General features: G+C 43.7%; 69 protein-coding genes and 2 tRNA genes. 36 read left to right on the top strand and 35 right to left on the bottom strand.

Going from position 1 to position 83,206, the window contains the following annotated elements; all coding sequences use genetic code 11:
• Positions 1–276: 276 nt before the first annotated feature.
• Positions 277–711 (bottom strand): SRPBCC domain-containing protein, encoded by a 435-nt coding sequence (locus tag F6K51_RS12310; RefSeq protein ID WP_293020691.1) that lies wholly within the window; start codon positions 709–711, stop codon positions 277–279.
• Between the two features lie 173 nt (positions 712–884).
• Between F6K51_RS12310 and F6K51_RS12305 the strand changes: the two genes are divergently transcribed.
• The 4 genes from F6K51_RS12305 to F6K51_RS12290 all read left to right on the top strand — a co-directional run bounded on the left by F6K51_RS12305 (position 885) and on the right by F6K51_RS12290 (position 5,202).
• Positions 885–1,544 carry a DUF4129 domain-containing protein gene (locus tag F6K51_RS12305; protein ID WP_293020689.1) on the top strand — a complete coding sequence of 220 codons (660 nt, stop codon included), beginning with the start codon at positions 885–887 and terminating at the stop codon, positions 1,542–1,544.
• 15 nt (positions 1,545–1,559) lie between these two features.
• Positions 1,560–2,678 carry a DUF4350 domain-containing protein gene (locus F6K51_RS12300; RefSeq protein ID WP_293020687.1) on the top strand — a complete coding sequence of 373 codons (1,119 nt, stop codon included), beginning with the start codon at positions 1,560–1,562 and terminating at the stop codon, positions 2,676–2,678.
• 135 nt (positions 2,679–2,813) lie between these two features.
• Positions 2,814–3,764, top strand: a complete 951-nt coding sequence (locus F6K51_RS12295; RefSeq protein ID WP_293020685.1) for a MoxR family ATPase — start codon at positions 2,814–2,816, stop codon at positions 3,762–3,764.
• 31 nt (positions 3,765–3,795) lie between these two features.
• Positions 3,796–5,202 carry a DUF58 domain-containing protein gene (locus tag F6K51_RS12290; RefSeq protein ID WP_293020683.1) on the top strand — a complete coding sequence of 469 codons (1,407 nt, stop codon included), beginning with the start codon at positions 3,796–3,798 and terminating at the stop codon, positions 5,200–5,202.
• Here the strand turns inward: F6K51_RS12290 and F6K51_RS12285 are convergent.
• The gene (locus tag F6K51_RS12285) at positions 5,194–6,162 is read right to left on the bottom strand and encodes a stage II sporulation protein M (protein ID WP_293020681.1); all 969 of its coding nucleotides are present in this window, start codon (positions 6,160–6,162) and stop codon (positions 5,194–5,196) included. The two genes, F6K51_RS12290 and F6K51_RS12285, sit on opposite strands and share 9 nt — an antisense overlap.
• A 79-nt stretch (positions 6,163–6,241) precedes the next feature.
• Between F6K51_RS12285 and F6K51_RS12280 the strand changes: the two genes are divergently transcribed.
• The 5 genes from F6K51_RS12280 (at position 6,242) to F6K51_RS12260 (ending at position 9,535) form a co-directional block, all read left to right on the top strand.
• The gene (locus tag F6K51_RS12280) at positions 6,242–7,150 is read left to right on the top strand and encodes a DUF975 domain-containing protein (protein ID WP_293020679.1); all 909 of its coding nucleotides are present in this window, start codon (positions 6,242–6,244) and stop codon (positions 7,148–7,150) included.
• Positions 7,138–7,950: an RDD family protein gene (locus F6K51_RS12275; RefSeq protein ID WP_293020677.1), complete on the top strand. Its 813-nt coding sequence runs from the start codon at positions 7,138–7,140 to the stop codon at positions 7,948–7,950. Before F6K51_RS12280 ends, F6K51_RS12275 begins: the two co-directional genes overlap by 13 nt.
• Positions 7,951–8,155: 205 nt before the next feature.
• Positions 8,156–8,422 carry an extracellular matrix/biofilm regulator RemA gene (remA, locus tag F6K51_RS12270; RefSeq protein ID WP_008191366.1) on the top strand — a complete coding sequence of 89 codons (267 nt, stop codon included), beginning with the start codon at positions 8,156–8,158 and terminating at the stop codon, positions 8,420–8,422.
• Positions 8,423–8,446: 24 nt separating this feature from the next.
• On the top strand, positions 8,447–9,007 hold the full coding sequence (gene gmk, locus F6K51_RS12265; RefSeq protein WP_293020672.1) for a guanylate kinase: 561 nt from the start codon (positions 8,447–8,449) through the stop codon (positions 9,005–9,007).
• Positions 9,008–9,208: 201 nt separating this feature from the next.
• Positions 9,209–9,535 carry a DUF3082 domain-containing protein gene (locus tag F6K51_RS12260; RefSeq protein ID WP_293020670.1) on the top strand — a complete coding sequence of 109 codons (327 nt, stop codon included), beginning with the start codon at positions 9,209–9,211 and terminating at the stop codon, positions 9,533–9,535.
• A gap of 110 nt (positions 9,536–9,645) precedes the next feature.
• On the opposite strand, the gene pabB is transcribed toward F6K51_RS12260, so the two are convergent.
• Positions 9,646–11,118 (bottom strand): aminodeoxychorismate synthase component I, encoded by a 1,473-nt coding sequence (gene pabB, locus F6K51_RS12255; RefSeq protein WP_293020668.1) that lies wholly within the window; start codon positions 11,116–11,118, stop codon positions 9,646–9,648.
• A gap of 21 nt (positions 11,119–11,139) precedes the next feature.
• Positions 11,140–12,753 carry a dynamin family protein gene (locus F6K51_RS12250; RefSeq protein ID WP_293020666.1) on the bottom strand — a complete coding sequence of 538 codons (1,614 nt, stop codon included), beginning with the start codon at positions 12,751–12,753 and terminating at the stop codon, positions 11,140–11,142.
• 273 nt (positions 12,754–13,026) lie between these two features.
• On the opposite strand from F6K51_RS12250, the gene F6K51_RS12245 reads away from it, so the two are divergent.
• Positions 13,027–13,869: a pentapeptide repeat-containing protein gene (locus F6K51_RS12245; RefSeq protein WP_293020664.1), complete on the top strand. Its 843-nt coding sequence runs from the start codon at positions 13,027–13,029 to the stop codon at positions 13,867–13,869.
• A gap of 154 nt (positions 13,870–14,023) precedes the next feature.
• Positions 14,024–14,094: transfer RNA gene (locus F6K51_RS12240), tRNA-Cys, on the top strand.
• Between the two features lie 76 nt (positions 14,095–14,170).
• On the opposite strand, the gene F6K51_RS12235 is transcribed toward F6K51_RS12240, so the two are convergent.
• The gene (locus F6K51_RS12235) at positions 14,171–16,774 is read right to left on the bottom strand and encodes an MBL fold metallo-hydrolase (RefSeq protein ID WP_293020662.1); all 2,604 of its coding nucleotides are present in this window, start codon (positions 16,772–16,774) and stop codon (positions 14,171–14,173) included.
• Positions 16,775–17,575: 801 nt separating this feature from the next.
• Between F6K51_RS12235 and F6K51_RS12230 the strand changes: the two genes are divergently transcribed.
• Entirely contained in the window at positions 17,576–18,541 is a 966-nt protein-coding gene (locus F6K51_RS12230; protein WP_293020660.1) for a DMT family transporter, read from the top strand.
• Between the two features lie 70 nt (positions 18,542–18,611).
• Entirely contained in the window at positions 18,612–18,869 is a 258-nt protein-coding gene (locus F6K51_RS12225; RefSeq protein WP_293020658.1) for a hypothetical protein, read from the top strand.
• Between the two features lie 142 nt (positions 18,870–19,011).
• Here the strand turns inward: F6K51_RS12225 and glk are convergent, their stop codons facing one another.
• The 5 genes from glk to F6K51_RS12200 form a co-directional block, all read right to left on the bottom strand.
• Positions 19,012–19,989, bottom strand: a complete 978-nt coding sequence (gene glk, locus F6K51_RS12220) for a glucokinase (RefSeq protein ID WP_293020657.1) — start codon at positions 19,987–19,989, stop codon at positions 19,012–19,014.
• A 297-nt stretch (positions 19,990–20,286) separates the two neighbouring features.
• On the bottom strand, positions 20,287–21,336 hold the full coding sequence (locus F6K51_RS12215) for a zinc-binding dehydrogenase (RefSeq protein ID WP_293020656.1): 1,050 nt from the start codon (positions 21,334–21,336) through the stop codon (positions 20,287–20,289).
• 730 nt (positions 21,337–22,066) lie between these two features.
• A complete protein-coding gene (gene hxpB, locus F6K51_RS12210) occupies positions 22,067–22,735 on the bottom strand; it encodes a hexitol phosphatase HxpB (RefSeq protein WP_293020654.1) in 669 nt (222 codons plus the stop codon).
• 11 nt (positions 22,736–22,746) lie between these two features.
• Positions 22,747–23,724 carry an alcohol dehydrogenase catalytic domain-containing protein gene (locus tag F6K51_RS12205; RefSeq protein WP_293020652.1) on the bottom strand — a complete coding sequence of 326 codons (978 nt, stop codon included), beginning with the start codon at positions 23,722–23,724 and terminating at the stop codon, positions 22,747–22,749.
• Entirely contained in the window at positions 23,724–25,247 is a 1,524-nt protein-coding gene (locus F6K51_RS12200; RefSeq protein ID WP_293020650.1) for an aspartate aminotransferase family protein, read from the bottom strand. The genes F6K51_RS12205 and F6K51_RS12200 overlap by 1 nt, the downstream gene beginning before the upstream one ends.
• 289 nt (positions 25,248–25,536) lie before the next feature.
• On the opposite strand from F6K51_RS12200, the gene F6K51_RS12195 reads away from it, so the two are divergent.
• Positions 25,537–25,671, top strand: coding sequence for a hypothetical protein (locus tag F6K51_RS12195; RefSeq protein ID WP_293020648.1), 135 nt, complete (start codon positions 25,537–25,539; stop codon positions 25,669–25,671).
• A 508-nt stretch (positions 25,672–26,179) separates the two neighbouring features.
• Here F6K51_RS12195 and F6K51_RS12190 read toward each other — a convergent pair.
• Positions 26,180–26,302, bottom strand: coding sequence for a hypothetical protein (locus F6K51_RS12190; RefSeq protein WP_293020637.1), 123 nt, complete (start codon positions 26,300–26,302; stop codon positions 26,180–26,182).
• A gap of 864 nt (positions 26,303–27,166) precedes the next feature.
• Here F6K51_RS12190 and F6K51_RS12185 point away from each other — a divergent pair.
• Positions 27,167–27,547 carry a hypothetical protein gene (locus F6K51_RS12185; RefSeq protein WP_293020635.1) on the top strand — a complete coding sequence of 127 codons (381 nt, stop codon included), beginning with the start codon at positions 27,167–27,169 and terminating at the stop codon, positions 27,545–27,547.
• A gap of 2 nt (positions 27,548–27,549) precedes the next feature.
• Positions 27,550–32,979, top strand: coding sequence for a non-ribosomal peptide synthetase (locus F6K51_RS12180; protein ID WP_293020634.1), 5,430 nt, complete (start codon positions 27,550–27,552; stop codon positions 32,977–32,979).
• A 52-nt stretch (positions 32,980–33,031) separates the two neighbouring features.
• On the opposite strand, the gene F6K51_RS12175 is transcribed toward F6K51_RS12180, so the two are convergent.
• The 8 genes from F6K51_RS12175 to dxs all read right to left on the bottom strand — a co-directional run bounded on the left by F6K51_RS12175 (position 33,032) and on the right by dxs (position 41,325).
• Positions 33,032–34,450 carry a cytochrome c biogenesis protein gene (locus F6K51_RS12175; RefSeq protein ID WP_293020633.1) on the bottom strand — a complete coding sequence of 473 codons (1,419 nt, stop codon included), beginning with the start codon at positions 34,448–34,450 and terminating at the stop codon, positions 33,032–33,034.
• A gap of 62 nt (positions 34,451–34,512) precedes the next feature.
• Complete coding sequence (locus F6K51_RS12170) at positions 34,513–35,253, bottom strand: cytochrome c biogenesis protein CcdA (RefSeq protein ID WP_293020632.1); 741 nt, start codon at positions 35,251–35,253, stop codon at positions 34,513–34,515.
• 334 nt (positions 35,254–35,587) lie between these two features.
• Positions 35,588–36,850 carry a transposase gene (locus F6K51_RS12165; RefSeq protein WP_293020630.1) on the bottom strand — a complete coding sequence of 421 codons (1,263 nt, stop codon included), beginning with the start codon at positions 36,848–36,850 and terminating at the stop codon, positions 35,588–35,590.
• Positions 36,851–36,932: 82 nt separating this feature from the next.
• Complete coding sequence (locus tag F6K51_RS12160) at positions 36,933–37,331, bottom strand: hypothetical protein (protein ID WP_293020699.1); 399 nt, start codon at positions 37,329–37,331, stop codon at positions 36,933–36,935.
• On the bottom strand, positions 37,276–37,407 hold the full coding sequence (locus F6K51_RS12155; RefSeq protein ID WP_293020628.1) for a MerR family DNA-binding transcriptional regulator: 132 nt from the start codon (positions 37,405–37,407) through the stop codon (positions 37,276–37,278). The genes F6K51_RS12160 and F6K51_RS12155 overlap by 56 nt, the downstream gene beginning before the upstream one ends.
• A 133-nt stretch (positions 37,408–37,540) precedes the next feature.
• A complete protein-coding gene (locus F6K51_RS12150; protein ID WP_293020626.1) occupies positions 37,541–38,158 on the bottom strand; it encodes a L,D-transpeptidase in 618 nt (205 codons plus the stop codon).
• Positions 38,159–38,262: 104 nt separating this feature from the next.
• Entirely contained in the window at positions 38,263–39,324 is a 1,062-nt protein-coding gene (gene mtnA, locus F6K51_RS12145; RefSeq protein ID WP_293020624.1) for an S-methyl-5-thioribose-1-phosphate isomerase, read from the bottom strand.
• 93 nt (positions 39,325–39,417) lie between these two features.
• Complete coding sequence (gene dxs, locus F6K51_RS12140; RefSeq protein ID WP_293020622.1) at positions 39,418–41,325, bottom strand: 1-deoxy-D-xylulose-5-phosphate synthase; 1,908 nt, start codon at positions 41,323–41,325, stop codon at positions 39,418–39,420.
• Positions 41,326–41,414: 89 nt separating this feature from the next.
• Here dxs and F6K51_RS12135 point away from each other — a divergent pair, with 89 nt between their 5' ends.
• The 5 genes from F6K51_RS12135 (at position 41,415) to F6K51_RS12115 (ending at position 48,229) form a co-directional block, all read left to right on the top strand.
• Positions 41,415–43,010: a histidine kinase dimerization/phosphoacceptor domain -containing protein gene (locus F6K51_RS12135; RefSeq protein WP_293020620.1), complete on the top strand. Its 1,596-nt coding sequence runs from the start codon at positions 41,415–41,417 to the stop codon at positions 43,008–43,010.
• Positions 43,010–44,572: an ATP-binding protein gene (locus F6K51_RS12130; RefSeq protein ID WP_293020618.1), complete on the top strand. Its 1,563-nt coding sequence runs from the start codon at positions 43,010–43,012 to the stop codon at positions 44,570–44,572. Before F6K51_RS12135 ends, F6K51_RS12130 begins: the two co-directional genes overlap by 1 nt.
• A 110-nt stretch (positions 44,573–44,682) precedes the next feature.
• Complete coding sequence (locus tag F6K51_RS12125; RefSeq protein WP_293020616.1) at positions 44,683–46,293, top strand: DUF2079 domain-containing protein; 1,611 nt, start codon at positions 44,683–44,685, stop codon at positions 46,291–46,293.
• Between the two features lie 78 nt (positions 46,294–46,371).
• Complete coding sequence (locus F6K51_RS12120; protein ID WP_293020614.1) at positions 46,372–46,551, top strand: hypothetical protein; 180 nt, start codon at positions 46,372–46,374, stop codon at positions 46,549–46,551.
• Positions 46,552–46,597: 46 nt separating this feature from the next.
• On the top strand, positions 46,598–48,229 hold the full coding sequence (locus tag F6K51_RS12115) for an Hsp70 family protein (protein ID WP_293020612.1): 1,632 nt from the start codon (positions 46,598–46,600) through the stop codon (positions 48,227–48,229).
• A gap of 189 nt (positions 48,230–48,418) precedes the next feature.
• Here F6K51_RS12115 and F6K51_RS12110 read toward each other — a convergent pair whose 3' ends face one another.
• Positions 48,419–48,631 (bottom strand): DUF433 domain-containing protein, encoded by a 213-nt coding sequence (locus F6K51_RS12110; protein ID WP_293020610.1) that lies wholly within the window; start codon positions 48,629–48,631, stop codon positions 48,419–48,421.
• A 529-nt stretch (positions 48,632–49,160) separates the two neighbouring features.
• Here F6K51_RS12110 and F6K51_RS12105 point away from each other — a divergent pair.
• Entirely contained in the window at positions 49,161–49,310 is a 150-nt protein-coding gene (locus F6K51_RS12105; protein WP_293020609.1) for a hypothetical protein, read from the top strand.
• Positions 49,307–49,918: a Uma2 family endonuclease gene (locus F6K51_RS12100; RefSeq protein WP_293020608.1), complete on the top strand. Its 612-nt coding sequence runs from the start codon at positions 49,307–49,309 to the stop codon at positions 49,916–49,918. The genes F6K51_RS12105 and F6K51_RS12100 overlap by 4 nt, the downstream gene beginning before the upstream one ends.
• A gap of 137 nt (positions 49,919–50,055) precedes the next feature.
• On the opposite strand, the gene F6K51_RS12095 is transcribed toward F6K51_RS12100, so the two are convergent.
• Positions 50,056–52,224, bottom strand: a complete 2,169-nt coding sequence (locus F6K51_RS12095) for a pentapeptide repeat-containing protein (RefSeq protein WP_293020607.1) — start codon at positions 52,222–52,224, stop codon at positions 50,056–50,058.
• Positions 52,225–52,615: 391 nt separating this feature from the next.
• Here F6K51_RS12095 and F6K51_RS12090 point away from each other — a divergent pair, with 391 nt between their 5' ends.
• Entirely contained in the window at positions 52,616–52,888 is a 273-nt protein-coding gene (locus tag F6K51_RS12090) for a type II toxin-antitoxin system Phd/YefM family antitoxin (RefSeq protein WP_075904997.1), read from the top strand.
• Entirely contained in the window at positions 52,869–53,141 is a 273-nt protein-coding gene (locus F6K51_RS12085) for a Txe/YoeB family addiction module toxin (RefSeq protein ID WP_293020605.1), read from the top strand. The genes F6K51_RS12090 and F6K51_RS12085 overlap by 20 nt, the downstream gene beginning before the upstream one ends.
• 482 nt (positions 53,142–53,623) lie before the next feature.
• On the opposite strand, the gene F6K51_RS12080 is transcribed toward F6K51_RS12085, so the two are convergent.
• Positions 53,624–53,833: a hypothetical protein gene (locus F6K51_RS12080; RefSeq protein ID WP_293020603.1), complete on the bottom strand. Its 210-nt coding sequence runs from the start codon at positions 53,831–53,833 to the stop codon at positions 53,624–53,626.
• Between the two features lie 281 nt (positions 53,834–54,114).
• Between F6K51_RS12080 and F6K51_RS12075 the strand changes: the two genes are divergently transcribed.
• Positions 54,115–54,237, top strand: a complete 123-nt coding sequence (locus F6K51_RS12075; protein WP_293020601.1) for a hypothetical protein — start codon at positions 54,115–54,117, stop codon at positions 54,235–54,237.
• A 180-nt stretch (positions 54,238–54,417) separates the two neighbouring features.
• Positions 54,418–55,170: a Uma2 family endonuclease gene (locus F6K51_RS12070; protein ID WP_293020697.1), complete on the top strand. Its 753-nt coding sequence runs from the start codon at positions 54,418–54,420 to the stop codon at positions 55,168–55,170.
• A 112-nt stretch (positions 55,171–55,282) separates the two neighbouring features.
• On the opposite strand, the gene F6K51_RS12065 is transcribed toward F6K51_RS12070, so the two are convergent.
• The 3 genes from F6K51_RS12065 to F6K51_RS12055 form a co-directional block, all read right to left on the bottom strand.
• Positions 55,283–57,088, bottom strand: coding sequence for an ABC transporter ATP-binding protein (locus F6K51_RS12065; protein ID WP_293020599.1), 1,806 nt, complete (start codon positions 57,086–57,088; stop codon positions 55,283–55,285).
• 667 nt (positions 57,089–57,755) lie between these two features.
• Positions 57,756–58,826, bottom strand: a complete 1,071-nt coding sequence (locus F6K51_RS12060) for an ABC transporter permease (RefSeq protein ID WP_293020597.1) — start codon at positions 58,824–58,826, stop codon at positions 57,756–57,758.
• Positions 58,827–59,185: 359 nt separating this feature from the next.
• Positions 59,186–60,061, bottom strand: a complete 876-nt coding sequence (locus tag F6K51_RS12055; RefSeq protein ID WP_293020595.1) for an Npun_R2479 family HD domain-containing metalloprotein — start codon at positions 60,059–60,061, stop codon at positions 59,186–59,188.
• Between the two features lie 415 nt (positions 60,062–60,476).
• Between F6K51_RS12055 and F6K51_RS12050 the strand changes: the two genes are divergently transcribed.
• Positions 60,477–60,548: transfer RNA gene (locus tag F6K51_RS12050), tRNA-Gly, on the top strand.
• 13 nt (positions 60,549–60,561) lie between these two features.
• Here F6K51_RS12050 and F6K51_RS12045 read toward each other — a convergent pair.
• Both F6K51_RS12045 and F6K51_RS12040 read right to left on the bottom strand, forming a co-directional pair.
• Positions 60,562–61,647 carry a glycerate kinase gene (locus tag F6K51_RS12045; RefSeq protein ID WP_293020593.1) on the bottom strand — a complete coding sequence of 362 codons (1,086 nt, stop codon included), beginning with the start codon at positions 61,645–61,647 and terminating at the stop codon, positions 60,562–60,564.
• 89 nt (positions 61,648–61,736) lie between these two features.
• Positions 61,737–62,087, bottom strand: coding sequence for a DUF565 domain-containing protein (locus F6K51_RS12040; RefSeq protein ID WP_293020591.1), 351 nt, complete (start codon positions 62,085–62,087; stop codon positions 61,737–61,739).
• Positions 62,088–62,188: 101 nt separating this feature from the next.
• Between F6K51_RS12040 and F6K51_RS12035 the strand changes: the two genes are divergently transcribed.
• On the top strand, positions 62,189–64,126 hold the full coding sequence (locus tag F6K51_RS12035; protein WP_293020695.1) for a glycosyltransferase family 39 protein: 1,938 nt from the start codon (positions 62,189–62,191) through the stop codon (positions 64,124–64,126).
• Positions 64,127–64,256: 130 nt separating this feature from the next.
• Here F6K51_RS12035 and F6K51_RS12030 read toward each other — a convergent pair whose 3' ends face one another.
• On the bottom strand, positions 64,257–65,288 hold the full coding sequence (locus tag F6K51_RS12030) for a DUF2235 domain-containing protein (protein WP_293020589.1): 1,032 nt from the start codon (positions 65,286–65,288) through the stop codon (positions 64,257–64,259).
• 685 nt (positions 65,289–65,973) lie between these two features.
• Positions 65,974–69,639: an ATP-binding protein gene (locus tag F6K51_RS12025; RefSeq protein WP_293020587.1), complete on the bottom strand. Its 3,666-nt coding sequence runs from the start codon at positions 69,637–69,639 to the stop codon at positions 65,974–65,976.
• Between the two features lie 316 nt (positions 69,640–69,955).
• Between F6K51_RS12025 and F6K51_RS12020 the strand changes: the two genes are divergently transcribed.
• From F6K51_RS12020 to F6K51_RS12005, 4 genes are all read left to right on the top strand, one after another.
• The gene (locus tag F6K51_RS12020; protein ID WP_293020585.1) at positions 69,956–70,876 is read left to right on the top strand and encodes a circadian clock protein KaiA; all 921 of its coding nucleotides are present in this window, start codon (positions 69,956–69,958) and stop codon (positions 70,874–70,876) included.
• A 127-nt stretch (positions 70,877–71,003) separates the two neighbouring features.
• The gene (gene kaiB, locus F6K51_RS12015; protein WP_008182352.1) at positions 71,004–71,318 is read left to right on the top strand and encodes a circadian clock protein KaiB; all 315 of its coding nucleotides are present in this window, start codon (positions 71,004–71,006) and stop codon (positions 71,316–71,318) included.
• 103 nt (positions 71,319–71,421) lie between these two features.
• A complete protein-coding gene (gene kaiC, locus F6K51_RS12010) occupies positions 71,422–72,981 on the top strand; it encodes a circadian clock protein KaiC (protein ID WP_293020580.1) in 1,560 nt (519 codons plus the stop codon).
• 149 nt (positions 72,982–73,130) lie between these two features.
• Positions 73,131–74,198, top strand: a complete 1,068-nt coding sequence (locus F6K51_RS12005) for an LOG family protein (RefSeq protein ID WP_293020578.1) — start codon at positions 73,131–73,133, stop codon at positions 74,196–74,198.
• Between the two features lie 105 nt (positions 74,199–74,303).
• Here the strand turns inward: F6K51_RS12005 and F6K51_RS12000 are convergent, their stop codons facing one another.
• Positions 74,304–75,203: a DUF928 domain-containing protein gene (locus F6K51_RS12000; protein WP_293020576.1), complete on the bottom strand. Its 900-nt coding sequence runs from the start codon at positions 75,201–75,203 to the stop codon at positions 74,304–74,306.
• A 396-nt stretch (positions 75,204–75,599) separates the two neighbouring features.
• On the opposite strand from F6K51_RS12000, the gene F6K51_RS11995 reads away from it, so the two are divergent.
• Together F6K51_RS11995 and bioF are read left to right on the top strand one after the other, a co-directional pair.
• Entirely contained in the window at positions 75,600–76,043 is a 444-nt protein-coding gene (locus tag F6K51_RS11995) for a hypothetical protein (RefSeq protein WP_293020574.1), read from the top strand.
• A gap of 8 nt (positions 76,044–76,051) precedes the next feature.
• Positions 76,052–77,221 carry an 8-amino-7-oxononanoate synthase gene (gene bioF / locus F6K51_RS11990; protein ID WP_293020573.1) on the top strand — a complete coding sequence of 390 codons (1,170 nt, stop codon included), beginning with the start codon at positions 76,052–76,054 and terminating at the stop codon, positions 77,219–77,221.
• 19 nt (positions 77,222–77,240) lie between these two features.
• On the opposite strand, the gene F6K51_RS11985 is transcribed toward bioF, so the two are convergent.
• Positions 77,241–78,914: a CocE/NonD family hydrolase gene (locus tag F6K51_RS11985; protein WP_293020693.1), complete on the bottom strand. Its 1,674-nt coding sequence runs from the start codon at positions 78,912–78,914 to the stop codon at positions 77,241–77,243.
• Between the two features lie 37 nt (positions 78,915–78,951).
• On the opposite strand from F6K51_RS11985, the gene F6K51_RS11980 reads away from it, so the two are divergent.
• A complete protein-coding gene (locus F6K51_RS11980; RefSeq protein ID WP_293020572.1) occupies positions 78,952–79,125 on the top strand; it encodes a hypothetical protein in 174 nt (57 codons plus the stop codon).
• Between the two features lie 7 nt (positions 79,126–79,132).
• Here the strand turns inward: F6K51_RS11980 and F6K51_RS11975 are convergent, their stop codons facing one another.
• The 4 genes from F6K51_RS11975 to F6K51_RS11960 all read right to left on the bottom strand — a co-directional run bounded on the left by F6K51_RS11975 (position 79,133) and on the right by F6K51_RS11960 (position 83,083).
• The gene (locus tag F6K51_RS11975; RefSeq protein ID WP_293020570.1) at positions 79,133–80,623 is read right to left on the bottom strand and encodes an SLC13 family permease; all 1,491 of its coding nucleotides are present in this window, start codon (positions 80,621–80,623) and stop codon (positions 79,133–79,135) included.
• 381 nt (positions 80,624–81,004) lie between these two features.
• Positions 81,005–81,457 carry a cupin domain-containing protein gene (locus tag F6K51_RS11970; RefSeq protein ID WP_293020568.1) on the bottom strand — a complete coding sequence of 151 codons (453 nt, stop codon included), beginning with the start codon at positions 81,455–81,457 and terminating at the stop codon, positions 81,005–81,007.
• A 683-nt stretch (positions 81,458–82,140) separates the two neighbouring features.
• On the bottom strand, positions 82,141–82,560 hold the full coding sequence (locus F6K51_RS11965) for a S16 family serine protease (RefSeq protein ID WP_293020566.1): 420 nt from the start codon (positions 82,558–82,560) through the stop codon (positions 82,141–82,143).
• A gap of 70 nt (positions 82,561–82,630) precedes the next feature.
• The gene (locus F6K51_RS11960) at positions 82,631–83,083 is read right to left on the bottom strand and encodes a nucleoside deaminase (RefSeq protein WP_081431394.1); all 453 of its coding nucleotides are present in this window, start codon (positions 83,081–83,083) and stop codon (positions 82,631–82,633) included.
• Between the last annotated feature and the right edge of the window lie 123 nt (positions 83,084–83,206).

Here is an 83,206-nt window from a genome sequence, read left to right as displayed (position 1 = left end):
AGGAAATCCAATTCACTGCTAAAGGAACTGGATCCTCAGGATACATCGATAGGAAACAGCTGAGCGTAAAGCCATTACCCCAAAATCGTCCTATTGCTACAAATGTTAGTGAAGGGACAGATGAACTTATGGGCTATCTTGACTAAGGAATTAGTTACTAAGGGATTACTTGTCAGGTAAACCAGTGCTTCCGGGTGTGGTTAAGTCGTTAGTGTCTACAGTGTCATCTTTAACACTTCACCCGGAGTAAGGGTGTGCTAGCGCCATACTAACCTTCTAAAACCCCTCAGCATAACGCTTCAACTCCCATGCCATTCGTTTAATACCCCGTAACTCATCCTCTCGGATAAAGGGTAGAAACACCCGAGACAATATACCTGAATAAGAGTGTTTGTGGAAGTATTTGGTACGACCCACTCCTATTTCTTGCAAATCAAATACACATTCACTACGAAAGCCAGGGATAGAAGACACCCAACTTAGACACACACCAGGCTGAACTTGTGTCACCAATGGCTCAAATTCTGTCTCTTCTTCATTGGGAAGCCGTCGCAGCGAGAGAAAGACTTCTTTGCCCTGCTCAAACCGTAAATTTGAGTCACAATCAAATAGAAACGTGTTCCAGTACTTCCACTGCTGTTTATGGAACAAAATTTGCCAAACCTTCTGCTTTGGGACATTGATATCAATGTCAGTATAGAGACTTGTCATGTTAGTAAATAGCAGTTTTACCGGCTTCAAGTACTGTTATTTTAGATCATGGGAAATGGGCAAGAATAGAAGGGTGGACTACACACAATAATAACACAGATGCACGGATGACTTAATCCATGCCCTAAATCCGCTGTGTAACATTATTAGTTATTAGTATCTTAACTTGTGCCTTGACTAGTGACATGTCTACTGGTTCCTTTGAAAAAAACAGTTTGGATTGGCAGTTGCAGCTGCTGCAACGACAATTCGGGGAGTGGTGGGAGCTGACAATGTCTCAGGTGCCTCTTGACCAAGCCCAAGGCTCACTGCCATCTTGGTTACTGTCTCCTATGCTAGCCCGGGGGATTAGGATAACGTTTTGGTTACTTGTTGCTGTAATCCTAAGCTGGCTAGGGGTGCGGCTGTTGAGAGGATTACATCCTTATATTAGTTATTATTACCAGCAACTGAATCAAGCTGCAAACAGAGTGACAAAACGACCAGTTCCAGAATTATCAGTGGTCAATTGGTGGGAGCGATCGCAAAACTATCAGCAGCAGGGTAACTACACCGAAGCCTGTCGTTGCTTGTATATGGGGATGTTGCAGCAATTACACGATACTGGCATTGCCCCTCGCCATCCCAGTCGCACGGATGGAGAATATCTACAACTCATCCAGCAATTACCGCAACCTAAACCATACCAAATCTTACTGATCACCCACCAGCAGTTATGTTTTAGTAACGCCGAAGTCTCTAGTCAGGTTTTTGAACGGTGCAAGGAGGCTTATCAGCAGATAAAGGTTGTTCGCGTAGCGTGGCCGTTCGCGCAGCGTGGCCTACGGCCTTAAGGCCAAGGATGAAGGATGAAATTTCCTAGGCGTCGGTTAGGGGTAATTAGTGCGATCGCAATGGTGGTACTAATTATGATTACCCTGGTAGCTGCTCCAGCTAATAATAAAATCAATAGCGGTTCTACTTACAGCCGCGCTCCCTATGGCTATGGCGCTTGGTACGCTTACATGGCAAAACGGGGAACTCCTGTACAGCGTTGGCAAAAACCCTTTGAGGATTTAGCGAATCAGACAGATGCTCAAGGCTCGGTTACCTTATTGCGTGTCACTAGTTGGTTGACAGTAGATGCTATTTATGGTAAAGAGCGAGAATGGATTAAACAGGGCAATACGATGGTGATTTTGGGAGTCAAGCAGCCGGTGACAGACGCTGATTTTAGTACTCTCCAAGAGGCTTCAACGGGAAAGGTTAAGGTTAACACCAGGCGGCGATACAAGGGTAATCAGGGGAAGAAAATTTTAAGCGATCGCTTTGGTGCGGTGGTTTGGGAAAAGCCTATTGGTGATGGTAGAGTTATCTTTGCCACTACATCGGATCTTGCTGCCAATGCTTATCAGGACTTTCCGGCTAACTATGAATTATTAGCCCAACTGGTTACTCCCTTGAAACCAGAGGGGAATTTAACTAACCAAAATCTGGTTTGGGTGGATGAATACCTCCACGGTTACAAAGATGTAGATGTGATCAAGCGAGAGGTAGGTGAGACTCTATTCAGTTATTTAGGGAAAACCCCTATGTTGCCAGCCTTTATCCAAGGATTAATCATTCTTCTGGTTGCCATCTGGGCTCTGAATCGGCGCTTTGGACAACCATTGAGCTTATCTGAACCAGTCGTGGATAACAGCGAAGCCTACATCCGAGCATTAGCAGGTGTTTTGCAAAAAGCAGGCAGCAGTGAGTTTGTGTTGGAAGTTGTGGGAAAAGACGAACAACTGCAACTGCAAAAAGCACTGGGATTAGGACAGACTCTGCTGGAGGAGCAAGCTCTAATTGATGCCTGGGTTGAGCAAACTGGACGTCCAGCTACAGAACTGAAACAATTGCTGGAAATTCAATCTAGTAAACGTCGTATTAGGGAGTCAGACTTACTAAAATGGCTGGGAAAATGGCAGAAAATTCGTATTGATTGATGGGATGATCACAACTGCCCGATTGCTTAAACTACTGCGTATAAACCTAACTAATCCGACCCCCAATCAACCAGAGTTTGCCCATGCTATCCTGGTACCACGAAGACGGTCCGTTCAGGATAGCTAATCAACCAAATGACCAATGATCTCCCTGTCTTGAACCGCCTCAAGCAAACCCTTGGCAAAATAATTGTCGGTCAATCGACCCTAGTCGAACAGTTACTCGTAGCGTTGCTTAGTGGTGGACATGTCATTATTGAGGGGGTACCAGGAACCGGTAAAACCTTGCTTGTCAAAGTTCTAGCAAGGCTAATCCAAGCCGAATTCCGGCGAATTCAGTTAACCCCAGATATTCTACCATCGGATATTTTAGGAACCAATATCTTTGACCTGAATACCCGCAACTTTACCCTGAAAAAAGGACCAGTCTTTACTGAGATTTTGCTTGCTGATGAAATTAACCGCACCCCACCCAAAACCCAAGCAGCACTGCTAGAGGCAATGGAAGAGCAGCAAGTCACCTTGGACGGGGAAACATTGCCTCTATCTGAATTATTTTGGGTGATTGCTACCCAAAACTCTCTAGAATTTGAAGGCACCTATCCCCTACCAGAAGCTCAGTTAGACCGATTTTTATTCAAGCTGGTAGTGGATTACCCAGACGCGGCGGCAGAAAAGCAAATGTTGCTCAATACTCAGAAAGGATTTCGTGGACGCCGTTTGGATTTAGAACGTCTGAAACCTCTAGCAACTGTAGAACAAATTTTTAGTGCTCGTCAAGAGGTTAAAGCTATCCAAGTAGACGAGAAGGTGCTGGATTATTTGCTAGCCTTAGTTCAGCAAACCAGGCAAAATCCTGATTTAGCTTTGGGAGCCTCCCCGAGAGCTGCTGTAGCTTGGTTACAAACCAGTAAAGCCCAAGCTGTGTTATCAGGACGGGATTATGTGACACCGGATGATGTAAAAGCGATCGCACTCCCTCTACTCCGTCACCGTCTGATTCTGAAACCAGAGGTGCAGTTAGATGGGTTACAGATCGATGGCGTAATTGCTTCATTACTCAAGCAAGTTCCAGTGCCTAGGTGAGTGGCTCAGCACTCAGCACTCAAAAAAAACTATGATTCCCTCACAACGAACGTATTTACTGTTAATTCTAGGGATTGCGATCGCATTATTACTCGCTACTGTTTTTAATCAGCAAATCAGTCTAATTAGTACTCTTGTCTTTGATGGAATTGTCCTTGGTTTAGCCTTATGGGATGGAAAACGGGTCAAACCTAACCGAGTGAAGGTAACCCGCACCCCTTTACAACGGTTATCGATTGGGCGAGATAATCTGATTGTGCTGTCAGTGGAATCTAGAAATCAGGTTGCTCGAATTCTGATTAAGGACTACTATCCATTAGAGTTTGCTGTTTCCACCCCAACCATCACTGCTACCCTTGACCGGAATAGTAACAAGGAACTAACCTATACGGTTCACCCAGCCAAACGAGGTCAGTTTCACTGGGGAGATATTCACGTGCGCCAGTTGAGTCCTTGGGGCTTGGTGTGGGATGATTGGAAAATCCCAGGGAGTCAGAACGTAGCAGTTTATCCAGACTTAGTCACGTTGCGATCGCTTTCTATTCGCCTCACCCTGGAAAATACTGGTACCATGCGCCGTTCCCGAAGCTTGGGTAGTGGGACAGAATTTGCTGAACTGCGGGAGTATGGCATTGGTGATGACACTCGCCTGATTGATTGGAAAGCCACTGCTCGCCGCTCTCGCCCTTTAGTAAGGGTGCTGGAACCGGAAAAAGAGCAGACTTTAATTATATTACTGGACCGGGGACGGTTGATGACCGCACAGGTACTTCAACTGAAGCGCTTTGATTGGGGATTGAATAGTACTCTAGCCCTAGCATTAGCTGGGTTACATCGGGGCGATCGCGTGGGGGTGGGTGTCTTTGATCGAGACATAACGACCTGGATTCCACCAGAACGGGGTCAACATCAACTATCGAAACTCATAGAACGCCTCACTCCGATTCAGCCAGTGTTATTAGAACCAGACTATTTTGGTGCTGTTACAAAAGTCGTTAATCAGCAAACTCGTCGTGCTTTAGTCGTACTGATTACAGACATCGTGGATGTTACTGCTTCCGCTGAATTGCTAGCAGCCCTAGAACGCCTCACCCCTCGCTACTTACCTTTTTGTGTCACCCTTCGAGACCCCCTTGTTGACCAATTAGCGCACACTCCCCCTAATACGGCTCAGTTAGAGAAAATTGTCAGTCAAGACCAGCTTTGGAACAGGGGATACCAGGAGCAGGGGAGAAAGAGAATTAGTGTTGATCTTAACCCTGACCCGGGGCAAGCCGCTTATACCCGTGCTGTCGCTCTGGATTTAATTGCCCAGCGCCAAGTTGCCTTTGCCCGGTTGAAGCAAAAAGGAGTTCTGGTCTTGGATGCACCAGCCAATCAGATTAGTCAGCAACTGGTTGAGAGCTACTTACGAGTCAAAGCTCGGAATCTACTTTGAAGTATCCTCGACTTTCCGGCTACTACAATATATAACCAAAAGGCTAAACAGTCCGATTCCAACCAAATACTTGAGGAATGATGGCACTAAGGGACTGGGAGATAAAAACCCTTCAATAATACCAGCAATAATCAACATCGGCACAATCCCAAACATCAACTGAGCCGCTTGGGAGCCATAAAATTTCAATGCATCTACCCGGCGATATTGGCCTGGAAACAGAATTGCTCTACCGATGAGTAAACCGGCTCCACCAGCAAAGAAGATAGCGGGTAATTCCAGGGAACCATGGGGAAACACAAATGCCCAGAAGGGATAAGCTAAGTTATTTTGACCCACTAAGGTTCCAATGGCACCAATCAGTATTCCGTTGAATGCCATGACATATAGGGTAAAGGCACCGCAGGTAATCCCACCAGCTACTGCCCGAAAGCATACCGATATATTGTTAATCATAATGCTACTGGAGGCTAAGGGTTTCATGCCCAAAATCGAACCCATCCACAATTCCTGGCGATCGCGTACTTGTTCAATTAACTGTTCCGGAACCACTAGGGAGATAAACACTGGATCTTGCCAAGCCAACCACCAGGCAATTAAGGCTCCGAGGAGAAACACTGCGGTTGCGATCGCAATATAACTCCAGGTCTGTTGCACTACAGCAGGGAAACCCCAGCGACAAAACTCCCCTAAGCCTTGCCAGTCTTGACGGCGAGAACCTTGATAAATCTGGTTATAGCCCCGAGAGGTGAGTCGTTGTAAATCCTTGACCAGGGTATGGCCTACTTGGTTAGTTCTAGCACGGGCTAAATCCGCTGAGACGGAGCGATACAAACTAGCGAGTTCCTTGATTTGGGATGCTGGCAAGGACTTGATTCCTCGTTTCTCCACTTGTTGCAGGAGAGTATCCAACTGTTTCCAATTTGCTTCCCGCCGCCCAATCCAACGTTTAATATTCATAAAGTTTCCGTGTAATTTTCGTAAACCTCCCTTAAGATAGCGTTAACACTTCTCTTGCCATCAATAGCCCCATCGACCCATGTCTTATGAGCCTAGTCCCAACCAATCTTTAGGACCACTCAGTATTGGTAATGTCGTTAATGTAGGTCTGCGGATCTACCGCGACCATTTTAAGTTATATTATCGTCTAGCTTTTATCGGTTATCTATGGCTATTAGTTCCCATATATGGCTGGGCTAAGTTTTCTGCCATGTTTGGGCTAATTTCACGTCTAGCGTTTAGGGAAATCATTGAACGTCCAGAAACAGTGAATGAGGCACGCCGCCATGTCAATCCTCGGATGTGGAGTTTTCTCAGAGCAGGCATCCTAGTATCCTTGATAACGTTTGGAGTAGCAATCCTAGTATCCTTGATAATTTGGGTGGCAATAATGGTAATTATTGTTATTATTAGTATCTTGATCGGAGTCCTTGCTTCAATTTCTGGGAATAGCAGTACTATTTTAGATAGTCTCGATACTCTCCCTGAGAATAGTGTTGCTATGCTTATCATAGGATTTCTGGTTTTGAGTATTTTTATGATTGCTTTTTTCTTTGGATTTATCTGGTTTATATCTCGCTTGTTGATTTATGAAATACCGCTGGCTATAGAAAATCCCATCGGTGCCAGGGCAGCCATTGGTCGCAGCTGGAAATTAACTCAGGGATTTATATTACGTATTCAAGGGATAGTAGTTGTTGGCTTTTTAATATCACTACCCATTTCGATTGCTGTACAGATAGCTACATTCATCATACAAACTGTTTTATCTCTTTGGTTTCCTCAAGACTCAGCAATTTTTATCTGGCTGTATTTAGTGCTAGTTTTTGGGCTGAGCTTTGCTAGTGGTGCGTTGTTGGTTCCCTTCTGGCAAGCCATTAAATCAGTGATATACTACGATCTATGTAGTCGTAAAGAAGGCATAGATTTGCAGCTATGGGGAAGCTAACCTCAACACCGATTAATTTTTTTAATCGAGTCACTATACAAACCCCAGAAAGTGTTGAATTAGAATTAACCTTAGCAGGGATTGGCAGTCGAGCTTATGCCTTGCTAATTGATTATATTGTCTTAGGATTCATTTTATTAGTATTTCTAATTGCTTGGGGCGTTTTATCTTCCCAACTGCTGGACTTATTAGACTATTTTTTTGGTATTAATGATTTAAGGCTGTGGCTATTAGCAATTTATCTATTTATTACTTTCTCGATTTACGTGGGTTATTTCGTTTTGTTTGAAACCCTATGGCAGGGACAAACACCCGGTAAGCGCTATGGCAAAATTCGTGTCATTCGTGATGATGCTAGACCAGTGAGACTACAGCAAGCTACCCTACGTGCTTTGCTAAGACCTGTTGATGATTTATGGTTCCTGGGAGTATTTTTAATTATCTTTAGCAAACGAGAAAAACGCTTGGGAGATTGGTTAGCAGGAACTCTGGTAGTCCAAGAAGAGCAGCCTATTGCTTCTGCTAGCTTCGAGATCTCCGATCAGGCTCAAGCCTTAGCCAATCAGCTCCAAACCCAGGCAGATTTCTCCCCCTTGCAGCCAGAAGACTTTGCTATGATTCGAGAGTATTTGCACCGGCGCGAGGCAATGACATTTCAGGCAAAAGCGAAGTTAAGCCGACAACTGGCTGATCAGGTCAAAGACATGATTGCCTTGGAAAAGGTACCCTCAGGTGTCACGGCTAACTTGTTTCTGGAGGCTGTGTACCTTGCCTATCAGCAGCTATCATCCCAGGATTAGTGACCCACGCACCCTTGCTCCAGCTTGAGCCATGGGTTGGTTATCTAGGAGTAAAACACCCTATGCACTCAACAGTGAAAACGGATGATTCCCTAAAATCCGGTTTTTTACCAGATTTTAGGCTTGTAAGGCTAAATTAATGTCGCTACTATTGTACTTGAATACTTATACTAGCTTCTCATCCGGCTTTTGCCGTTAGTTGCTCATGGACATTCAGCTGATTAATATTGGTTTTGGTAACATTGTTTCAGCAAACCGAGTTGTAGCAATTGTTTCTCCAGAGTCTGCTCCTATCAAGCGGATCATTACTGAGGCAAAAGAGCGTGGATATCTGATTGATGCAACCTACGGGCGTCGCACCAGAGCGGTAATTGTGACCGATTCCAGCCATGTCATCCTCTCGGCAATTCAGCCAGAAACTGTTGCTCATCGCTTCGTTATCAATAAAGATAGTCACAATGGTAACCATTAAGCTTGAAACTTAACTAGACTCAACATGGAAGCAGGGAGACTCATTGTATTGACTGGTCCTTCTGGTGTTGGTAAAGGAACCTTGCTGCGCCAGCTCCTGAAGCGACACCCGGAACTTGATCTTTCGGTGTCAGCAACCACCAGGCAACCACGTCCTGGGGAGGTGCATGGGAAACACTATTACTTTGTCACTCGTGACCAGTTTGAAGAAATGATCATAGGGGATGAGCTTTTAGAGTGGGCTGAGTACGCTGGTAATTACTACGGTACACCTAGTTTGCCAGTCAAGCAGCTTCTTGAGAAGGGTAGGTCTGTTATTTTAGAAATAGAATTGGTTGGGGCAAGGAAAATCAATAAAACCTTTCCCTCTGCTCTGCGTATTTTTGTACTACCCCCCAGTCTAGATGAATTAGAGCAGCGGATTCGCTTGAGGGGTAAGGATAGTGAAGAAGTAATCGCCCAACGCCTTTCTATTGCCAAAGCCGAAATTGAAGCTGCTGATGAATTTGATGTGACTATTGTTAATAAAGACTTCAAAGAAGCTCTACAAAGCTTGGAAGCAGTTATTTTTCCATCGCCAAACTAAGTCATTAAACACAAAGGTAATATTATATCTGGTAGCTTCGTTATTGATCCTGGTATCGATAACTGGTTGAGATGTGTCAGGTTATAATCCCCTGTGGGTCAGCCTCCGGAAAGTTCAACTAGTAGACATAACACGTAGTAGAGATAACAAGCTACTGGGTAATAGTTTAAACCCTGCTTAAGACTAATCACGCTTTGACTAATGACAACATCTAACCAAGACACGGAAACCCCTAAGAGTACTCAAGCGCTACCTTCGCCCTGGCGCTGCCTTACGGGAGCATTGATTTCTGGAGGATTGACAAGCGCTATTTATTTTCTAACTGCCTCGATTGCTACAACCTTTGCTAATAAACCCCTCACGTCTAACTCTCAGACAGCACTCAAAATTGCGATCGCAGTTCGGACGCTGGTAGTGGGAGTCAGTACCCTAGCCACGTTTATCTTTGGTATTACTACCCTTGGTTTGGTAGCCTTGGCAATTCAACAACTTTACCGAACGAAGTTCGGTACTCTACCGCCCAAGTGATGCTCGGAAGGTACATTTAATTTTCTTACCCCTACTCCCTACTCCCTACCCCCTACTCCCTACTCCCTAAAACCCTGGACGAGGTAGTTCACCCATTGAGAACTCCTATATTAACAATTCACCATCTCGGCTTGTAAACCATCAATATCAAACAACTCTGGGGAAAACTCTCCACAAACCGTGTAGACAATCGCACGCACTAGGGCTTGAGCCTTGAGTAGGGTTTCTTCAAATTCCAGCTGGGGATTCGATAACGCAATCAGAGCACCACCAATACCAATCGATACCTGATTGGGAGTAATCTCAGCAGTTCGGATCACAATGTTAAGGTCTGCAGCACCGTTTAGTGCAAGAAACCCGATCGCTCCGGAATAGATTCCCCTGGCCTGAAGTTCCAATCGATCAATAATCTCCATGGTTGAGATCTTAGGAGCACCAGTCATGGAGCCTCCAGGAAATGTGGCACGGATACAGTCTCCTACCCTTACATCTGGACGCAAACGACCCCGAATTGTACTCACCAGTTGATGAACTGTGGCATAGGTTTCCACATCCATTAACTTAGGGACATGGACACTGCCAATTTCGCAAACCCTGCCCAAATCGTTCCTAAGTAAGTCTACAATCATGATGTTTTCACAACGGTTTTTTTCCTGAGTGCGTAACGCTTCGCACAACAGTCGATCTTCTTCTTCTGTTTGGCCTCGTGCAGCAGTTCCTTTGATGGGTTTAGATTCTACCCAACCTGAGGGGTCAATTTTCAGGAATCGTTCTGGGGATGAACAAGCCACAGCTAGCTCGCCAAATTTTAGGAAGGCAGAGTAGGGTGCAGGATTGAGTTGGCGCAACCTTCGGTAAAATGCCAAGGGGTCAAGTTCGATATTGGCATAAATTTTGTTAGTCAAGCAAATTTCGTAGCTTTCTCCAGCTTTAATCTGATCCAGACTTTCTTGAATATCCTCCAGATATCTCTGGTAGGAACGACTCAATCGAAAGCTAACTTTTCGATGAGTATAGTCTAACTCAATGGGAGGCAGAGGAGGTAGAGTACAAAGCTGTTTTTCGATACCTTCAAACCAGGCATTGGCGTGGCTATTTTCTCCTTTTTTAGTCAGACACAACAGATAGGTTACTTGCTCTTGATGGTCAAAAGCAATAATTCGGTCTGCTAAGAGAAACATCGCATCTGGAAATGGCGATTGATGGACGAGCTTTCCTCCACATTCGGCTTTTAGTTCGTAACCAAAGTAGCCAACAAAACCACAATTAAAGTCAAAGGGAAGTCCTTCTAAACAGTTGTATCGGCGCTCAAGTTCTCTGTGTAGATAGGAGAAGATACTTTCTCTACTATGTGTTGTTTGTCCCGAGCAGTTAATGGTAAGTTTTTGGTCAGTAATCGAGTATTGCACTAGCAGGCTGTTTGGTCCTGTACCATCTCCCATAAAAGAAAAACGAGATAGACCAGGTTCTATGCGAGAGCTGTCTAGCCAGAATGCTGTTGGTTGTGAACCAAATAGATGAACAAACACTCGTTCCGAATCAGGGTATACCGTGAGCTTGCGACTATGAATATTAAAAATCATTCGATGAAACAGCCATGACAGCTATAGCTGCTCTACCTCCTTTAGAATATCGTTAATCTCCTGCCGGAGACTTTGTAAATTATCCTCCAAGGATTGACTGGCAGCGAGTTTATGCTCAATTTTCCCCAGTCTCGGCTTCAGAGAATCAGTGAACTGCTTGAGGCTGTTTACCAATTCTTGCTGCAAACCTTGTTTTAGCTTATCGGTATAGTTATTCTGCAACTCACGCAAGGTTTCATCAAGCTGTTGGGTTGCCTTATCACGCTGTTTAGGAACTGCATTGAAGCTAAACATGGTCAACATCAGAGCTAGTACAAAAGCTGACAGATCAAATAGTGCAGCGGTGGCTACTACATGTCCCCCAATTCCTGTTGCTGCGGCAGCTGTTCCCAAGGTCAAAAAGTTGTTGAGTCCCTTTTCTGAAGCTACCTTAAGATTTTCAGATATAGCAGTGGTATCAATTTTACCACTATTAAGTTCGGGAACCTGAAATGAGTCCTCTGAGAGGGTTGCTGCTACTTGTAAATCTTCCCTAGCTTCGCGAATAATTTGTTCTCGATATTTCACAAGGGTTGATGCTGCTTCCTTAACAATATCCTCCATCTGTTGCTCAAGTTTTACCTCCTTGATCGCCCTAGCTACTTTTTCTTCCAGGAGATCGTCTTCCCTAATAATACGCTTTTTCAATAGGCTAATGAAGGCGAAATTATCCTGGATTAGCTTATGTAATTGTTGAATTAGATTGGTAAACAGGTCACGAATTTTTTCTCTAAAAACACCAAAAATCAGGTCATATTGCTCAATGCGCTCATTGATTCGCAATAGGGATCGGTCAAATATGGTTTTTTCGGCAATAACTTTCTCCCGTGCCTGATAGTTCTTTTTCTCTAACTGCTCTAGGTAAACTAACAGAGAGTTCTGAGGACCTTGAAGTTTTAGCCGTATTTTTTCAGCTTCTACCAGAAACTCTAGTAAGAAATCTCGTAGGCTGTCGATGTCTTTACCAGTGCGTGTTGATACTGTAAATAATGGTGGTACTTCTGTAAAGACATCACTAAGTCCATCTTTAACGTGTGAGATAATCTGTTCACTCTCTTGTGGGGTGATCAGATCCACTTTATTAATAATAACGATTACTTTACGTACCCAGATCTTACTGACTAAGGAGAGAAAGTCTAGCTCTGATTTAGTCAGTGGTCGTTCCACTGAAGTGACAAACAGGATGATATCAGCATGCTGTAGATAATCCTCTGTCAGTGCTTGGTGACGTTCAATGATCGAGTTTGTGCCTGGGCTATCAATAAAGACAATGCCATCAAACCCATCTGGGTAATAGGGTTGAATCGAGTTTGTGGTCGGAAGTATGCCCACAGCAGCTAGCTCGTCATTACTCAAGCGATTCAGGACACTGGATTTTCCGGCATTAAATTCTCCACAGACAAAGATCGAGAAGGGATTTTCCAGTTGCTGCTTGAGGGCATCAAGATCAGGGCAAGAGACATCGAAAAGCAGCTCTGCTTCGACAAACAGTAGTTTTACACCTTTGATGGTGTTGAGGCTGCGGTTAAACAGATGCTCTTGTTGAACAGGAAGGGTGACCACGTTACTATGAGCGAAATGAGCGAACAGATCCAATTATATTACCAAGTATTCGCAAGATAAAGAAGCATAAATCCAAAGCATACGCTAATTAACCATAGGCCCAGCGTTACTTTAAGGTAAGTTTCTTGACTGGCGGGATAGATCACCCTCACTTTCGGGATCAGTTTAGCCGAGAGGTAAGCAAGCTCGATTAACCAACCATTAACACTTAAAAGTCTGGCTTGCTAGATTAGAAATTGACAGGCTTGACAGCCTGGCACTTATACTATCTCCGCTCTGACTGGCTTCCCAACGCTCCAAATAACTATGAAACTCCCAAAAGACCGTATCCCTGAAGACCAAGCCCACCAAGTATTCGCCCTAGCGGCTCAACTCTATGCTCAGCACAACCAAAGCTATTCTGTCAAGGAGTTGATTGAAGCAGGTAAAGAGGCACAAATTCCCCCAGAATTTATGGAAAAAGCCCTTGCTGAGATTAAAAAGCGAACGCATTCTAAATCCGTACTCCCCAAACATCATAGTCATAGATCTGGTCTGATGTTGATTGGTATGGGTACAGTCTTACTCGCTCTTGCGGGTATAGGATGGTTAGCTAATTTTGTAGAACCTAGACCAGTCGCAGAAGCGGAGCTATTGGAATCTATACCACTCCCAGAAGCAGGGCCAACAGAGGTAAGTGTACCTGAAGACCAATCCACAGCGTTTGACGATAATCTAGGGTCAGGACATATTAACAAGTGTACACCCCTGATCGAGAAAGACCTCAGGGGTGCTAACCTCAGTGGGGCAGATTGTACGAATGTGGACTTGTCAGGAGTAGATTTCACTAATGCTAACCTGACTGGTGCTAACTTCAGCGGTGCTGATTTAAGTCAGGCTAACTTAAGCAATGCCAATCTCACTGGTGCCGATTTTGCTGGAGCAGATTTAGCTAATGCGGATTTAAGCGGTGCTAACCTGACTGGTGCCAATTTAAGTAATACAGATTTAAAAGGATCTAACTTGAGTGGTGCCAATCTCAATGGTACCGATCTGGCCAGGGCAGACTTAGAAAGGTCTGATCTCAGGGATGCTATGACCAATGGTGCTAATTTCGATAACACTAATCTAAATCAGGCAACTATGCCCAACGGTACAATTAACCACTAAAAAACCTACTTATCAGTGTTCTTTGCGTCTTCGTTGACTAGGTCAGCACCGGACAAAGGGGACGCACTGGACGCAGGAAGTTTTGAATATGGGCAATTCAAAGATATTCAAAGAAATTGAAAACTGATATAGTATGATAGAATAAGAAACTAGTGGCGGCATAGCCAAGTGGTAAGGCAGGGGCCTGCAAAGCCTTTATCCCCAGTTCGAATCTGGGTGCCGCCTTGTTGAAATGGGTAAGACCGGGAAAATCCCGAAGATCGCGAAGATCTTAAAGTCCGGCTGCAGGGGAACGCTCCTGTTAATAATCAACTTCCTCTGCCAACAGAAGGTCAGTGTCAAGAGTTGACATATCCTGGACTTTAGATTGAAATTGATCACAGATTGCCAAGGGATCAACCCTCCGCTCAAACAAAGGACTATCAGGAGACTCACAAAATCTACCACTGAAAAACTGACACACGGCACAGCAATCCTTTCCACTCTTAAGCCCTGCTTCAATTTCTTCTTCCTGAATTATCATTTCCGGTTGCATGGGAGCAAGCTTGAGATTCACACCATCCCATCGCGCTTTGATAATGCCGCTGATACTCAAGGTCTGCCATCGAGGGTCTTTTTCCACCACCTCTTCGGGAACTCGCAACCAAGCATCGGTCCCAAAAGTCTCTACCATAACGTCAAACTCTTGGGGTTGCTGAATCTTAGCAATCTGCTGTCGGGAAAGCTGTTCCGGTGCTACTCCTAATTCAATTTTATCCCCGACAGCAGGAATATGGATATAGAACAAGGACTGATTGTCTCCAGACCGGGCTACTTGGTGTAAGGCTTCTAATTCTCCGTGAATTAAAACTAGGTGCTTGGGCTTTACCTTGTTGATTACTTGTCCGAGTCCTACTTTATCTGTATGGGCAGAGAGGTTAAACCGTTTGATTTGAGCTTTGACGGTAATTGGTTTCCCATCTAGTTCAATAGTGTCCCCAGTTTTGATACTTTGCAGGAGTCGGCCAGGGGATTCCTCATCAGTGTAGCCAGAAATAAAGATGGCAGCATTCTCTCGCTCTAGCAGTACTGAGGCATAATAGACTGAAGGTCCTCCGGTGAGCATACCTGAACTGGCCACAATTACACTGGGTTTTGCGATCGCAATCGGACGTTCCCGAAAGTGTTCGATAGAAATAATCGGGGGTGTACTGGTTTTATCAAAGAATGGTTCTTGGCCATTAATCTTGACTAAGTTTTGAACTGGAATAGGCAATAAGTCCAGGTTTTCTCGGAATACCTCTGTGACTGCTCTGACCAATCCATCCACAAAGATGGGTACTGTTAATTTATTAAATAGCTTGGAGGTGCGGATCGCTAACAGGATTTCCTGAGCTCTACCCAAAGCAAAAGAGGGAATTAAAACATTGCCCCCAGCTTGCACTACTTCAGCAATGGATTCCATCAATGCAGTTTCTTGATTTCTTCTAGCGGGGTGGACAGAGGAACCATAGGTAGACTCAGTAATTAAAATATCCGCTTCAGGAAGCTCAGCTAAATTCAATCCGTTAGTGGTGCGACTATTGGTAGTGTGGAAGTCTCCGGTGTAGAGTAAAGACATATCCTTATAGCGCAGATAGATACAAGCCGCACCCAAGATATGCCCGGCATTGATGAACCTTACCATTAGTCCCGGTAAGGGCTCAAAGTCTTTGCCTACTGGTTGAGTTTCCAATTGAAACAAGGTTTGTTCTAAATCGCCCTCATCAAATAACTCTGGAGAGTCTTCATTCAGTTGCTGTATCTTCAGTCCATCCCTGAGCATGACATGGGCAATTTCCCTGGTGCCATGAGTGGAAATCATCCGCGCACCAGGGTAGCGGCTGTGAAAGACGGGGACAGCACCAAGGTGGTCTTGATGGCTATGGGATATCAGGAGCAGGTTAGGATTATCCAGATAGTCCAAGGCGGGCAAAGGGTCGTAGCCTTTGGGTCGAGTGCCACAGTCTAAAACTACTTCATACGGACCAATCATAATTTGGAAACAACTGGCACCAATGCTTCTAGCTGCTCCTAAAGGAGTAACAATTAAACGATCATAGGATTGAGAATCAACACTTGCAGATGGGATATCCGGAAACTGGTAATAATATAAGTGGATATAGTTTCCCTTCAAACTCACTCGTGCTTGTTGCTGGGTTGAAGGGGAGAACGCTTCCCATTCCCATCTTGTTCGACCTCGCTGTTTAGGCAAGTCTAATTGCCAATCGTTGACACCGGTTTTCTGTTTCAACGTGGCTAAGACTCTATCAATGGTTTCCGTCGGGGGAGCAGCTAGTGTAGATTTGGAGGGATAATGGTCATCTGATAGCCTGGTCAGAGCCTGCTGTAACAAGGTTGTTTGGGTTTGTTGAAATGTTGACTCATGTTTATACTTCCTAGACTCGACCGGTTTGTGGCTACGGTTTTTCTTCGAAGCTGGGCGGCTATTGGAATTGTGCTCTCCTTGGGGTAAAGCTCGATGTAAAATCAGGGTATCCCGTTGGCGCTTAGCAACTACTTCCCACAGTTCCCCAATTTTCATGTGCTTGCTAGAGCCTAAGACACTGATCTTCAGGGTTTTCTGTCCTGGTCTGGAAACTTTTAGTTGTACAAACTGTCCTCGTTTTCCTAACTGCACTACTCTGCCAGCGATTAACCATTGCTCTTCCTGGACTGTCTCAGTCATGGCTTCTAGGTAGAGAGAGCCTATTACACCATCTGAGCTAGTATTGGGGGCGACTTGCCAGGAATGGATTCCAGTAGGAATATCATCAGTGGGCAAGGTTTTGATTTTGAATCGAAGGCCATCCTGACTGAGGAGATAGTTTACCTGAGCTACTGACTCGATGTTTCCAGTTAAGGTGCATTGGATGGTATTGGTCATCGCTGTAGTGGCATTAGCAGTGGACTATTCGGGGATTTTTTGGATCAGTTGCCACTTTAATGGTAGACAAGGAAATGGGAAATGAGCCCAAATTACGTGCGTAGTTACTGATAATCCAAAATTATACCATATCCTGTATATTTTAGCAAATATCGCACTCAGTGATTAGGCTAAAAGGCTGGTGTTTCCTTCTGTTGTATCAATGTAGTATGCCAAGTAGTAGGCGAAATGGGATGCCCGCTCGGTCGCCGCTACGGAATTATCCTTCGGAGCCGTTAGGAGAACCCAATAATAATGCGATTCGGGCAAAGCCCGACGCTTCGCGAACGCAATATCGCAATAATAGTAAGCCAAACCCTGGGATACATTGCCAATACTATCGGACAGGATATTAGATCAAATCCGTTTAATTGTCCATAATAAAAATTACGATATTGTTAATCATCACTAATCCTCCAGACGTGATATAAAAATTTGATACTGATTCCATTTGATTTGGTGAGCAGGATACTTTATGATTAGACTATTATTTATTTGGAGCAGAATAGTAGGTTATAGCTTAGCTAAACTAGACTAAGCTATCAGCTAATCAGCTATTCATGATGAGTGTAAGATAACAGACCAAAAAGAACCAAGTAACATCAGAATCAACCACGATAAAAAAACTGTATAGACGTTATATATCACGTCGTCTATACTATCCTAGGTTGTTCAACCCAATGATTGCCTTATATTAGCTGTCATAGGATAGCTAAATACTTAAAAATTACGGTATTTTGAGTCAGGAGCGAACACCAAACCATGAAAGCGATAGTAACAGAAGACAATAGAGAGCAAACATCAGAATTACTACCAATAATATTATTGGTAATTGCCTTACTTGCTTTATCTATAACAGCCATATTAATCAGGTTTTCTCTTCAAGAAATAAGTGCTAATGCCACAGTATTCAATCGTCTTTGGATAGCTACTCTAGTCTTTGGTTTGTGGAATGGAATAAACCAAGTACGCACTCAAACATCGAACCAGAACTCTGAACCACAGTCAGGTTATAAAATTGTCGATATCCTACTTTTGGTAGGCGTAGCGATATCTCATCTGGGTGGTCGATTTCTATGGACTTGGTCCTTAACTAAGACTAGCGTTGCTAATGGCAATGTACTAGGAGCTTTAACACCATTTTTCGCTACTCTAGGAGGATGGTTATTATTTAAGCAGCGTTTTGACCGTAGATTCCTCATTGGTCTGGCACTTGCCTTGTTAGGGGCAACTACTCTACAAATAGAGGATTTTCTAAAATCGTCCAATAATTTTATCGGTGATACTGCGGCCTTAGCATCTTCTGTATTTTATGCAGTAAACTTTTTACTATTAGAACAACTGCGAACCAAGTTTTCTGTAGAAGGAATACTGATTTGGCGCTGTGCTTTGGGAACACTGTTTATGATCCCAGTGGTTCTGATATTCAGCGATCAAATTTTCCCGATATCTTGGTCAGGATGGTTAGCAGTGATTTCCCTAGCTGTTGTCTGCGAAGCTGTGGGACATGGTTTAGTAGTATACAGCCTCAAGCACTTTTCTTCAGGCTTTGTTTCCTTAGTCCTGCTTCTCGATCCAGTAGTTGCTGCTATTCTGGCCTGGATTCTATTTTCAGAAAGCTTAAGTATTCTTAACTTACTAGGTTTTGCTGTGATTATGGAGGGGATTTATCTAGCAAAAACTGGCAAAGGTGCTGATAAGCCAACTATTAAGGAACAAAACACCTAAGACCATTTTCCGTTATGGATGCTACAACTAGTTATATCAAGTCTGGTTGAATACCCATAATTAAGGGGAGATGGGGAGATGGGGAGATGGGGAGATGGGGAGGTGGGGAGATGGGGAGATGGGGAGGTGGGGAGATGGGGAGATGGGGGAGATTTTTATTAAGGGTAATTATAGCGTTTATCGCAGTTATGAGGTACAGTCTTCTTTTAGGTTGATTCCCTGTATTGATGCAGCGCATTGCTGTTCGCTATTCCCTATTCCCTATTCCCTATTCCCTATTCCCTATTCCCTATTCCCTATTCCCTATTCCCTGTTCCCTGTTCCCTAAAAACCCAGAACTTTGTACCTCATAGCTATGATAATTGCTATATCCTGACATGATATTAGTCGGTAATTGGTAATTGGTATAGCAGTTCTCAATCCAGTGAAAACTGCTATAACATACTTACATACTAATAAATAAAGATTAGTTATGTTGAAGATAGACTTCTATGAGCATACCAAGCAGCACCCTGCAAAGCGGCCTGGTCATTAAGAATCACATAGATAGGAATAGACTTCAGCAAATCAACCATCTTATCCTTATTAATAAAATGTTCCATAAACAGAGGTTCATGCAGCTTATCCAGAATGCGAGGGGGAATCCCTCCACCAAGATAAACACCCCCAGTTGCGAAAAACTTAAGAGCAGCATTTCCGGCTTCAGATGCCAAAATTGAGACAAACATCTCTAAAGCTTGCACACAAAGGGGACATTTATTGGCCAGAGCTGCATTACTAATTGCTGCGGCTGGCTCTCCTTTGCTCATTTCTTCTGCTAACCATTCAGGGGTGTTGCCATGACCGCTATCCCGCAAATAATTATACATACGAACCAAGCCAGGACCTCCTAGAAGAATCTCGTAGCTAACCCGTTTGTATTCTTGCTGAACATAACGCATCAGTCCCACTTGAAGCTCATCTAAAGGACCAAAGTCAGTACTCCCACCTTCAGATGCGATCGCATGAACTCGACCTTCCACCTCAATGGTTGCTGCTTCTCCCAAGCCAGTACCAGGTGATACTACTGCTCGATTGCCCCCTGGTATTTTAGTGCCGACATTAAGAGTAACTAAGTCATCATCCTTTAGGGTTTCTATGCCATAAGCATTGGCTTCTACATCGTTGAGCAAGCTAACCGGAACACCGGTAACTGAAACTAATTTAGCGGCTTCTACTTTATCCCAGGGTAAATTAGTCAATTTACACACACCTTCCTGGATTGGACCAGGTAAGCCGAAACAAGCAATTTTAATGGGATGCTCACAGCTTTTAACGAAAGCCCCAACCAGATCTTCAAAACTATGATAGTCTTTACACTTATAAGTGCTTTTTTGGACTATAGAGAGGTTCTCGTCAAATACTGCTAATCGGCAATTTGTTCCGCCTAAGTCACCTGCTAATATCATAAGTAATTCAAAATTACAAATCAAAAAACGCTATCAATGTTTTAAGTTAATTATACTTTAATAAGTAAGCATTCAGCCGTCAGCTTAAAATAAAGATAGAACGATATAATTGAATAGTTCCAGACTAATGATAATTGAAAGTCTGGGCAAAATCCATGACTCGTGCTAAAGACTTCGACGCTGATAGCTGATAGCTGATAGCACCTCAAGTAGCGTGCGCGTAGCGCTTAAGCTGATAGCACCTCAAGTAGCGTGCGCGTAGCGCTTAAGCTGATAGCTGATAGCTGATAGCTTACCTTAATCAACCTCTGCAAAATCAATCACTAAGGCTCGGCAATCCGGTTGATTGTGGATATCAACTGCTTCTGTTGTTAATTTTGAGAAGGGAACAGTATTGGTAATAATCGGTTCTAGATCAATCTTCTTTGTGCAAATTAGTTCTATGCCCTGACGAAAATGCTCTGGAGTATATCGATAGCTACCATAAATCTTGAGGGAACGATAATGAATTAAATTAGGATTGCCCCGAAACTCAGTTCCCGGGGGTGTTCCACCAAACCCAACTGCGGTACCGCCACACCTGAGCAGGGTTAATGCCTCTTCATAGGTTTCCCCAGAGCCAACGGCTTCAATAACCACATCAGCACCATAACCGTCGGTTTGGGCCATCACTATGTCTTTGAGAGACTCTCGGGTAACATTAACGGTACAATCAGCACCCAAAGTTGATGCCTGTTCCAGAGAATCATCATGTTTGCCAGCTAGAATAATTTTGGTAGCACCTCTCAAGCGCGCTAGCTGAAGGAAGCTCAGTCCGACACCGCCATCACCAATAACTACCACACAATCGGACAAACCAATATTAGATAAGTCAATACCCTGAAGGATACAGGCTAGTGTTTCTGTAAAGGCAGCAAACTCGTAGGGAATTGATGAGGGCAGCTCAACGATTCCGCTAGCCAGGGAAGCCGGAACGCATACAAACTCAGCCATGCCACCGGGTTGTAACTTAGTTGGGTTGAGGCAATGGCCTAATGCTCCTCGCTGACAGTAAAAACACTCTCCACAGGGTTTTTCTGGGTTGACGGTAACGCGCATCCCTGGTTTGACTTTAGTAACACCCTCCCCTACAGCAACAACATCTCCCGCCAGCATCCTACCAAAAATGACTGGAGGATTATGTTTGGCGTGTCCCACTAATACTGCCCGTGCGTGCATCGCACAAAAGAAACACTTCTGAACTTGTATCAAAACTTCCCCTGGGCTAGGTTCAGGTCGGTCTATTTTTTCTAAGCGAAAGTTCTCACGTCCTGGACCATACCAGACCGCAGCCTGCATGGTTGTCATAATATCTTGCTCCAATGTTGTTTACCAAAAAGTTTGGGTCATTAGCCCCGTCCTTCGCTGGATAGAAACCTTAGACAGGGTCGCCAAAATCGGCAAAGAAAGTTTTAACCCTTATATGCATAGCCTGCCAACCATCAAGGCGACCCTGTCTTACGGTAACTTGGCCTATGGCCACGCCAAAGGCGAACGCGAACAACGGACGGCTTTTCCAGCCGATGTGATAGAATAAAAGCATAAGCAATAAACTTGCATGTCAGATAGGTACTATCTAATCATAAGTAGACAACGTAAAAAATATGTATGAGATACGTATTGCGTAATTTGGTCTAACGACTACAACGTCTATGAAAAACTTAGATAAAAAAGTATCTGTCCCAAAATAAAAATAAAAAAGGTACGGTGGGGCACACCGAAACCTAGATCTATGATCAATCACGCTTGGGGAGATTTGTCCTCTACTTTTCCTGGTTCCGGCCTGGTTTAGCAAGACGAGTCGTAGATCCAAGAATCCCCGTTCTTCCTTCGGCGGGGAGTGTCAATGTGGGTGGATCTCATTAAAGCTGTTTGACCCTGTGGTGCGTTAGGGGCAGCAACCTAACTCTGGCTACCGAGAAAATTAGTGCTCCCGTAACACACCCTACGCAACTGTGGTGCGTTAGGGGCAGCAACCTAACTCTGGCTACCGAGAAAATTAGAACCCCCCTAACGCACCCTACGCAACTAACTTCTTTTACCGGTCAGCTAAAAACGTTTTCAGCCAAGGCTCCGTGATTTGTTCTAGTGATTTAAGGGTGACATCTGCGATCGCAAACCGTTCATCCTCTAGATTTTCTGGTGGTGGAACTGCAATACATGCCATGCTGGCAGCTTTGGCACTAATCACGCCACGAACCGAATCCTCTAAGGCAACACACTTTGTTGGTTCTATACCCAGACGACGGCTAGCGGTGAGATATACTGCTGGATGGGGTTTACCAAATTCCTCCGCTTCTGCTGATGTAATCACATCAAAGGCATCCTTTAAATCGAGCCGTTTGAGTACTGTATCAATTAGACCGATGGGAGATGAAGTGGCTAGGGCTAGGGGTAAGTTTAATTCCCGACACAACTTTACGGCTTCAATTGCACCTGGCATCGGTTGTCCCATGGTCATCAATAGCTCACTCATCCGAGCGATCATTCTTCGACATACCTCAGCTTGGCTCATACCAGTCCAAGGAAATCGAGCATACCAATACTTGACCACCTCATCGTTTCGCAAACCCATTGTTTGAGAAGACATACTCTCGTTCATGGGAATGCCAAGGTCATTGAAGACTTCGATTTCTACCTTCGACCAAAACGGCTCACTATCAATTAGTAAACCATCCATATCAAAGATCACAGCTACATCCTGCATCAGAATCTTCCTCAAGCGTCGAGATCTACAACAGTTCGGGTTCCAGGCTGTGGACTCCAATTAGTCAATTCTATAGGAAGCTTCTCAAGAGGGATAAACCGACCCAACAGTTGTTCAAAGAATGCCTCGTCGCCCTTGATGGATGCGATCGCAGCAGCAATGGTTTCGTCTGTAGCACCAGCAAAAGATGTTATTACCGCAATCTCTCGCATAAATAACTCATGGGGAGAAATCGGTAAAGAAATCTCTGGTTTAGGAACACCATAGATACAGACTAAACCGCCTTTACGAACAAGATCTAGTGCTGTAGCCAGACCGCCTGGTGAACCGGAACATTCCACCACCACGTGTGCCTGGTTTGGTTCTGGAACTTGGATCCGTTCAATTCCCAATCTGTTTAGCCAAGGGAGCGGCTCTTTGGTGATATCATAGACTTTAATCTCTCCCTTGAAGTTGGGGGAATGATTTAGGAGGTAGGTAATTAGAGTACCTGAAATCCCCCCCCCAATCACCAGAACTTTAGGGTGTGAAGTAGCTAATAGATTAACACCAGCTAAAATCCGTTTTACTCCCCTTACTGCACAACTTAAAGGCTCAATCAGCACCCCTAAAGATGGATTGGAGAATTCAAAAGGATGTAGGGAATTTATAGGAGCACAAATTTGCTCAGCATACCCTCCATGTTCATTTACTCCAAGTTCTTGGAGATTGATGCAGTGACTAGTTAATCCCTCTAAACAATAACTACATTTTCCACAGGAAATCTCATTATTGAGGGCAAAATGACCTTTTTGATTAGGCAGGCTACAGACTACTTCATGACCAAGAATACAATCTTTATCTAAGCCTGCTGCGGTTAGTTGCTGGTCTGTTTTACAGACTCCCACAAATTCCACCTTAGCAATTACTTCATTATCTTGAGTTTTGCTAGGCTCAGGAAACTCGCGAATTTCTACTTGATTGGCTTTGGATAAAACTGCTGCTCTCATCAAATAGCTCCTGCGGTTTCAGCGGTTGGACATAATAGGATATCAAGCTTTTGTAGGACTTGATCTAAAACACCAATAGTGCAATCAATTTCTTCGTAGCTGATATCAAGATAAGGAGCAAATTTCAAAACGTTCAGGTCGTATCCTCCGGTTTGGAGAATCATGCGCCAACTCTGGTCTTTCCAAATAAAATCATTATCCTGAGCAATGCTTGCTGCTAGTTTGGCAGACCCTTTGTAAGGTGTACCTTTTTCATCAGCAAAAACCATGTTCAGTATAAGTCCCAGTCCATCTACGCTATAGACACAGGAATGACGGGCTTGGAGTTCTTTTAGTTTGGTCAAAAAGTACAAACCTTTTGCTGGTACTGATCTTTCGTAGTCTTGTGCCAGCATATAACGCCATGTTGCTAAAGCAGCAGCAGTTCCGAGAGGATGGTTAGCAAAATTGCTGTGGGCGTGTCCAGGAGTGAAAAAGTCTGGTGCTACTAGGTCTTCTCGCGCCCAGACTAAGCTAACTGGACTCAAACCATTGGTGAAGGATTTGCTCAAAGTAATAATATCTGGCACAAACCCAAAATGTTCGAAGGCAAATAATTTACCAGTACGGTACATCCCAACTTGAATTTCGTCATCAAATACAAGAAGTCCGTGCTTTTGTCGTAACTCACTGATAAACCCTTTAAAGAAATCCCTGGGTGGGATGGTGTAGCCTCGTCCTTGACAAGGTTCTACAACTATGGCACCCACTTCTGAACTAGTTTCACTTGCGATGCCATAAAATTCGTTGGAGAATGCCTTGCGAATCATGCGCTCGCAGTATAAGTCACAGGTTTCTCGTTCCTTTTCATAGAAACACTGAGCGCAGTTAGCAAACGGCAACATAACTGCCCGTTCTGAGAACTCATTAAAATACTGTCGATACCGATGACTACTCGAAAGGTTGAGAGTACCAAGAGAGCGACCATGATAACCACCCATCATCACAGCTACTTTATTCTTGCGGGTGTTCTTACGAATAATCTTTAGGGCATCTTCCACCACAAGTGCGCCGCCAACATTGAAAGAGACTCGGCCTTTGACACCGGTTCTTTCATACATCGCATCTACTACTTGTTTCGCGATTAATAATTTTTCACGATGTAGAAAGTCGCCATTGGCTTGAGGTAATGTATGGAGTTGTTTAGTAACCTCTGATTCAATCTCTGGATTTCGATAGCCGAAGTTACAACTTGAGTGCCACATTCCGGTATCGATATAGGATTTGCCCTCATCGTCGAAAACCAATCCCCCCTTACAACCAGTTACGATGATTGGTCGCTCTTGATAGTGAACCGTATCCCCCCAACAAAGGTATTCCCGATCAATTTCGCGAAGAGCCTGGCTGTCGATTGTAGTTGGTAAATCTAGTTTTTCTTTATCTAATACTGGGATTTTGTTGACCCCTTGGTTAAAGGGCATTTCTATACTATTGCCATCCCATTCTTCAGCCATTTTTGACGCTCCTTGGTTAATGTCGGTCATGAGCTCACTTTTTTTGTTTTACCTTTTCTGCACAGGGTAAGGGCAATAATCAATCAATATGCCGTCTTATCATTACTCTTGAAAATAATTACAAGAGTACTACAATTCACTGCTTAATATGAGCCTAATCCTTGCTATTGATCTGGATCATATTTTGGGTTGATTTTTCTTGCGCTTACCGTAATTTTCTGCACCCAGAGAATCCTATCACAGGATAAGGAAATGATCTGGATTTAAAATTTAAAAAAATTGTTAAGCTTAACCAAAACAAAATTTATTTCCATAACACTTGACAATTTATTATCTATATGATAAACAAAATTATCAAAAATACGTAAGCATTCAGCCGTCAGCCGTCAGCCGTCAGCGGTCAGCCGTCAGTGGTCAGCCATTGGCTTTTGGCCACGCTACTTGGGGTGCTTAAAATAAACCTATGCAGGCCTATGGCCACGCTACGCGAACGGAAGAATTTAATTCAGATTAAACCTGTTGTATTCAAAAGCAGCTATCAGCTGATAGCTGATAGCTGATAGCTGATAGCTGAATGCTTACAAAAATACTAACTATAAACGGTGTAACTTCAAGTCAGTTCCATAACACTTTAAAAATTTTTATATATGTGATAATTTTTTTTTATACAAAATACTAACGAGGGCTTGCTGATTAACTCTCAAAGCATTGACAGATAAAGGTTTTCGCCTTTTTGGGTCGAAAAAAGTGCCAGCTTTTCGGTCCAAAAAGCTCAAAAAGTCAGCATTTTGGACCGAAAAGCTGGCAGAAAAATCAAGGGACAATTCTTCCGATGACTCGAAGCTCCTGACTCGAAGCTCCTACCCTTACCAAAAGACTTTTTCAGCAAACCCTAACTATAAACGGTATAACTTCAAGTTAGTTGCTTTATCCTTTACGCGATAAAGCTTTGATTAGTATTTTTAGGGAGCAGGGACTTCGGAGCAGGTAACAGGAAATAGGGAATAGTGATGCAGCTTCGGAACAGGGGAGGCAGCGCGGTCAAAGGAGGCCACCCCATGAGCGACTGCGGTGGTTTCCCCCACTCGCGCTTTGCATCAAGACGGGAACAGGGAAAAAATTCTGTGTACCTCAGGTGCGACTCGAACGCGCCCCGCGTCGGCTTTGCCGAAAGGCGCGACCTGTGAATATTATTTCTACGGCTATTTTCTTTTGCTTTTAATTTAATCCAATCGACAAGCTATCGATAAAATGTTTTTTTTTGGAAAGACTTAGGGAAAGTTAAATCTTCTCTGATCCCAACAATTAACATCCGTTACCAGGATTAAAAAATGCCATAATCGGCGGCATCAACTAATCGAAAAACTACCTGGTATTTAACCCCATCATAGTTACCTGAGGAATGGAGTTTTTCTAGTATCATCAGATACTCCTCCCAGTCTTACCAATCCTTCGTTGTTTTAACTAACATGACGGCATAGTTAAGTCCGGAAGAGCCCTAGAAATATCGGAAAAATGGGCGGACTTTTGTAAATTTTTGTTTCAAAAATTTACAAAAGTCCCAGAGATATATAGTATAATAACTATGGTTTTACCACAACTTGGCAATCAGGGCGATCGCAGAACACGAAAACTAGGGATTTGCCACCCAACCGCCTGATCGCTGAAAGCATTATTGGTCGATTAACTTGCCTGATCGTGTGGTCTTACTATATAACCCTGATCGAGGCTCTCACTTTCAAAGCACAATCACTCACTTATCGCGCTTAGTAAGGTGGGAATACCCTGACCTAATAAGCACCTGGCTCGAGCACAAACTCAGGCTAGTTAAGAGCCGTGAGTAAGTTAAGGAATTCAACTAGTTCTTTGGCTTGACTGTGGACTGACAACTTGATTAAAGAATTATTGGTATCTGACTTTTTTGAACTGCTTGTTTTGGGAGTAGCAGAGTGGCGAGTTGTGTAAATTATTTCCCCAATGGGGAGTCGAAATTCTTGAGTTTAGTTGATTTATTAGGCGAAAGAGCGCAAGCTATGCCTAATCAGCAAGCCTATATCTTTCTGCAAAACGGAGAAACCGAATCAGGGAGTCTTACCTATGGGGAATTAGATAGACAAGCAACAGCGATGTTCCTTTGGAACCGCTTCGCGATCGCATCTCATCTCCAGCAATGGCAAGGAGAACGAGTTTTACTGTTATACCCTTCTGGATTAGAGTTGATTAGCGCTTTTATGGGCTTTAAGAATGTAACTGAGTATCTAGAGGTAGATCATAGAGTATTACAAGTTCCAGATAATCTGGCAATAGATGAAGAAATAATAGAGATTTAATTATGAATAACAACCAGGTAAATATAGTTGAATTTATATCTTGGCTTCACAACCAGGGGATTAATATCTCAACCAACGGTGAAAAACTCCTTTGTCGTGTTAATAAAGGAACTATAACCCCTGCGCTACGCCAACAAATAGCTGAACGTCAAGCAGAAATTATAGTTTTTTTGCAACAAAATGGTCAAGGTTATAATACTAATTACCCACCAATTAAAGCTATTCCTAGAGACCAAAAATTACCCCTATCTTTTAGTCAAGAACGACTGTGGTTTATTGATAAACTTGAAGGTTCAAAAGCTCCTTATATTGAGCACGGTGCTTTACAAATCACCGGTAACCTAAATGTGTTAGCCCTAGAACAAGCCTTATCAGAAATAGTTTTTCGTCACGAAGTATTACGGACAAGTTTCCCCACTCTCAATGGCACACCAACACAGGTAATTCACCCCGACAGCACCATCAACATCAATGTAGTAGACCTACAACAATACCCAGAACCAGAACGGGAGACTATCTTAAAGCAAGAAGTACAACGTGAAGCAACAACTCCCTTTGACTTAGAGGTAGCACCATTAATCCGGTGTAAATTATGGCAATTAGACACCACCGAGTATGTGTTAGTGCTGACCATGCACCACATTGTATCGGATGGTTGGTCAATCGGAATATTAATCGAAGAACTATCAAGTTTATATCAAGCTTTTTGTGTAGGAGCGCCATCCCCGTTACCGGAATTACCGATTCAATATGCTGACTTTGCCCTTTGGCAAAGACAATGGTTAAGTGGAGAAATACTAGAAACCCAACTTAATTACTGGAAACAGGAATTAGAGGGTGCTCCCAAATTATTACAGTTAGCTACTGACTACCCTCGCCCAACTGCGCCAACTTATCAGGGTCGGACTGAAAGTTTTAGTTTAAATACTGAATTAACCCAGAAGTTGCAAACCCTGTCTCGAGATAGTGGTACTACCTTATTTATGACTCTGTTAGCGGCGTTTGGGACTTTACTATATCGTTACAGCGGTCAAGAAGATATTTTAATTGGTACACCTATAGCCAATCGCAATCGCCGTGACATAGATCCACTAATTGGCTTCTTTGTCAATACCCTGGTATTGAGAACCCATTTTGACGATAATCCCAGTTTTTCTCAGTTGCTTACACAAGTCAGGGACACCACACTCAAAGCTTATGAACATCAGGATGTACCGTTTGAACAGGTAGTCGAAGCATTGCAACCCCAACGGTCATTAAGTCATTCTCCCCTGTTCCAGGCGATGTTTGCGCTGCAGAATGCACCGATGGGGACATTAGACTTACCAGGTGTGAGTTTGAGTGAGTTAAATCAACAGAGTACTACGTCTAAGTTTGATTTGACCCTGTCAATGATGGAAACAGAGATGGGATTGGTGGGGACATGGGAGTACAACACGGACTTGTTTGATGGGTCTACCATTGCTCGCATGGCAACTCATTTCCAGAACTTGTTGTCAGCAATTGTGGACAATCCCCAACTTTCTGTGGGAGAGTTACCTTTGTTGAGTGAAGGGGAACGTCATCAACTGTTGGTGGAGTGGAATGATACTGCAACGGAATACTCAAAAGAAAAATGTATTCATCAGTTAGTTGAAGAGCAGGTAGAAAAAACACCCGATGCTATAGCTGTGGTGTTTGAGCAAGAACAGTTGACCTACCGTCAATTAAATCAAAGGGCTAACCAACTAGCACATCACCTACTTTCAATGGGAGTAGGACCAGAGGTACTGGTAGGTATTTGTGTTGAACGTTCTGTACAGATGGTGGTAGGACTGTTGGGGATACTCAAGGCTGGTGGTGCTTATGTACCCCTGGATCCTAATTATCCCTCAGAACGACTGAGTTATATGTTAGAAGATTCAGGTGTGGAAGTATTGTTGACTCAACAGTCTCTAGTAGAATCTTTGCCCTCACATAACACACAGATGGTTTATTTGGATAGTGAATGGGGAGCAATTGAGGAATATAGTCAAGATAATCTTGAAGTTGGGGTTGACTCGGATAATTTGGCTTATGTGATTTATACTTCTGGTTCTACTGGTAAACCAAAGGGTGTACAAATTAACCACAAAGCATTGGTGAACTTTATTGAATCAATGCAGCAAAAACCAGGATTAGAATCAACGGATATTTTTCTATCAGTTACTACCTTATCTTTTGATATTGCTGGATTAGAATTATATCTTCCCTTAATTACCGGTGCACGCTTAGTTGTTATAAGCCGAGAAATTGCCACAGATGGAATGCTTTTAGCACAAAGTCTAGACAACTACCAAGTAACTACAATGCAAGCCAATCCGGCAACTTGGAGATTATTGTTAACTGCAGGATGGAAAGGAAACAAACAATTAAAAATTCTATGTGGTGGAGAAGCATTAGATAAAACGGTTGCAGGTGAATTACTTAAAAATAGCCAACATTTATGGAATTTATATGGTCCGACAGAAGCAACTATTTGGTCTACATTAGCTCAATTAGATCATAATTTTAGTGGTTATTTGGTTCCTATTGGAAAAGCCATTAATAATACTCAAATCTACATCCTAGATGGCCATCTCCAACCAGTACCCATAGGAGTACCTGGAGAATTATACATAGGAGGTAATGGACTAGCCCGAGGATACCTCAATCGCCCAGAACTAACGAAAGAAAAATTCATTACCAACCCCTTCTGTAGTTCCAAAACAGAACGACTCTACAAAACAGGAGACCTGGCGAGATACCTACCAGACGGTAACATTGAATTTCTCGGTCGGATCGATAACCAAGTCAAAATTCGAGGCTTCCGTATTGAACTCGGAGAAATCGAAGCAGTCCTGTCCACCCACCCCCACATCCAACAAGCTGCAGTCATTGCCCGAGAAGATATTCCTGGTAACAAACGCTTAGTTGCTTATGTAGTTTGTGAGCAAAACAATCAATCCATTGTCGAAAATCGATTACAATCATCACAGATTGAGCAATGGCAAGGAATATATAATAATATCTACAGTGACGCAGTAGAAATTCAACAAACCAGTTACAACACTCTAGGTTGGAAAAGCAGCTATACAGGTAACCAAATCCCTAAGGAGCAAATGCGTCAATGGGTAGATTCCACTGTTGAAAAAATTATCTTTTGGCAACCCAAACATGTGTTGGAGATCGGTTGTGGCACAGGCATGTTGCTGTTCCAGATTGCTCCTCATTGTTTGAGTTACCATGGTACCGATTTTAGTAAGGTAGCTTTAGATTATGTTCAGCAGCAAATCCAGCCGTTGGAAGATAGCTATTCACATGTAAGCCTAAGCCAAAAACTGGCTGATGATTTTACAGGCATTGAAAAAGGCCGATTCGATGCTGTTATCCTTAACTCAGTTGTGCAGTATTTTCCAAGCATCGATTACCTGATAGAAGTTTTGAAAGGTGCAGTAAATAGTTTAACGAAAGGAGGTTTCCTATTTGTCGGTGATGTTCGCAGCTTGCCATTATTAGAAACGTTTCATACCGCAACTAAGTTTGATCGCGCCTCAGATTCATTAACCATAGACAAATTGAGGCAGCAGGTAAAAACAGCTGTTAAGCAAGAAGAAGAATTGGTGATCGACCCAGCCTTCTTTCTAGCTTTAAGGGAATATATCCCAGAAATAAAACAAGTTCAAATCCAGTTGAAACCTGGGGATTATCAGAATGAGCTAACTAAGTTCCGTTACGATGTAATTCTTCATGTTGGCCAGGAAGTATGTGCCACAGTCACCCCCGAATGGCTTGACTATGATCAAGAGGGTTTAAACTTATCAGCTATCAAACGAATTTTACTAGATAAGAAGCCAGAGGTGGTTGGTATTAAGCACATCCCTAATGCTCGTTTGCAAGAAGAAGTCACACTTGTTCAAGAGCTTGATGACTTCAGGAAACTCGAAACTGTAGGTCAATTGCGTAAGATTTTGCAGGAGAAAAAACACATAGGGGTAGAGCCGGACAATTTATGGAATTTGAAGGATGAATTACCTTATTCGGTACATATTACTTGGTCTGGTACTGGCGGCAATGGTTGCTATGATGCCATCTTTATACGTAATGAATCGGCCTGTGACTCCCAAAGGGTAATTCCAAACTTGGAAGCAACTGTTCCAATCAAAGCCTGGAGTGCTTATGCCAACAATCCCTTAAAGCAAGAATCGAATCGCCATCTGGTTTCACAATTATCTAGCTTCCTCAAAACGAAATTACCAGAATACATGGTGCCCAGTGCCTTAGTGATTTTGGAGACTCTACCGTTGACACCAAACGGCAAAGTAGACCGCAAATCACTACCCGCACCTGATGGGGTTTTCAGCAGAGTTGAGGAATACGTCGCACCACGTACAACCATAGAACTTCAACTGACTCAAATCTGGTCAGAAGTTTTGAATCTCACCTCTGTCGGAGTACAAGATAACTTCTTTGAACTGGGCGGTCATTCCCTTCTAGCTGTCCGTCTGATGTCAAAAATTCAACAACAATTCCAAATCAATTTACCTTTAGCAACCCTTTTCCAAAGTCCCACCATTGAACAACTAGCCAGCCTTCTGGGTTCTTCAGTAAATACACAAAATCCCATCTTAGTGGGCATTAAAACCAGTGGAAACCAACCTCCATTATTCTGTATTCACCCGGTTGGTGGTAATGTCCTGTGTTATGCAGAGTTAGCTCGTCATTTAGCTCAAGATTATCCAGTATATGGTTTACAATCTCTTGGTTTAGATGGACAACAGCAACCCTTAACTTCTGTTGAGGAGATGGCATCCCATTATATTGAGGCAATAAAACCAATTCAACCCCAAGGACCATTACACCTCATTGGCTGGTCTATGGGAGGTGTAATTGCTTATGAGATGGCACAACAATTACAGGCTAAAAATACTCCAGTGGCTCTTCTAACTTTAATAGACAGTTATGCACCCACTGTAATGCGGAAACCTTCAGAAATAGATCAAGCCATGATAGTAAATCAATTGGCTCAAGATTTGGGAGGTCTCTATGGTCAAGAGTTAGATATATCCCATGAAACACTTAGACAACTTGAACATCCGATGCAAGTCAAGCATCTATTTGAGCAAGGCAAACAGCAAGGGATATTCCCATCAGACATAGAAATAGAGCAAATGCGTTCTTTATGGGAAGTTTTTCAAGCAAATATGATGGCAAACTCTCATTATCAACCAAAAGCTTATCCAGGTTCACTTCTCCTTATAAATGCTAGTCAAACTTCCCCAGCAGTAATTGAAGACCCAACCCATGGCTGGGGTTCTCTAGTTCTAGGTGATATCCAAACTCACACTATTACTGGAGACCATTACACTATTATGAAAGCCCCTCAAGTTGAGGGTCTAACTGCAGAATTGAACAACTATCTATTGAACAAGTAGCACATCTTGGCCGCACTGGCTCCCCTGTTCCCGACAACTGCCGCGAAGTCTACTAAGCAGATTTTGCGAGTAAAGGTTCTACGGTCTGGGATGATTCACCGACCTGCTCTAAAATCTCAATCAATTCCCGTTCAAAGGTGACCAAAGCACGATTGGTTTTCCCACCAATATAAAAGCGATCGCCTTTTTGTAATGCCCAAATCTGAGAGTGGGAGACATAACTCATCAGTACCCCTAACATCAGTAAACCAAAGCCACTGTAAACAAAGGGAATACCGGGGTCAGCTTTAATTTGTAAGCCAGTGCTGCCGATGACATCTTTAATTTTCAGTATCACGCCATTGACCTTAATCCCCATACCAGAACGAACAGTTGAAACGAGATTACCGGTTCCATCATAAACAAACAGGGTTCCCTGCAAATCCCTAGCTAAAAGGGATACCCCTTCACTTAAATCAGGTTTTGTGGGAACCCAAGTGCCCCAAATCCGCCCCTCACCATTAGTGGGAAGTTGTGCCATCGGAAGCTGGAAAATTGGACTATTATTCAACTGCACCTGAACCCCAGCAATCCCCCAATCGGTTTGGTAAAAGGTGACACCTCGATATCTGAGAGGCTTATTCACATAAATAGTTTCTTGGTCAATGTCTTCACCTTGACTATCCAAAACTGACAGATTGGAGTAAAATTGATCAATATCCCCCGACGGAGTGTAATCTATCCAGAAGCGATTCACCCGCACTGACAAATCTTTGGGGATTTGGGGCCAAGCAAACGGACCGGCATCAATAATGTTTCTAACTTGGAATGTATTGCCACTGGTAACCATTTCCTGAGCGGTAAACCCTGTCATTGACCCCCAAATTGACCCTCCCAGGATAATCAACATACTGGCATGTACTACAATTGGACCAATCCGTCCGATAATTCCTTTACGGGCGTAGATAGTATCCCCCTCTTGGAATACCTTGTAACGCCGCTTCTCTAACAACTCAGTCAGGGAAGTAAAAGAGCCCTTGTCCAACTCTACACTCAAGGCAAGTTTCCCAAACTGGCGGGGTTCTTTATAAAACTTCCAATTCCGGGCTGCTTTTAAAGCCGGAAATTGACGAGTGAAGGTACAAGCGGTCAGACTACTACCGAATAACACTAATAAGGACAAAAACCACCAAGTCCGGTAGACATGATCTAACCCTAGGAGCAACAACACCTTCCAGCTGAGGAAACCAAACAAAGCTGGGTCTTCAGGATAATTGGCTTGGTAAAACGCCAGAGATTCCCCCTGTTCAATCACTGTACCGCTGATGCTAAATAATGCGATCGCAAGCAGCAAGATAATCGCTAACCGTAAGTTAGCCAGCACTGATACTAACCGACGCCACAACCGACTGCCACTCATCAATGATGAGTTTTCTGATAAGTTATCTGATGAATTTTCTGATGAGTTATCTGATGAGTTTTCTCTAGTCATATTAAGTCTAGTTAATTACTTGCTTTCTTGATAGTACGACGCACTCAGCACTCAGTACTCACTCAAAAAATTCCCACTGGAATCCGAGACAACAACGAAAACACACCAAATCCCACCAATAGCGCACCACTTACTGGTGTAATCCAAGCCGACCACTGTCGCAATTCTAATAATCGTTTAATTGAAGCAGTAAACGTACCTGCCAAGATCAAGGGTGCCACATAACCAGCTGTGTAAGACAACAGCAAGGCACCACCTAACACTAAATCTTTAGTTGAGACAACCCAAGCCAGTAACGTTGCTAATACCGGTGTACTGCAAGGAGAAGCGACTAAACCGAAGGTCAAACCAATGAGATAAGAGCGTAACCCTTTCGGCCATTCCTGGGAAATCCAATCCATACCACCCCAACTTGGAAACTGTAGCGGTAGTGCTTCTAGTAAATTCAACCCCATAATAATGGCGATTACGCTGACAATAATCGGTAAGCCAACACCGATTTGACCATAGACTCGCCCGATAGATGCTGCGATAATTCCTAATGCAGCTAAGGTTGTGGCTAAGCCTAAGGCAAACCATACCGATTGGGTAGCAGCTTGCAGCCGTCCTTGATTTTCATAACCACCGATGTAGCCCATCGTGATCGGTAGCATTGATAGCATACAGGGGGTTAGGCTAGTCAGCAACCCAGCAGCAAAGATGATGGCTATGCTGACTAGGCTCAGGTGAGTCAGTTGGCTGTCAACCAGGTTATTAGCGAATTGTTGGAGTTGATAGAGTTGAGTCGAGAATGTGTCAAGCATAGGGAATCTAAACACCCAGTTTGCTTGAATTGTAGCGTATTTAACCCCTCAAGTACGGTGAGCAAATGCCAGGGATATATACCAACAAGCTTGAATCACCATCGTTTGCCAACCCTACCCTAATACTAATATCAAGTCCGGTTGAATACCCATAATAAAAGTTTGGGGAGGGTGGGGAGATGGGGAGATGGGGAGATGGAGATGGGGGAGATTTTATTAAGGGTAATTATCCGGAAATCATATAAGTTTCTATCGGCAGTGCGATCGCGTTATCAGGGGTAGGTTGCTGAGTCTCAGGTTCCGATACTTTTTAGCTACCAAAATCTACCAAAGGTCAATCCTGGCTCACTAATGCAAGCTGATTTCTCAGCCAGGGGGTATCTCCCAGGGCATGGCCGTAGGCCACGCTGCGCGAACGCAGAAATATACCACGAGCGCCGTTGATGTCTCTATCCATGACGAGCCCATCAATTTTTGATTTAATTGTTTTGCTTCCGCCGATATTGACCAACTCTCCTGTCCAACTAACAGTTTTACTGGTATAGGCTTCGCAAACATCCACTACTGTTTTACCGGTTTCACAAGCTTTATGCTTCAAGAACTCTTGAAAACGATAGTGAGCAAAATTAAGCAGATTGCGAACAGTCTTAGATCTAATTTTCCTACTTCCTTTTTTAGACATTTGAGCTGTCTCAAAAGTGGGAAGTAAAATCACATCAAAATTATCAACTAAAAATCTAGCTGTCTTGTGATGAAGCTCATTGATCAGGTTCTGAATCTTGATGACCATTCGTCTGGCAGCTTTTCTCCTTCGGCGTTTTTGCCCACGTTTAGCCTTGCTAATCTTGGATAATAGATTATCCAAATGTTGACACAATCGCTGAATACGAGAAAAGTCTCTGTGTCCAATTTTACCTACGGATGTTTCACTAAAGAATGTGACAAAAGTCCTAACGCCAGGGTCTAAAGCAACTACTCTACCTTGGTTTTCGGTTTTCTTTTTAGTTACTTTGTGGGGGACTACTAGATAGTAATTTCCATTGTTGCTGGTTAGTCGGCAGTCGCAAATATCGTCAGGAAGACTTTCGGAGTAGGATAGTTTTCCTAGTTTTGTGTGATAAATTCCCACAGCAGAAACTGCTGACTTGGGAATATAACAAGATTGAATGGGGTTTTTCCTGGATCTAAACCTTACCCGATTAATTTGCGACGTCTTTTTGTATTTTTTCTTTGCCTCCCTGACAGCGGTGCAAGCGTCCTTTATCGCTATCGATTTAATTTGATAAGGCACTTCCTTGCACCACTCGGGAAGGTCATTTAGTATTCCGGTCTTGATTGCTTTCCAATTGGCTTTTACAACGCCTGCTTGCAGGATTTTAACGGTCTTGTTGAACACATAACGGGATACTCCGAACCATTTACGAATAAGCGTACGCTGGTCAGGATTTAGGAACAGTCGAATCTTCTTTGATTTTCTTGCCGTACTTTCGGAGTCCGTGAACCCGGCAAGAGAAGACATGAATGATTCAGAGAATATCTGCGGTAAGTTCGGATTCTGGACAACTTTCAGGTTGGCTGAGAACCAGGATTTTTCCACCGTTGAGACTGACCGGAGATGAAACCTTAGAGTAGTGCAGCCTTACTACAAAACCTTTACCCTATGCTGCATAATTTACCAACTATAAAGGCTGCACTACTCTTACGGTAACTTCTAACCAAGTACTCAATGAGTTCAAACCCAAATCGGGTAAGTCTGTCTCTACAGGCAACAACAATCGTGAGCTTATCTCCGAGGACAATTCGCTCCAGTATGGTTTTAAGCCCTTTTCAATAGTAGTTGAGACCTGAGCCGATGTCAAAGATGATTTCGGCGTCGGGAAAAAGGGAGTGGAGGTAGGCGAGAAGTCTGTCGAGGTCGTCTCTTTGCTTGCTGGTACTGACTCGGCAGTAGCAGATCGTTTTACTATTCCGTTCACGAAGTTGATCAGGTTTTGAACGTCGAGCTCCGAACCTGATGATATCTTATGTTTGAAATAATCTAGTTCCTCCTGGAGTCCTTTCGCATTTGAGGGTTCCATTGTCCGCGTACTTCCTTAACGTGTTCCTTGATAGTCCCGTAAGTTCGACCGCCTTACGGATTGGTATAAGTACCATGACTTAAATCTAACAGATGCTTGGAGATAGTGTTAGATTAGTGGACATTTTCAGTAACTGTCACAAGCCCTGAGGAACCTGCCTCAATCCCCAGCACGAGGATTACTCGCGCCGGGGGAGTTGTCAAAAATAACTATTCCTGTACCATTACAGAAGTTCCCAAAGCCACTCTGTTATACAAAGCTTTGACATCATCATTACGCATCCGGATGCAACCGTGAGACACTGCTTCTCCCACCAGTTCCTCAGCATTGGTACCATGGAAGCCGATGTAGTTTGTTCCATCACTCCAAAATGCCATCCACCTTGGACCAAGAGGGTTTTCTGGTCCTGGAGCAACGATTTCACCAGTTATAGGATGCTTCCAAACTGGATTTTGAACCATCTGTGTCACTTGGAAATTGCCTGTAGGGGTTTCCCAACCAGGCTGACCGATGGCAACTGGATAACTGGCTTCGAGTTTATCTCCTCGATAAACATAAACACGACGCTCACTTAGTTTAATCACTAAACGAGGGGTATTATTAAAGAAATCTTCCTCTTGCCGCAGATAGTGATTGACTTCTTCGAGAGGAGACAATTCTGGTGTTTCAACCCTTGGCAGAAAGCTTTCATAGCGAATTTCTTTCCAGTTAGTGAAACTAGTATTGGTTAGATCAGCGGCGGCGGTGGCTACCTCTGCGTATAATAACGGGATAGCTACACTTAAGCCACACACAATTAAGCGTTGGGTGGACAGTTTTCCGTTCACGATTTCCTCTTAGCTATTTGATATTTTATGTTATTTTAATTGATCATTTTAGTTACCCCTACTCCCTACTCCCTACTCCCTACTCCCTAAAACCAAGATAGATGTCACACTGATTGCTTAATGTTAAGTTGTGACAGCTCACTGGGGGCAACTGCACCTTTTTCAGTAATAATGGCAGTAATTAACTCCGCCGGAGTCACATCAAAAGCTGGGTTATAAAATTCCACTTTAGGGGGACAAATCACTGTCTCCCCAATCTGATAAATTTCTGAGGGGTGACGTTCTTCAATGGGAATCTCTTGGCCAGTAGATAGCTGAAAATCAATGGTTGAGATTGGAGCAGCCACAAAGAACGGTATTTGATGAGCTTGAGCAATCAGGGCTAAACTATAGGTACCAATTTTGTTAGCCGTATCCCCATTGGCAGCAATGCGATCAGCTCCCACTACAACCGCATCAATTAGCCCTTGTTTCATACAATGGGCGGCCATGCTATCAGTAATTAAAGTAACCGGAATACCTTCTTCGACGCATTCCCAGGTAGTTAACCTAGCACCTTGCAAGCGGGGGCGGGTTTCGCCAGCATATAATCTGGCTAATCGCCCATCCCGCCACGCCGAACGCACCACTCCCAAGGAAGTACCATACCCAGCGGTTGCCAACGCTCCTGCATTACAATGGGTCAGAAGACACAGTTTGTCGGGGGTTTTCGGTAATACCTCTAATCCGCGATCGCCTATGGCTTGACAGGTTTGTAAATCCTCCAGCTGAATTTGTTTAGCTGTTTCAAGTAAGGAAGCTTTAATCTCTTCTACTGTCCCGATCGTTTCATAGGCATTTTTAAGCATCCGCATGATTGCCCAAAACAAATTCACGGCTGTAGGACGAGTTTGCCGCAACTGCTGCGCTACAACTTCAAGCTGTTCAAGGAAAGCCTTACGTTCTTGAGTTTTAATCTCTCTTGCGCCAAGGTAAATGCCATAAGCCGCTGCTACCCCAATAGCTGGTGCTCCCCGAACAATCATAGTTTTAATCGCCTCAACCATATCTTCACAGCGACTGATTTCTACAATGGCATATTTTTTGGGTAAGCTGTTTTGGTCAATAAGGATAACTCGGTCGTTTTCCCAAACAACGGGATACACTTGGTATGTGGATGAATTCATCGAAAATCTGTATATTGTTAATTTCTATATTGTTAACGGTTAACGGTTCCGTTAACCGTTAACCGTTAACTGTCAACTGTTAACATTCATAGATTAACTAACACCAGAGGGCTGTCTATTAAAGAATGCTTCCCTGATCTGTTCAGCAATTTGAGAGCCAGTTAGCCCCAAATCAGCTTTTGATTCATCGGGCTTGGCATGATCCACTAATTGATCCGGTACACCAAAGCGCTTGAGGGGAACTAATATATCATTATCCATCAGTGCTTCTGCCACCGCTGAACCAAAGCCACCCATTAAGCACCCTTCTTCTAGGGTAACTACACGACCAATTTTCTGAGCCAAGGGGAAGATTAATTCTGTATCTAGGGGCTTGACAAAACGAGCATTAATCACCGTTGTTTCAATACCATGCTCGCTAAGAATTTCAGCGGCTTGCATGGCGGTGTAAACCATACTGCCGTACCCTAGCATTAACAGGTCGTCACCATTACGCAAGAGTTCTGCTTTACCAATGGGTAGGGCTTCCCAACCATCTTCCATCAGGGGAACGCCATAACCACTACCCCGAGGATAGCGCATGGCAATCGGACCATCGGTGTGGTTTACTCCTGTAACTACCATACGTTGCAGTTCAGCTTCGTCTTTGGGAGCCATAATTACCATATTGGGAATGCATCGCAAATAGGCGATATCATACATCCCTTGGTGAGTAGGGCCATCAGCACCCACAATTCCCGCACGGTCGAGGCAGAAAAAGACCGGTAGGTTTTGGATACAAACGTCGTGAATGATTTGGTCGTAAGCCCGTTGTAAGAAGGTGGAGTAAATAGCTGCAACTGGCCGCATTCCTTCACAGGCTAGGCCAGCCGCTAGGGTGACCGCGTGTTGTTCCGCAATCCCCACATCAATGTATTGGTTAGGGAGTTTTTCTTGCAATTTATTCAACCCTGTCCCAGTAGCCATAGCTGCCGTGATGCCAATGATTTTGGGATTATTCTGAGCTAGTGTGACCAGGGTGTGGGCAAACACTTTGGAATAGCCGGGGGGTTTGGGTTTTTTAGCGGGAAGCGCTTTACCCGTAGCTAGGTTGAAGGGACTTTGGGCATGGTAACCCACTTTGTCCGCTTCTGCGATCGCATACCCCTTGCCCTTCGTAGTTGCCACATGCACCAGCACTGGTCCATCTAGCTTGTGGGCGTTGGTAAAGGTGGAAATTAACTCCTCTAGATTGTGACCATCCACCGGTCCGATGTAAGTAAAGCCAAGTTCTTCAAATACTGCTCCGACCTTAGGTACAGCTAAACGCTTCATCCCTTCCTTGAGCCGTTGCAAGTCTGGGGATAAAGACTCACCGACAAAGGGGAGATGTTTGAACTGTTCCTCCAAATTGTCAGTAATAAACTGCATTGGCTCAGAAAGCCGCACTTTGTTGAGGTAACGAGGAATAGCCCCCACATTGGGGGAGATGGACATCTCATTGTCATTGAGCACCACCAGCAGTTTAGTATGGGGTAAATGTCCTGCATGATTGATGGCTTCCAAGGCCATGCCACCGGTCAGAGCACCATCACCAATAACTGCTGCAACTTTGAAATTTTCCCCTCTGCGGTCTCGGGCGAGGGCCATACCCAAAGCAGAAGAAATACTGGTGGACGCATGACCTGCTCCAAAGTGATCAAACTTATTCTCGCAGCGCTTTAGATAACCAGCAATACCATCTTTCTGCCGTAGGGTATGGAATCGGTTATAGCGCCCCGTGAGCATTTTGTGGGGATAAGCTTGGTGTCCCACATCCCAGACTACCTTATCATAGTCAAGGTCAAGTGTTTGATACAGAGCTAGGGTTAATTCTACCACTCCCAAGCCTGGCCCTAAGTGACCACCACTAGTAGCTATGGTTTGGAGATGTTTCTCGCGAATTTGACGGGCAATTTCCTCTAGTTGACGAATCGATAGACCGTGCAACTGATTTGGATGAGTAATTTCACTGAGATGCATACCGTCTCTTTGAATTGCTACTGGATTGTGTTAATGTTTATCTTTCGACTCCCTAAAAGTATCCAATAATTTGGCGCTTCAAGGGTTATATGGAAGCTAAAGATTACCTGAAAAATGGCATTTCTGGTCAATTTTCCATTGTAAATTTTCCTGGCGACCAGCAGCCCCTCACCATTGCTCCCGATACTCCAGTAACGGAAGCGATCGCTACGATGAATCAAACTGGAAGGAGCTATGTGCTGGTAGTACAGCACCAGAAATTGGTAGGAATTTTTACAGAACGGGATGTGGTCAAAGTAGCAACAGCTGGAATGGTACACTCAGGGGTTTCCATTGCTGATGTGATGACTCAAGAGTTAATTACCTTGCCCATCATACCGACACCGGACATTTTCTTGGTAGAGTCCCAATTACGTCAACACCAGATTCGTCACCTACCCCTAGTGGATGAGCAAGGTCAAGTAGTACGTGTGGTGACCCCCCACACCATGGCAGCAATCCTCTCTGCTATCGTGACTAAGGTCGAAGACTTACAGCAACAGTTGACTCAAAAAGAAAGGGAATTAGTGGCAGCTAATCAGCGATGGCAGCAGGAAGTTGCTGTCAATCAGCAGTTTGAGGAGGAATTGGGGGAAAATGAACATGCTTGGCAGTTGAGCCAAGAACGTCTTGAGAGTATTCTGGCTGACCTAGAAGCAGTGGTATGGTCTTTTGATCCTTCGATTGACAAACTGCTTTATCTTAACAGTGCTACCGAGCAAGTCTATGGTCGCAGTATCAATGAGTTCTTCGGAAACTTACGCCTGTGGGAATCAGTGGTTCACCCAGACGATCTCGAAACCTATCAACTGGCAGAGCAAACCCTGCTGTCAACTGGTGCCAAAGATATTGACTACAGAATTTTGCGACCGGATGGAGCTGTGAGTTGGATTCGCCATCGTGCTCACCTCCTCAAGGATGCTAATAACACTCCCACTCGGATCTATAACATAGCCATCGACATCACACAGCTCAAACAGGTCGAGGAAAACCTCAAAGCTACCCTAGTTGAGAAAGAGGTGCTGCTCCAAGAAATTCACCATCGGGTCAAAAACAACTTACAAATTGTTTCTGGCTTGCTACACTTGCAATCTGTGACAATAGATGAACCCCAAACCCGACTACACCTGTCGGAAGCTCGCCATCGCCTTGAAGCCATGGCTCTCATTCATAAGAAACTTTATGGTGCCTCAGTGATAGGCAACCTGGATGTAGTCGATTATATCCAGAACCTAGCCGTGAACTTACTGGTAGCTTATCAAATAACTAGCGATAGGATTCAGTTGCACACCACTATTGAACCCATTCCGCTCAGTATTGATCAGGCCATCCCTTGCGGTCTAATCATCAATGAACTGGTATCCAATTCCCTGAAGTACGGGTTTCCCAATGGACGCTCTGGTGAGATTCACATTGAATTGCACCGTAGCGGGGACGATGACGTTGAATTGATTGTCCGAGATAATGGAGTTGGTTTACCAGAACAGTTAGATTGGCGTAATACCCAGTCTTTAGGATTATCGTTAGTTTATGACCTGGCAACGGAGCAACTAGAGGGGAGTATGTTTCAGGGCCATAGCGAGGGCACAGCTTTCAGAATAGTATTCTCAACACCAACAATTGTAGAGGCAATAGGACAACAATAGTGGTTACCAGGGTGTTAGTTGTAGAAGACGAAGTTATTGTTGCTAAGACAATTGCTAGCCAGCTTAAGCAACTGGGGTATATGGTATCAGCTACTGCTTCATCTGGCTCTCAAGCCATTACCAAAGCCGCTCAAACTAAGCCTGACTTAGTGCTGATGGACATTTTCCTCAAAGGCAAGATGGATGGTATTACTGCTGCTAGGCAAATCCGTGAACATTTACGTATTCCTATCGTCTATTTAACTGCCTATGGGGATGAAGATACCTTGCAAGGGGCTAAAGTTACCCAACCCTTTGGTTATGTGACCAAACCCTTTAACGACAGAGACTTGCGGGTTGCTATTGAAATTGCTCTCCAGCAATACCAGATGGAGCAGTCGTTGCAGAGCAGCCAAGCTCAGTTGTCATCCATTTTAAACTCTATCGATGATGCAGTTATTGCTACCACGACCCAAGGTATCATTACCTTTATGAATGCTCCCGCTGAAGCTCTGACTGGCTGGAACCAATCCGAGGTATGGGGGCGAGATCTGACCTCAGTGTTGCCAATTGTTAATGATCTGACTGGTAATCTAGTCAAGTATCCCCTAGATAAAGTAATCAAGACCGGACAAGTTGTCTATCTGGGCGAGCATAACGCTTTGATTACAAAGGATGGTGGTCGAATTGCCGTTGGTAATAGTGCTTCACCCCTAAAAGACCAACTGGGAAACGTGAATGGAGTAGTGCTCGCGTTTTGGGATATCAGCGAGGATCCTCAGACAGAAATGTTAGAGCAGGTGTTGGAAAAAGAGCAAGAAATCCAAGATTTCCGCTCCCAGTTCGTCTCCACCGTTTGCCACGAATTCCGTAATCCCCTCAGTGTGATCCTAACTGCCGCTGAATTACTTAAGCGCTATGGTAATCTGGCCACTCAGGAGCAAAAGCACCGTTATCTAAAACGAATTACTATTTCAGTAGAGCGCATGACTGAGTTGATGGAAGAGGTGTTGCTAATCGGTCAAGCTGAAGTAGGTCGGCTAGAATTTATTCCAACTCCGATGAACTTAGAGCAATTCTGCCAGGATTTAATTGCAGAACTATGCCTAGATGAAGCCAGCCGCAATCGGATTGTTTTTACCTCTGACGGGGTCTATACAGAAGTCTGTATGGATGATAAGCTTATACATTACATTATAACTAATCTGCTTACCAATGCTCTAAAGTATTCTCCTTCTCATGAAATCGTGACCTTTAACCTAACCTGTGATCTGAAACAGCAGTTGGTTGTGTTCCGCATCCAGGATAAAGGAATTGGAATTGCTGAAGCAGACCAAAATCAAATTTTCGAGTCTTTTTATCGAGCAAAAAATGTGGGAACAATTCAAGGGACTGGTCTGGGATTATCGATTGTGAAACGCTGTGTGGAACAGCATCAGGGAGAGATTGAACTGACTAGTCAATTGGGCGTTGGTACAACATTTACGATTAAAATCCCCATAGTAAGTAATGGGGAAGTCAGATGTCAGACGTGTGACGTGATAAGTGCTGATTGGCAAGGGCTCGGGAGTAGTAGCAATTAGCAATTACCTTTGTAGGGATTTAGTTCGGGTGTGTTTAAAACAAGAGTAGTTTTCAAAAAGCGAAACTTTATGTATGGAGCTTAATACCAAGGACAAATGACAAAGGACAAATGACAAAAAAACCTGGTTTAAAACTTGTTATTACTGCGGCGATCGCATTTTTTTTATTCACCTTAATTTTTACTCTACATCGACACTATACTTTTTATTCTTCCTACGATCAAGGAATTTTTAATCAAGTCTTCTGGAATGGCAGTCACGGTCGTGTCTTTCAGAGTACTCTTTCATCCCAACTGTCTACTAATGTAGTTCATAATGGGGAAGTTCCAAATGTATATTACCACCGATTAGGGCAACACTTTACTCCTGCGCTATTACTTTGGTTACCGTTATATGCTTTGTTCCCATTTCCCGCTACCCTAACGGTTTTGCAGGTAACCTTGGTAACAGCTGCTGGTGTTGTTTTGTATATCCTGGCCAGACAGTATCTGCAACCGATGTTAGCAGCAATGATTACGGTTAGCTTTTACTGTGCTAATGCTATTCTTGGTCCGACCTTAGCCAACTTCCATGACATCTGCCAAATTCCGCTGTTTGTGTTTGGGCTACTGCTAGCTATGGAAAAACGCTGGTGGTGGCTGTTTTGGTTGCTGGCAATTTTGATTTTAGCTGTACGGGAAGATTCCGGCATAGGTTTGTTTGGTGTGGGATTCTATTTAATTGTCAGTCGGCGCTACCCTCGCATTGGTCTGGCAGTTTGTACCCTCAGTTTCGGTTACATACTTGTCTTGACCAATCTAATTATGCCTATATTTTCGGAAGATATTTCTCAACGGTTCATGATCGAGCGTTTTGGTCAGTACGCTGATGGGGATGAGGCGTCTACCCTGGAGATTATTAAGGGTATGGTGACCAATCCCTGGCTTTTACTAGTAGAACTGTTTACTCCCTTTTTTGGCACCATTCAGTATTTATTAGGTCAATGGTTACCATTAGCATTTATACCAGCTATTGCTCCCGCTTCTTGGTCTATCGCAGCATTTCCTTTGCTAAAACTCCTGTTGGGTAAAGGTCAATCAGTGCTTGCGATTAATATCCGCTATGCGATGACCGTAGTACCTGGGCTATTTTATGGCGCGATACTTTGGTGGTCAGCTCATCCCCAATTTAGTCAAGCTGTGATCTCGGCTAGGTCTAAGTTTCGGCGCTTTTGGATTTTTTGTCTAACCCTTGCGGTAGTGTTGACCATTACCTCTAGCCCAAATCGAACCTTTTATTTCCTGCTTCCGGATTCCTACCAACCCTTCGTCTATGTTCCCTTAACCCAACAGTGGTCTCGTGTGGGGTCGATCCGGTCATTACTGGCTCAGATTCCTCGAAATGCTAGTGTCTCAGCCACTACCTATCTAGTGCCTCATCTGTCAGGACGTCGGGAAGTCATCCGCTTAGCCGATTTACAGTTGCGCAATGATAATGGCGAGGTGGTGAAGGTGGATTATGCGATCGCAGATTTATGGCGGTTACAACGCTATCAAATTGCCTTTAAGCATGATGGTCAGCGGTTGCGCTCCTTAGTTAACATGATTGACCGGGTCACCAAGACTAACGAGTATGGCATCATTGATTTTAAAGATGGTGTGATTTTGATGCAAAAAGGAGTAGCATCTAATCCAGAGGCGATGACAGCATGGCTAAGCTTTAGGCAAGAGTTGGAGGTCTAAAGGGAACAGGGAATAGGGAACAGGGAATCGGGAATCGGGAATCGGGAATCGGGAATCGGGAATATGGGATTAAAAATTATGACAATTCCGATAGGGATTGCTAAAGCGTCTTCCTGGGTACAGCTCCGGTTATTAGACCTCTTGCAAAAGTATTTTTATGATAGTGTTTATGTCAATTCTTGTCCACTGTTCCCTGTTCCCTGTTCCCTGTTCCCTACTTCTGCAAGAAGTCTATTGAGTAGTTCGGCCATAAACTGATATTTATTAATAAATAATATTAATAAGATCAGTTCAATAAACATTAATGCCTAGCACCAGTACTACGTCCTACGCTATTGACTTTGGCACGAGCAATACGGTAATCACTCGCTGGAACCCTGTCACGGAAACGCCAGAAACGATCACGTTACCAGGACTTGCTCTGCAACTTAGTCAAAATCCTCCCTTAATTCCCAGTTTGGTGTATGTGGAAGATGCTGCTCAGGGTAAGGTGATTGTTGGACAGGCAGTACGCGATCGCGGATTGGATCTCACCAGTGACCCTCGATTCTTCCGCAGCTTCAAACGGGGGATTGGTGCTGAGGTTCAGGGATTTCTGCCAGAACTGGATGGCATCGGGATCACCTTTGAACAAGTTGGGGAATGGTTCCTCAACCAAATTATTGAACAGCTATCAGCCCTCCAGTCAGAGGCGGGGGATTCTGCCATTGAATCGGTGATTCTGACTGTGCCTGTGGATAGCTTTGAAGCTTACCGCCATTGGCTTAGTGGCATCTGTCAATCGTTGCCAGTGGAACAGGTGAGGATGTTGGATGAACCGACAGCGGCTGCCTTGGGCTATGGTATTGCCGAAGGGGATACTCTGTTAGTTATAGACTTTGGTGGTGGCACCCTGGATTTATCTCTGGTGCAGCTGAATCAGGAGGCTCAAGGGAATAAAAAACCTCTCGGGTTTATTCTTAAGTGGGGGCAAAAGTCCTTTGGTGAAGAGTCTAGCCAGAAGGTGAAGATTGCCCGTGTGCTGGCGAAAGTGGGACAAAACTTGGGTGGGACAGATATTGATAACTGGCTGGTGGATTATTTTGTGGAAACTCAAGGGTTAATGCGATCGCCTTTGACTACTCGACTCGCAGAACGCCTGAAAATTCAACTATCTGAGCAGTCTGAAGCTACAGAAGTCTATTTTAATGATGAAACCTTCGAGAGTTACGAACTAAAACTAGACCGCGATACTTTTGAAACTATCCTCAAAGAACACCAGTTTTTTGATAGCCTTGATGATAGGATGACAGAAGTGCTGCAACAAGCAAGACGCAGCGGTATAGAAGTGCCAGATATAGATGGTGTCTTGTTAGTGGGTGGCACGGTGAAGATCCCAGCAGTTCAGGCATGGGTAAACCAGTATTTCGACTCAAGCAAGGTTCGTTGCCAAAAACCCTTTGAAGCGATCGCAACTGGCGCACTTCAGCTCAGCCAAGGTATCGAAGTCCAAGATTTCCTCTACCATAGCTACGGAATTCGCTATTGGGATAGACGGTTAAAGCGTCACAACTGGCACTCTATCATTAGAGAAGGACAGCCTTACCCGATGAGTGAGCCTGTAGAACTATTCTTAGGAGCTTCGGTAGAGAATCAACCGAGTATAGAGCTAATTTTAGGAGAGTTAGGCTCCCAAACTGGTGGCACAGAGATTTATTTTGAAGGCGATCGCTTGATTACTCGTCAGTTAGGCCAGGGTCAAACTGCTGTGCAACCCCTCAATGACAGGGATGGGGCAAGAAGTGTGGCTAACTTAACACCCCTGGGCAATCCCGGAAGCGATCGCATTAAACTCCAGTTTCAAGTTGATGCTGAACGTTACTTGAGAGTTACTGTTGATGATTTACTCACTAATGAAACCTTATTGGCAAATCAGGTAGTAGCTCAATTAAGTTAATTGGTCAGATCATGTTTGCTTGAATACTTATAAATAGTAGTTAATAGGGAAAAGGGAACAGGGAACAGGGAATAGTGCGTAGGGTGCGTCGTGCGTAGGGTGTGTTAGGAGCGGGCTTGCCCTCATGTTAAACTTCGTAGCGACTGTTACAACAGCCCGCTCCGTAACGCACCACCCAAGGGCTCGCTCCTAATTGCGTCGTGCAGCAAAAAGCAAACAACCTTGAATATCTGCCAGTTCCAAATCAGGGAAATCTTCTAAAATTTCAGTAACACTAACATTTTCAGCCAACATTTCTAAAATATCGGTAACTCGAATTCGCATCCCTCGAATGCAGGGACGACCACCACACTGACCAGGGGTTTGAGTAATGCGAGCGATCAAGCTAGTTTTTGAATTCATGAGGGTGTCTACAAGTTGCTTTGTTTATCTCTATTTTAGTTGCCGCTATTCCTGAATCAATCGTTTAATTCAGCGATCACATCATCAACTGTACCCCGAAAAACCTTACCTTGTTGATAGTCTTGGTGAGCTTTAGTAATATTAACAGCAATTTATTCTCTTCTTTGTTAAATTTGTCTATGCCTAATAAGATTAATTAAATCGTTTTGTTCCTCTAAAGAAAGAGCGTCAATCATTTCTAAAATTTGATTTAAGTGACTTGTTGGCATCATTTTTGACTCTCTTAACCTACGGGCGTTCGGATTATAAGTCCGATAAAGTTATTGTAACTCACAATAAAAGATAAAATATTAGGGTAACAAGTTTAAAAATAAAGGGGTTTGGGTGGTGCCTTCCTTAGAGGATATCTGAAAAGTTTTTTGATACTGAATTTTGCCACCCTAGCCCCCCAATTCTGGGGGTAACAAGAATCTATTTGCTGGTAAAAGTCCCCCAAAATTGGGGGATTTAGGGGGCTTATATGTAGCAAATGAGACTTCTCAGACAACCTCTTATAATCAATCGGTTGAAGCAGCAGATATTGATTACTTTGAGCACACCCTACAATAGGCTAAGCACTATTGCCTCTTATCTCTTCCCTGTTCCCTGTTCCCTGTTCCCTGTTCCCTGTTCCCTATGATTCTATCAGCAACCAAAACCGGTATCAGTCCAGAAGAATTTATTGCTCAGTATGGAGACGATGAACGTTACGAACTGATTGATGGAGAGCTAATTGAGATAGAACCAACTGGCTCCCACGAGCAAGTCGTGGCGTTGATTAGCCGAAAGCTTAATGTAGAAATAGATCGTTTAGATGTACCTTATTTTATTCCACACCGTTGCTTAATTCAGCCCTTGGAAACCTTCAACGCTTTCAGACCAGATCTGGTTGTGCTTGATGAAGGAGAACTAATCAACGAACCACTTTGGGCAAGGGAACCAGTGATAACTCTGGGTACTACTGTAAAACTTGTGGTTGAAGTCGTTAGTACAAACTGGCAGCATGATTATGCTCGTAAGTATGAAGATTATGAAGCTTTGGGAATTCCAGAATACTGGATTGTGGATTATCTCGGTATTGGTGGAAAATACTTTATTGGTAGCCCTAAACAACCCACGGTAACGGTCTGCTGTATGGTAGATGATCAATATCAGAAAGTTATGTTTCGTAGAGGGGATTGTGTCAAATCTTCTATTTTTCCGAATCTTAAGTTATCGACAGACAAATTATTTATAGGGCTGCGCTGAGGCAAGGGGGAATGATCTCTAGTTTGACCCGGTGGTGCGTTACGGGCCGGGCTGTCTCAACGGATTTTAACAGGGGGAAAATCAAGGGGAGCCCGTCCCTAACACACCCTACGCCACTGATAGCTGATTACTTACCCCTAAACTTCTGTCCATCCTTCAATGGTAGCCATTAAAATGTTAACTAAAGGATGGTCTATCGCTTCTTTAAACGCTTCTACTCCTCCAGCTTTCAGAGCATTGACCACCTTAGCTTTTAGAGTTGGGTTATTCTTGATTTCTTCAGCAGCCCTTGCTACAACTGTTAACTTCTCAATCTCAGTACTAGTGGAATTAGTGTGGGATAGTTGGTTTAGAAGTTGCTGAATTTCAGCTGCTGCTTCTGGTAGGTTTTTGTCAGAAGCAGGGTGATGTATAACCTTCCCTGTGTAATCTCTTCCAGCAATACCACCAAAATTAGAATCATTGACAAGATTAGAGTCATTGAATTGATTACCTTGAATGTTAGACATAGTATTAACCTTAGGATTATTAGCTTGAATTTTATCTATATCAAAACTCTGTGAATTATCTGAAATATCATTATCCGTTTGAACTGTATTTGTAATATTTATTGTAGGATTCGATAACTGATTACTAGTGAAAGCAGCCCTAACAATTTCCTTAACATCCTTGAGATGACTTCTTTCCGCTTCTAGCAGAGCCGTTTGTTTCGCTGCTTCCAGTCTAGCTTCATAAACTGCAAAAAATTCTATTTCAACTTTCCCCTTATCTGTTGATTCTGGAACTTCCAACGTCAGTAAAATATCATTTCCCTTCTTCTCAATTGCTTGAATCGAATCACCAGTAATTTCAGGATTTTCCGCTATTAACTCTTGAAAGGCGTGACGAAATGCTTCTGGATTAACCCCATTACGCAGAAGAATCTGCACCGTATTCATAACCTGCTGATAAAGCTTTTCAAAATCCCCTGGTTCAAAAACACGATTAGAGTCATGGGGGCGGCGCTCTCGACTTCCCATAGCATTGGGATTCTCTAGTAAAAACACATACTGACAATCAACATCAGTAAACCTAGTTGTTGAATCAATATTCCACGCTTCTAAACAAGCTCCGGTAAAATAAGCATTAGTAAAATCAGTACCAACTGCTTGAGCTTCCGTTAAATTAGCCCATTCTAAATTAGCATCCTCTAAAGTGGCTTCGCTAATATCAGCAAGTTTTAGATTAGCTTTATTTAGATTAGCTCCTGTTAAATTTGCCCCCCTAAGATTTGCCTTAACATAAGACTTATTGTAACCGTTACCACTAACCAATAAATCTCTGACAGCTGTATCAGCTAAGATAGTATTACCTAGTCTTGCTTGGTCAAGCTTAATAGTATTGTGCCAACAAGTATAAGTAAGATTAGCTTCTCTTAAATCTGTACTTTTGAGGGTAGCTCCAGTAAAATCAACATTAGTTAAATCGGCTTTGTAAAAACTAGTACCTCCTGTGGCGGCAAAAGCAATAGCAATAGTACGAATCCAGGCATCTTTGAGGTCCCCCTTTAGAGCACGCCAGCCCAGGTAAGTCCCAAGTAAGGCTAGAACTATAGTTATAACTCCGGCTAACTCTCCAGCAAAAGCTCCGGAAAAGGTAAAGGCTACAGCTCCGGCAACGGCAAAGGCTACAGCTCCGGCAACGGCAAAGGCAAAAACTCCGCCTACGGCACCGGCACCAGCTACCCCTAGAGCTTGAGTAAATCCCACGACTACGGCAGCAGCACCAGCTCCGGCTCCGGCTCCGACTGCGCCTACAAACCCGGCAACGCCGGCTAAAGCTCCTGTACGGGCACCGGTTCCGGCTCCAGACACGGTTCCAGCAACGGCTAGAATCAAAGCTCCGGCTCCGGCAATGCCTATGGCCAAAGTTCCAGCTTTTTCCATACTTTGACGAAGGGTAACAATAAATAAGAAAATTATTACAACCAAAGCTATCCAGGCGAAGACTTGCTCTACCACGCTTTGAGAGGTAAATATAAGCGCTACTAAAAACCTACCAGATAAGCTGGTAAATCCTGATACTCCTGACGTTATCCATGAAAGCAACAGAAGAACAATTACCCACCGTTTTTGTAATCCCGCCTTCGCTTTACAAAACCTAGTATCCCTTAAAATAGCATTCTTAAAATTTGTGCCTCTAATATCCGCTTCACTAAAATCCGCCCCTGAAAGGTCTTTCCCCTGAAACGATTGACCTCTAAGATTTGCCCTGCGGAAATCCCTTTCTCCTGCTGCATACTTTTCCAGAACTTTATTAGCTTTCATTAGCCATAGTTATATATAAGAAAGGGAACAGGGATTAGGGAATAGGTAACTTTAGTTCAAGTAGTTTAGTATAACAAGCAGTTCTTGTCAATAAACTAGAAATATTTTTTAATAATTACTGCCTCGTTGTGTTTATTAACCTACAGACGTTTTTCGACAGAAACCCAGGAATAGGTTGTTATAGCTGAAACCGACTTCTACCGTTCCGATGCTCTTTTGGAGCCGCTAAATGCGATCGCACCATTCCCTTGAAACCTTATTCTTTTACTTCAGCAAAGCTGCCTTCGATACACTTTTCTTATCGGTATTCAACCGGACTTGAGATGAATGCTTACAAGCAACTCAAGGAAATATTAACCTGCTATACTTAAGTATAAATGAGGAAAAAACCGTGAACTCTATTCCTATCAAGCAATTTAAGACTAACATTCAAGACTTTATTAAACAAGTCATTAATCAACATACTCCCCTCAAAATCACCGATCCCAATCAGGGAGACTTTATTATTATTAGTGCCGAAGATTGGGAACAACAACAAGAAACATTGTATGTATTACAAAATAGCCATTTAATGGAACAGATTAACCGTTCTCAAGCTACCCATACCCAAAATAAAGGCTACTCTCCCAATCAGGAAGAACTAGATGAGATACTTAGTATTTGAGGGCAAAACTTGGGAGATTTACGAAGAACTTCGTAAAAAAGACAAAAAACTCCATCAAACCCTTTGTAAAATCATCAAAGAAATGCTGAGATACGATCCCGCTAAAGGAATGGGAAAACCTGAACCGTTAAAACATAATTTATCGGGGTTATGGTCAAGAATAATTTCTCAAAAAGATCGCCTTATTTACAAATTTGATGATAACTATGTTTATAGTTTTGCAATAGGTGGTCATTACGATCAATTTAATTGATTTTAGTTGATGTAGGGTGGGCAGTGCTTGATACAGATCAGCTGACAAAACCCGTTACTAGGCACTGCACACCATAGGTGTAGCCCCAATCATACAGCCGTTTTAAGATGAATTGACCTCACTACCTTTAGCTGCAAGCCCCCTAAATCCCCGACTATCAAAAAGCGAAGCATCCGCTAATTCCCCCCAAAATTGGGGGGTTAGGGGGGCGGGGGACTTTAACTCAATTTCCCCCCAAATTTGGGGGGCTAGGGGGGCAAAATTTGCTGTAAGCCGATAGCTGTTCGCGTAGCGCATTAGCTGATAGCTGATAGCTGATAGCTGATAGCTGATAGCTTACAAAAAAAAATAGCCGTAGAAATACTATCCACGGCTATATCAATGCTGTAAACGTTATGTCATGTCTATCAGTTTCCGAATCAATCCGGATGTGATCCTACCGGACCATACCAGGGGGGAAACCCCCCCATAAATTTAACCTATTAACGCCAAGTTTGATACTTGGTTGCAAAACTAATTACTTGCCCCGGAATGCCGGTTGCTTGCAAAGGGCTCCAGTCGGAAACCGACCCATACCCCAGTGCAGAAAGACCGTAAATAGTCTTGGTAACTGCTTCAGGAGAGCCCTTAATGGACTTAATACGTTGTTTCTTAGGATTATTGTCGTGATTCGGAATAAAGTCTGTAGACATGAGTAAAAAACTAAATTTCGGGTACAATGATTATTGTAATGATTATATTTATAATTTTCAAGGGTTTTTATAAATTTTTTTTCCGGGGGTAATTTTAGGATAAAAAAAAAAGCGAATGCTAAATTATCAGCATTCAGCATTCAGCTATAGCAAAGGAAACAGGGGCACCTGATAGTTATGAAAAACGCTGTGATAATTTATTATCTGAATGGTTGCGATCAGAGATTGATAATTTTGAAAATTTGTTCAGATATTACGTGAATATAGCGTTTTTTATAGCTATGATGTATACATTATTTTTTCCCTATTGCCTCTTGCATCTTCCCTGCTCCCTGCTCCCTGCTCCCTGCTCCCTAAAAAAACAAAGTTTTTACCTGACAAATCGTCTAATTGCTATAGACTAATAAGTACCACCTATTTATTGTAGCCGGGTGCATCTCATTTTTGCTGTTTGATTCGGTGGTGCGTTACGGGGCGGACTTTCCCAAAGCTGGCTACGAGCTGGAAAATGACGGCGAGCCGCCCCTAACGCACCCTACGTAATATTTTCAAATATGAGATGCACCCATTGTAGCCTAGCTGCCATGTCTTTGACTCAAGAATTAAAAACGCCAACAGAAACTGCAACAGAAACTGCAACAACTGTACCGGAAGATGTTATATTACCCCCTAGGGATTTACTCAGTGACGAACCACCTTTGGAAACTGATCTACATCGACTACAAATGACCCTACTCATCCAATGCCTAGAGTGGTTGTGGGATGAGCGTGATGATTTCTATGTCTCGGGAAATCTGACTATTTATTACAGTCCTCGACAACGTAAGTCTGAAGAATTTCGTGGGCCTGACTTTTTTGTGGTGCTGCAAACTGAGCGCAAACCTCGGAATAGTTGGGTAGTGTGGCAAGAAGAGGGGAAGTATCCGAATGTGATTGTAGAAATTATTTCCCCTACCACGGCAGATACGGACCGAGGATTAAAGAAACAAATCTACCAGGATACATTCCGTACTCCCGACTATTTCTGGTTTGACCCCAACACCCTGGAATTGAAGGGCTTCCACTTGGTAGATGGTTGTTATCTCGAACTTGAGCCTAATCAAGAAGGTTGGTTGTGGAGTCAACAGTTGGCACTATATTTGGGAATTTATGACTCAAAATTACGTTGGTTTACCGCAGAAGGACAACTAGTTCCTACCCCTACTGAAGCAGCCGAACTCGAAAAGCAACGAGCCGAACAAGAATGTCAGCAAAAGCAACAAGCTCAGGAGCAATTAGCTCAAATGGAGTCATTGTTAGCTCGTTATCGAGAACAGTTCGGTGATTTGCCTCAGTGATATAGCATTTCTCATAGCTATGAGATACACAGGATTTTTTTCCTGTTCCCAGATCCGCTGTTCCCTGTTCCCTAAAACCCATAATGAAAGTACCTCACCCCATTGATAACTGCTAGATCTGTAATGAATGTAATTGTGTATAGGTTCCATGTTTCGCCAGCAGTTGAGCGTGATTGCCAACTTCTACAATATGCCCTCGTTCCATAACTACAATCCGGTCAGCTTTCCGAATCGTTGACAGGCGATGAGCTACCACAAACGTTGTGCGGTTTTCCATCAAGTGTTCCAAAGCGTCCTGAATCAAAGCTTCCGAAGCAGTATCTAGAGACGATGTTGCTTCATCGAGAACTAACACCCGTGGATTACGAATTAAAGCACGAGCAATAGCTAGTCGTTGCCGTTGACCACCAGAAAGTTTTGCCCCATTTTCCCCAATTAGAGTATCAAGTCCCGAGGGCAATTCCTGAATAAATTCTAAAGCATTGGCATCCTGAATCGCCTTGATTAACTGTTCTTCATCCAATTGTTTACTGCCATACACAATATTCTCTCGTACCGTACCTTCAAATAAGATAGTCTCCTGGGAAACCACTGATAGGAATTTCCGATAGGTCTGTAGGTCGAGGCTACTCATATCTGTACCATCTAGTAAAACTCTTCCGGTCGTGGGAGCCATGAAACCAATAATTAAACTTAATAAGGTAGATTTTCCGGCTCCGGATGGTCCGACGATGGCAATGGTTTCCCCAGGATTGACCTGTAGACAAAAGTCTTGAATGGCAAACTGTTCCGTATCGGGATACTTATAACTAACCGACTCAAAGGTGAATTCACCACGCACCTGTTGCAGAGCTATCTTACCAGGATTGCGCTCTAGGTCAGGACACTCGATAATTTCACCCACTGAGCGAATGGATTCAAAACCTTTGCCAATCTGTGGCAATACAGCTAAAATTTGCACTATCGAGCTAGTCAGGGAATCAAAATAACCAGTCAGTAACACCACATCCCCCACTGTGATTGCCCATTGCTTGGTATAGACTAACCAGGCTGAGGTGATCAAGCAAACCAGACTGAATAACCGTAGGGTTACCCAAGAAGAAGAATCGGTGATGGCGTTAATCGAGTCAAGTCGCACCGCTGCCTGTTTGACCGTCACTAACTTGCCATCAATCCTTTCTATCTCAGTCTGTTGAGCACCATGAGCTCGTGTGACTGGGATTAGCTGAATCATCTCGATTAAGCTAGCTGCCATTTCTTCTAGTTGTTGTCGGAAAGCAGAATTGCGATCGCGAATCGGTCCTCTGAGTACCGAGATCAAAATCACAGCCGCTGGGACAGTTCCCAGGAAGAACAGCAGGAACCAAGGAGCACGAATAGCAGTAGCGACAATTGCTACTAAGATAGTTAGCATAGCTGCAGGGACAAACTGGAACAGGGTTGTTGCCAACCCTTGAATTTGTTCCACATCCCGCAAGAGTTTGGTTTGTAGTGCTCCCTTGCTGTTATTTTTGTAGAACCCAATTGAAAGCAGTTGCAGCTGCTGGGTGATTAGTGAGCGCAGATTCGACTCCATGTTGCGAGTCGCGAGACTCATAAACCGGATGTGTAAGTAATGGGTGGGGATATTTTGCACTACAGAAATCCCTAAGATAGCCCCATTAATCCATAACTCCGACAGTGGGTGAGTGCTTGGGTTGGCAATAATATCAATTACATTAGCAATCACCAATGGTCTGATCCATTCCGGACTGTGTTTGATCACATACACCGCCATCGACAGTCCGATTTTACCTAGGTCTTGGCGGTAGAGATAAAGTAGTGTCCGGAAGGGATACTCACTCCGATACTCTTGAGGAGGTGACTCCTTGGGTAGATTAGATGGTGCCGTAACACTTGCCACTGATAATGCTTTCATGTCCCCAGTCTGTATGTCTCTTCTAACTGCTACTGTCTTGCCACATGGACTGTAAAGAAACAGACAAGGAATTGTCGATGATTATAAAGAAACAAAAAATATTTTTTTTATCGAAACTAGGTCTTTTTTACAGTATTTATCGTTGCCAAAAATAGTACTATGTTAAAATTAATTGGAGCGCAAAATGATAACAGCCACTAGCCAGATTTACTATTGTTTAATTGCCGTGATATTCTTCTTTGCTCTGGATTGGGTTTGTATTTTAGGTTCTTCAGTACCTTTTATGCTAAATTTCAACTTAAAAAACTCATAAAGCTTACTGTATAAGGAAAATGAGGCTATTTAACTAACAAAATTTTCTGAATACGGCCTCTTTACACTACTCCCTGCTCCCTTAGCTAAAGTGTTTATTTAGCATAACAAGTACGGAAGATCCGTATTTTATATATTATTGTCTGAGCCAGTAAGTATTTGATAATGGGTAAACACAGCCACAAAACATTCTATTTATAATATTATTGTTCCCTGAGATTTTTTGTTAAAACTGAAGTCTGTGGACTATTGTGGTAAGGGCTAGCGCTCAAGGAGAGCAAGGCTGATGATTGAACCCAGAAAAAAAGGCTTTTTCCAAACTCGACCCATCCTTCCCCCTTGAGTATTAAAATAGCTAGCGCTGTAAACTTCTAGGATCGAGAGCATCCCGCAACCCATCCCCAAGTAAATTAAACGCCAACACCGTCAGAATAATCAGCAGTGCTGGGGGCCAAATCAACCAAGGCTGTAGCACGATGATTGAGGCATTGGTTGCCAAAGACAACAAATTTCCCCAGGACGGGTCCGGTTGCTGAATTCCCAACCCAATTAAACTCAGTACCGACTCGGCCACAATGAAACCAGGAACTGCCAAGGTTGCTGATATAATCACATAGGAAGCTGTCTGGGGCAGAACGTGCCGTACAATGATATAAAAGGGATTCGCCCCCATAGTTTTGGCAGCTTGGACAAATTCCCGCTCCTTAATCGATAACACCTGTCCTCGGATCACTCGTGCTAAGCCAGACCAGCTAATAAACGAGGTAATCAAAACAATTAACAAAAACCGTTGGGCACTAGTTAAACCAGGTGGTAGCACAGCAGCTAAGGCGACGAGTAGGTAAATACCAGGAATAGTCATCAAAACTTCTACCAGACGCATGATGATCCCATCTACCCAGCCGCCGAAATAGCCAGAAATTCCCCCAATGATTAGACCAAGGGGAAAGGAGATCGCAATTCCCACTAGACCAATACTAAGACTAATCCGACCCCCATACACCAAGCGACTAAACTGATCACGAGCTTGCTCATCGGTACCTAATAGATTAATCTTACCCTCACCCACTGTACCGAACAGGTGACGGTTGAAGGGAATCACTCTAAACAACTTATACTCCGGAACTGGAACAAATAGACCCACTGGCGAAGGCTTTTGCCAGTCTACAATCAGTTTGCGATCGCCTGTCTCTAAATCCGTTGGTCCTTGGGTTGTGGGATAGACATGGGGACCAATAAACTTTTTGGTTTGCTGGTTACGCCAGTAGATCTTGGTAGGTGGTAGCAGGGAACCATCTGGCTGAGACACATAAGGATCATAGGGAGCAACAACATCTGCTGCAATGACAATTAGATAAAACGTCAATAATAGCAATGCCCCAAAACGGGCGAGAGGGTTCTTGGTAAGTTTTTGCCACCAGTTCATAGGATTCTGACTAGGATTCTGACTCCGGAAGGGCGAAAAGCACCTCGCGTTTACTTAGTATGGGTCTTATTAGTATGGGTCTTATTAGTATGGGCGTGTCTTGGATTAGCTATGTTTTACCCATACCCCATACTAATAAGATGGTATCGAAATCTGGTGCAACCATCCTTGAGCCAACACCCTTGACCCAACACCGTTCACCCTTAAGCCTTCACCTTTAATAGCTTCTGGTTATATAGCGCTTATCATATTAATGAGGTACACAGGATTTTTTCCCTATTCCCTATTCCCTATTCCCTATTCCCTATTACCTGTTCCCTAAAACCCGGGATTAAAGTACCTCAACAGATTGGTAACTGCTATACATTAACCTTTTGTGTCATTTTCACCATTCCATTTTGATTTTCTGAGTGTTCAACCACAAACACATTGGAGAAGAGATTAGCCGTAATTTGTTTACCTTCCTGAGTTAAGGATAGGTAACGCAAGGCATCCTGAATATAAGGATATACCCCATTCCAGTAAAACTTAGAGTAGCCTTCCCGCAGATCTCCAGGATGGCGGTAGCCAATGGCTTTGTTAAATCCAGTTTCTTCAAACTCGTAGAACAAAGCACTAGTTTTTTTGAGATAGCGTGGGTCACTCAGTTGACCAATCAAGTCAGAGGCGCGAATTAATCCAGGATAGTTACCTGTATCTTGATGATCCCCTTGCTTCGGCACAGGGAAACGAGTCAGTTCAATGTTGCGCTTGATAAACTCGGCATCAATCAGGTTGTGACCACCAAAGCGCTCATCAATAAATAATTTTGCCCGATCGACATGATAAGGAGTCAGAGCAGCATCGGTAGACCCTTGGCGTAAATGAACCATCTCCCCATTTTGACCAGTAGCGTAGAGTCGTTCATTTTCTCGGTCTTGGCGACATACTCCTTTAACATAGCCAATATCATGACATGCCAAAGAAATGATAAAGTGTAACCAATCATGAGGAGTTACACCACCTTCACGGATATGTTTGCCTCGCAAAATCTCTTGTCCGACGAGGGTAACTAGGATGGAGTGTTCCACATTGTGATAGAGGGCATCACTGTTGGCAATATTTTCCATGGCCATGCTGCCAGCCCAAGCAATTATATCTTCGTTGTCAGGTTTGAGTCCCCCGTAAGTTCGGCGGTAGCCTTCCCGGAGTCTTATAACAAAGGCGTTAATTAGAATTTCAGTGGTGTTAAACATGATTTTTGATTGACTTAAATGCTAAGACAAAGTCCAGTATTCCCATGACACTGGCTTAGTTTTACTAGTTTGGTAGATTTAAATTTTTGGTAGTTTAACCTTTTGTATAGCTCCCTTAGGGTTAACACCTCAAAGCTAAACTGGGTGCTCCTTGGGCGCTATACTAGAAGCAATGGGGAAGGCTAATCTTTGTCTACAGCTTACCAAAAAGCCAAGCTGAAGGCCCTGATCAGATCCTGTCCGGGTAATTAACCTTAATAAAAATCTGCCCCATCTCCCTATCAATCTTCTTTATGATGGGTATTATTGCGCAGTTGATCTAGCAATTCTCAATCGGGTGAAGTACCTGACCCAATTAAGAACTGCTATAATACCAATACTTGTTAAATATTAGTTAAAGATTAGTTAAAGGATTGCGGGTGTAATTCAGTGGTAGAATGTCAGCTTCCCAAGCTGAACGTCGTCGGTTCGAGTCCGATCACCCGCTTGTTGGATCCATGCTAACCAGTATACCCTGGTGAATAAATCACACCAGGTGTGTGGTCAGGATTAATTTTAACCACCAAGTCTACTAGATTTGGGTTTCTAGTCAGGGGTGTAATGAATAATTCTGGATGGAGAGCTTTCCAAAAATAGTTGACAAAATCTCTAATTTGTGCATCTCCCATCCCGGACTTCCCCTGAGCAATCATCTGTTTCTCTGCCTGTAGTCGCCATTGCTGACTGAGGCGGTAGTCAGTAGGGTAGAGTACCATCAATCGGTCTAATCGTTCCCACAGCGGTACATAAAGCCTCAGTTGCTGATTCATATCCCGAGCAAACTCTCGGTCTTCCAGGGTCTGAATCGGTTCTGGAAGGGAGCCATCAAACACCTCTGGCTCAATGGGTCGAACCCCAACAAACCACCCTTCAAACAATACAATATCAATACTTTCGACCACCTCTGGAGTGATTCGGTCTCCAGCCCCCCCAAAAGCTGACTTATCAAACCGAGGCACGAGGATTTCTGCGGTAGGGGAAGGGGATCGTAATTGGTCTAATAGCTGTAAACCCAGCTCAACATCATGAGTGCCAGGGGGACCACGCCAGATCAGCCTGGGGTCTTGTTCTTGAAGCTGTTGTCGCTCCTTGTAGGTTTTGTAGAGGTCATCGATAGACAGGGTGAGAGTGCGTTCGCCTAATTTGTGGATAATCACACTTAAGACTGCCGCTAGAGTCGTTTTCCCAGTGCCCTGCCCTCCTAATATGCCTTGAATCAAAGGACGTCCCAGCTGTTTACGACAGGATACCAACGCCATGGCTAAAGGAAGCCAGAGGTTCCAAAGGGATAAGAGAGTCTTTTGCTGTGTTTCAGGAGTAGTTTCAAAATACGGTAGAGCGAGAATATCTGGGTAGACTATCTCAAACAAATGCGATCGCATTTGGATTACCTGTTCACCATTATCCTCTGTGATGCCAAACGCCTTTGCCTTTAGGTGATCAGCCAGTTCCTCAGCCAACAGTTGCTGACATTCCAGGGGATTTGGTGTTTGTCCTGATACCCACTGCTCGAGAATTTGACCAACGCTCTTGGTGTCTCTTTTCATTTATCGTTTGTCGGTCAGTAGTTGCATGGGAAATATCGCTTCTGAGGACTCAGCAGTGATTACTAACTGATTAATAACTGATTACTATTTCAAGAGCCAAGCTTGAAGGCTTCTAAATACATACTGTATACCAGACCAATCTTAAAAGCATTGACTAGATCTGCCAACCATGAAACCCGGTCAACGGTTTGATTTGATTTACCTTTTGGAAATTTACCGCTATAAATCAACCAGCTAAGTGGTTCTGTAAAAATAATCAACATCCCAGATAGTATCAATTCCTGGCCAGTTCCTGCTGTAGTACACAGGCCTTGTCCTACCAAGAAGCCACACAGAAAGCTAATCAGGATCATGGACAGGCGTCGCCAGGGATTAGCAAACCATAGCCCCAGCCGCGTCGATAAAAAATCAACTAAATTATTAAGACGGGTATTCTGCATCTACTACACTCATTTAAACAAGAATAACACACCTGTAGACCATGCTATCCCTTTTGGACTCATGATAGCCTGCTAGACCTCAATCACCCCCTAGCCCATTGATGAAGTTTAAATTAACTAATAGGTTTAAAAATTGGTGGCAATCTTGGCAACAGCATCCCACCACCCTATGGACACTTTCTATTCTGTGGTTACTCCTGATCAGCTGGCTAGCTTTTTTGTGGAATTTGGGCAACATCGGTTTAGTAGATGAAACTGAACCCTTGTTTGCTGAGGCCGCTCGCCAGATGACGGTTACAGGTGACTGGATTACCCCTTATTTCAATGGTGAGACTCGCTTTGATAAACCACCCCTAATCTACTGGTTGATGGCAATTGGTTACCGGTTGATTGGGGTGAATGAATGGGCAGTAAGACTGCCGTCAGCCCTGAGTGCGATCGCATTAACTGGATTAGGCTTTTACACCCTACGATATTATGGGGTTTCCCGTCCTGCTGCCTTGACCCCTGATCTAGATTCTAGTCAGCACAGGGATAGCCAAATCAACCCTTCCTATCTCCAGCGGCAGTTGTGGATCTGTGCCTGGATTGGTTCGACCCTGATGGCAGTGAATCTTCAAACCATTATCTGGGCAAGAACCGGTGTCTCAGATATGCTACTCAGCGCCTGTGTAGGGGGTGCATTACTAAGCTTTTTTCTAGGGTATGCCCATCGAAACCAGAGGAGCACAGGAGCACAGGAGCTCGGAAACAGCGAAACAACTGTTGCTAAAAGCCCCTCACCCCCTCACAAATACCCTTGCGGTTGGTACCTAGCCTGTTATGTGCTCATTGCTCTAGCTATCCTTACCAAAGGACCAGTCGGTATCGTTCTACCCACACTAATTATTGGTGGTTTTCTGCTTTACCTGGGCAATGGCAGGGAAGTATTGCAGGAAATGTGCTTATTTAGAGGCATTGTGATTATTTTGGCTCTGACACTGCCTTGGTATGTATTAGTAACCCTAGCCAATGGGCAAGCCTATAGCGACTCGTTTTTTGGCTATCACAATATTCAACGCTTTACTCGCACCGTTAACCGCCACGCTGGGCCTTGGTATTTTTATTTTCCAGTAGTACTGGTAGCTTTTGCCCCTTGGTCGAGCTACTTGCCGTTTGCGATCGCACGACTAAAATTTTGGCGGCGGGTGCGGTGGCGTAACTCACCCCGTTCTACTCATTTGGGTTTATTTGCTCTGTTCTGGTTTGTAGGGATTTTCGGCTTTTTTACCATTGCTGCCACTAAACTACCCAGCTATGTCCTACCCCTAATTCCAGCTGCCGCCATTCTTTTGGCTTTATTGTGGAGTGACCAACTCACCCATACTAGTAACCTTTCCTGGTCTAGCCCTCTGCCCCTTTCCCCATCCATGCTACTCAGTAGCCTATTTAACCTCTTGTTGTTAATTGCCCTTGCCACCGCCATTTTCTTGGCTCCGGAATATATCGGTAGTGGACCTGCAGCACCCAACTTACCGGAGCAGTTGCAAGAATCGGGCTTAATGGTGAGGGGAGGTATTATTTGGAGTTTAACTGCTATTGTAGCAGCACTATTGCTGTGGCGACGTTGGTTGTTTGGGGTATGGATAGTCAACCTAGTGGGATTTTTAGCCTTTCTTATTTTCGTGTTGACCCCGACTTTCTTATTAGTGGATCAAGTGCGTCAATTACCCCTACGGCAATTATCTGCCATTGCTGTTCAAGAAAAGCAATCCTCAGAAGAATTGATTATGATTGGTTTCAAAAAACCCAGTGTGGTTTTTTACACCCAGCAACCCGTCACCTACATGAGCAAAGGTAAAAAAGCACGAAATTACATGAAAGAAATAGCAGTGACTCAGCCTTCACCTCCCTCAGTTTTGATGTTAGCTAGGAATAAAAGGCTAAAGAAAGCCAAGCTAAAACCTGACCAATATACTACCTTAGCTAGTCTTGGTCCCTATAAACTGATTCGGGTTTCAAAACAAATTTTTGTTGATAACTCTAAACTTAAAAATTGAAAATTAAGTTGTCACACTTCATAATTCATACTTCATACTTCATGCTTCATACTTCACAATTTTATTCAAATAACAAATTACTAATTATTAGCTGTTGACTAGTCAACCAACCAAAATTGACATCATTATTCTACTTCTGTTGCTTCTGTTCTAATAGTTGATTGAGTCTGGAGACGTGCTTTTTAGGCAGATTGCTCGGTCGATAATCTGGCCGCCTCAGCCAGCGTTCTCTTACACTCTCGTGAAGGCGAAACTTATCAGAAATCTCTCGTTCCTTGGTCCCTGTGAACTTGAATAGACCCAGATCATTGTTGAAATCAATTTCATAGTCAATGTTGATACCAGTAGGAATTGCGCTTGGGTCAAACTCAAGACCAAGACCGATCTTGCCGATTGAGTCCATCATCCACTGCAGTGCGCAGTCGGACAAGCCGCTCTGCTCCTGGGAGCCACCACCGACGGAGCCGTGAACCCCTGGAAACCATACTTCAAGAACCTTAAGGTCGCTTTTGTCCATTGGAGTCACGTCAAACACTTTGCGCTGCTCATCAATGGATACAGCGTGCAACCCATGCTTAATAATCGGACTCAAAGAGGTATCGTGGAATCTATACTTTTCGTTGACCTTTTTGTCAAACCGCAAAAAGGGGGATAAATTAGGGATACCAAGGGAACCAACGGTATCCCAGCAGCCAAGCAAGGTAATGGGAACACGTTCTCCGTATTTTTCGCGGAATGCTACCATTTGTTGGTGATTGGGCTTGATATCCCGAGAGCGGTACAGTTCGTAGGCTTCCGGAGCTTTACGGATCTCGGAACGGGATAGCAAGCCTGAGTTATAAATCATTCCAGCGAGACTGCGCACGGTGTAAGCCCCACGACTGAAACCGAACAGGTAGATTTCGTCACCAGGGACGTAGTTCAAGCAAAGAAAGCGATAAGCATCCTGGATATTGCTATCAATCCCTCTTCCAAAAGCGCCACCGAAAAGCTTGCTCTTCAGAGAGTCTTCTGTGCCAATTCCCTCATCGTAGAATACGATTTGTAGAATTCCGTCACTACCCAGTGGTTTAACTGCCTGAGCAATCTTAACCACATTGGTTGGGTAAGTACTTGATAAATCTTGCCATGTTCCATCACAACATACCACAAGACGTTTCATGGTCTACCTCCTTTAAAAAACTTACTTACTCTTACTTACTATTTGAAACTATTTCAATTAATTAAAGTAAATACTTTCGAGCAACTCAGATGATAGAGCGATCGCTCTATTCATTAACCATAAGCAATATTAGATATTTGCACTTATTTTTGTAAAAAGTATTACTTTTTAATCATCCTTTTTTCAACCGTTTATAGTTTTTTGGTTTGCCGTTGCAATTTTTAGTTTTATTATTGTTAATTAGTTTTACAAAAAATTAATTAACAATAATAAAACTAATTAACGATTACGGTATTAATTAGCAACAAATATTAACTGTGATTAACTATAAATGCTAAGGGAAACGTGATCAAAATCCAAATAACTTTGGGTGGATAGGAGCTGTCTTATCCATATTAGCTTTAATTTCGAAAGAAGGCTCACGCCATAATCGTTGATTTGCGGTGGGATGAATTGCGACCAACCAACACATTGGGCGCAGGGCATCCTTATGGTAAACTATCATGATCAGATAGTTAGGAATTGCTTTTGTTTGTACTTGAATGCAAAAGAGGGAGGTTAACAAAACAGTTTGCCATAATTGACTAGATGATCCCCACGGCTGGCTTTGTTCGCAACAAGTGTCTCCAAGACTGGATGGATAATCACGGTGTCAGATAATATGACCGACTTGCATCCCACTCCTTTAAAGGGTTGGGTTCATGACCTGCTTAATCTGTTTCAATAACTGGGTCATTGACTGAGAATTCCAGTGTACAATCTGAGTAGCAATTTTCTCAAGCAGCAACTCCAACTGAGAATTCAAGTTACTACTGTTACTACTCTGGATTACTGGATCGTGCTGCTTAGGGTCTAATCGATGATCCAAAACCAGAATGGGTGGTTGCTCTGGCAATTGAGCAAGAGTTATCAATCCTTTTGAATGTTCTGAAGGATTAGTGAGATCTGTTAATCGAATCAGCAGCAAGTCCACACTTTTTCCCTGAATTTGACGGTATACTTCTGCCCAAGAACAGGCGAGTAAGCTGCAATAACCAGCAGTTTGTAAGTATTGAATCAGTGCCTGTAGCCAAGATGTTGATGATTTTCCAGCCATTGACAACCCGTAGGATAAGTCAGACGATTCAACGTTCAATCTGTTAACCTGTAACGGATTACCCCTAAACTTTGTCCTCTGCTCCCCCGTGTCCATCACTAAAATGGTAGGCTTGCAACTGATTCCAGCTGCCACTTGAATGACTTGCAGTATGGCAGCCATCTTTTGTTGATTATTTGGTGCTAAACAGGGATAGACCGAAAGACCAGTTACTTGATTAGCTGCTTCTGTAGTTTGGTGATCCAGGGTTACTAGTGGTAAACTACTCAAGCCAGGATATGATGAAAACTGATTCAAGTAGATGAAAGGGTCTATCAGTCGAGCACCATTTAATACAATCACATCTGGATTCCAAACCCGGCTCAATAACTCAGCTTGATCGAAATCATCGGCTTCGAGTACCCGATAATTGAGGTCTAAGTGTTCTAGACTCAATAGTGAAGTTAACTCATAAGTCAGTTCAGACGAGTCAGGGTTCTGGTAAGATTCTACAGAATAGCCTTTTCGTCCATCACCAGGATTGAGATAGAGAATCGTTAGCACACTACTGGTATTACTCTCGTCTTTAGCCAGACGAGAAAGGTTTTCTCGTAATGCTTCCTCTTGTACCGGCAAACTTAAGAAACCATCAGCTTTGTTGTGGGTTGCCTGCTGTTTTTCAGCCTGGGTTGCTGTTACCAAAACCGGAATGTGATTAGTTTGGGCATCGGACTTTAGCAGTGTTAGGACATCCCAACCAGAAAGTTTTGGTAGTAGGGGATTGAGTAAGATAGCATAGGGTTGTAAACGACGGGCTTTTTCGATTGCTTCCGTACCAGAGCGGGCAACCACTACCCAATAGCCTAAACTCTTGAGCTGTTCCGTCAATCCTTCCAGGTAACGAGGTACAGCTTCCACAATTAACACTAAACGGTTGGGCGTCGAAGATGGGGGGTGAGAAGTTGCCGTCGGGGCAATCCCTGATAGTTGCTCATCCCAATTGTCCAATTGATCAGAGGAAGCCTGGGGAGGACAAGGGGGGAAGAGTAAGGTAAACTGACTACCGACCCCTGCCTTGGAAATAAACGAGACATCTCCACCATGCAAGTGAGCTAGATGTTGTGTTAAGACTAATCCCAGACCCGTCCCCTCAAAGCTACGAGTCAGAGGCTTTTCCAGCTGTTGGAATTTCTGAAAGATCAAGTGCTGTTTATCAGCGGGAATACCAATGCCAGTGTCCCAGACCGTGAAAGCAATCCAACCTTGCCACCAATTGACCTTCAGACCAATTTCACCACTGCCATCGGTAAACTTAAGGGCATTAGAAAACAGATGCACCAACATTTGCCGTAAGCGCAACTCGTCAGCAATCAGCATTTCTAAACCCGGTTCAATCTCTAGGGTGAATTTTGTGGGATAATCTCGATTGTTGTCCTCGGAGTGTTTTGAGTCTATCTCAGAGCGAGCTTGGTCATAAGCGCGATCGCATACAGTCCGAATTTGCACCGGTTCGACGGTAAGTTTCAGCTGACCAGTCTCCATACGGGTCAAATCCAGAATATCGTTGACCACAGCCATTAGCTTACGTCCACTCTGATAAATTAACTGCGCATAACGGGATTGACGTTGATTGAGTTCCCCTAGGGCTTGGTCTTTCAACAAAGTTGACAAACCCAAAATCGCAGTTATAGGTGTTTTCAGTTCGTGGCTAATGCAAGCTAAAAACTCATCTTTGAGTCGGTTGAGTTGCACTAAATCAGCATTTTTCGCTGCCAGTTCTTGGGCAAAGAGTCGTTGCTCTGTGGTATCTTGAGCCAAGACTAGGTATAATTTAGAGTTGGGTGACTCAGACCTAGAGATTGGAGATCTCGAATAGTCAAAAGCGACCTTAGGCTCGCAACTGTCAGTTTCTAGTCCTCCTTCCCAAAGAGCAGCGATAGCAGGTGACAGAGGAATTTTGACAAACGAGAATACCCGCTCCTGGCTGTTTGAAAGAGTTGGATCAGTTGGCGCAGCGGTTTCCTGGCAGGGGGTATGGTTTCCCCTGGTTTTCTTGACTGGTGATGAAAAGAGCAGCACGCGCTCGTGAATAGTGGTTGCTGCTTGATAGGGAGTATCAAGAGCACAGTATTGCCCAAGCGCAGCTTGTTCAGAGGTTTTGTCTCCCTGGTCAGAAACATTGCCCACAGATAATGGCCATTGTCCTGGAGAGGTCGGAGCAGATTGGTCATGAAAGGTTGGGGAATTCTGGGTATCAGGCTGACGCCACTGGAAGTCTAACGATGTCAAGGGCTCTTCCATCGATTGCTTCAAACCTTCCTTACTGACTTCCCTGGAGACATCATTGGATAACAGACGATTGTAAGAAGAACGGTAGGGTATCTTTTCCCTAGCTCCAGGGTTTTTCTGGGCAGAGGTACTATTCTTAGTGCCTGTGGTGCTACTATTTCCCGGATTCCCCTGGGATGATGTCTCAATCTGCTCACGCCAGGTCAGATTCTCGGCTAAAACTTTTCCCGTCGAGGTTTGTATGCTTAGGGGTAATGGCAGTTGTTCTAACAGTTGGACTAATGGGTTAATGCCCTTGAACTGGGGAGTTTTAGTTAGGGCTTCCTCCTGAGTTTTCAGTCCTGAGTTGATTCGAGATGATAATCCTAGGGAATTGACCCAAGAACTCTTGGCTGTTAATCGATAGTCTGGGTGGTGAGTCCTGAGGGGATTAGGGTTCAGTCCCTTGGGTTGAGTACGCTTTACTATCGATTCAGAACGTTGTTGGGTGAATGTGGATGCTAATGATTTTAACAGCAGCCAACTGTTAAGGAGTCCGATAAATTTCTGGTCCCCATCTACTAATGCCCAGTGTTCCTGATCTCGGATGGGGAATTGGTTAAATTCTCTATCCCAGTTGCTGCCCAACTCCCCTAACCCCCCCTCCCTACTTCCATGGTCTTGTAGGTAGTACCAGAATTGGTTTAGACTCAGCTTACCTGGTAGGATGGTTATGGGTTCAATGATGTTTGGCTCTAGCCAAGATAGTGGTTTGTGAAGAAAACCAGTTGTCATTGTTGTTCCTGAGCTACATACCTTAGCTAAGGAGAGCAGGTGAGGCATGATCTGCCTTAGCTTCACTACTCCCACAGGATATTGGTGTTCGCTGACTACCACAATCGAGTCATGCCTTGAACCATTAAAAATATCTAGCAGAGTAGCCAACTCAGAGGTCCTTTGACAAACAGGAACTAGCTGGGCAAATTTTTGGATACTGGGAGTAGGCATGGACATAACCAATCTAGCTTCAACAGCGGTTGAGCGCTACAGTAGCAACACATCCTCCTAAAGTAGCAACAAAGGAATTCACTCAAGCCCAACAGGGCTAGACTATCCCCTAATGCTTGAAGAGCAAGTACTTTTCAATATACTGCTCAACACTGGGGATATAGTGAGGCGCGAAATCAAAATTAATTTCAATTATCAGACTGTTTCAATTTAATTTAATTTATATTAAGCCCATTGTTAAAAAAAATGTTAAAATCTTACTGGTTTAAGTACTCTTATATAGTAAGAGTACCCAGTTTGTTATTCCAGACCTGTTGTGTTGCTTTCCCAACTAACCATATGTACCCTGATCAGTTCTGATTCCCTAGCTCAATCCCTTTGTCAGGTTTTGGGTAGCGAGCACTATATAATACACTCTACTAGTTCAGAATCTGAATTTTTCGAGGTGGTTGAGCAACATAAACAGGATCTTGATTGTTTGGTATTGCAGGATACCGACACACTTCCCAAGGTGATCCACTACTTGTACTTGCAAGGAACCACCTTACCTGCAGTATTTTTGCGGTCGGACTCCCCACAAATTCCCTCTAGGGTTGACAGCAATCAACAGCTGGCTTATAACCAGACGACCCATAAATTCACCACCAGATCCAGGGCTCATCTGTTCCATCCGGCAGAAGTGGAACTTACTATTCACCAATTACCTGAGATTGGCAATTTCATCCAACAGGCGATCACCGGGTTTTTGTCTCTGGCTCCCGCCTGTAACTTACCCAGGTCAGATGACCCGGTTTATCCTACCCTCGCAGTAGCTAATTACAGTTTCTTGAGTAAGCAGCAGCACCGGTTAGCTGAAAAGCTCAGGGAAAGACTTGGATACCTTGGTGTGTACTACAAGAGAAATCCTCAGCTTTTTTTCCGTAATCTATCTCTTAACGACAGGGATGAGCTGTTAGAACACTTGAAATCAGAGTATCGTCAAATTGTTCTACAGTACTTTGCACCCGGAGATACCCTAAACCAAGACATCGATCATTTTGTAGAAGAAGTGTTTTTTGCGGATATTTCTATATCTAAGATTGTAGAAATTCATATGGAACTGATGGATGAATTTTCCAAACAGTTGCAGCTGGAAGGCCGTAGAGAGGATATACTGCTTGATTATCGCCTGACGTTAATCGACGTGATTGCTCACTTAGGTGAAATGTATCGCCGTTCCATCCCCAGAGAACTGTAAGATCAGCAGAATCGGATCAACATTGAGTAGTAAGCTTGATGGGAGGCTCTCCTAAAAAACCGTTTCCTTGAGTTCCTTGATCCCTTGTATTGACCTTTAACCCATCTTCTCCTAAACTTACGAGCCTATGAGTTCCTATAAAAAAACCTATGTTCTCAAGCTTTATGTAGCTGGGAACACCCCCAACTCCGTCAGGGCTTTGAGAACACTGAAAACTATTCTCGAACAGGAATTCCAAGGGGTTTACGCTCTCAAAGTAATTGATGTTCTTAAGAGCCCCCAACTAGCTGAGGAAGATAAAATTTTGGCAACACCAACCTTGGCAAAAGTTTTACCGCCTCCTGTGCGAAAAATCATTGGGGACCTCTCAGATCGAGAAAAAGTCTTGATCGGCTTAGATTTGCTCTATGAAGAACTCCGTGAAGGAGATTTGGATTTCTAAATAGATTATACCATTTTAGATTAAAGCGTGAAAATTTAGCAAGTCAGCAACACCATTAAACTAAACTTTTTTTTTTGATTAAGAACATTTACTTACGACCAATATGAATCAATTGAATCAAAATGAACAATATCAAAACTCAGTAACAACGGTCGGTGTCCAGAAAATACGGACAATGATCGAAGGATTCGATGAGATCTCTCATGGGGGTTTACCATCTGGTAGAACCACCTTGGTCAGTGGAACGTCTGGCACTGGAAAAACTCTATTAGCCGTTCAATTTCTCTACAACGGCATTAGCAATTTTGATGAAGCTGGTGTGTTTGTTACATTTGAAGAATCACCCACAGATATCACCAAAAATGCATCGAGCTTTGGTTGGGAGCTAAATAAACTAGTTAACGAAGGCAAGCTATTTATTCTGGATGCTTCCCCGGATCCAGAAGGACAGGACATTGTGGGCAACTTCGACCTGTCTGCCCTGATCGAACGTATTCAGTACGCCATTCACAAATACAAAGCCAAGCGAGTTTCCATTGACTCAATCACTGCCATCTTTCAGCAGTACGATGCTGCTTCGGTAGTACGTCGAGAAATTTTTCGCCTAGTGGCACGCCTGAAAAACATTGGCGTAACCACCATTATGACGACAGAGCGAGTTGAAGAGTATGGACCAGTAGCTAGATTCGGGGTGGAAGAGTTTGTCTCGGATAATGTGGTCATTGTCCGTAATGTGCTGGAAGGGGAACGCCGACGCCGTACTATAGAAATTCTCAAGCTGCGGGGTACCACCCATATGAAAGGAGAATACCCCTTTACTATTACCGATCAAGGGATCAACATCTTCCCCTTAGGAGCAATGCGACTGACTCAAAGGTCTTCCATGGCCAGAGTCTCTTCCGGAATAAACACTCTTGATGTTATGTGTGGTGGTGGTTTCTTCAAGGATTCCATTATCCTGGCAACGGGTGCCACAGGTACTGGCAAAACCTTGTTAGTGAGCAAGTTTATCGAAAATGCTTGCATACAAGGTGATCGCGCCATTCTGTTTGCTTACGAAGAATCTCGGGCTCAGCTATCTCGTAATGCATCGTCTTGGGGCATTAATTTTGAGGAAATGGAACAAAAGGGTTTATTGAAAATCCTTTGTTCTTATCCAGAATCAGCGGGGTTAGAAGACCACTTACAACGGATTAAAACCGAAATTGCTGAATTTAAGCCCTCTCGCATTGCCATCGACTCTCTTTCTGCTTTAGCACGGGGAGTCAGCAACAATGCCTTTCGGCAGTTTGTGATTGGTGTGACGGGCTATGCCAAGCAAGAAGAAATAACTGGCTTTTTTACCAATACCACAGATAAATTTCTGGGCTCTGACTCCATTACCGATTCCCATATTTCCACAATTACTGACACAATTATAATGTTACAGTATGTGGAAATTCGTGGTGAAATGTCCCGTGCTATCAATGTGTTTAAGATGCGTGGCTCTTGGCATGATACAGGGATCAGAGAGTACACTATTAGTAAGGATGGACCAGAAATTAAGGATTCCTTCCGCAATTACGAACGAATCATCAGTGGTTCTCCCACTCGTATTCCCCTCGATGAAAAAAGCGAACTCTCTCGGATTGTTAAAGGCGTTCGTGATAAGTCGGTGGAATAATATTGAGTCCGCTTAATCACTTCGTATTCAGGTAAATCGTTAATTGTTAATTGTTAATTGTTAATGGATCCTTGACTATTGACAATTTTTAATTTTCAATTTTCAATTGATGAAAAACCTTTAATGATAAGTAGTCAACTGGATACGATATGACCCTATCTCCTTCTGCGGATGGCTTCAAGTCACTGTCAACCGATTTAGCAACACTGATTGACCAGCTACCTAATCTGGAAAATCGTCAATGGATCAAACGGTCTCTAGCAGTGCTAGTGCGACTAACTGGGGAAGAAATTGACCGTCTAGATTGGAAAATAATAACCGCTTCTCTACAAGATATGGAGCGGGCATTTCAAGTTTTTTATCCCTATCGTCATGTCCGTAAAGTTACCATTTTCGGTTCATCGCGCCTTGCTCCAAATACTCCTGAATATCAGCTGGCAGCTGAATTTGCTCATCATTTAACCCAGCAGGGATTTATGGTAATGACTGGTGCTGGTCCTGGCATTATGGAGGCAGGAAACAAAGGTGCTGGCTCTAAGCATTCGTTTGGTCTGAATATTCAACTACCGTTTGAAAACGAAGCAAATTCGTTTATCGCAGGGGATCCCAAGCTGATTGAGTTCAAGTATTTTTTCACTCGCAAGCTATTTTTTATCAAGGAAACGGATGCGCTTACCTTATTTCCTGGTGGCTTTGGTACTCAGGATGAAGCCTTTGAGTCTTTAACCCTTTGTCAAACAGGACGATTAGAACCAACTCCTTTAGTACTGATTGATAAACCTGGTGGCACCTACTGGAAAGATTGGGATGCTTATATTCAAAAGCACCTCATGCAACGGGGTTTGATCAGTCCAGAGGATTCCAGTCTCTATACCATCACAGATAACTTAGATGTGGCTTACGAAACAATTAATCGGTTTTACCGGGTTTATCACTCTAGCCGCTATGTCAGAGATCAATTCGTCATTCGCCTCAAATCTGAGTTGTCAGATCCTGAGGTTGAACAGCTAAATCAGGATTTTAGCGATATCTTGGTTCAGGGACGGATTGAAAAAAGTCAGGTTTTACCAGAAGAACTACCTGATGAAACTGCTGAACTTCCCCGTCTGGTTTTCTACTTCAATCGACGAGATGTTAGCCGTCTTTACCAGCTACTCGCTACTATTAATCACATGGGTGTTTCTCAAGAGAGTACAACTCATCCGGAACTGAAATAAGGCTTGGATGCTTGCATCCTTAAAATACACAGCAGGCTCGACCAATGACCAATAACGGTAAATGACCCACTCGAGTGCTGGTAATGGAATTAGAGCTACTGGATCTTAAAATTCCAGAAGGGGTGCAAGAGCGATCGCATCTAAGCCAACAGACTGCAATAATTTCACCCAATCCTTGATTAGCAGGTCATTGTCAGAATTTTGCTGACGTAGCTTAGCTAGAGCATTAAGGGTATCATACCACAGCCCTGATCTGGCATAGATAATCGCTTTCTGTTCTAATGTCCCTTGGTCTAACTGATTTTTGAGGGATGGGTTGAGTGACATCCGTTTTACCCACCCTGTCACTACAGGAGACCCCAGTGGCTCACATTTAACCACAAAGTACCAACGATATTGTTTACCAACCTCAAGGGAGGCGACTGTTGATGGAAGTTCGATGCCTACTACACTTGGTGAGGACGATGAGGCAACAAATTTAGTCGAGTAGATTTCGTTATGGTTTTCATCTTGTAGCACAAACTCCAAAGGCAAGTCCGGTGTCAGGGCATAGGGAACATAAAACCAGAAGGTGGGATGAGAAACAACGGTTAAGCCGAAAACTGATTCTGTTCCCGTAGCGTGACCTACGGTCAATGGAATTTGACCATCACTGGCCATGCTGGGAGTAGCAGGAACCAAGGCAGTCAAAGGTTCTTTGACTTTTGGACATTGCCCACGGCTTGCCGCTGCTTTTCGTTTACCGGGTACACCTCGTTCCGGTACATTTGGTGGCATCCAAGCTAGACTGATCCCTAATGGCTGTGGATTTCTTGAAGTAATTCGCTCTTGCTCTCGGTGGTTGTGAGCCACTTCTGCTTTTGGGGAACGTTGATCTGAGTCCAACCGGGAATTGCTAGGATTTGCTGTTGAAATTCCTGGCAAGGCAATACTGCTACTAAAGCTGACAATTGCTAATGTAATTCCTAAGATTGGCGGTGCTAACGGTAGTTTTATCTTGCTCATGATTCATAAAGAGTAATTTTCAAGGAATGTTTCCTTGTGATTGGTCAGGTTATTGGTCAGTTGTTACTTCCTATCCCTAGTTTTTTGGATCTCGTTGCTACTCTCATTATCACTCAATTGAATGAACTATCTAATTTTTTCTACTGACCAGTGATTATTTTCTATATCTAGTTTGATATACAATCTGGTAATTGACTAATCCAGAATTGAAACATAGTTCATTTTCAGGACTTACGTAGCTACTCTACCTGGTGAATTTAGACTATTTCGTAGCAAAAAAATATTATTGTGTCAACTACCTTTTGATAGGGATGGAGAGTTAACAGTTCTGGCAATTCATCACCAACTGCAATCTATAATTTAATTGGGGATAAATGAGTCAATACCATTAGGATCGTGATTAGTTTAGTACCAGACGTGAAAAATTACCAAAAATCTTTTTTTAATCAAAAACTGTTTATCATTGTCTTGTTGCTCAGTGTGGGAGTAACATTACTCAGTAGCTGCTCCCCTAACAAAATGGAGAAGTGCAAGCTGATTGAGGTTGAACCCAGGGAAGTTGAGCTAGACATCAAAGACACTGATATTGAAGGATGGGAATTGGAGGTACTTTGTGGTGACCAACTTTGGGACATCCCATGGTCAGAGATTAATCGCCACTTTAAGATTGACCTCAAGAAGTATTATTCGAAGAATCCACAAGCAGCTCAACGGCAGCTGCAACGACTGGAGCAACGACTAGTTTTCTATAAACAAGACAACAAGAGGGGAAATATCCTATACGGTTCTTTGGATAGTAATCCAGAGTTAGTTGGGGTGAAGGCGAAAAAAGATGATTAGCACAAATAATGCCTACTGACCCTTATGCTTGGCTAAAGCCATCCCTGGCCACGATTGAGAAAGCCAGTTGGTATCGTTCTGTACAAACTGTACAAAGTATGCCTGGTGCTGTGGTGCAACTGGAAGGGCGAGAGGTGATTAACTTTGCTAGTAATGACTATCTGGGACTGGCGGGCTCACCTCCCTTAATTGCAGCCGCAGTTAGTGCTACTAAGGACTATGGTACTGGTAGCACTGGTTCGAGATTACTCACTGGACACCGGGAACTGCATAGACAATTGGAAAATGCGATCGCATCTCTCAAACAAACTGAAGATGCGATAGTCTATAGCTCTGGGTATTTAGCGAATATAGGCACGATTGCAGCGTTAGTAGGGAAACGGGATTTAATCCTAGGGGATCAATACAACCACTCCAGCCTAAAAAATGGGGCAATTTTGAGCGGTGCCCAGGTAATCGACTATGAGCACTGCAATATGGCTTCTTTGCAGGGTCAACTGGTTCAATACCGACAACAGTACCGGCGCTGCTTAATTGTTACTGATAGCGTCTTTAGCATGGATGGTGATTTATGCCCCTTGCCTGAGCTATTAGGGTTAGCAAACCAATTTAATTGTATGCTTCTGGTGGATGAAGCCCATGCTACCGGAGTTTTGGGCGCTACAGGCGCTGGGTGTGTGGAACATTTTGGCTGTACTGGAGAAACGATTATTCAAGTTGGCACCCTCAGTAAAGCCTTGGGGAGTTTGGGAGGGTATGTGGCGGGTTCAGCAGTTTTAATTGATTTCCTCCGAAATCGTTCTCCTAGCTGGATTTACACCACTGCCTTATCTCCAGCAGATACAGCAGCAGCATTGGCAGCAATCCAAATTGTCCAACAAGAACCAGAACGGTGCGCTCAACTGAGGAATAATGTAGAGACTCTCAAACAGTTAATTACTCAGCAGTTGCCTAATCTCAACTGTTTGCCTTCTGAGTCGCCTATCCTGTGCATTTCCATAAATAGTGCTACTGAGGCTCTTACTGTTGGCGAAACCTTGAAAGCAGCTGGTATCTTTGCCCCTGCTATTCGTCCTCCTACAGTGCCTACGAGTCGAATTCGGATCTCAGTTATGGCAACTCATACCCTGGATCATTTCCAGCAGTTAGTTGCTGCTTTGGGGACCTGTCAGCTATAGCGCTTACTTATAATGGCGCTCATTGTTGGTCAGACCTAAAAATAGGTAATAAAACACGAGTTGGATAATCCTCTCCACAACTCACCTTCAAAGTAATAATCTGAGCATCCATCAATCGACTTTCACTAGGGAAAGCCCCGGTGCCGGAATTGACTGGATAAGCCGGAAAACAAGCCCCACTTAAGCTCAAGCGCAACTGATTTCCTTTGGCAATACGCACACAAGTTGCCTGCAATCTAATCCGCCACGGATTAGTAGTATTGTCCCCAGGATTGACCCGTCTATATCCCTGAGTGACATGGGTTACCCTGCCATCGGGATGGACTTCTGACAACACTGCACAGATATCAAAACTCGGAGTATCAGCGGTGCAAAACACCTCAAATACGACATCCCCTACCAAATGTAAATCTTCTGCTAAGGGTTCAGAGGTGTAGGTTAAAACATCTGTGCGACAATCTATGGCAGTGCGATCGCATGAACCGACTGGCATCCCTGCATGACCCCCCATTGCTGGAACTGGACGCCAAGGGTCATGAACTAATAAGTCACAGGATAGATCACAGGTATGCTGGATTTGGGATACTCCCTCTGTCTGCGATCGCTGTTGCATTTCTTGAGACTCTTCTGGGACTAATTTTCCAGAATCTTCCCTGACACTGGCTAAACCGGAAGTTACCAGATAATAAGATTTTTGATTGCCATCAGGCCAACGATCAAAATAACGCCACCGATTAGTTCCCATCTCAAATAGACAAACAGGCGGTTGCTCAACCACGTTGGTATCAATTCCCTTTAGGAACTGGTCAAACCAACGCACTTGCAAGGCATCAACCGGACTATTCGCCTGGGGACCGTAATCCACTGCTCCCACTTTACGCCCCCAAGGCAGGTGCGCCCAAGGTCCAATGATCAGATGCTGGGGCGAACTGCCATGAGATGCCATATCCTTATATAAATGAAGTGTCCCTCGCAAAAATGGGTCAAACCATCCCCCAATGTGTAACATGGGCATGTCTACATCCTGCATCATTCCCTTGGGAGATAGTTTTTGCCAGTATTCATCTGGGTGAGGATGGTCTAACCAGTCGTGATAAAAAGAGTCTGGTGCTAAGTCTTGGAGAATTTGAGGGCGAGCGGGAATTGGGTCATACAGGGGTAAATTCCGAGATGCTGCATACAGCAGTTGATAGGCTTGCTGATCTGACCGCAATCGTGCCGTTTCTGTTGCTAATTGTATCCCCCAACCCAGATTAGCTTGTAAACAAAACGCTCCTCCCTCATAGGCCCAATCGCCATATAAATCATAGCCAATCATCGCTGGACAGATCGTTTTCAGAGCGCTGGGATAGCTGGCAGCAGCGTACAGTTGAGTCATCCCCTGATAGGAAAAGCCATACATGCCCACATCCCCAGTGCTACCGGGTAAAGTTGCTGCCCAGTTCACACTATCAAAGCCATCTTCTACTTCGTGGGCAAACAAATCAAACTTACCCTCTGAAGTGCCCCTCCCCCTGACATCTTGAATCACTACAATGTAACCCTGGGCAGCATACCAAGTGGGATGAGCATAGACTACCGTAGATGCGATCGCTTTTCCATAGGGTTGGCGCATTAGCAAGATGGGAAACTCACCAGCACTATCGGGACGGTAGATATCCGCATCCAGCCGTACTCCATCCCGTGTTACCATTGATGCCGTTTCTTGTTTAACCTTCAACCTTCCAACCTTGGCCAAAAGGCCACGCTACGCGAACAACCTTCCAACCTTCAACCTTCCAACCTTGGCCAAAAGGCCACGCTACGCGAACAACCTTCCAACCTTCAACCTTCCAACCTTGGCCAAAAGGCCACGCTACGCGAACAACCTTCCAACTTTCAACCTTCTAACCTTCAACTTGTAACTTCTAGTCACCCCAACATGGGGATAGCTACAAAATTCATCAACAAACTTACTAGAATTACCCCTACTATATTTAACACTAATCCTACCTTAGCCATGGTATAAATTGGGAAATATTCCTGAGAGTAAACAATTGCATTGGGAGCAGTTGCGACTGGCAGCATAAACGAGAAGGAAGCAGAAATTGCTGCGGGCCACATCAACAAAGCAGGTGATACATTTATAATCGGTGCAGCAGTAGCTAAAATAGGCATAATCAGAGCTGTGGTTGCTGTATTCGAGGTCACTTCTGTCAAAAAGGTCATAAATACACAGATGCAAACCACCATCAAAACCGTTGAAAGTCCCTGCAATCCAATTTGTAAATTATACCCTAGGAATTGAGACAACCCTGACGCAGCAAACCCTTTAGAAATTGCAATTCCACCACCAAATAGCAGCAATATTCCCCAAGGAATTTTGACAGCGGTTTCCCAGTCTAGGAGGTTAATTTTATCCCCCGTCTCTGTTTTTACAGGAACTATAAACATGATCACAGCAATTAGGGCAGCCACACTGGTATCATGAACAAAGTTAGCCACGCCCAGATAGGTTGCCCAACCCGTTAATGTAAAGGAACCGATGGTGATATCTGCCCGAAAAATCCACAACAATGCCATTAACCCAAATAAAATAGCAACGTATTTTTCTCCCTGAGACATTTTCTCCAGTTTCTGGACTTCTTTGTCTGAAATATTAAAATAGTCTGAGGATAAACTGTTATTATCAAGCTTGACTATTATTTTAGTTAAATAGATCCAAGTTAACAATATAAATATCAAAACAGCTGGCACTCCCACCATCATCCATTGAAAAAACGTAATGGCGGTATTGTCTGGAAAGTTTTCTTTTAATTGTGCCAGAAATATCAGGTTAGGTGGAGTCCCGATCGGGGTTCCAATCCCACCAATATTAGCAGCGTAGGCAATTCCAAGCATTAGGGAAGTTCCCAGAGTTTTCCCTACATCAATATTGGGATTAGCAAGAGCCGTTTGTTCGATAATAGAGATAGCTATTGGCAGCATCATCAAGGTGATAGCTGTATTCGATATCCACATCGACAATACTGCTGTTGCTAGCATAAACCCCAAAATTAATCTGCTTGGTTGGGTACCAACAACGCTAATAATGTGGAAAGCAATCCGCTGATGTAGGTTATATTTTTCAACCGCTTTAGCAATAAAAAAAACTGCCATCAATAACAATACTACATCAGAAGCATAGGCGGAAGCAACCTCTTCAGCAGAAACAATTCCTAAAAAGGGAAATAAACCCAAGGGAATTATCGAGGTGGCGGCAATCGGGATAGTTTCAGCAATCCAAAAAATTGCCATGAGAAGCGTTGCTCCTAGCATTATCACAGCAGTTGGTGGTAAATTTTCAGGGAGTAATGCTGGAAAACATGAAAGGAGCCAGCATAGGGTAAAAATACTAACTCCTAGGTAAAAGCTTTTTTTCATCAACAGGACTTACGCAGTAACTCTACTTCTAGTAGTAAGGTGCTTTCTTAACGAAGCCTACACTATCAGCACGTTTGGAGTCCAGTTTTCCGTAAGTCCTGTTGTAAGCATATGCGCTACGCGCACGCTACGCGAACAGCTGCCAGCCGTGAGCTAAAAGCTCACGCTACTTGAGGTGCTATCAGCTATCATGCTAAAACAAACCTCTCAGCAGAGAATTTAATAGTTCGAGATTAATGATAATTGAAAGTCTGGGCAAAAGCCCATCTAAGCATATGCTGATAGCTGATTGCTGATTGCTGATTGCTGATTGCTGATTGCTGATTGCTGTCAAGTGATGAACAGTCCCAGATATCCAGCTATTTAGTTATTCAACATAAATCAACAAGCTACCAACACATCTTGACCCCCAAGCACTCTCATATCCTCTTGATCGAATTCAACCGGTGTACCACTGCGAACTAGTTCAGCAAAGTCGTCATTAGGCACCATCCAGCACAGGGTATACAAACGCTCAGTCCCAGTATTTCTAATTTCATGAATTCCTGTAGGCGGCACTAATAACGTATCTCCAGTCCGCAGCTGAACGATTTTGCCATCGCAGCTAGCTAAGCCTTGACCCTTGAGGATATAGAACATTTCTACTCCAATTTGATGATAATGGAGCGGAGTCTTTCCTCCTGGCTCAAAAATCTCTACACAAAATGTTATTGAAGCATTAGCACTGTCTGGATCGAAGACAATGGCTAAGCGATTTTTATCCTGGGGACTAATACGATAAGCTTGGTAGTCTTTGGGAGACCTAACTACGGGAATCATGCAACGATTATCCATGGTTGATTTATTACTGTTGAGGGTTGACTTTTGATAATTTAATTTATCACTTAATTAGTTAAGTGCTTTGAGAGTTGTCGGAGCATCTTTGACCAACTCAAAGCCAAGCATTGGTTAGAATTGTAAATGGTAACTTGTAGTGAGTAATGTTCGTCAATCATCTAGTAAGATAGTGGCACCATAGTCTTTGAATAGCTGTAGTTTACTTTATCTACCAATTCCTAGCTATTAAATTTAATATTATCTAAATTTTTTTGGGACGATTCACTTACATTCGGTAGAGTTTGTAAAGAAATATGAAATAGTCCTTGAATTCCCCTAAACCTCACAGCCTATACTCCACATTTTTTTGGGGGCGATTGACTTAATCCGTAACAGTTTGTAAAGAAATATGAAATCGCCCTTGAATTTCCCTAAACCCCATAGCCTAGACTCCACCTCAACCAGCAATCTCTATTTGTTTCTAGGTAGGTAATAAATAGGAGTAGATATCTAATTGCTAGGGGGTTGACAAAATTACCTTTTACCTGATCGCTTTTCTGGTTTTCCATGGCCTCGAATCAGATCATCCAAGATTCGGTCTAATCTTTCCACAGCAGCATTAGTCGAAACCTGTTGCGCGCGCTACTTGTTCTTGTAGAGCCGTGAATCGTTCGATACTTGGAGTAAGCGATCGCTTTAATTCAATTACTAAACATCTGAAACAGTTTAGTTCTCCTGTGATGACCATCCCGTGCATCTTGCTGAGATTTGACTTCCTGTTGGTGGAGTAGGGCATTCTCCAACACTTGTTCAATGCGATCGCATAAAATAAATTCCATTTGGTTACGCACATCGTCCGGCACGTCAACTAGGTCTTTCTGATTCTGTTGCGGTAATAGCACTCGTGTGATACCAGACCGGTGCGCTGCTAACACCTTTTCTCGCACTCCACCAATGGGGAGTACTTCACCACTGAGGTTTATTTCTCCCGTCATGGCAGTATCCGTGCGTACCGATTGATTCATCAACAGGGATGCGATCGCTGTTACCATAGTTACCCCTGCAGAGGGTCCATCTTTGGGAATTGCACCGGCAAGTGTCGAAAGCTCGTAAGAGAACAACCAGGAAGCCGAAGAAGTGATTCATTGGAAGCGATCACCATAATCTTTGATTTGGTGTAGGAGGATGTCACTAATACTCTACCTTATCGGTTTTATCTTGCCATTCTTGGAAAGCTCTTAAGGCTTCATCCCGCATCAATTGAATTATTGGAAGTTTGCGATCGCTTATGGGCAAGTCCAATTCCTCGTAAATGAACTGGTCATCAAATCCAATTTGAGCCGCATCAGCTTTAGTATTGGCATAGTAAACCTTGTCCAGCCTAGCCCAGTAGATCGCCCCGAGGCACATCGGGCATGGCTCACAGCTAGTATAGAGTTCGCAACCGGTCAGTTGAAAATTCTGTAAGACCTTGCAGGCATCACGGATAGCTACAATTTCAGCATGTGCCGTAGGATCATTCGTGGAGGTGACTTGATTATGAGCTTTGGCAATAATCTCTCCATCCTTGACAACCACTGCTCCAAACGGACCTCCCTTTCCAGACCTAACGCTGATCACAGATAGAGCAATGGCCTCGTTCATCCTTAAGAGCAAGGAGACTCCCGTTATACCCGTAGGGTTAGCGGGAGACGGGGCTTATAAAGTGCGGACGCAGGTTCCGCACACAGCCCCTCAGGAATTGCGTCCACATGTCCAGTTGACATC

The sequence above is a fragment of the Moorena sp. SIO3I8 genome, from assembly GCF_010692325.1.
Lineage (GTDB): Bacteria > Cyanobacteriota > Cyanobacteriia > Cyanobacteriales > Coleofasciculaceae > Moorena.
The sequence above is the reverse complement of the archived record's forward strand: the minus strand, read 5'-3'. Positions and strand labels throughout refer to the sequence as shown.

Excerpts from the sequence above, each read along its gene's own strand:
- F6K51_RS12310 (WP_293020691.1), bottom strand. The coding sequence starts at position 711 with ATGACAAGTCTCTATACTGACATTGATATCAATGTCCCAAAGCAGAAG.
- F6K51_RS12300 (WP_293020687.1), top strand. The coding sequence starts at position 1,560 with ATGAAATTTCCTAGGCGTCGGTTAGGGGTAATTAGTGCGATCGCAATG.
- F6K51_RS12295 (WP_293020685.1), top strand. The coding sequence starts at position 2,814 with ATGACCAATGATCTCCCTGTCTTGAACCGCCTCAAGCAAACCCTTGGC.
- F6K51_RS12290 (WP_293020683.1), top strand. The coding sequence starts at position 3,796 with ATGATTCCCTCACAACGAACGTATTTACTGTTAATTCTAGGGATTGCG.
- F6K51_RS12285 (WP_293020681.1), bottom strand. The coding sequence starts at position 6,162 with ATGAATATTAAACGTTGGATTGGGCGGCGGGAAGCAAATTGGAAACAG.
- F6K51_RS12280 (WP_293020679.1), top strand. The coding sequence starts at position 6,242 with ATGTCTTATGAGCCTAGTCCCAACCAATCTTTAGGACCACTCAGTATT.
- F6K51_RS12275 (WP_293020677.1), top strand. The coding sequence starts at position 7,138 with ATGGGGAAGCTAACCTCAACACCGATTAATTTTTTTAATCGAGTCACT.
- remA (WP_008191366.1), top strand. The coding sequence starts at position 8,156 with ATGGACATTCAGCTGATTAATATTGGTTTTGGTAACATTGTTTCAGCA.
- gmk (WP_293020672.1), top strand. The coding sequence starts at position 8,447 with ATGGAAGCAGGGAGACTCATTGTATTGACTGGTCCTTCTGGTGTTGGT.
- F6K51_RS12260 (WP_293020670.1), top strand. The coding sequence starts at position 9,209 with ATGACAACATCTAACCAAGACACGGAAACCCCTAAGAGTACTCAAGCG.
- pabB (WP_293020668.1), bottom strand. The coding sequence starts at position 11,118 with ATGATTTTTAATATTCATAGTCGCAAGCTCACGGTATACCCTGATTCG.
- F6K51_RS12245 (WP_293020664.1), top strand. The coding sequence starts at position 13,027 with ATGAAACTCCCAAAAGACCGTATCCCTGAAGACCAAGCCCACCAAGTA.
- F6K51_RS12235 (WP_293020662.1), bottom strand. The coding sequence starts at position 16,774 with ATGACCAATACCATCCAATGCACCTTAACTGGAAACATCGAGTCAGTA.
- F6K51_RS12230 (WP_293020660.1), top strand. The coding sequence starts at position 17,576 with ATGAAAGCGATAGTAACAGAAGACAATAGAGAGCAAACATCAGAATTA.
- F6K51_RS12225 (WP_293020658.1), top strand. The coding sequence starts at position 18,612 with ATGGGGAGATGGGGAGATGGGGAGATGGGGAGGTGGGGAGATGGGGAG.
- glk (WP_293020657.1), bottom strand. The coding sequence starts at position 19,989 with ATGATATTAGCAGGTGACTTAGGCGGAACAAATTGCCGATTAGCAGTA.
- F6K51_RS12215 (WP_293020656.1), bottom strand. The coding sequence starts at position 21,336 with ATGACAACCATGCAGGCTGCGGTCTGGTATGGTCCAGGACGTGAGAAC.
- hxpB (WP_293020654.1), bottom strand. The coding sequence starts at position 22,735 with ATGCAGGATGTAGCTGTGATCTTTGATATGGATGGTTTACTAATTGAT.
- F6K51_RS12205 (WP_293020652.1), bottom strand. The coding sequence starts at position 23,724 with ATGAGAGCAGCAGTTTTATCCAAAGCCAATCAAGTAGAAATTCGCGAG.
- F6K51_RS12200 (WP_293020650.1), bottom strand. The coding sequence starts at position 25,247 with ATGACCGACATTAACCAAGGAGCGTCAAAAATGGCTGAAGAATGGGAT.
- F6K51_RS12180 (WP_293020634.1), top strand. The coding sequence starts at position 27,550 with ATGAATAACAACCAGGTAAATATAGTTGAATTTATATCTTGGCTTCAC.
- F6K51_RS12175 (WP_293020633.1), bottom strand. The coding sequence starts at position 34,450 with ATGACTAGAGAAAACTCATCAGATAACTCATCAGAAAATTCATCAGAT.
- F6K51_RS12170 (WP_293020632.1), bottom strand. The coding sequence starts at position 35,253 with ATGCTTGACACATTCTCGACTCAACTCTATCAACTCCAACAATTCGCT.
- F6K51_RS12160 (WP_293020699.1), bottom strand. The coding sequence starts at position 37,331 with ATGGAACCCTCAAATGCGAAAGGACTCCAGGAGGAACTAGATTATTTC.
- F6K51_RS12155 (WP_293020628.1), bottom strand. The coding sequence starts at position 37,407 with ATGGTACTTATACCAATCCGTAAGGCGGTCGAACTTACGGGACTATCA.
- mtnA (WP_293020624.1), bottom strand. The coding sequence starts at position 39,324 with ATGAATTCATCCACATACCAAGTGTATCCCGTTGTTTGGGAAAACGAC.
- dxs (WP_293020622.1), bottom strand. The coding sequence starts at position 41,325 with ATGCATCTCAGTGAAATTACTCATCCAAATCAGTTGCACGGTCTATCG.
- F6K51_RS12135 (WP_293020620.1), top strand. The coding sequence starts at position 41,415 with ATGGAAGCTAAAGATTACCTGAAAAATGGCATTTCTGGTCAATTTTCC.
- F6K51_RS12125 (WP_293020616.1), top strand. The coding sequence starts at position 44,683 with ATGACAAAAAAACCTGGTTTAAAACTTGTTATTACTGCGGCGATCGCA.
- F6K51_RS12120 (WP_293020614.1), top strand. The coding sequence starts at position 46,372 with ATGACAATTCCGATAGGGATTGCTAAAGCGTCTTCCTGGGTACAGCTC.
- F6K51_RS12115 (WP_293020612.1), top strand. The coding sequence starts at position 46,598 with ATGCCTAGCACCAGTACTACGTCCTACGCTATTGACTTTGGCACGAGC.
- F6K51_RS12110 (WP_293020610.1), bottom strand. The coding sequence starts at position 48,631 with ATGAATTCAAAAACTAGCTTGATCGCTCGCATTACTCAAACCCCTGGT.
- F6K51_RS12105 (WP_293020609.1), top strand. The coding sequence starts at position 49,161 with ATGAGACTTCTCAGACAACCTCTTATAATCAATCGGTTGAAGCAGCAG.
- F6K51_RS12100 (WP_293020608.1), top strand. The coding sequence starts at position 49,307 with ATGATTCTATCAGCAACCAAAACCGGTATCAGTCCAGAAGAATTTATT.
- F6K51_RS12095 (WP_293020607.1), bottom strand. The coding sequence starts at position 52,224 with ATGAAAGCTAATAAAGTTCTGGAAAAGTATGCAGCAGGAGAAAGGGAT.
- F6K51_RS12085 (WP_293020605.1), top strand. The coding sequence starts at position 52,869 with ATGAGATACTTAGTATTTGAGGGCAAAACTTGGGAGATTTACGAAGAA.
- F6K51_RS12080 (WP_293020603.1), bottom strand. The coding sequence starts at position 53,833 with ATGTCTACAGACTTTATTCCGAATCACGACAATAATCCTAAGAAACAA.
- F6K51_RS12075 (WP_293020601.1), top strand. The coding sequence starts at position 54,115 with ATGATGTATACATTATTTTTTCCCTATTGCCTCTTGCATCTTCCCTGC.
- F6K51_RS12070 (WP_293020697.1), top strand. The coding sequence starts at position 54,418 with ATGTCTTTGACTCAAGAATTAAAAACGCCAACAGAAACTGCAACAGAA.
- F6K51_RS12065 (WP_293020599.1), bottom strand. The coding sequence starts at position 57,088 with ATGAAAGCATTATCAGTGGCAAGTGTTACGGCACCATCTAATCTACCC.
- F6K51_RS12060 (WP_293020597.1), bottom strand. The coding sequence starts at position 58,826 with ATGAACTGGTGGCAAAAACTTACCAAGAACCCTCTCGCCCGTTTTGGG.
- F6K51_RS12055 (WP_293020595.1), bottom strand. The coding sequence starts at position 60,061 with ATGTTTAACACCACTGAAATTCTAATTAACGCCTTTGTTATAAGACTC.
- F6K51_RS12045 (WP_293020593.1), bottom strand. The coding sequence starts at position 61,647 with ATGAAAAGAGACACCAAGAGCGTTGGTCAAATTCTCGAGCAGTGGGTA.
- F6K51_RS12040 (WP_293020591.1), bottom strand. The coding sequence starts at position 62,087 with ATGCAGAATACCCGTCTTAATAATTTAGTTGATTTTTTATCGACGCGG.
- F6K51_RS12035 (WP_293020695.1), top strand. The coding sequence starts at position 62,189 with ATGAAGTTTAAATTAACTAATAGGTTTAAAAATTGGTGGCAATCTTGG.
- F6K51_RS12030 (WP_293020589.1), bottom strand. The coding sequence starts at position 65,288 with ATGAAACGTCTTGTGGTATGTTGTGATGGAACATGGCAAGATTTATCA.
- F6K51_RS12025 (WP_293020587.1), bottom strand. The coding sequence starts at position 69,639 with ATGCCTACTCCCAGTATCCAAAAATTTGCCCAGCTAGTTCCTGTTTGT.
- kaiB (WP_008182352.1), top strand. The coding sequence starts at position 71,004 with ATGAGTTCCTATAAAAAAACCTATGTTCTCAAGCTTTATGTAGCTGGG.
- kaiC (WP_293020580.1), top strand. The coding sequence starts at position 71,422 with ATGAATCAATTGAATCAAAATGAACAATATCAAAACTCAGTAACAACG.
- F6K51_RS12005 (WP_293020578.1), top strand. The coding sequence starts at position 73,131 with ATGACCCTATCTCCTTCTGCGGATGGCTTCAAGTCACTGTCAACCGAT.
- F6K51_RS12000 (WP_293020576.1), bottom strand. The coding sequence starts at position 75,203 with ATGAGCAAGATAAAACTACCGTTAGCACCGCCAATCTTAGGAATTACA.
- bioF (WP_293020573.1), top strand. The coding sequence starts at position 76,052 with ATGCCTACTGACCCTTATGCTTGGCTAAAGCCATCCCTGGCCACGATT.
- F6K51_RS11985 (WP_293020693.1), bottom strand. The coding sequence starts at position 78,914 with ATGGTAACACGGGATGGAGTACGGCTGGATGCGGATATCTACCGTCCC.
- F6K51_RS11975 (WP_293020570.1), bottom strand. The coding sequence starts at position 80,623 with ATGAAAAAAAGCTTTTACCTAGGAGTTAGTATTTTTACCCTATGCTGG.
- F6K51_RS11970 (WP_293020568.1), bottom strand. The coding sequence starts at position 81,457 with ATGGATAATCGTTGCATGATTCCCGTAGTTAGGTCTCCCAAAGACTAC.
- F6K51_RS11960 (WP_081431394.1), bottom strand. The coding sequence starts at position 83,083 with ATGAACGAGGCCATTGCTCTATCTGTGATCAGCGTTAGGTCTGGAAAG.